This is a genomic window from Sphingobium naphthae (genome assembly GCF_043589935.1).
GTDB classification, from domain to species: domain Bacteria; phylum Pseudomonadota; class Alphaproteobacteria; order Sphingomonadales; family Sphingomonadaceae; genus Sphingobium; species Sphingobium naphthae_A.
In genome coordinates this window covers 2,395,537-2,508,677 of record NZ_CP171454.1, presented here as the reverse complement: position 1 = coordinate 2,508,677, position 113,141 = coordinate 2,395,537, and the positions used below count along the sequence as shown (strand labels likewise).

103 protein-coding genes, 1 tRNA gene and 1 pseudogene (2 of these 105 only partly in view) are annotated in these 113,141 nt (G+C 66.3%); 55 read left to right on the top strand and 50 right to left on the bottom strand.

Annotated elements, in window-relative coordinates:
• On the top strand, positions 1-526 hold the 3' portion of the coding sequence (locus ACGGKE_RS12420; RefSeq protein WP_394438320.1) for an IclR family transcriptional regulator. Its footprint begins 257 nt before the window's first position; 526 of the gene's 783 nt are visible here — the last part of the coding sequence; its start codon lies beyond the left edge, outside the window; its stop codon occupies positions 524-526.
• 83 nt (positions 527-609) lie between these two features.
• On the opposite strand, the gene ACGGKE_RS12415 is transcribed toward ACGGKE_RS12420, so the two are convergent.
• Positions 610-3,552, bottom strand: a complete 2,943-nt coding sequence (locus tag ACGGKE_RS12415) for a TonB-dependent receptor (protein ID WP_394438318.1) — start codon at positions 3,550-3,552, stop codon at positions 610-612.
• 344 nt (positions 3,553-3,896) lie between these two features.
• Between ACGGKE_RS12415 and ACGGKE_RS12410 the strand changes: the two genes are divergently transcribed.
• The 10 genes from ACGGKE_RS12410 (at position 3,897) to ACGGKE_RS12365 (ending at position 17,684) form a co-directional block, all read left to right on the top strand.
• Entirely contained in the window at positions 3,897-5,102 is a 1,206-nt protein-coding gene (locus ACGGKE_RS12410) for a rhamnogalacturonan acetylesterase (RefSeq protein ID WP_394438316.1), read from the top strand.
• A gap of 11 nt (positions 5,103-5,113) precedes the next feature.
• Positions 5,114-6,634 carry a glycoside hydrolase family 28 protein gene (locus ACGGKE_RS12405; protein WP_394438314.1) on the top strand — a complete coding sequence of 507 codons (1,521 nt, stop codon included), beginning with the start codon at positions 5,114-5,116 and terminating at the stop codon, positions 6,632-6,634.
• Positions 6,635-6,703: 69 nt separating this feature from the next.
• Entirely contained in the window at positions 6,704-7,018 is a 315-nt protein-coding gene (locus ACGGKE_RS12400) for an L-rhamnose mutarotase (protein WP_228167547.1), read from the top strand.
• 11 nt (positions 7,019-7,029) lie between these two features.
• Positions 7,030-10,041, top strand: coding sequence for a beta-galactosidase (locus tag ACGGKE_RS12395; RefSeq protein WP_394438311.1), 3,012 nt, complete (start codon positions 7,030-7,032; stop codon positions 10,039-10,041).
• On the top strand, positions 10,042-11,157 hold the full coding sequence (locus ACGGKE_RS12390; RefSeq protein ID WP_394438309.1) for a glycoside hydrolase family 105 protein: 1,116 nt from the start codon (positions 10,042-10,044) through the stop codon (positions 11,155-11,157).
• A 26-nt stretch (positions 11,158-11,183) separates the two neighbouring features.
• Positions 11,184-12,764, top strand: a complete 1,581-nt coding sequence (locus ACGGKE_RS12385; protein WP_394438307.1) for a glycoside hydrolase family 28 protein — start codon at positions 11,184-11,186, stop codon at positions 12,762-12,764.
• Between the two features lie 137 nt (positions 12,765-12,901).
• Complete coding sequence (locus tag ACGGKE_RS12380; RefSeq protein ID WP_394438305.1) at positions 12,902-14,425, top strand: MFS transporter; 1,524 nt, start codon at positions 12,902-12,904, stop codon at positions 14,423-14,425.
• A 19-nt stretch (positions 14,426-14,444) separates the two neighbouring features.
• Positions 14,445-15,629 carry an SGNH/GDSL hydrolase family protein gene (locus ACGGKE_RS12375; RefSeq protein ID WP_394438303.1) on the top strand — a complete coding sequence of 395 codons (1,185 nt, stop codon included), beginning with the start codon at positions 14,445-14,447 and terminating at the stop codon, positions 15,627-15,629.
• The gene (locus ACGGKE_RS12370) at positions 15,626-16,591 is read left to right on the top strand and encodes a family 43 glycosylhydrolase (RefSeq protein WP_394438301.1); all 966 of its coding nucleotides are present in this window, start codon (positions 15,626-15,628) and stop codon (positions 16,589-16,591) included. Before ACGGKE_RS12375 ends, ACGGKE_RS12370 begins: the two co-directional genes overlap by 4 nt.
• A 49-nt stretch (positions 16,592-16,640) precedes the next feature.
• Complete coding sequence (locus tag ACGGKE_RS12365; protein WP_394438299.1) at positions 16,641-17,684, top strand: LacI family DNA-binding transcriptional regulator; 1,044 nt, start codon at positions 16,641-16,643, stop codon at positions 17,682-17,684.
• 6 nt (positions 17,685-17,690) lie between these two features.
• On the opposite strand, the gene ACGGKE_RS12360 is transcribed toward ACGGKE_RS12365, so the two are convergent.
• The 7 genes from ACGGKE_RS12360 to rhmD form a co-directional block, all read right to left on the bottom strand.
• Positions 17,691-18,509, bottom strand: a complete 819-nt coding sequence (locus tag ACGGKE_RS12360) for an alpha/beta hydrolase (RefSeq protein ID WP_394438297.1) — start codon at positions 18,507-18,509, stop codon at positions 17,691-17,693.
• Positions 18,496-19,533, bottom strand: coding sequence for a glycoside hydrolase family 43 protein (locus ACGGKE_RS12355; RefSeq protein WP_394438295.1), 1,038 nt, complete (start codon positions 19,531-19,533; stop codon positions 18,496-18,498). The genes ACGGKE_RS12360 and ACGGKE_RS12355 overlap by 14 nt, the downstream gene beginning before the upstream one ends.
• Positions 19,533-20,597: an L-rhamnose/proton symporter RhaT gene (rhaT, locus tag ACGGKE_RS12350; protein WP_394438293.1), complete on the bottom strand. Its 1,065-nt coding sequence runs from the start codon at positions 20,595-20,597 to the stop codon at positions 19,533-19,535. Before rhaT ends, ACGGKE_RS12355 begins: the two co-directional genes overlap by 1 nt.
• Positions 20,594-21,496, bottom strand: coding sequence for an amidohydrolase family protein (locus ACGGKE_RS12345; protein ID WP_394438291.1), 903 nt, complete (start codon positions 21,494-21,496; stop codon positions 20,594-20,596). Before ACGGKE_RS12345 ends, rhaT begins: the two co-directional genes overlap by 4 nt.
• A gap of 73 nt (positions 21,497-21,569) precedes the next feature.
• The gene (locus ACGGKE_RS12340) at positions 21,570-22,319 is read right to left on the bottom strand and encodes an SDR family NAD(P)-dependent oxidoreductase (RefSeq protein ID WP_394438288.1); all 750 of its coding nucleotides are present in this window, start codon (positions 22,317-22,319) and stop codon (positions 21,570-21,572) included.
• A complete protein-coding gene (locus ACGGKE_RS12335) occupies positions 22,316-23,173 on the bottom strand; it encodes a fumarylacetoacetate hydrolase family protein (RefSeq protein ID WP_394438286.1) in 858 nt (285 codons plus the stop codon). Before ACGGKE_RS12335 ends, ACGGKE_RS12340 begins: the two co-directional genes overlap by 4 nt.
• Positions 23,174-23,200: 27 nt before the next feature.
• The gene (gene rhmD, locus ACGGKE_RS12330; RefSeq protein WP_394441972.1) at positions 23,201-24,436 is read right to left on the bottom strand and encodes an L-rhamnonate dehydratase; all 1,236 of its coding nucleotides are present in this window, start codon (positions 24,434-24,436) and stop codon (positions 23,201-23,203) included.
• A 137-nt stretch (positions 24,437-24,573) separates the two neighbouring features.
• On the opposite strand from rhmD, the gene ACGGKE_RS12325 reads away from it, so the two are divergent.
• From ACGGKE_RS12325 to ACGGKE_RS12275, 11 genes are all read left to right on the top strand, one after another.
• The gene (locus ACGGKE_RS12325; RefSeq protein WP_394438283.1) at positions 24,574-25,440 is read left to right on the top strand and encodes an IclR family transcriptional regulator; all 867 of its coding nucleotides are present in this window, start codon (positions 24,574-24,576) and stop codon (positions 25,438-25,440) included.
• 185 nt (positions 25,441-25,625) lie between these two features.
• Positions 25,626-26,390, top strand: a complete 765-nt coding sequence (locus tag ACGGKE_RS12320) for an SDR family NAD(P)-dependent oxidoreductase (protein ID WP_394438281.1) — start codon at positions 25,626-25,628, stop codon at positions 26,388-26,390.
• A gap of 47 nt (positions 26,391-26,437) precedes the next feature.
• Positions 26,438-27,244: a rhamnogalacturonan acetylesterase gene (locus tag ACGGKE_RS12315; RefSeq protein ID WP_394438279.1), complete on the top strand. Its 807-nt coding sequence runs from the start codon at positions 26,438-26,440 to the stop codon at positions 27,242-27,244.
• Complete coding sequence (locus tag ACGGKE_RS12310) at positions 27,241-28,224, top strand: alpha/beta hydrolase (protein WP_394438276.1); 984 nt, start codon at positions 27,241-27,243, stop codon at positions 28,222-28,224. The genes ACGGKE_RS12315 and ACGGKE_RS12310 overlap by 4 nt, the downstream gene beginning before the upstream one ends.
• Positions 28,221-28,976 carry a (Fe-S)-binding protein gene (locus ACGGKE_RS12305; protein ID WP_394438274.1) on the top strand — a complete coding sequence of 252 codons (756 nt, stop codon included), beginning with the start codon at positions 28,221-28,223 and terminating at the stop codon, positions 28,974-28,976. The genes ACGGKE_RS12310 and ACGGKE_RS12305 overlap by 4 nt, the downstream gene beginning before the upstream one ends.
• The gene (locus ACGGKE_RS12300; RefSeq protein ID WP_394438272.1) at positions 28,973-30,367 is read left to right on the top strand and encodes a lactate utilization protein B; all 1,395 of its coding nucleotides are present in this window, start codon (positions 28,973-28,975) and stop codon (positions 30,365-30,367) included. Before ACGGKE_RS12305 ends, ACGGKE_RS12300 begins: the two co-directional genes overlap by 4 nt.
• Entirely contained in the window at positions 30,364-30,972 is a 609-nt protein-coding gene (locus tag ACGGKE_RS12295; RefSeq protein WP_394438269.1) for a lactate utilization protein C, read from the top strand. Before ACGGKE_RS12300 ends, ACGGKE_RS12295 begins: the two co-directional genes overlap by 4 nt.
• A gap of 106 nt (positions 30,973-31,078) precedes the next feature.
• On the top strand, positions 31,079-31,834 hold the full coding sequence (kduD, locus tag ACGGKE_RS12290; RefSeq protein WP_394438267.1) for a 2-dehydro-3-deoxy-D-gluconate 5-dehydrogenase KduD: 756 nt from the start codon (positions 31,079-31,081) through the stop codon (positions 31,832-31,834).
• Positions 31,835-31,978: 144 nt separating this feature from the next.
• Positions 31,979-34,375 carry a beta-galactosidase gene (locus ACGGKE_RS12285; protein WP_394438264.1) on the top strand — a complete coding sequence of 799 codons (2,397 nt, stop codon included), beginning with the start codon at positions 31,979-31,981 and terminating at the stop codon, positions 34,373-34,375.
• Complete coding sequence (locus ACGGKE_RS12280; protein ID WP_394438262.1) at positions 34,372-35,595, top strand: glycosyl hydrolase 53 family protein; 1,224 nt, start codon at positions 34,372-34,374, stop codon at positions 35,593-35,595. The genes ACGGKE_RS12285 and ACGGKE_RS12280 overlap by 4 nt, the downstream gene beginning before the upstream one ends.
• Positions 35,592-36,536, top strand: a complete 945-nt coding sequence (locus ACGGKE_RS12275) for a glycoside hydrolase family 43 protein (protein WP_394438260.1) — start codon at positions 35,592-35,594, stop codon at positions 36,534-36,536. The genes ACGGKE_RS12280 and ACGGKE_RS12275 overlap by 4 nt, the downstream gene beginning before the upstream one ends.
• Here the strand turns inward: ACGGKE_RS12275 and ACGGKE_RS12270 are convergent.
• From ACGGKE_RS12270 to ACGGKE_RS12240, 7 genes are all read right to left on the bottom strand, one after another.
• Positions 36,495-37,934, bottom strand: coding sequence for an efflux transporter outer membrane subunit (locus ACGGKE_RS12270; protein ID WP_394438258.1), 1,440 nt, complete (start codon positions 37,932-37,934; stop codon positions 36,495-36,497). The genes ACGGKE_RS12275 and ACGGKE_RS12270 overlap by 42 nt on opposite strands.
• A 91-nt stretch (positions 37,935-38,025) precedes the next feature.
• Positions 38,026-38,928 (bottom strand): efflux RND transporter periplasmic adaptor subunit, encoded by a 903-nt coding sequence (locus ACGGKE_RS12265; protein WP_394438256.1) that lies wholly within the window; start codon positions 38,926-38,928, stop codon positions 38,026-38,028.
• Positions 38,925-39,140 carry a DUF1656 domain-containing protein gene (locus tag ACGGKE_RS12260; protein ID WP_394438254.1) on the bottom strand — a complete coding sequence of 72 codons (216 nt, stop codon included), beginning with the start codon at positions 39,138-39,140 and terminating at the stop codon, positions 38,925-38,927. Before ACGGKE_RS12260 ends, ACGGKE_RS12265 begins: the two co-directional genes overlap by 4 nt.
• On the bottom strand, positions 39,137-41,206 hold the full coding sequence (locus ACGGKE_RS12255) for an FUSC family protein (RefSeq protein ID WP_394438252.1): 2,070 nt from the start codon (positions 41,204-41,206) through the stop codon (positions 39,137-39,139). Before ACGGKE_RS12255 ends, ACGGKE_RS12260 begins: the two co-directional genes overlap by 4 nt.
• Positions 41,203-41,658, bottom strand: a complete 456-nt coding sequence (locus tag ACGGKE_RS12250; protein WP_394438250.1) for a MarR family winged helix-turn-helix transcriptional regulator — start codon at positions 41,656-41,658, stop codon at positions 41,203-41,205. Before ACGGKE_RS12250 ends, ACGGKE_RS12255 begins: the two co-directional genes overlap by 4 nt.
• A 120-nt stretch (positions 41,659-41,778) precedes the next feature.
• Positions 41,779-42,078: a hypothetical protein gene (locus tag ACGGKE_RS12245; RefSeq protein ID WP_394438248.1), complete on the bottom strand. Its 300-nt coding sequence runs from the start codon at positions 42,076-42,078 to the stop codon at positions 41,779-41,781.
• 23 nt (positions 42,079-42,101) lie between these two features.
• Entirely contained in the window at positions 42,102-45,008 is a 2,907-nt protein-coding gene (locus tag ACGGKE_RS12240; RefSeq protein WP_394438246.1) for a M16 family metallopeptidase, read from the bottom strand.
• Between the two features lie 165 nt (positions 45,009-45,173).
• On the opposite strand from ACGGKE_RS12240, the gene ACGGKE_RS12235 reads away from it, so the two are divergent.
• Both ACGGKE_RS12235 and clpB read left to right on the top strand, forming a co-directional pair.
• Positions 45,174-46,823, top strand: coding sequence for a M28 family metallopeptidase (locus ACGGKE_RS12235; protein ID WP_394441969.1), 1,650 nt, complete (start codon positions 45,174-45,176; stop codon positions 46,821-46,823).
• A 75-nt stretch (positions 46,824-46,898) separates the two neighbouring features.
• On the top strand, positions 46,899-49,478 hold the full coding sequence (gene clpB / locus ACGGKE_RS12230; protein WP_394438242.1) for an ATP-dependent chaperone ClpB: 2,580 nt from the start codon (positions 46,899-46,901) through the stop codon (positions 49,476-49,478).
• Positions 49,479-49,537: 59 nt separating this feature from the next.
• Here the strand turns inward: clpB and ACGGKE_RS12225 are convergent, their stop codons facing one another.
• Together ACGGKE_RS12225 and ACGGKE_RS12220 are read right to left on the bottom strand one after the other, a co-directional pair.
• Positions 49,538-49,777 (bottom strand): hypothetical protein, encoded by a 240-nt coding sequence (locus ACGGKE_RS12225; protein ID WP_394438240.1) that lies wholly within the window; start codon positions 49,775-49,777, stop codon positions 49,538-49,540.
• A gap of 81 nt (positions 49,778-49,858) precedes the next feature.
• Positions 49,859-51,136: an aspartyl/asparaginyl beta-hydroxylase domain-containing protein gene (locus ACGGKE_RS12220; RefSeq protein ID WP_394438238.1), complete on the bottom strand. Its 1,278-nt coding sequence runs from the start codon at positions 51,134-51,136 to the stop codon at positions 49,859-49,861.
• A 110-nt stretch (positions 51,137-51,246) separates the two neighbouring features.
• Between ACGGKE_RS12220 and ACGGKE_RS12215 the strand changes: the two genes are divergently transcribed.
• The gene (locus ACGGKE_RS12215) at positions 51,247-52,272 is read left to right on the top strand and encodes a hypothetical protein (RefSeq protein WP_394438236.1); all 1,026 of its coding nucleotides are present in this window, start codon (positions 51,247-51,249) and stop codon (positions 52,270-52,272) included.
• Positions 52,273-52,372: 100 nt separating this feature from the next.
• Here ACGGKE_RS12215 and ACGGKE_RS12210 read toward each other — a convergent pair whose 3' ends face one another.
• The gene (locus tag ACGGKE_RS12210; RefSeq protein WP_394438234.1) at positions 52,373-55,399 is read right to left on the bottom strand and encodes a TonB-dependent receptor domain-containing protein; all 3,027 of its coding nucleotides are present in this window, start codon (positions 55,397-55,399) and stop codon (positions 52,373-52,375) included.
• Between the two features lie 393 nt (positions 55,400-55,792).
• Here ACGGKE_RS12210 and ACGGKE_RS12205 point away from each other — a divergent pair, with 393 nt between their 5' ends.
• On the top strand, positions 55,793-56,338 hold the full coding sequence (locus tag ACGGKE_RS12205; protein ID WP_394438232.1) for a hypothetical protein: 546 nt from the start codon (positions 55,793-55,795) through the stop codon (positions 56,336-56,338).
• Positions 56,339-56,344: 6 nt separating this feature from the next.
• On the opposite strand, the gene ACGGKE_RS12200 is transcribed toward ACGGKE_RS12205, so the two are convergent.
• From ACGGKE_RS12200 to xseA, 3 genes are read right to left on the bottom strand one after another with little or no spacing between them, the layout of a single operon-like run.
• Positions 56,345-57,193, bottom strand: a complete 849-nt coding sequence (locus ACGGKE_RS12200; protein ID WP_394438230.1) for a M23 family metallopeptidase — start codon at positions 57,191-57,193, stop codon at positions 56,345-56,347.
• Positions 57,190-57,402, bottom strand: coding sequence for a DUF2093 domain-containing protein (locus ACGGKE_RS12195; RefSeq protein WP_394438228.1), 213 nt, complete (start codon positions 57,400-57,402; stop codon positions 57,190-57,192). The genes ACGGKE_RS12200 and ACGGKE_RS12195 overlap by 4 nt, the downstream gene beginning before the upstream one ends.
• 22 nt (positions 57,403-57,424) lie before the next feature.
• Entirely contained in the window at positions 57,425-58,918 is a 1,494-nt protein-coding gene (gene xseA, locus ACGGKE_RS12190) for an exodeoxyribonuclease VII large subunit (RefSeq protein WP_394438224.1), read from the bottom strand.
• Positions 58,919-58,925: 7 nt separating this feature from the next.
• Here xseA and purD point away from each other — a divergent pair, with 7 nt between their 5' ends.
• Positions 58,926-60,203, top strand: coding sequence for a phosphoribosylamine--glycine ligase (purD, locus tag ACGGKE_RS12185; protein WP_394438222.1), 1,278 nt, complete (start codon positions 58,926-58,928; stop codon positions 60,201-60,203).
• Between the two features lie 60 nt (positions 60,204-60,263).
• Here the strand turns inward: purD and ACGGKE_RS12180 are convergent, their stop codons facing one another.
• Positions 60,264-60,791 (bottom strand): hypothetical protein, encoded by a 528-nt coding sequence (locus tag ACGGKE_RS12180; RefSeq protein WP_394438220.1) that lies wholly within the window; start codon positions 60,789-60,791, stop codon positions 60,264-60,266.
• A 233-nt stretch (positions 60,792-61,024) separates the two neighbouring features.
• On the opposite strand from ACGGKE_RS12180, the gene ACGGKE_RS12175 reads away from it, so the two are divergent.
• Both ACGGKE_RS12175 and ACGGKE_RS12170 read left to right on the top strand, forming a co-directional pair.
• The gene (locus tag ACGGKE_RS12175; RefSeq protein WP_394438218.1) at positions 61,025-62,119 is read left to right on the top strand and encodes an alpha/beta hydrolase; all 1,095 of its coding nucleotides are present in this window, start codon (positions 61,025-61,027) and stop codon (positions 62,117-62,119) included.
• 5 nt (positions 62,120-62,124) lie between these two features.
• Entirely contained in the window at positions 62,125-62,733 is a 609-nt protein-coding gene (locus ACGGKE_RS12170) for a hypothetical protein (protein WP_394438216.1), read from the top strand.
• Here the strand turns inward: ACGGKE_RS12170 and ACGGKE_RS12165 are convergent.
• Genes ACGGKE_RS12165 through ACGGKE_RS12150 form a run of 4 tightly spaced genes read right to left on the bottom strand, consistent with a single transcriptional unit; the run spans position 62,730 to position 66,869 of the window.
• Positions 62,730-63,527, bottom strand: a complete 798-nt coding sequence (locus ACGGKE_RS12165) for an inositol monophosphatase family protein (protein WP_394438212.1) — start codon at positions 63,525-63,527, stop codon at positions 62,730-62,732. The two genes, ACGGKE_RS12170 and ACGGKE_RS12165, sit on opposite strands and share 4 nt — an antisense overlap.
• Positions 63,514-64,860 carry a TldD/PmbA family protein gene (locus ACGGKE_RS12160; RefSeq protein WP_394438210.1) on the bottom strand — a complete coding sequence of 449 codons (1,347 nt, stop codon included), beginning with the start codon at positions 64,858-64,860 and terminating at the stop codon, positions 63,514-63,516. Before ACGGKE_RS12160 ends, ACGGKE_RS12165 begins: the two co-directional genes overlap by 14 nt.
• A gap of 43 nt (positions 64,861-64,903) precedes the next feature.
• Entirely contained in the window at positions 64,904-65,821 is a 918-nt protein-coding gene (gene nudC, locus ACGGKE_RS12155; RefSeq protein ID WP_394438208.1) for an NAD(+) diphosphatase, read from the bottom strand.
• The gene (locus tag ACGGKE_RS12150) at positions 65,799-66,869 is read right to left on the bottom strand and encodes an A/G-specific adenine glycosylase (RefSeq protein WP_394438206.1); all 1,071 of its coding nucleotides are present in this window, start codon (positions 66,867-66,869) and stop codon (positions 65,799-65,801) included. Before ACGGKE_RS12150 ends, nudC begins: the two co-directional genes overlap by 23 nt.
• A gap of 26 nt (positions 66,870-66,895) precedes the next feature.
• Between ACGGKE_RS12150 and ACGGKE_RS12145 the strand changes: the two genes are divergently transcribed.
• The 4 genes from ACGGKE_RS12145 to smc all read left to right on the top strand — a co-directional run bounded on the left by ACGGKE_RS12145 (position 66,896) and on the right by smc (position 72,457).
• Complete coding sequence (locus ACGGKE_RS12145; protein WP_394438204.1) at positions 66,896-67,438, top strand: DUF721 domain-containing protein; 543 nt, start codon at positions 66,896-66,898, stop codon at positions 67,436-67,438.
• A gap of 56 nt (positions 67,439-67,494) precedes the next feature.
• On the top strand, positions 67,495-68,163 hold the full coding sequence (locus ACGGKE_RS12140) for a thioredoxin domain-containing protein (protein ID WP_394438202.1): 669 nt from the start codon (positions 67,495-67,497) through the stop codon (positions 68,161-68,163).
• 44 nt (positions 68,164-68,207) lie between these two features.
• Positions 68,208-68,939 carry a thioredoxin domain-containing protein gene (locus ACGGKE_RS12135; RefSeq protein WP_394438200.1) on the top strand — a complete coding sequence of 244 codons (732 nt, stop codon included), beginning with the start codon at positions 68,208-68,210 and terminating at the stop codon, positions 68,937-68,939.
• A 74-nt stretch (positions 68,940-69,013) separates the two neighbouring features.
• Complete coding sequence (smc, locus tag ACGGKE_RS12130; RefSeq protein WP_394438198.1) at positions 69,014-72,457, top strand: chromosome segregation protein SMC; 3,444 nt, start codon at positions 69,014-69,016, stop codon at positions 72,455-72,457.
• Positions 72,458-72,527: 70 nt separating this feature from the next.
• Here smc and ACGGKE_RS12125 read toward each other — a convergent pair whose 3' ends face one another.
• Positions 72,528-73,991: a phospholipase D-like domain-containing protein gene (locus ACGGKE_RS12125; RefSeq protein ID WP_394438195.1), complete on the bottom strand. Its 1,464-nt coding sequence runs from the start codon at positions 73,989-73,991 to the stop codon at positions 72,528-72,530.
• Entirely contained in the window at positions 73,988-74,893 is a 906-nt protein-coding gene (gene ubiA / locus ACGGKE_RS12120; RefSeq protein ID WP_394438193.1) for a 4-hydroxybenzoate octaprenyltransferase, read from the bottom strand. The genes ACGGKE_RS12125 and ubiA overlap by 4 nt, the downstream gene beginning before the upstream one ends.
• Before the next feature lie 98 nt (positions 74,894-74,991).
• Here ubiA and ACGGKE_RS12115 point away from each other — a divergent pair, with 98 nt between their 5' ends.
• The gene (locus ACGGKE_RS12115) at positions 74,992-75,738 is read left to right on the top strand and encodes a 16S rRNA (uracil(1498)-N(3))-methyltransferase (RefSeq protein WP_394438191.1); all 747 of its coding nucleotides are present in this window, start codon (positions 74,992-74,994) and stop codon (positions 75,736-75,738) included.
• Positions 75,739-75,836: 98 nt separating this feature from the next.
• Positions 75,837-77,210: a glutamate--cysteine ligase gene (locus tag ACGGKE_RS12110; protein WP_394438189.1), complete on the top strand. Its 1,374-nt coding sequence runs from the start codon at positions 75,837-75,839 to the stop codon at positions 77,208-77,210.
• Positions 77,211-77,231: 21 nt separating this feature from the next.
• Here the strand turns inward: ACGGKE_RS12110 and ACGGKE_RS12105 are convergent, their stop codons facing one another.
• The 3 genes from ACGGKE_RS12105 to ACGGKE_RS12095 are packed head-to-tail and all read right to left on the bottom strand — an operon-like array spanning position 77,232 to position 79,564.
• Positions 77,232-78,530, bottom strand: a complete 1,299-nt coding sequence (locus ACGGKE_RS12105; RefSeq protein ID WP_394438187.1) for a methyltransferase family protein — start codon at positions 78,528-78,530, stop codon at positions 77,232-77,234.
• A 51-nt stretch (positions 78,531-78,581) separates the two neighbouring features.
• Positions 78,582-78,941 (bottom strand): STAS/SEC14 domain-containing protein, encoded by a 360-nt coding sequence (locus ACGGKE_RS12100; protein ID WP_394438185.1) that lies wholly within the window; start codon positions 78,939-78,941, stop codon positions 78,582-78,584.
• Between the two features lie 53 nt (positions 78,942-78,994).
• The gene (locus ACGGKE_RS12095; RefSeq protein ID WP_394438183.1) at positions 78,995-79,564 is read right to left on the bottom strand and encodes a peptidase S14; all 570 of its coding nucleotides are present in this window, start codon (positions 79,562-79,564) and stop codon (positions 78,995-78,997) included.
• A gap of 126 nt (positions 79,565-79,690) precedes the next feature.
• On the opposite strand from ACGGKE_RS12095, the gene ruvA reads away from it, so the two are divergent.
• The 5 genes from ruvA (at position 79,691) to ACGGKE_RS12070 (ending at position 83,794) form a co-directional block, all read left to right on the top strand.
• Positions 79,691-80,299 (top strand): Holliday junction branch migration protein RuvA, encoded by a 609-nt coding sequence (ruvA, locus tag ACGGKE_RS12090; RefSeq protein ID WP_394438181.1) that lies wholly within the window; start codon positions 79,691-79,693, stop codon positions 80,297-80,299.
• Between the two features lie 44 nt (positions 80,300-80,343).
• Positions 80,344-80,589, top strand: a complete 246-nt coding sequence (locus ACGGKE_RS12085; protein ID WP_394438179.1) for a type II toxin-antitoxin system ParD family antitoxin — start codon at positions 80,344-80,346, stop codon at positions 80,587-80,589.
• Entirely contained in the window at positions 80,582-80,884 is a 303-nt protein-coding gene (locus ACGGKE_RS12080; protein ID WP_394438177.1) for a type II toxin-antitoxin system RelE/ParE family toxin, read from the top strand. The genes ACGGKE_RS12085 and ACGGKE_RS12080 overlap by 8 nt, the downstream gene beginning before the upstream one ends.
• On the top strand, positions 80,881-81,900 hold the full coding sequence (gene ruvB / locus ACGGKE_RS12075) for a Holliday junction branch migration DNA helicase RuvB (protein WP_394438175.1): 1,020 nt from the start codon (positions 80,881-80,883) through the stop codon (positions 81,898-81,900). The genes ACGGKE_RS12080 and ruvB overlap by 4 nt, the downstream gene beginning before the upstream one ends.
• A 139-nt stretch (positions 81,901-82,039) precedes the next feature.
• Complete coding sequence (locus ACGGKE_RS12070) at positions 82,040-83,794, top strand: AMP-dependent synthetase/ligase (protein ID WP_394441965.1); 1,755 nt, start codon at positions 82,040-82,042, stop codon at positions 83,792-83,794.
• Positions 83,795-84,011: 217 nt separating this feature from the next.
• Here ACGGKE_RS12070 and ACGGKE_RS12065 read toward each other — a convergent pair whose 3' ends face one another.
• Genes ACGGKE_RS12065 through ACGGKE_RS12055 form a run of 3 tightly spaced genes read right to left on the bottom strand, consistent with a single transcriptional unit; the run spans position 84,012 to position 85,629 of the window.
• Positions 84,012-84,416 (bottom strand): hypothetical protein, encoded by a 405-nt coding sequence (locus ACGGKE_RS12065; protein WP_228167644.1) that lies wholly within the window; start codon positions 84,414-84,416, stop codon positions 84,012-84,014.
• A gap of 53 nt (positions 84,417-84,469) precedes the next feature.
• Positions 84,470-85,192, bottom strand: coding sequence for a hydroxyacylglutathione hydrolase (gene gloB / locus ACGGKE_RS12060; protein ID WP_394438172.1), 723 nt, complete (start codon positions 85,190-85,192; stop codon positions 84,470-84,472).
• 2 nt (positions 85,193-85,194) lie between these two features.
• On the bottom strand, positions 85,195-85,629 hold the full coding sequence (locus tag ACGGKE_RS12055; protein ID WP_394441961.1) for a VOC family protein: 435 nt from the start codon (positions 85,627-85,629) through the stop codon (positions 85,195-85,197).
• 101 nt (positions 85,630-85,730) lie between these two features.
• Here ACGGKE_RS12055 and ACGGKE_RS12050 point away from each other — a divergent pair, with 101 nt between their 5' ends.
• A complete protein-coding gene (locus tag ACGGKE_RS12050) occupies positions 85,731-86,432 on the top strand; it encodes an SIMPL domain-containing protein (protein ID WP_394438170.1) in 702 nt (233 codons plus the stop codon).
• Positions 86,433-86,437: 5 nt separating this feature from the next.
• On the opposite strand, the gene ACGGKE_RS12045 is transcribed toward ACGGKE_RS12050, so the two are convergent.
• The 3 genes from ACGGKE_RS12045 to ACGGKE_RS12035 all read right to left on the bottom strand — a co-directional run bounded on the left by ACGGKE_RS12045 (position 86,438) and on the right by ACGGKE_RS12035 (position 88,384).
• Positions 86,438-86,653 (bottom strand): hypothetical protein, encoded by a 216-nt coding sequence (locus ACGGKE_RS12045; RefSeq protein WP_394438168.1) that lies wholly within the window; start codon positions 86,651-86,653, stop codon positions 86,438-86,440.
• 121 nt (positions 86,654-86,774) lie between these two features.
• Positions 86,775-87,629, bottom strand: a complete 855-nt coding sequence (locus tag ACGGKE_RS12040) for a tetratricopeptide repeat protein (protein WP_394438166.1) — start codon at positions 87,627-87,629, stop codon at positions 86,775-86,777.
• Positions 87,629-88,384, bottom strand: coding sequence for an alpha/beta fold hydrolase (locus ACGGKE_RS12035; RefSeq protein ID WP_394438164.1), 756 nt, complete (start codon positions 88,382-88,384; stop codon positions 87,629-87,631). The genes ACGGKE_RS12040 and ACGGKE_RS12035 overlap by 1 nt, the downstream gene beginning before the upstream one ends.
• 128 nt (positions 88,385-88,512) lie before the next feature.
• Here ACGGKE_RS12035 and ACGGKE_RS12030 point away from each other — a divergent pair.
• Positions 88,513-88,599: transfer RNA gene (locus ACGGKE_RS12030), tRNA-Leu, on the top strand.
• A gap of 384 nt (positions 88,600-88,983) precedes the next feature.
• A complete protein-coding gene (locus ACGGKE_RS12025) occupies positions 88,984-89,991 on the top strand; it encodes a tyrosine-type recombinase/integrase (protein ID WP_394438162.1) in 1,008 nt (335 codons plus the stop codon).
• A gap of 9 nt (positions 89,992-90,000) precedes the next feature.
• Here ACGGKE_RS12025 and ACGGKE_RS12020 read toward each other — a convergent pair whose 3' ends face one another.
• Both ACGGKE_RS12020 and ACGGKE_RS12015 read right to left on the bottom strand, forming a co-directional pair.
• On the bottom strand, positions 90,001-91,155 hold the full coding sequence (locus ACGGKE_RS12020; RefSeq protein ID WP_394438160.1) for a hypothetical protein: 1,155 nt from the start codon (positions 91,153-91,155) through the stop codon (positions 90,001-90,003).
• Between the two features lie 134 nt (positions 91,156-91,289).
• Positions 91,290-92,093, bottom strand: a complete 804-nt coding sequence (locus ACGGKE_RS12015; RefSeq protein ID WP_394438157.1) for a hypothetical protein — start codon at positions 92,091-92,093, stop codon at positions 91,290-91,292.
• A 367-nt stretch (positions 92,094-92,460) separates the two neighbouring features.
• Between ACGGKE_RS12015 and ACGGKE_RS12010 the strand changes: the two genes are divergently transcribed.
• The 4 genes from ACGGKE_RS12010 to ACGGKE_RS11995 are packed head-to-tail and all read left to right on the top strand — an operon-like array spanning position 92,461 to position 94,247.
• Positions 92,461-92,757: a VirB8/TrbF family protein gene (locus ACGGKE_RS12010; RefSeq protein ID WP_394438155.1), complete on the top strand. Its 297-nt coding sequence runs from the start codon at positions 92,461-92,463 to the stop codon at positions 92,755-92,757.
• Positions 92,754-93,635 (top strand): P-type conjugative transfer protein TrbG, encoded by an 882-nt coding sequence (trbG, locus tag ACGGKE_RS12005; protein ID WP_394438153.1) that lies wholly within the window; start codon positions 92,754-92,756, stop codon positions 93,633-93,635. Before ACGGKE_RS12010 ends, trbG begins: the two co-directional genes overlap by 4 nt.
• Complete coding sequence (locus ACGGKE_RS12000; protein ID WP_394442096.1) at positions 93,632-93,952, top strand: hypothetical protein; 321 nt, start codon at positions 93,632-93,634, stop codon at positions 93,950-93,952. Before trbG ends, ACGGKE_RS12000 begins: the two co-directional genes overlap by 4 nt.
• Positions 93,843-94,247, top strand: coding sequence for an arylamine N-acetyltransferase (locus tag ACGGKE_RS11995; RefSeq protein WP_394438151.1), 405 nt, complete (start codon positions 93,843-93,845; stop codon positions 94,245-94,247). Before ACGGKE_RS12000 ends, ACGGKE_RS11995 begins: the two co-directional genes overlap by 110 nt.
• 242 nt (positions 94,248-94,489) lie before the next feature.
• On the opposite strand, the gene ACGGKE_RS11990 is transcribed toward ACGGKE_RS11995, so the two are convergent.
• A complete protein-coding gene (locus ACGGKE_RS11990) occupies positions 94,490-95,005 on the bottom strand; it encodes an NADH dehydrogenase ubiquinone Fe-S protein 4 (protein ID WP_394441958.1) in 516 nt (171 codons plus the stop codon).
• Between the two features lie 121 nt (positions 95,006-95,126).
• Here ACGGKE_RS11990 and ACGGKE_RS11985 point away from each other — a divergent pair, with 121 nt between their 5' ends.
• Positions 95,127-95,315: a hypothetical protein gene (locus ACGGKE_RS11985; RefSeq protein WP_394438149.1), complete on the top strand. Its 189-nt coding sequence runs from the start codon at positions 95,127-95,129 to the stop codon at positions 95,313-95,315.
• A 183-nt stretch (positions 95,316-95,498) separates the two neighbouring features.
• Here ACGGKE_RS11985 and ACGGKE_RS11980 read toward each other — a convergent pair whose 3' ends face one another.
• On the bottom strand, positions 95,499-96,350 hold the full coding sequence (locus ACGGKE_RS11980; protein WP_394438147.1) for a trypsin-like peptidase domain-containing protein: 852 nt from the start codon (positions 96,348-96,350) through the stop codon (positions 95,499-95,501).
• A gap of 470 nt (positions 96,351-96,820) precedes the next feature.
• Complete coding sequence (locus tag ACGGKE_RS11975; protein ID WP_394438145.1) at positions 96,821-97,324, bottom strand: Hsp20/alpha crystallin family protein; 504 nt, start codon at positions 97,322-97,324, stop codon at positions 96,821-96,823.
• Between the two features lie 242 nt (positions 97,325-97,566).
• Here ACGGKE_RS11975 and ACGGKE_RS11970 point away from each other — a divergent pair, with 242 nt between their 5' ends.
• Positions 97,567-97,824 carry a hypothetical protein gene (locus tag ACGGKE_RS11970; protein ID WP_394438143.1) on the top strand — a complete coding sequence of 86 codons (258 nt, stop codon included), beginning with the start codon at positions 97,567-97,569 and terminating at the stop codon, positions 97,822-97,824.
• Here ACGGKE_RS11970 and ACGGKE_RS11965 read toward each other — a convergent pair.
• A complete protein-coding gene (locus ACGGKE_RS11965) occupies positions 97,775-99,025 on the bottom strand; it encodes an AAA family ATPase (RefSeq protein WP_394438141.1) in 1,251 nt (416 codons plus the stop codon). The genes ACGGKE_RS11970 and ACGGKE_RS11965 overlap by 50 nt on opposite strands.
• A 105-nt stretch (positions 99,026-99,130) precedes the next feature.
• Between ACGGKE_RS11965 and ACGGKE_RS11960 the strand changes: the two genes are divergently transcribed.
• Entirely contained in the window at positions 99,131-100,015 is an 885-nt protein-coding gene (locus tag ACGGKE_RS11960) for an IS1 family transposase (RefSeq protein WP_394438139.1), read from the top strand.
• Here ACGGKE_RS11960 and ACGGKE_RS11955 read toward each other — a convergent pair.
• Entirely contained in the window at positions 99,985-100,431 is a 447-nt protein-coding gene (locus tag ACGGKE_RS11955) for an Hsp20 family protein (RefSeq protein WP_394438137.1), read from the bottom strand. The two genes, ACGGKE_RS11960 and ACGGKE_RS11955, sit on opposite strands and share 31 nt — an antisense overlap.
• A 244-nt stretch (positions 100,432-100,675) precedes the next feature.
• On the opposite strand from ACGGKE_RS11955, the gene ACGGKE_RS11950 reads away from it, so the two are divergent.
• Both ACGGKE_RS11950 and ACGGKE_RS11945 read left to right on the top strand, forming a co-directional pair.
• Positions 100,676-101,002 (top strand): aspartate/glutamate racemase family protein, encoded by a 327-nt coding sequence (locus ACGGKE_RS11950; protein WP_394438134.1) that lies wholly within the window; start codon positions 100,676-100,678, stop codon positions 101,000-101,002.
• Positions 100,975-101,286, top strand: a complete 312-nt coding sequence (locus tag ACGGKE_RS11945; RefSeq protein WP_394438132.1) for a hypothetical protein — start codon at positions 100,975-100,977, stop codon at positions 101,284-101,286. The genes ACGGKE_RS11950 and ACGGKE_RS11945 overlap by 28 nt, the downstream gene beginning before the upstream one ends.
• Positions 101,287-101,382: 96 nt before the next feature.
• Here ACGGKE_RS11945 and istB read toward each other — a convergent pair whose 3' ends face one another.
• Together istB and istA are read right to left on the bottom strand one after the other, a co-directional pair.
• Positions 101,383-102,111, bottom strand: coding sequence for an IS21-like element helper ATPase IstB (gene istB, locus ACGGKE_RS11940; RefSeq protein WP_031304487.1), 729 nt, complete (start codon positions 102,109-102,111; stop codon positions 101,383-101,385).
• Positions 102,098-103,612, bottom strand: a complete 1,515-nt coding sequence (istA, locus tag ACGGKE_RS11935; RefSeq protein ID WP_021238707.1) for an IS21 family transposase — start codon at positions 103,610-103,612, stop codon at positions 102,098-102,100. The genes istB and istA overlap by 14 nt, the downstream gene beginning before the upstream one ends.
• Positions 103,613-103,727: 115 nt before the next feature.
• Here istA and ACGGKE_RS11930 point away from each other — a divergent pair.
• Positions 103,728-104,540 (top strand): annotated as a pseudogene (locus tag ACGGKE_RS11930) (IS630 family transposase); the annotation flags it as partial.
• Between the two features lie 47 nt (positions 104,541-104,587).
• On the top strand, positions 104,588-104,734 hold the full coding sequence (locus ACGGKE_RS11925; RefSeq protein WP_394438128.1) for a hypothetical protein: 147 nt from the start codon (positions 104,588-104,590) through the stop codon (positions 104,732-104,734).
• Between the two features lie 169 nt (positions 104,735-104,903).
• Here ACGGKE_RS11925 and rplT read toward each other — a convergent pair whose 3' ends face one another.
• Complete coding sequence (gene rplT, locus ACGGKE_RS11920; RefSeq protein ID WP_007689504.1) at positions 104,904-105,266, bottom strand: 50S ribosomal protein L20; 363 nt, start codon at positions 105,264-105,266, stop codon at positions 104,904-104,906.
• A 14-nt stretch (positions 105,267-105,280) separates the two neighbouring features.
• The gene (gene rpmI / locus ACGGKE_RS11915) at positions 105,281-105,484 is read right to left on the bottom strand and encodes a 50S ribosomal protein L35 (protein ID WP_009823219.1); all 204 of its coding nucleotides are present in this window, start codon (positions 105,482-105,484) and stop codon (positions 105,281-105,283) included.
• A 163-nt stretch (positions 105,485-105,647) separates the two neighbouring features.
• On the opposite strand from rpmI, the gene ACGGKE_RS11910 reads away from it, so the two are divergent.
• Complete coding sequence (locus tag ACGGKE_RS11910) at positions 105,648-107,798, top strand: AsmA family protein (protein ID WP_394438123.1); 2,151 nt, start codon at positions 105,648-105,650, stop codon at positions 107,796-107,798.
• A gap of 59 nt (positions 107,799-107,857) precedes the next feature.
• Here the strand turns inward: ACGGKE_RS11910 and rmuC are convergent, their stop codons facing one another.
• Together rmuC and ACGGKE_RS11900 are read right to left on the bottom strand one after the other, a co-directional pair.
• A complete protein-coding gene (gene rmuC / locus ACGGKE_RS11905) occupies positions 107,858-109,339 on the bottom strand; it encodes a DNA recombination protein RmuC (protein WP_394438121.1) in 1,482 nt (493 codons plus the stop codon).
• 163 nt (positions 109,340-109,502) lie between these two features.
• Positions 109,503-113,141, bottom strand: partial view of an error-prone DNA polymerase gene (locus tag ACGGKE_RS11900; RefSeq protein WP_394438119.1) — the 3' portion only. The gene runs 15 nt beyond the window's last position; the window shows 3,639 of its 3,654 coding nt (coding positions 16-3,654); its start codon lies beyond the right edge, outside the window; its stop codon occupies positions 109,503-109,505.

The following is a 113,141-nucleotide window of genomic DNA, read 5'->3' as shown; positions in this document are numbered from 1 at the left end:
GCAGATCGACTATGTCCGCGTCGCGCGCCCCTTCATGGAGCTGTTGTCCGAACGCACCGGCTTCTGCGTCTTCGTCGGCAAGCGCGAGGGCGAATTTTCCCGCCATCTCGACCGCGTCACCGGCACGCAGCGGCTGCGCGTCGCCACCGCGCCCGGCGACCGTCGCCCGATCGCGGAAACCGGCATCGGCAAGGCGCTGCTGCTCGACGAGAATGAGGAGACGTGGCAGAGCCTCTATGTCGAGGCCAAGGGCGGCACCGCCACCAAGGCGCAGATCGACCGTTTCCTCAAGGATATGCGCGCACACAAGGCGCGGGGCATGGTGCTGCACGACAGCGAACTGGGCGATGGCGTCCGGTCGGTCGCGGTGCCGGTCCGCGACGCCAAGGGCAAGATCGGCATCGCCATCTCGATCGCCAGCGCCGCGCATTATCTGACCGACGATGTGCGCCCGGAGCTGGCCGAACAGGTCCGCCGCGCCGCCGAGCAGATCAGCGACGCGGTCGGCTACGCCAAGCCGCGCTGACATCCCGCCTCCTCCCCGTCCAAGAAAATGGGCGCGGACCACGCCTGTGGCCGCGCCCATCAAGTTTGGGGAGGACTGGGTGATTACATCCGGTAGGTGACGCCGAAGGTGAAGGTCCGGCCGATCCGCGTCTCGAACAGCGTGTCCTGCCGCTGGCTGTCGATATAGAGGCGGTTCTGCTCGTCGGTCAGGTTCTGCGCCTCGACGATGATCTTCAGCCGGTCGGTGACATTGTAGCTGGCCGACGCGTCCATGTAGAATGTCTTGGCGTTGCCCTGCAGGTCACTGCCGGGCGATGCCGGAATGCCGCGGATGAACTTGTCGCGGAAATTGCCCGTGGTGCGGATGCTGAACTTGTCATCCTCATAATAGAGCGTGGCCGACGCCGTATTCTTCGACAGGCCGACGAGGTCCGCCGTGGTTGTCACCGTGGGCGTGCCGTTCACGCTGGCGAGGATATAGTCGATCTTCGACGTCACATGCGTGTAGTTCGCCAGCACGCCGAAATTGCCCAGGAATCCGTCCAGGAAGGTGAAGGGAATCTGCGCATTGAGCTCGATGCCCTTCAAGGGGCCGCCCGGCGTGTTGAAGGGCTGCGACACAGTGAACAGCTCGGTCGGCGCGGTGTTGGTCCCTTCCAGCAGCTCGATCGGCAGGCCCAGCTCGTTGAACGGAATCTGGCTGTTCACATTCTGGATGAAGCTCTTGATGTCCTTGTAGAAGAAGGCGGCCGACAGCAGCGATCCGGGGCGGAAATACCATTCCACCGCGACGTCGAAGGTATTGGCGCGAATGGGGTCCAGATAGGGATTGTTGACATTGCCGACGCGAGTAACGCCATTGACGCCGCTGGTGGGCGTCAGCAGGCCCAGTTCCGGCCGCGCCAACACCTTGGCGCCCGACAGGCGGACCAGCACGTTGCGCACCGGCTCGATCACGATATTCGCCGACGGCAGCCAGTCGTCATAGCTGTTGGTGGCCGCGGCGAACTGGCCGGTCAGGCCCGTGGGCGACGTCGCCCTGGCGACGGCGATATAGCCCGACGAGCGCATGTCAGTCTTGACGTAACGCACGCCGATGTCGCCGCGCACGCCAAAGCCGATCGCGTCCTCCAGGTCGAAATTCGCCATGGCATAGGCGCTCATCACCTCCTCGCGCACCCGGCTGTTGCCGCCGCCGCACTCGACGCCGCAATAGCGCACATCGTCGAAGCCGAAGGTGTCGGCCCATTTTTCCGGGTCGATCGCGGCCCAGCTGGACGGCGCGCCATTGCCCCACAGCTTGTCGACGCCCGTGATGCTGGTCGTGATGTCGGCCAGGCTGGTGCCCGCCGGCAGCGCCCGCACCACCAGGTCGGCCGAATAGGGCCGCAGGAAGGTCGACTTGAAGTCGCTGCGACGATACTGGCCGCCGACCTTGAAGGACAGGGCGTCATTGACCGTCCATTTGAGATTCATCTCGCCGGTCATGTTGTCGGTCGTGTTCTTCGAAGGCTTGCCCTGGTAGCTGAAGCCGCCCAGCACCGTGCCATCGGCCAGGCCAGGCGCATAGTTGAAGCTCGCCGGATCGTTGACGTCGATGCCGAAGCCGATCACCGGGGTCGACCCGCCATCGCGGAAATCGATCGAGAAGCCATCGGTGTTGATCGCGTCCATATAAGTCTGGAGCCGCTTCTTGCCGTCCCAGATGGAGCGGTTGAAGCCGACGATCCCGCTCACTTCCAGATTGTCGTTCAGGCGGCGGCGGAAATTGAGGTTCGCCTGCTTGAAGGTCGACACGAAATTGTCGACCAGTCCCTCCGAACGCACATCGACGCCGTCAAATTCGCCATAGACCAGCGACCCATTCTCGTCGAACTCGATGTCGCGCACCGATGTCATGGGCTGGCCATTGTTGGACGCGGACCGCGCGAAGGAGACGGCGGCGATATAATTGTCGCGGCGTGTCACTTCGAAACGCGAATAGAGCAGGTCGAGCGAGATGTCGGTGTCATCGTCGGGATTGAACTGCAGCGTCAGCGATCCGCCGATCCGCTCCTGGTCCTGCTCGCTGTTGAGGTATCGCGGCAGGCGCGGCAGGAACGCGCCGCTGCCCGGCGTGTTGGGCAAGTCGTCGCGGCGGAGATCCTGGATCGCCTGATAGGCGTCGGGATTGCTGGTGCGCGGGTTGCCGGTGCTGCAATTTTCAACCGTCACGCCACGCAGCGCCAGCTGTGCGGCCGTCTGGCCGGCGGTGTTGATCGGCGCGCCCAGCGGCGAACAGAAGCCGCCATTGGTGTTGGCCGACAGGATGTCCACCGCCGAATAGCCGACTTCGCGGATGTTGCGCTTCTGATAGGCGATGGAGCCCAATATGCCAAAGCCGCTGTCGCCGAACTTCTTGGAAATGAGCATCGACGCGCGCGGATCGACCTTCTTCGACAGCTCGTTGTACACGCCCCGCGCGGTCATGGAGAGGACGAAATCGTCCTTCTGGTCCATCGGCTTGGGCGCGGACAGGTCGACCGTCGCGCCCAGCGACCCTTCCTCCACATCGGCCGACGGCGTCTTGCGCACCGACAGGGCGGAAAAAATTTCCGTGGGGAAGACGTTGAAGTCGAAGCTGCGGCCATTATTGCCCGCGCCGTAAATGTCGGACGACCCGGTCTGCGACGTGCCTTCCATGCCGTTGATGCGCACGCGAGTGAAACCGGCGCCCAGGCCGCGGACCGAAATATTGCGCCCTTCGCCGCCATCGCCGCGCGCCAGCGCCACGCCGGGCACGCGCTGCATCGATTCGGCAAGGTTCGAATCAGGGAATTTCCCGATGTCTTCCGCGACGATCGAATCGATCGCGGCCGCCTCCTGCCGTTTCATGCCCAGCGCGCTGTCGAGCGACGCGCGGAAGCCGGTGACCACGATGTCGGCGGTTTCCTGCTCGGCGGGCTGGTCCTGCGCCGCCGCGGACCCGGCGATCATCATGGTGGAAGCGATGGCCAGCGCCGACACCCGGCGCGTGAAAATGGCACGTGTCACCTGAACCGACATATATCCTCCCCTATGCCCCGGCTTTCCGGGAGCCCACATTGTGGAACTGTAGCGCATTTTATACCAGTTTTTGCAGCCACGCTACCAAAATCAACATGTGAGCAAATGTCCCATAATATGGGCGATGCCTGACAAAATCCCTTGCCCGCCTCGCCAATCCCGATATATGGTTGCATCAACTATTTAACGGGACGGAGAATCCCCTTGAGGACATTGGCCCCGCCTCATCCCGCCTGGCGCGGGCCACAGCCATCGCCGCCTCTGCACGGGCGGTCGGCTTGGGGAAATGCGTTATCTGAAACGCATTTCCCCATTTTCCTTCACCCAGCGACGCGCGCGCTGCCATGACCCTGCCGCTGATCCTCACGCTGATGGCGGCCGCCGCCGCGCCTGCTCCGCTGCATTTCGACCTCAGCGACGGATCGGCGCTGCGCCGGCAAAGCTATCGGGCCGGCGGCCATGGCATGGAGCCGGGCGGCGCGGCCGACGATTATCTCTTCTCCGTCGCCCTGCCACCGGGCAATTATCGCGTCACGGTCCGGCTCGGCGATCCCGCTCGGGCTGGCGACACCACGGTCAAGGCGGAAGCGCGGCGGCTGATGCTGCGCAACGTCTCCACGCGTCCCGGCCAGTTCGTCGAGCGCAGCTTCATCGTCAACATCCGCACCCCCGCGCTCGCGCCGCCGCCGGAGACGGCCCCCGGCGGCACGCAGGTGACCCTCTCGCCCGGCGATCGCGCCGAATATACCTGGGACGACAAGCTGACGCTGGAATTTCTGGGCCAGCCCCGCGTCGCCGGCGTCGCCATCGCGCCGGCCGATGTGCCCACGCTCTACCTTGCCGGCGATTCGACCGTCACCGACCAGTTCGCCGAACCCGCCGCCAGCTGGGGCCAGATGCTGCCCGCCCTGCTGGACGATGGGGTCGCGGTCGCCAACCATGCCAAGTCCGGCGCGACGATGAAGAGCTTTTCGACCGACCTGCGCATGGCGAAACTGTTTTCGGACATGAAGGCCGGCGACTGGCTGTTCATCCAGTTCGGCCATAATGACCAGAAACGGCAATGGCCGCAGACCTATGTCGATCCGCAGGTCACCTATCCCGCCTGGCTGCGCGTCTATATTGCCGAGGCGCGGCGGCGCGGCGCGCATCCGGTGCTGGTCACCTCGCCCGAGCGGCGCAATTTCGATGCCGACGGCCGGATACAGGACACGCTCGGCGCCTATGCCGACGCGATGCGCCAGGTCGCACGCGCCGACCATGTGCCGCTCATCGATCTCCATGCCGACAGCCGCGCCCTCTACGAAGCGCTCGGCCCCGCTGTCGCGCCCACCGCCTTCAACGATGGCGGCCGCGACCGGACGCATCACAATAATTATGGCGCCTGGCTTCTCGCCAGCGCCGTGGCGCAACGGATCAGGACCGTCCTTCCCGCGCTGGCGCCGCACGTCGCCGCGCCCGCTTCCGACCCGCGCCATCCGCCCAGCGCGGCGCAGGTCAGCATCGTCCCCAGCCTGATCCACAGCGATCAGCGCCCGGCCGGCAGTTGAGGGCGATGGCGATGAGCCGCCGCGACGTGGCGCTGGGCCTGATCGCCGGGGGCCTCGCCACCCTGCCCTTCCCCGCCCATGCCGCGCGCCGCTTCGACGTGCGCGACCATGGCGCGCGCGGCGATGGCCGGGCGATCGACAGCGACGCGATCAACGCCGCCATTCTCGCCGCCTCGGCCGCCGGCGGCGGCACCGTCCTGCTGCCGCGCGGCCGCTATCTCTGCTTCTCCCTCCGCCTCAGAAGCCGGGTGACGCTACTGCTGGGCGAAGGCGCGGTGATCGAGGCCGCCGATCCCGCCCGCCATGCCGGCCGCTACGACCTGCCCGAAGCGGGGACCGATCAGCTTTATCAGGATTTCGGCCACAGCCACTGGCACAACAGCCTCATCTGGGGCGAGGATGTGGAGGAAGTAGCGATTCTAGGCCCGGGCATGATCCATGGCGTCGGCCTCACGCGCGATGGCCCTGGCGCGCGCTGGCGCAAGCAGGCAGGCGAACGACCGCTGTCGATGCAGGGCATGACCGATGCGCAAATCGCCCAGCTGGAACCCGATGCGGAAAAGATGCGCGGCCTCGGCAACAAGGCGATCGCGCTCAAAAACGGCCGCGATATTCGCCTGTCGGGTTTCACCATCCTGAAGGGCGGCCATTTCGCCATTCTCGCCACCGGCACGCAGCGGCTGACGATCGACGGGCTTACCATCGACACCGATCGTGATGGCATCGACCTCGATTGCGTGCGCGACGTGCGGGTCGAACGCTGCCGGGTCAATTCGCCCAATGACGACGCCATCGTGGTCAAGAGCAGCCATGCACTCGGCCGCGCGATCGCGGCGGAAAATATCCTGATCCGCGACTGCGACGTGTCCGGCTATGACATGGGGTCGATGCTCGACGGCACCTGTCGCATGACGCAGCAGTTCGCGCCAGACCAGGATCGCGTCACCGGCCGGATCAAGCTCGGCACCGAAAGCAATGGCGGCTATCGCAATGTGCGGATCGAGGATTGCCGCTTCACGCACTGCCGGGGCCTCGCGCTCGAAACGGTGGACGGCGGGGTGATGGAGCATGTCGTCGCGCGGCGGCTCACCCTGCGCGACGTAACCACCGCGCCCCTCTTCCTGCGCCTAGGCGATCGGCGGCGCGGGCCCGACGGCACCGGCATCGGCGCGATCCGCGACATCGAAATCAGCGAAGTGGACGCGCGCGGCATCGACCTTCGCTTCCCCGCCGCGCTGGCGGGCCTGCCCGGCCATCCGCTGCGCGACATCGTCCTGCGCGACGTGCATCTTGTCTATGCGGGCGGCGGCACGGCGGCGGACGCGCGGCGGCGGCCGGCGGAACTGGCGGACGCCTATCCCGAACCCAGCATGTTCGGCGTGCTGCCCAGCTGGGCGCTGTGGGCGCGGCATGTCGACGGGCTGACGCTCGATCGCTTCACCGCCGAAACCCGGACGCCCGACGCGCGCCCGGCTTTCGCCTTCGATGATGTCACCCATCTCAGCATGCGCGACACGCCTTTGGCCGATTGACTAATATATGGGACGTTGCTACCAAATATCGGTCTAAGGTTCCATAATATGGTTTGATGAGGGGAAGCCATGACGATCCACGCCTTCAAGATGCAGCTCAAGCCCGGCGTGGTCGACGAATATCGCCGGCGCCATGACGAGATATGGCCGGAGCTGTCGGCTTTGCTGTCCGATTCGGGAATCTACGACTATTCGATCTTCCTGGACGAAGACACGCTCAGCCTCTTCGCCGTGCTGAAGCTGCGCGCCGACAACAGCCGCGACGCCCTGCCCGATCATCCGGTGATGAAGCGCTGGTGGGACTATATGGCGCCGCTGATGGACGTGCAGCCCGGCAACCAGCCGCGCGAATGGCCGCTTCCGCTGCTGTTCCACATGGACTGACGGCAGGCCCCATGCGCACTCTGATCGCCGCCCTGCTGCTGGGCTCGTCGCTCGCCGCCGCCCTGCCCGCGCTCGCGCAGGAGGCGCGGCCCACCGCCAATCTCTCCGCCCCGGTCAAGACCTTCGGCCGCGTCTCCTATGACGCGCGCTCGCTGATGATCGATGGCAGGCGGACCATCATCTGGGGCGGCGAATTCCACCCCTTCCGCCTGCCCTCCCCCGACCTGTGGCGCGACATCCTCCAGAAGATGAAGGCGAGCGGTTTCAACACCGTCGCCCTCTATTTCGACTGGGGCTATCACAGCCCGAAACAGGGGGTCTACGACTTCACCGGCATCCGCGATCTCGACCGGCTGCTGACCATGGCGGAGGAGGAGGGGCTCTATGTCATCACCCGCGCCGGCCCCTATGTGAATGCGGAACTGACGCGCGGCGGCTTTCCCGGCTGGCTGGTCAACCAGCGCGCCCGCGCCCGCACCGACGATCCAGATTATCTCAGGGCCGCCGACGAGTGGCTCAGCCATATCAACGCCATCATCGCTCGGCATCAGATCAACGCCGATCCCGAACGCGAATATGGCGTCATCCTGCACCAGATCGAAAATGAGCTGGCGCTGACCACCCCGGCGCAGCGGCGCTACATGGATCATCTCTATGCCAAGGCGCGCGCCGACGGCATCACTGTGCCGATCTTCCACAATGACCAGGGCCGCAACGGCTATTGGACGCCGGAAAGCAGTTCGGTGGACAAGGTCGTTCCCGGCCCCAACGACATGTACGCGTTCGACGGCTATCCCGGCGGCACCTGCACGGTGGAGGGGGAGCCGACGCGCGGATCGGCCGCGCCGGACTGGGGCTATTATGGTCCGGGCGGCGCGAAGGGCGGCGCCTCCGCCTCGCCCGATACCCCCGGCTTCCTTGCCGAATTTGGCGGCGGCTGGTTCGACTATTGGGGGTCGAACGGCGGCTATGAGTGCAACGCCATCCAGCGCGGCAAGCGGTTCCAGCGCCTCTTCTACGGCACCAACCTCGCCAACGGCATCGGCATCCAGAGCTTCTACATGACCTATGGCGGCACCAGCTGGGGCTGGCTGCCCGCGCCGGTGGTGTTCACCAGCTACGATTATGGCGCCGCCATTTCCGAACCGCGCGCGCTGCGCGACAAGGCGCAGGAAATGAAGCAGCTGGGCGGGCTGATCGCCTCGGTCCCCGACCTGGCCGGCATGGTCCCGGCCGGCGCCGTCCGGATCAGCGATCCCGACATCCAGATCTATCATAACAAAAGTCCGGAAACCGATGCCCGGTTCCTGATGGTGACGCACAAGCCGTCCAACGGCCAGACCCGCGACAGCTTCAGCTTCACCGCCGACCTGCCCGATGGCCGCTACACCGTGCCGATGCAGTTGAACGGCTTCGACGCCAAATGGCTGATCGCCGGCACGAACCTCGGCGGCCAGCGGCTCGTCTATTCCACCTCCGAACTGCAATCGGCGCAGACCCTGGGCGGCTCCGACCTCATCCTCCTCTACGGCCGCGCCGGCGAACCGGGCGAAACCGTCCTGCGCTATGCCTCCGCGCCCAAAGTGACGATGGTCGAAGGTCAGGCGACCAGCGCCTTTGATGCCGCGAGCGGCGACCTCAAGATCGGCTACACCCATCAGGGCCGCGCGGTGCTGCGGATCGAGGGCGGCGGCCGCCCGCCGCTCACCCTCATCCTCGCCGACGAAGCCGAAGGCGCGCAATATTGGCGCCGCGACGGACTGCTGGTGCGCGGCCCGGCCATGCTGCGCGACGCGACGATCCGCGGCGGCACGCTCGCGCTGACCGGCGACACCGCACAGGACAGCCCGCTCGAAATCTGGGCGCCTCCTGCGATGCGCGCCGTCACATGGAATGGCGCCCGGGTCGCGACCGCCGCCACGCCGGCCGGCAGCATCGCCGCTACGCGCCCGCTCGCCGGTCCCGCCGCCATCGCTCTGCCCGCGCTTACCGACTGGCGCATGGCCAAGGGCTCGCCCGAAGCCGATCCATCTTTCGACGACAGCGGCTGGCAGGCGATCGACCGCCGCGCCTATGCCAGCATCACCGCCCGCCCCGATGGCCAGCCCAACATGCTGATGGACGCCTATGGCTTCCATGAAGGCGATGTCTGGTATCGCGGCCGCTTCACCGGCACGCCCGACGCGCGGGCGCTCTCGCTCTATTATGGCGCTGGCGGATCGGGCCTTGTCCAGGCGTGGATCGACGGCCAGTACCTGGGCGAAGCGGAAACGCCCCATGGCCTGCCCCGCCCGATCACCACCGGCACCGCGCGGTTCGCCCTGCCCGCCACCGCCCAGTCGGGCGCGCATGTCCTCTCCGTCATGGTCCGCAACAACGGCCATAACTGGGATCTCGACGCCGATGATTTCCACAAGGAAGCGCGCGGCCTCATCTCCGCCTCGCTGGAAGGCGGCCCGTCCGGCCGCAGCTTCGCCGTGCCGATCGCCTGGAAGATCCAGGGACGCAAGGGCGGCGAGACGCTGGCCGACGCGGTGCGCGGCGTCGCCAATAATGGCGGCCTCTATGGCGAGCGCATGGGCTGGCACCTGCCGGGCTTCGATGACGGCGCCTGGACCAAAGCCAGCGTCCCCGCGTCCCGGGCGACGCCGGGCACCAGCTGGTATCGCACCGTCTTCACGCTCGACGTGCCCAGGGGGCAGGACGCGACCATCGGCCTCAGCTTCGGTGATCCGGCCAAGCCCCGCTCACCAGGGCGCTATCGCGTGCTGATCTTCGTCAATGGCTGGAATATGGGGCAGTTTATCGCCCATATCGGCCCGCAACGCACTTTCCCCATGCCCGAAGGCATCCTCAACCATCGGGGCAAGAACCATGTCGCGCTCGCCGTCACTTCGGACGGCGCGCCGGGCGATGCGCTCGAAGCCGTGCACCTCGTCACCCTTCGCAATGTCAAAGGCGGTCTGCCGGTGCAGATGGTAGCCGCGCCCTCTGCACCTTCAGACCTCAAGGAGATCCAATAAGTGGCCGCTCTCAATCATGATGTCCCGCGCAGCCAGGTCGTTGACGCCATCGACCGGCTGATGGACAATCTCGTCAATATCAAGGACGAGACGGGCGAGTTCCTGCTCCATCTGGACGATGGGCGCATCATCGACACCAAGGGATGGGCCGGCTGGGAATGGACCCATGGCGTCGGCCTGTTCGGCATGTGGCGCTATTTCGAGCAGACCGGCGACGCAAAGGCGCTCGCCATCATCAAGCAATGGTTCGAGGATCGCTTCGCCGAAGGCACGCCGACCAAGAATATCAATACAATGGCCCCGTTCATCACGCTGGCCTATCTCTACGAATATGAACCCGACCCGCGCTACATCCCCTATCTCGACACCTGGGCCGAATGGCTGATGGCGCCCGACGGCCTGCCCAAGACCGAAGAGGGCGGGTTCCAGCACATCGTCTATAATGACGAAAACCCTGGCGAAATGTGGGACGACACGCTGATGATGTCGGTGCTGCCGCTGGCCAAGATCGGCCTTCTGCTGAACCGCCCCGCCTATGTGGAGGAAGCCAAGCGGCAGTTCCTGGTCCACATCAAATATCTGTTTGATACCAAGACGGGCCTGTGGTTCCACGGCTGGGATTTCAATGGCCGCCACAATTTCGCGCGGGCGCTGTGGGCGCGCGGCAATTGCTGGGTGACGATCGCCATTCCCGAGATCATCGAGATACTGGACCTCAAGGACGGCGACTTCTTCCGCACCTTCCTCATCGACACGCTGGCCGCACAGGTGAAGACTCTCAGCGAAACGCAGGACGCCGAAACGGGCCTCTGGCACACGCTGATCGTGGATCCAACCAGCTATCTCGAAGCTTCGGCCACCGCCGGCTTCGCCTATGGTGTCCTGAAAGCGGTGCGAAAGGGCTATCTGCCTCGCCATTATGAAGAGATCGGGATCAAGGCGGTGCGCGGGGTGCTCGCGAATATCGACGAGGCCGGCGAATTGCAGCAGGTCAGTTTCGGCACCGCGATGGGCGACACCCAGCAATTCTACAAGGACATTGCGCTCACCTCCATGCCCTATGGCCAGAGCCTCGCCATCTGCGCGCTGGGCGAATTTCTGCGCACCTATATCTGACGCGGCGAGCGGGGGACGAAAGGGAGATGGAAGGACCGTTCGACCGCCGCTTTCTGCTGAAGGGCGCCGCCGGCATGTCGATGCTGGCGGCGCTTCCCGCGCGGGCCCGGCCGCTGCCCACGGGCATCGTCAATGTCCGCGACTTCGGGGCGCGGGGCAATGGCCATCATGTCGACAGCCCCGCGATCGACCGGGCGATCGCCCATGCGGCGCAGCGTGGCGGGGGCACCATCTATTTTCCACCCGGCACCTATGCCAGCTATACCGTTCATCTGCGCAGCAACATCACGCTGTGGCTGGATCGCGGCGCCACGCTGCTTGCCGCCTCCGTGCCGCTGACCGGCCTTGCCAGCGGCGGTTATGACGCGGCCGAACCGCAGGATCCGGCGATCGCGCCGTTTCAGGATTTCGGCCATAATCACTGGCGCAACAGCCTGATCCATGGCGAAGGCCTGCACGACATCGCGATCTGCGGCGATGGCCTCATCTGGGGCAGAGGGCTTTCGCGCGGCCATCCCGACAAGGACCGGACCGCCGCCGAATTGCCCGGCGTCGGCAACAAGGCGATCGGCCTCAAAAACTGCCGCAACGTCGCCTTGCGCGACTTCTCCATTTTGGAGGGCGGACACTTTGCGCTGCTCGCGACCGGCGTGGACAATCTGCTGATCGACAATCTCACCGTCGACACCAACCGCGACGGGTTCGACATCGACTGCTGCCGCAATGTCCGCATCAGCAACTGCACGCTCAACACCCCGTATGACGACGCGATCGTGCCCAAGTCCAGCTACGCGCTGGGCTATCCCCGCGCGACCGAGAATGTGACGATCACCAATTGCCACGTCAGCGGCAGCTATGCCGTGGGCAGCCTGCTCGACGCGACCTACAGGCCCCTGACGCGCAGCCGCGACACCTGGCTGCTCGGCCGCATCAAATGCGGCACCGAAAGCAATGGCGGCTTCAAGAATATCACCATCAGCAACTGCGTCTTCGATCGCTGCTGGGGCATCGCGCTGGAAACGGTCGATGGCGCGGTCATGGAGGATGTGGCGATCAGCAACATCACCATGCGCGGCTGTCACAGCCCGGCGCTGTTCCTGCGTCTGGGCCGCCGGATGCGCGGCCCGGCTGGCGTTCCGGTGGGTGCGATGCGGCGGGTGCTGATCGACAATCTGACCTGCCAGAGCGGCTCGATGCTGCCGTCCATCATCGCCGGGGTCGCCGGTCACCAAATCGAGGATGTCAAGATCAGCAACATCTTTCTCGACCAGCCGGGTGGCGGCGATGCGGCTATGGCGGCGATCGACCCGCCGGCCAGGGAAGACGACTATCCCGATCCCGACCGCTTCGGCCCGCTGCCTGCGACCGGCTTCGTCATGCGCCATGCGCGCAACGTCGAATTGGCCCATGTCGAGGTGCGGACCCGCGCCGCCGATGCCCGTCCCGCCTTCTGGCTCAAGCATGTTGACGGGTTTGACGGCGCCTTCCTCAAAATGCCCGCTGCCGCCCCCGCCCTGCGCATCGAGCAAAGCAGCGGCGTACGAACCATCGGCCTGCGGGGACGGGAGGACCGGATGATCGATGCGCAGCGACCGGTCAGCTTCTGACTTGCAGATGTCTCACATTCTATTATAGCTGTTCACATTGTGGCACGCAGCCGATCGCTGCGCGCTTGCCCGATCCGGCGGCCAGAACAAAGCCCAATGCCGCCGCGCGACGAAACTGACCAGGCGGAGGATGCCCGTTGCCAGACCCTACCCCGATCGCCGCTCGTCCGGTCCGCCTGCATAATTACCTCGCCTATGGCTCCAACGACGTGCTGGGCGCGGGGTCGATGGCGGTCATCTCGGGCTGGGTGCTGATCTTCTATACGCAGTTCTGCGGCCTTTCCGCCGGCCAGGCGGCGACGATCTTCGCGGTGGCGCGGTTCCTCGACGCCTTCGCCTCGCCGATGATCGGCTATATCTCCGACCATTTCGGCGGCACCTGGCTTGGCCAGCGCTTCGGCCGCCGCCGCTTCTTCATCCTCGCCGCCATTCCCCTGCTGCCCAGCTTCGCGCTGATGTGGCTGCCGGGGCAGGGTTTCTGGTATTATCTCGTCAGCTATGTGCTGTTCGAACTGGTCTATGCGATGGAGATCATTCCGTTCGAAACGCTCGCCGCCGAAATGTCGAGCGACTATCGGACCAAGGCCAAATTCGCCGGATCGCGCATCCTCTTCGGCCAGGCCTCGGCAATCCTCGCCGGCTTCCTGCCGCTCTGGCTGATCGAGGCGCTGGGCCGCGACAGCGCCGACACCTTCTTCTACATGGGCGTCATCTTCGCCATCCTGTTCATGGCGACCGCCGGTCTGCTCTACGCCTTCAGCTGGGAACGGCACCTGCCCACGGGCGCTGCCGCCCAGGTGGCGCGGCATCGCGCCGGCGGACCGGGCCAGGCGCTTAAGGCGCTCTATCGCAACCTCTTCTCGACCATGCGCATCCGCGCCTTCCGCCTGCATCTGGGCATGTATCTGGGCGGCTATATCAGCCAGGATATTTTCAACGCGGCCTTCACCTTCTTCGTGATCTTCGCGCTCGCCGGGTCGACCGCCATCGCCTCGGGCCTGCTCGGCACCATGTATATCGTTCAGTTCATGGCGGTGATCATCGCCATCAACCTGGCGCTGCGCGCGTCGCCCTCGCGCGCCTATCAGGTCGCGGCCGCCGACTTCGCCGTGGGCGTGCTCGCGCTCGTGGCGCTATGGCTGATGGGCGTGCCGGCGACCTCGCCCTGGATCTGGCTGCCGATCATCCTGGCGGGCTTGGGCCGCGGCGCGCTCAACTATATCCCCTGGGCCACCTATAATTATATGGCCGACGTCGACGAGATCGTGACCGGCCAGCGGCGCGAAGGCAGCTTCGCAGGCGTCATGACCTTCGTGCGCAAGGCGACGCAGGCCGCCGCCGTCGCGGGCGTGGGCTTCATCATGCAGGCGGGCGGCTTCGTGTCGGGCGCGCAGGTGCAAAGCGACCAGGCCATCCTCACCATGGCGCTGCTGCTCGGCATCGGCACGGTCGGCTGCCTGGCGGCGGGCATCTATGTCTCGACACGCTTTCGCCTGAGCCCAGCCACCCACGACATATTGATGCGCGAAATCGAGCATCTGCGCAGCGGCAAGCGCACGCCCAGTTCGCCCGGCGCGGCCGCTGTGGTGGAGGATCTGTCGGGCTGGCGCTACGACCAGCTCTGGGGCAATAATCCGGTGGCGGGCGCCGCCGCGAAATAGACAAAGGGAGAAGAGACGGATGCGCAGCCTGATTTCGGCCACCCTGCTGCTCGCGTTGGCGAGCGCGCCGGCGCAGGCGCAAAGCTGGTCGCGCAGCTGGATGGCCGCGCCCCTGGCGTCCCGCACCGCGCCGGAGAAGCGCCCCGACCTCAGTGATCGCACGCTGCGGCAGGTGGTGCGCATCTCGACCGGTGGGGACCGCATCCGCCTGCGCCTCTCCAACGAGATGTCGACCCGGCCGCTGCTGCTGGGCGCGGTGCATGTCGCGCTTGCCGGCGCCAATGGCCAGACCCTGCCCGGCACCGACCGGGTCGTGACCTTCAACCAGGCGCAGGGCGCCACCATTCCCTCGCGCGCACCGCTGCTCAGCGATCCGATCGCCATGCCGGTCAAGCCGCTGGCGCGCCTCGCCATCAGCATCCATCTGCCCCAGGGCGCGCCCGACGCCACGGTCCACAGCTATTCCGCCGCCACCGGCTGGACCGCGCCGGGCGACCAGACCGCCGCCACCAGCCTGACCGACGCCACCACGCTGGGCCCGCGCGTCATCATCACCGGCGTGGAGGTCGAAAATCGCAAGCCCGCCCGAACCATCGTTACCCTGGGCGATTCGATCACCGACGGCGTGCGCGCCACGCCCGACAGCGACCGCCGCTGGCCCGACCTGCTCGCCGAGCGGCTGCAGCGCGGCGGCATGATGCTGACCGGCGTCGCCAATGCGGGGATCAGCGCCAACCGCCTATTGTCCGAAGGCGATGGCTATAACGCCCTCGCCCGCTTCGACAGCGACGTGCTGGCGGTGCCCGGCGTCAGCCATGTCGTCATTCTCGAGGGCGTCAATGATCTGGGCGCGGCGGCGCGCGACCGGCAGCCGATGCTGCCGCCCGCCGCCGTCATCGGCGCCTATCGCCAGATGATCGCCCGCGCGCACGATCGCGGCGTCAAGGTGATCCTGGCGACCATATTGCCCTATAAGGGCGCAGGCTATTGGAGCGCGGCGGGCGAAGCCAGCCGCGTCGCCATCAACGACTGGATCCGCACCAACAGGGAAGCGGACGGCTATGTCGATCTCGCCAGGGCCATCGCCGATCCCGCCGACCCGGCGCGCATGGCCAAAGCCTATGATGTCGGCGACGCGCTCCATCCCAATGATGCGGGCTTCCGCGTCATGGCCGATGCGATCGACCTGTCGCTCTTCCGATGATCGCCGCGCTCCTGCTGCTGGCCGCCGCCAGCCCGCCGGTGGCGCCACGGCCCCTTTACCGCGATCCCGTCCATGACGGCGCGGCCGACGCCTCGACCGTCTATGACAAGGCGACCGGCGAATGGGTGATGTTCTACACCAACCGCCGCGCCGACCTGCCCCGCGCGGATGACAAGGATGTGCGCTGGGTCCATGGCACCGCCATCGGCATCGCGCGGTCGAAGGACGGCGCGCACTGGCGCTACAGCGGCATGGCAGCGATCCCCGAACGCTGCACCGGCGCCACCCTATGGGCGCCCGAGGTGCAATGGCTGGGCGGGCAATGGCATATGTGGCTGACGGTCGTGCCCGGCATATTCCGCGACTGGAACGCCCCGCGCTTCATCGTCCATCTGACCAGCCCCGACCTTGCGTCATGGACCTGCGGCGAGCGGCTCGATCTCGGCTCCGACCGCGTCATCGACGCCAGCGTGCTGGCGCTGCCAAGGGGCGGCTATCGCCTCTTCTTCAATGACGAGCGCCAGGACAAGGCGATCGTCACCGTCGACAGCCCGGACCTTGTCCACTGGACGCGCGGCCAGCGGCTGACGCGGACCCCGGGCGAAGGGCCCAAGGCGTTTCGCTGGAAGGGACGGACCTGGCTCATTTCCGACGCCTGGAAGGGGCTGCTCGTCATGCGCTCCGATGATGGCGGCGACAGCTGGACGATCCAGCCCGGCCATATCCTGGCGCAGCCCGGCCGCCACCCCACCGACCGCGCCAAGGGGCAGCATCCCGACATCATCGTGGCGGGGGATCGCGCCTATATCCTCTATTTCGTCCATCAGCATGGCGAGGCGGAGGCGAAGGCCGATCCCGAATGGGGCCGCCGCACCGTGATCCAGATCGCCGAGCTTCGCGAGGAGGACGGCATCATCAGCGTCGATCGCGACGCGCCGGCCATCGTCCGCCTGGCGCCCTGAACGCTCGCCGATTTTCCTTGGCCGCGAAAGCGGCTAAGGGTCGGTGACGATGCAGAAACAAGACCGCAAGCCGCCCACGATCAAGGATGTCGCCGCCCATGCCGGCGTGTCGGTCATGACCGCATCGCGCGCCATCAACGGCAAGGCGCTGGTCAGCGCCGGCGCGCGCGAAGCGGTGGCGCAGGCGGTCCAGGCGCTGGGCTACGTCCCCAACGCCTCGGCCCGCGCGCTCGCCGGCAGCGCCGATCGCCGCGTCGCCCTGCTGCACAGCAACAGCACCACCTCCGCCTATCTCGGCGAATTGCTGCTGGGCGCGCTGGCCGAAGCGCCGCAGCGCCATCTGCATCTGGTGGTCGAACAATGCGCGCCCGGCGCCTTCGCGCAGGAAATCGTCGATCAGGTGGCGCAGGCGCATGTCGCCGGCGTCATCCTGCCGCCGCCCCTGTGCGACTGGTCGGAGCTGGTCGAGCAACTGGCGCAGCGCAACATCCTCGTCGTAGCCATCGCGCCCGACCGCGACGGGCCCGACATGCTGTCCGTCGGCACCGATGATCGCCATGCCGCCTATGACCTCACGCGCCATCTGGTCGATCTCGGCCATCGCCGCATCGGTTTCATCGAGGGCAATCCCCGCCACCGCGCCAGCGCGCGCCGCCTGCAGGGCTTTCGCGACTGCCTCGCCGATCATGGCATCGTCGCCGATTCAGCGCTGGTCGCGCCGGGCGACTTCTCCTTCCGTTCGGGCCTCGACGCCGCCGAACAGCTGCTCGGCCTCGACACACCGCCCACCGCCATCTTCGCCTGCAATGACGACATGGCGGCCGCCGCCATCACCGTCGCGCATCAGCGCAAGCTCAACGTCCCGGGCGACATCAGCATCTGCGGCTTCGACGACACCCCGCTCGCCAGCGCCATCTGGCCCGCGCTCACCACCATCCGCCAGCCGATCCGCGACATGAGCCGCGAGGCGATCGGCCTGCTCGGCATGCGCTTGCGCAGCCCGGATGACGGCGCGCATGGCGTCATTGGCAAGGTGAAGCTCGACTATCAGCTGATCCGCCGTCAGTCGGACGCGGTGCCGGCGCGGCACTGATCGCGGCTACAGGAATCCCACCTGCCGCAGCCAGGCTTCGCACAAACGGGGCCAGAGCGACACCGGCCGATCCGGCGTGTCGAGCGCGAACCCATGGGGGGCGTCGGCGAAGATATGGAGTTCGCTGCTGCCGCCCGCGTCCCTCAGCGCGTCGTGCAGCCGCTGGGCGTTGATGGCGGGCACCACCGGATCGTTGCCGGCATAGACGATGAAGGTCGGCGGCGGATCGGGCAACAGCTGGACGTCGGGCTGCAACGCATCATAGAGGGCCTGCTTTTCCACCGGCGGCAGCGGCGGCTTGTCCGGCACGATGGTGCGGCCCTTGGCATTGGTGGAAATTGGCGCATAGCCGATCACCATGACGTCCGGCCGTTGCGCCCCCGCCGTCCCCCATGCCGCAGGGTAGCGGGCCGCGAGGCAGGCGGCGAGATGCCCGCCCGACGACAGGCCGATGACGCCCAGCCCCCGATCGGCCAGGCCGCTCCCCCGGATCATCGCCATCGCCGCCAGCGCATCGTCCAGCGGCGCGGACGGGCCGGTGCCGGCGTCAGGAAAGCGGTGGATGAGGACAAAGGCGTGATAGCCAAGGCCATTCAGCCAGCGCGCCACCTGCACGCCCTCGCGCCCCGCCATCAACGCGGTATAGCCGCCCCCGCCCAGCACCAGCATCGCCCGGCCATTGGGCGCATCGGGCGCATAGCCCAGCAGCACCGGCCGCTCGACCGCGCTGACGACCGCCGCTTCGGGCGCCGCGGCTTCATCCTCCAGCGTGAACGCGCCGCTTTGCGCCGCGCGCAGCGGCCAGACCAGATCAGCAGCCAGCATCGCGCACCTCCATCGGACAGCCATGAGTGGGATAGGCCTCGCCATCCAGCTCCACCGCTTCGCGCACCACCTCCAGCCGGTCGCCCGCGTCGCGCATCTCGTAGAATTTGGCGAGCGCTCGCTTGAAGGGCCGGTGCAGCACCAGCATCAGCCGCCCGTCGAACGCGCGGAACATCATGCCATGGCCGCTATCCTGCTCGACCAGCGGCCCCAATTGCGTCCAGGGCCCCGCCAGCGTTCCGCTTTCCGATCGCGCCTGCGCCTGGACATAGCCATGCCTGCCCCAGCTCGACCACAGCATCAGCAGCGCGCCGTCCTTCGTGCGCAGCATTTCCGGCCCATCGGTGACATAGCCGGTATCGCCCTCGGGCTGCCTCTGCCCCACCACCCAGTCGGCCGCATCGGCGCGGAACAGCATGCGGGGCTTGCCGGCCGGCGACAGATCGTCCTTAAGCGGCAGCGCCTCGATCGTGCCGACGCCTTGTTGCAGCCATTCATGCGCATAGACCATCCACGGCTTGCCCGCCGCATCGACATGCAGCGTGCCGTCCAGCGTCATGTCCCCCGGCGGCGTCGGCGGCTCGCCCTTGTGGATCAGGCTGTAGGGCCCGTCGATCCGGTCCGCCACCGCCAGCAGCGTCGCGCGGCGATAGAGCCGGCGCTTGCCGGGCGATGGCAGGGCCGCAGCCTCATTGTGGAAGGTCGCGAACAGATACCAGCGCCCCTTCCACCTGTGGACCTCCGGCGCCCAGCCGCCCTCCTTCGCCCAAACATCCTCGGGCAAGGCGAAGACCAGCTTGGGCCTTTGCCAATGGGCCAGGTCGCCGCTGGCATAGGCCATGATGCCGGTGCGACGGTCGCCGGTGACGGCCGGGTCGTTCCTGGAAAAAAGCCAGTAGGTCCGGCTCTGCGCTTCCGCCACCACCCAGGGATCGTGGATGCGAAGATGCGACGTCAGCAGCGGCGCGTCCGCCAGCGCCGGCGCGGCAAGGCTCAGCAGCAGCGCGGCGATCGGCCAGCGCATCAGCCCGCCATCCGGTTGCCATAGCCGATGATCAGCGTGGCGACGATCAGCAGCGCGACGCCGCTCCACACCATGCGGCGCACCGCCGGCGCGGCGTCCTTCCATTCGCGAAAGGCGAAGCCCCAGCAGGTGCCGAAGATGATGATCGACGCCATGTGCAGCGTCCAGCTGGAAAAGCCGAACCGCCCCATCTGGCTTTCGCCCATGGTGTAGAAGAAGAACTGGAAATACCAGGCGGTGCCCGCCAGCGCGCACAGCAGGAAATTGGGCAGCAGCCTTGGCCGCTGGCCGCTGGCGTCCGGCGCGCCGGCCCATTGCCCGGCCGACCTGTTCTTCGCGATCAGCCAGCCGCACCACAGCGCATTGGTGATGAGCCCGCCGAACATGACGAGACACAGGGTCGGCAGCCCGGTCCATAATGGCCCGGTCCCTGCCGCCGCCGACAGCGCCTTGACCGGCTCGCCCGCCGCCAGGCCAAAGGCGAAGCAGCTCGACATGATGCCGGAAAAGATGGCGACGGCGATGCCTTTGCGGAAATCGAACTCGGCGACGGCCGCGGCCTTCTGCGCCGGGGACAGCGCCGCATCCTTGCGCGCGCCGGCGCGGGCGACGACGATGATGCCCGCCAGCGTGACCGCCAGGCCCAGCAGCACGATCTGCCCATGCGTGGTCCCGACGATCTCGCGCATGAACGTGCCCTCGAAGATCGGCGGGATCAGCGTCCCGAACACGGTGCAGAGGCCGAGCACCACCGCCATGCCGAGCGAGAGGCCGAGATAGCGCATGGTGAGACCATAGGTCAGGCCGCCAAAGCCCCAGAGAAAGCCGAAGAAGACGCACCAGCCGACGATGGTGGACGGCACTTGGCGCATCACCCCCATCAGGTCGCGCGTCTGCACCGCGGCGAAGAACCAGGGCGCGATCACCCAGGAAAAAATCCCGCCGGTCAGCCAGAAAATCTCCCAGTTCCAGCGCTTGACGCCGCGAAAGGGCACATAGAAGCTGGCCGAGGCGAAGCCGCCCAGCCAGTGAAACAGCACGCCGAGCAGCGGATTGGGGTTCATAGGTCGAGTCCCAGGCGATAGAGGCGATTGGCGTTGCCGCCGAACAGGGCGCGGCGGTCCGCTTCGGGAAAATCCGCGACGATGGCGTGATAGGCTTCCATGTAGCGGTCGATTGGACCGAACAGCTTGTCGGTCGGCGTGTCGCTGGCGAAGGCGCAGCGCTCCACGCCGAACAGGTCGATCGTCTCGCCCACCAGATGCGCGACGGTCTCGCGGCTCCAGTCGCGGCGGACGAAGCCCATGCCCGACAGCTTGACCGCGACATGCGGCAAGCGGCTGAGCGCCGTCATGCCCGCGCGCCAATCCTCCAGCCCGTCGGCGTCGGTCAGCACCGGCATCCCCATATGGTTGACGATCACGGGAATGTCGGGGTGCCGCTCGATCAGGGAGGCCAGCCCCGGCATCTGCCCGGGATAGCATTGCAGGTCGAACGACAGGCCATATTTGGCGAGCAGGGCATATCCCGCTTGCCATAGCGGATCGACGGTCAGGTCGACCGGGCCATAGGTCCGCTGCGGATCGCCATGCCAGTTGACGATATGGCGAATGCCCTTGACGCGCGGATGCGCGGCTTGCGCGGCCAGCAGAGCGTCAAGATCGGGATCGTTCAGCGCGGCAAAGGCGACGATGCCGGTCGGCAGCCCCTCGATCTGGGCCAGGCCATCCAGCCATTGCGTCTCGCGCAGCGCGCTTTCCGCCGCCGCGCCCGCATCGACATGCACCGCGCCGACGACATTCCAGCGGGCGAGGTCGGCGCGATAATCGGCGATGCCATAATTGCGCGCGATCGGCTCGACGCTGCCATTTGGGCCTTCGTCCGAAAAAGGCGGACTCAGCCAGTCATAGCGTATGTGGTTCAGGTCCCACAGATGGATATGGGCATCGACAAAGGGGATCATGTTGGCCTCTCCGATACGGGGACGAAGCGGCGCGCCGGTTCTTGAACGACCGGTCGCGCCGCGCGACTTTAGCTCAGAAGGTCGTGCGTCCGCCGGACGTGTCGAAGGTCGATGCGGTGGTGAAGCTGCACTCCTCGCTCGCCATGAAGCAGACCATCGCGGCCGATTCCTCGACCAGGCCCAGGCGTCCCATCGGGATTTTCGAGCGCATATAATCGACCTGGCTTTGCGGCAGCTGATCCAGGATCGGGCTTTCGAACGTCGCGGGCGTCAGGGCGTTGGCGATGACGCCCTTGCCGGCCAGTTCCTTACCCAGGCTCTTGGTGAAGCCGATCACCCCGGCCTTGCTCGCCGAATAGGCGCTGGCATTGGGATTGCCCTCCTTGCCCGCGACCGAGGCCAGGTTGACGATCCGGCCATAGCCATTGTCCAGCATGAACGGAACGACCGCCCGGTTGCAGTAGAAGAGGCCGTTCAAGTTGATGTCGATCACTCGGCTCCAGCTGTCGACCGGATACTCCCACACGGTGGCCGTTGCGCCGGTGATGCCGGCCGAACAGACCAGGATGTCGACCTTGCCCAGCGCCGCCGCGCTGTCCTTCGCGGCGGCGGCCACGGCGGCCTGATCGGACACGTCGAGCGCGACCACATGGGTGGCGCCGATTTCGTCCTTCGTCGCGGCCAGCGCATCGGCATTGAGGTCCCACAGCGCCACCTTGCCCCCCTCGGCGACGATGCGCGCGGCAACCTGCTTGCCCAGGCCCGACGCGCCGCCGGTGACGATGGCGCAGCGGCCTTCATAGCGTCCGGGGAAGACGCTCATCCCAGCACCTCGTCACCCAGATGGCGCCATTCCGACACCTGCTGGCGCTGCGTGCCCAGCTTTTCGATGCCCAGTTCCATGACGTCGCCGGCCTTCAGGTAGATGGCGCTGGGCTTCTTGCCCTCGCCCACGCCCGGGGGTGTGCCGGTGATCATCAGGTCGCCGGGATAGAGGGTGATATATTCGCTGACATAGGAAATCAGCTGGGCGACGTTGAAGATCATCGTCTTGGTGTTGCCGGTCTGCATCCGTGTCCCGTTGACGTCGAGATACATGGAGAGGTTCTGCGGGTCGCCCACTTCGTCGGGCGTCACCAGCCAGGGGCCGACCGGGCAGAAGGTGTCGTGCCCCTTGCCCTTGCTCCACTGGGTGCCGCGCTGCTTCTGGTTGAAGCGTTCCGACACGTCGTTGACCAGCACATAGCCCGCGACCTTCGACAGCGCCTCTTCCTCGCTGACGAACCGGCACGTCTGGCCGATCACCACGCCCAGCTCGACCTCCCAATCACCATGGGTCGAATTTTTCGGCAGCACCACTTCGTCATTGGGACCGTTGAGCGACGAGAGCGCCTTCATGAACATCATCGGCTCGGTCGGGATCGGCAGGTTCGATTCGATCGCATGGTCCTCATAATTGAGGCCGATGGCGACGATCTTGCCGATGCCCTTGACCGGCACGCCATAGCGCGGCTGGCCCTCGACCAGCGGCAGCGACGCGACATCCGCACCCTTGGCGGCGGCCAGCGTCTCGATCGTCAGTTCGGGCACCACGCCCGACAGGTCGCGGATCCGGCCGTCCGCATCGACGATACCGGGCTTTTCCTGGCCACGCTGGCCAAAACGGCAGAATTTCATGGGATCAGTCTCTCTTCTTGGGAAGGATCAGTGCGTGTAGGGACGGTGCATCGCGATGTCGGGATTGAGGTCGACGCCAAAGCCCGGCTTGTCGAGCGCGCTCACCTTCATCCGCCCATTTTCCGGCACCGGCTCGCCCAGCAATTGGGGATGGAACATCGGCACGACTTCGGTCGGCCCCGGATGCATCATCAGATACTCGGCGAAGGGCGAATTATGCCGGGTGATGACGAAATGATAGGAATAGACCGAAGACCCGTGCGGCACGACCATCTTGCCATGGGCATCGGCCAGCGCACTGATCTTGAGCAATTCGGTCACGCCGCCGCACCAGCCGACATCGGGCTGGATGATGTCGCAGCAGTCCATTTCCATCAGCATGCGAAAGCCCCAGCGAGTCGCCTCATGCTCGCCGGTGGTCACCAGCATCCCCTTGGGCACGTTGCGCTTCAATGCGGCATAGCCCCAATAATCGTCCGGGCTGATCGCTTCCTCGATCCATTTGAGGCCCAGATCATGCGCGGCGATGGCCAGCCGGGTCGCATAGTCGACATCCAGCGCCATCCAGCAATCCCACATCAGCCAGAAATCATCGCCGACCCGGGACCGCATCTCGGCCAGTTCGGCGATGTTCTTCTTCAGGCCCTCGACGCCTTCGGCCGGGCCATGGTGCAGCGGCATCTTGCCGCCGATGAAGCCGAATTCCTTCGCCTTGTCCGGCCGCGCGCCGGTGGCGTAAAATTGCAGTTCATCGCGCACCGCGCCGCCCAGCAGATGATAGACCGGCTCCTGCCGCAGCTTGCCCAGCAAGTCCCACAGCGCCAGGTCGACGCCGGAAATCGCGTTCACGACCAGCCCCTTGCGGCCATAATATTGGGTCGAAAAATACATCTGGTCCCAGATTTTCTCGTAATCGGTGGGCGCGCGCCCTTCCAGGAAGCGGGCGAGATGCTTTTCCACGATATAGGCGGCCGGTTCGCCGCCGGTCGTGACCGCGAAGCCGACCGTGCCGTCCTCCGCCTCGATCTCCACCACCAAAGTGCCCAGTACGTTGATGCCGAAGCTCTGGCGCGAATGGCGATATTCGGGATAGCGCGACATCGGCGTCGCAATGTGATCGTCGATCCAGTGGCCCTCGCCCTGGTCATGATAGTCGGCGCCGCCCCCGCGCACGGTGAAGGCCCGGACATGTTTGATCTTCGGCAAGCTCACGATCGGCACGCACTCACTCCTTGAACCCTGCCGCCGCCCGCATAGGGGCATCGACGGCAACCTGTTTGCATATGCGGTCAAACTCGCAGGACATGGGCGAGCATGAGGGTCTGGCGCGATCGAGAAGAATCATGTCGGCCCCTCCTTCACCCTTGTTTTTCTCATTTTGTGGGATAGAGTATTAGTAGATGAGACAAAATTCGTCAAACCCTGAATTGGGTCCAAGGGCGGGAGGACGAGAGGCTATGGCGGACGGCGGGGAAAGGACCGAAACGGCCAAGGCGTCGGGGTCGCAGACGCTGCAGCGCGGGCTCGACCTGCTCGACCAGGTGATCGACGGCCCGGTGAAGCTCGCCGACCTTTCCGAACGCATGGGTCTCACGCGCTCGACCACCCATCGTCTCGCCAACGCGCTGGTCGATCGCGGCTTCCTGACCTTCCTCCCGCGCGAGGGCTATCAGCTGGGGCCCAAGCTGCTGCAACTGGGCTTCCTTGCGCAAAGCCAGGCCGATGTGGTGCAGATCGCGCGCCCGCATCTGGAGGCGCTGGCCGCCGCCAGCGAGGATGTGGTGCATCTGGGCCGCCTCGACGGCGACCAGGCGCTGTATCTCGACAAGATACCCGGCCGCCGCCGCGTCGAAATCTCCAGCCGCATCGGCGATCGCCAGCCGCTCACCTCCACCGGTCTTGGCAAGGCGTTGCTGCTCGACGATCCCGAAGCCAATTGGCGCCGCCTGTTCGACGCCGACCAGGCGGCGGGCACGCATCCGGTGGACTATGATGTCTGGCTCGACCGGATGCGCGGCTATGCCAGCGCCGGACGCGCCTTCGACCTGGAGGAGAATGAGGATCAGATACGCTGCGTCGCCGCTCCCATCCGCGACGCATCGGGCGCCATTGTCGCCGCCATCAGCCTGTCGAGCGCCGCCCAATATATGGACGACGCGCGCATGGACATGCTGACCCAGGACGTGCGCGCCACCGCGCAGAAAGTCAGCGCGGACCTCGGCTGGACTCCCGGCGTCAAGCCGCCCCGCCGCCTGGCGAGACGCTAGAGGCATGACCCGGCCCGCCTCCTCCCAGAATCCTCCCCCATGGGGGCGGGGGACCGCCAGCGAAGCTGGTGGTGGCGGGGTGTCGCCCTCCCGTTGGCGGGACATGCTTCCGTCTGGCCTTCGGCCATCCACCTCCCCTGCCAGGGGAGGATTTTCACTATCGCTACAGCAAGGAAATGCTCCCTATGAAGCTGCTTGAAGGCAAGACCGTCCTCGTCACTGGCGCATCCACCGGCATCGGCCGCGCCGCCGCCGTCGGCGCCGCCCGGCATGGCGCCGATGTCGTCATCAACTATGCCCATAGCGACGGCCCGGCCGCCAGCTGCGTCGCCGAGATCGAGGCGCTCGGCCAGCGCGCCATCGCGGTAAAGGGCGACGTCGCCGACCCGCAGACCGCGCAGGATTTCGTGGCCAGGGCGGTGGACGCCTTCGGCAAGGTTGATGTCATGGTCAGCAATGCGGGCATCTGCCCCTTCCACGCCTTTCTCGACATGCCGGTCGACGTGGTGGAGCGCACTTTCAGGGTGAACCTCCACGGCGCCTATTTCATGGTGCAGGCGGCCGCGCAGCAGATGGTAAAACAGGGCCATGGCGGATCGATCGTCGCCGTCTCCTCCATCTCCGCGCTGGTCGGCGGCGAATATCAGACTCATTACACTCCGACCAAGGCGGGCGTGCATTCGCTGATGCAATCGACCGCCATCGCGCTTGGCAAGCATGGCATACGCTGCAACAGCGTCCTGCCCGGCACCATTCTCACCGAAATCAACAAGGATGACCTCGCCGATCAGGAAAAGCGGGAATATATGGAAAAGCGCACCCCGCTCGGCCGCCTCGGCCAGCCCGAGGATCTCGCCGGCCCGATCGTCTTCCTCGCTTCCGACATGGCCGCCTATGTCACTGGCGCGGCGCTGCTGGTCGATGGCGGCATGTATGTGAATCTGCAGTGATTGAGGCGCCCTCCTGCTCCCGGCGCGGCTCCCGTGGCAGCACGCGCTTGAGCATCGCCGCGAAGCTCGTCGCTGCGCTCGCGACGCTACTCGCCCCGCTGCCCGCCTTCGCCACCCATCCGGGCGACACCATCCTGATCGCCGGCGATTCGACCGCCTCCACCTACAAGGGCGATCGCTACCCCCAGACCGGCTGGGGACAGATGCTGTCCTGCGGCCTGTCCCCAGACCTGCGCGTGCGCAATCACGCCATGGGCGGACGCTCGACCCGCACCTTCCTTGCCGAAGGCCGGTGGGAGGCGCTGCTGGCCGACATGCTGCCCGGCGACACCGTGCTGATCCAGTTCGGCCATAATGACGCCAGCCGCAACAGGCCGCAGCGCTGGGCGCCCGCACGCACCGACTATCGCGACAATCTACTGCGCTTCATCTGGGACGTGCGCACCGCCGGGGGCCAGCCCGTCCTGCTGACCCCGGTTGCGCGCCGCAGCTTCGGCCCCGACGGTCGGGCGAAGGCCGACTTTGCCGACTATAGCGCGGTCGTGCGCGAACTGGCCGCCAGCACCGGCACCCCGCTCATCGACCTGGATTCCCTCTCGCGCGCCTGGGTCGACCGCGCCGGGCGCGACGGGTCGGCGCGCTATTATCTCCATTATGGCCCGCAGGATCATGTCCCCGCCTTCCCCAAGGGGATCAGCGACGACACGCATTTCAGCGAACTGGGCGCGCGGCAGGTCGCCGATCTTGTCGCGGGCGGGTTGAAGGCGCTGAACCTGCCCGTCTCCGCCCGCGTGCTGGCGCAGCGCCCGGCGCTCACCCGCGCCACCCCGCTCGGCCGCACGGAGTGCCAATGACGATGTTCGACCTCGACCGCCGCACGATCATGGCGGGCGCACTCGCCGGCGCCGCCCTCTCGTCTGCCGCGCGCGCGCAAAGCTTCCCCCTGCCCTCGGGCTTCACCCGCTTTCCGATCTGGCCGGGCAAGGCGCCCGGGGGCGATCGCGTGACGGTCAGGGAAGTCGAAACGCTGCGCCGCCCGGATAGCGGCCCGGACGATGGCGTGTTCGCCCATATCGTCACCCCCACCCTCACCATGTTGCGGCCCGAGGCGGTGGGGGCCAAGCCCAATGGCGCGGCCATGCTGCTCTTCCCGGGCGGCGGCTATCTGCGCGTCGCCATCGGCCATGAAGGCTATGCCATCGCGCGCCGTTTCGCGCAGGCGGGCTATATCTGCTTCATCCTCCTCTACCGCCTGCCCGGCGACGGGTGGGCGGCCGGTCCGCAAGCGCCGCTGCAGGACGCGCAGCGTGCGCTGCGCATGGTGCGGGGGCTGGCCGCGCGCGAAAAATTCGACGCCGGCCGTGTCGGCGTCATGGGCTTTTCCGCCGGCGGCCATCTCGCCGCCTGGCTCACCAGCCGCGCGCCGGTCGACAGCTATGCGCCGGTCGACCCGCTCGATCGCGAACCGCTCGACGCCGCGCTCGCCGCCTATCTCTATCCCGTCATCCTGATGCAGGGCGGGTTCGTCCATGCCGGATCGCGCACCCAGCTGCTTGGCGCCGATCCATCCGCGCCGCAAAGGCGCGCGCATTCGCTGGAACAGGATGTCAGCCCGCGCACCCCGCCGGTCTTCCTCGCCCATGCGCTCGACGACAAGGCGGTGCCGCCCGAAAACAGCCTCGCCATGCTCGCCGCGCTGCGGGCCAAGAGGGTCGCGACCGAATGCCATCTGTTCGAAAGCGGCGGCCATGGCTTCGGCCTCGTGCCCCCGCCCGCCGCGCCCGCCCACTGGCCCGACCTCTTCCTTTCCTTCGCCCGGCGGCACGGCCTGTGACGCGGCCGGTCGCCCTGTTCGTCACCTGCCTGGTCGACATGATGCGCCCGCGCATCGGCTTCGCCGCGATCCGCGCGCTCGAAGCCGCCGGCTGCGACGTCGTCGTGCCGCAGGGCCAGACCTGCTGCGGTCAGCCCGCGCTCAACAGCGGCGACCGCGCCCATGCCATCGCGCTGGCGCAGCAGACGATCGCGGCGCTCGAACCCTATCCGGCCATCGTCGTCCCCTCGGGCTCCTGCGCCGGGACTATCCGCTGCCATTATCCCGAACTGTTCGAAGGCGATGCGGACTGGCTCCCCCGGGCGCAGGCGGTGGCCGCGAAAACCTTCGAGATCATGGCCTATCTGGACGAGGTGCTGGGCTGGAAACCCGACGGCGTCCGCCTCGACGCGACCGCCGCCTATCATGACAGCTGCTCGGGCCTGCGCGAACTGGGGGTGAAGGCGCAGCCGCGCCGCCTGCTCGCCCAGGTCCAGGGCCTGTCCCTGACCCCGCTTGCCGGCGAGGAGACATGCTGCGGCTTTGGCGGCACCTTCTGCGTCAAATATCCCGCCATCTCCAACGCCATCGTCGGCGAAAAGGCCGACGCCATCGCCGCCACCGGCGCCGACCTGCTGCTGGCGGGCGATCTTGGCTGCCTCATGAACATGGCGGGCAAGCTGCATCGCGACGGCAGCCCGGTGCGCGCCTATCACGCCATCGAACTGATCGCCGGCATGGGCGATGGCCCCGCCATCGGGGAGGAGCCATGAGCGCCTTCGACACCCGCGCCGCCGCCGCGCTCGCCGATCCGATCCTCAAGACCGCGGTCGAACGCACCGCCGGCACGGCCGAGGCGAAGCGCACGCTCGCCGTCACCGCCTTCCCGGACTTCGACGCCGCCCGCACCCGCGCCGCCGCGATCAAGGATCATGTCATCGCCCATCTGGGTGCCTATCTCGAACAGTTCGAGGCCAACGCCATCGCCGCGGGCGCGCAGGTCCACTGGGCCGCCACCGCGGACGAAGCCTGCCGCATCGTCATCGACATCTGCAAGGCGTCGGGCGCAAGGACCGTCGCTCGCTCCAAGTCCATGCTGGGCGAAGAGATCGGCTTGCCCCATGCACTGGCGGAAGCCGGCATCGACCGGGTCGAAACGGACCTTGCCGAACATATCATCCAGCTCGCCGATGAACGCCCCTCGCACATCATCTGGCCCGCCATGCACAAGACGCGCGAGCAGGTGTCCGCGCTCTTCAAGGCGAAGCATCGCACCCCGCATGAGGAAGAGACGATCGCCGCCATGGCCGAAAGCGCCCGGCGCGAACTGCGCACGCGGATGCTGGGCGCGGACGTCGGCATTTCGGGCGCCAACTTCCTCATCGCCGATACCGGCGCGGTCTGCACCGTCACCAATGAAGGCAATGCCGAACTGTCCCTCGTGCCCCCTCGGGTCCACATCGTGACGGCGGGGATCGAAAAGATCGTGCCGTCCATGGGCCATGCCGTCCACATGCTGCGGATGCTGGCGCGCTCGGCCACCGGCGCGGCGCTCACGCAATATACGACCTTCTACGCCGGCCCCCGCCGCGCAGGCGACCGCGACGGCCCGGATCAGATGCACATCGTCCTGGTCGACAATGGCCGCACGAAAATGCGCGAGGAGGGGTTGGCGGAGATGCTGCGCTGCATCCGCTGCGGCGCGTGCATGAACCATTGCGTCGTCTTCCGCCAGATTGGCGGCCATGCCTATGGCGGCACCTATCCCGGCCCCATGGGCGCGGTGCTGACCCCCGCGCTGGACGGGCTGGCGCAGAGCCGCGACCTCGTCCATGCCTGCACGCTCAACGGCAAGTGCCAGCAAGTCTGCCCGGTGCGCATCCCGCTCCCCACCCTGCTCAAGGGCTGGCGCGAGAAGAGCTGGCGCGAGGGGCTGGAGCCGACCTCGATGCGCCTTGGCCTCGGCTTCTGGGCCTGGGTCGCCCGCCGCCCGGCTCTGTACCGCTTCGGTGCCGGCCTGGCGGTGCGCGCGATGCGCCTGCTCGGGCGTGGCGGCTGGATCGAAAGGCTGCCGCTCGCCGGCGGCTGGACCCGGCATCGCGCCATGCCCAGGCCCGCCGCCCGCACCTTCATGGACCAATATCGCCGGGAGCGCGGCCAGTGAGTGCGCGCGACGCCATCCTCGCCCGGCTCAAAGGCGCAGCGCCCGACCCAGCGCAGGCCGACGCGCTGCTGATCGCGCCCGAACGCCCCGCAGTCGATCCCGCCGCGCTGGAGGCGGAATTCCTCGCCCGCCTCGCCTTGCCCAGCGTCAGCGCCAGCCATGACGCCATCGCCACCCTGGCGGATCTGCCCGCCGCCATCGCTCGCTATCTCGACGCGCAGGGCGAAGCGCGCACCCTCTGCCTTCCCCCCGATCCGCGCCTTGATCGCTGCGACTGGAGCGGCTTCACCCTGCATGACGCCGCGGCCCCGGCCGAAAACGCCGCGCTCGCCATCGCCCGGCGCGGCATCGCGGAAACCGGATCGCTGGTCTTTGAAACCGGCCCGGCCGCGCCCATGCTCCCCAATTTCCTCGCCCTGCACCATATCGTCCTGCTCGCCAGCCGCGACATCGCCCCCTATCTGGAGGATGCGCCGCTCCCCGGCCCGCAGCCGCGCGCCCATTACTGGATCACCGGCGTCTCGGGCACGACGGACATCGAGGGCACCTATGTCCGCGGCGCTCATGGCCCGCGCTTCCTGCACGTCATCCTGCTGCGCGACTAACCGCCGTATGGTAGGACTTCATTCCACATTACGGGAATTTGTGTGACTTTCATCGTGACCGCGCTATAGCTTCGGCCCAGCATCTCATCAGAAAGGTTCGTCCGGCATGACCACCCCCTTCGATCTTTCCGGCCAGACCGCGATCGTCACCGGCGCCAATACCGGCATCGGCCAGGCGATCGCCCTGTCACTGGCGACCGCCGGCGCCAACATCGCCGCCGTCGGCCGCACGCCCGCGCAGGACACGGTGGAGAAGGTCCGCGCACTCGGCAGGAAAGCCGAGATCGTCTCGGCCGACCTCTCCAGCATCGAGCCGGTCCAGCGCGTGGTCGACGAAACGCTGGAGAAGCTCGGCCGCCTCGACATCCTCGTCAACAATGCCGGCATCATCCGCCGCGCCGACAGCGTCGACTTCACCGAGGAGGATTGGGACGCGGTGATCGACACCAATCTCAAGACGACCTTCTTCCTCTGCCAGGCGGCGGGTCGCCACATGCTGGCCCAGGGCGCGGGCAAGATCATCAACATCGCCTCGCTGCTGTCCTTCCAGGGCGGCATCCGCGTGCCGAGCTATACCGCGTCGAAGAGCGGCGTCGCCGGCCTCACCAAGCTGCTCGCCAATGAATGGGCGGCCAGGGGCGTCAATGTGAACGCCATCGCGCCGGGCTATATCGCCACCAACAACACCGCCGCGCTGCAGGCCGACGAAACGCGCAACCGCCAGATCCAGGAGCGCATCCCCGCCGGCCGCTGGGGCGACCCCAGCGACATTGGCGGCGCGGCCGTGTTCCTGGCGTCGAGCGCCGCCGCCTATATCCACGGCCACACGCTCGCCGTCGACGGCGGCTGGCTGGCGCGCTGATTCGAACCGAGGCCCACCGTGCTCCTGCGAAGGCAGGAGCCCAGAGCGGCCCGCGATACGCAATACCCCTGGCCTCCTGCATGCGCAGGAGCACAAAATGCCAAGAAGAAGAGGGACCAACCCTCCCACCCGATCAGGAGAGGAATGATGCCCGAAGTCGACAGGCGCAGCGCGCTCACCGCCACCGGTCTCGCTGCGCTGGGCGCAGCCCTTCCCGGCCGCGCCGCCGCGCAGGCCCCGCTCACCCTCGACGCGCGCCAGCCCGGCCTGCCGCTCAAATCCGGCCATCTCCGCATGGGCAGCGGCGCCGGCCCGCATGGGGCGCTCGGCATCACCAATCGCTATCTCACTCGCGACGGCAGGCCCTGGCTGCCGGTCATGGGCGAATTCCACTTCACCCGCTTCCCCGCCCGCTATTGGGAGGAGGAATTGCTCAAGATGAAGGCGACGGGCGTCACCATCGTCGCCAGCTATGTCCTGTGGAATCATGTCGAACGCGCGCAGGGCCAGATCGACTGGAGCGGCGACTGCGCCATCCGCCGCTTCGTCCAGCTCTGCGCCGATCATCGGCTGCTCTTCTTCCTGCGCCCCGGCCCCTGGGCCCATGCCGAAGCGCGCTTCGGCGGCATCCCCGACTGGATCGTCGCGGCTACGCGCCCGCGCAGCAACGATCCCGCCTATCTGGCGCAGGTCGATCGCTTCTGGCGCAGCCTGCATGGCGAGCTGCAGGGCCTGTTCTGGAAGGATGGCGGGCCGATCATCGGCATGCAGATCGAAAATGAATATAATCTCGACGGCCCCGGCCAGGGCCGCGCCCATATCGCCACCCTCAAGCAGCTGGCGCAGAAGATCGGCTATGACGTGCCGCTCTACACCGTGACTGGCTGGGACCAGACGCTCTACCCGAAGGGCGAGGTCGTGCCCGTCCATGGCGGCTATCCCGACGAGCCCTGGTCGGCGAAGACGACGAAGCTGCCGCCCAAGGAAAATTATCTCTTCCGCTTCGACAGCCGGGTGAGCGGCGATCTGGGCGCGCAGACGCGCAACAATCGGCGCGGCGACGCCGATGACGACATGGCGGACACCCCCTTCCTCGGCGCGGAATATGGCGGCGGCGTGCCGGTCATGTATCGCCGCCGCCCGCTGCTCGCACCCGCCGATGTCGCCGCCGCCGTCACCACCCAGGTCGGGTCGGGCGTCAATCTGCTGGGCTATTATATGTTCCACGGCGGCGCCAACCCGCTGGCGCAGGGTCGCAGTCTCGAAGAAACGCAGCGCTCGGGCGGCTATAATGACTGCCCGATGATCGGCTACGACTTCCAGGCGCCGGTCGGCCAATATGGGGAGGTCAACCCGGTCAACGCGGCGCTTCGCCCGCTCCACTATTTCCTCGACGCCTATGGCGACCGGCTCGCGCCCATGGCCGTTCATGCCCCCGCGATCCAGCCCGCCGACAAGGATGATCTCGCCACCCTGCGCTGGTCGGTCCGCGCGACCGGCGACAGCGGGTTCCTCTTCGTCAACAATCATGTCCGCCAATATCCGACGCCTGCTCATCCGGCCACGCGCTTCACCGTGCGGCTGGCGCGCGGCGCGCTCACCGTTCCGGCGCGCCCGGTTACGCTGCCGCCGGGCGCCTATTTCTTCTGGCCGATCGGCATGGACCTGGACGGCGTGCCGCTCGCCTGGGCCACCGCTCAGCCGGTGACGCGCATCGCCGATGCGGACGGCCCCATTCATGTCTTCGCCGCCACCCTGCCCGGCGCGGTCGAACTCGCCTTCCCCGCCGGCACCCGCCTGTCCGCGCCCAGCCGCAGCGACGGCGGTCATGTCGTCGCCGACGTGCCGCCCGCGCCCGACCGGCTGCTGCGCGTTACCGCTCCGGATGGCGCAAGCGTGCGCCTCCTGCTGCTCGACCAGGCGTCGGCGCGGCAACTCTGGGTCGGCGATGTGGACGGCCAGCGCCGCGCCCTGCTCACCGCCGCCGACGCCATGTTCACGCCCCAGGGCCCGGTGCTGCGCCAGCGCGGCCAGCCCCGGTTCGACTGGCGCTTTCTTCCCGGCCCCACCGCCAGCGCCAGCGCCACCGTGAAGGGGCCAGCGCCCCGCGCCATCGCCTTCACCCAAAGCCGCGCCGCCGGCCAGGCCCCGCCCATCGTCATCGGCGGCCCGGCCAAGGCCGCGATGCAGCCGCTCCCCGAAGCGCACAAGGCCGCCGCCGCCTTCACCTTCACCCTGCCCGCCGATGCGGTGGCGCAAGGCGACGCCTTCCTCGAAATCGACTGGCGCGGCGATATCGGCCGCCTGTTCGACGGCCTCGACATGCTGGACGACGCCTATTGGGACGGCCGGGTCTGGCGCATCGGCCTCAAACGTTTCGCCGATCGCCTCGGCCGTCCCTGGACGCTCACCATCCTGCCGCTGCGCGCCGACGCGCCCATATATCTGGATGACCGCGCGCGCGCCGCGCTGCCGCCGGGCGATCAGGTTGCCAGCCTTGTCTCGCTACGCCTCGTCCCCGAATATGAGCATCGCCCATGATCGCCGTCACCCGCCGCGCTGCGCTCGCCCTCGCGACCCTGCCCTTTCCCGCCCTTGCCGCCGCGCCACGAAAGACCGGCGCCAGAACCGGCGCCAGAACCGGCCCCTATCTGATCGGCGCCGACATCAGCTGGGTGCCAGAGGATGAGGCCGCGGGCGCGCGCTATTTCGTGAACGGCGTTCAGCAGGACCCGGTCCGCATTCTGCGTGATGCTGGCTTCAACGCCATTCGCCTGCGCATCTTCGTCGATCCGGCCAAAGGCTATTCCCGGCGTCAGCCCGACCAGGCCTGGGCCGGCCTCGCCCAGACGGTCAGGCTCGGCCGCCGCATCCGCGACGCGGGCATGGCCCTCATTCTCTCCTTCCACTACAGCGACACCTGGGCCGATCCGGAACATCAGGGCGTGCCCGCCGCCTGGGCCGGGTACGGCCTTCCCCAACTTGCCAAAGCGGTCGAGGCGCACACCCATGACATACTGGTCGCCATGCGCGCGGGCGGCGCGCCGGTCGACATGGCGGTGATCGGCAACGAAACCACCTTCGGCATGCTCTGGCCCCATGGCCGGGTGAAGCTCGCCACCCCGACCGGCAATCCCGTCACCGACGCCAACCATGCGAAGGTCGACCGCCAGACGATCGGCGGCTTCGACGGATTCGCCGCCCTGCTGCGCGCGGGGATCGCAGGCGCCCGCCGCGCCGAACCCGCCATCGCCATCCAGCTGCACAATCATCTCGGCCGCCACTGGCCGATCCTGCGCGAATGGACCGACGCGCTGATCGCCCGCCATGTCGATTTCGACGTGGTCGGCCTCTCCTGCTACCAGCAGCGCGAACAGGGGGACTGGGCCGACAGCTTCGCCCGGTTCGTGCGGCGCTATCCCGACAAGGGCCTGCTGGTCGCCGAATATTCCAGCCGCAAACGCTATCTCAACGATCTCGTCTATACCCTCCCCGGCAGGCATGGCTGGGGCAGCTTCATCTGGGAACCGATCCGGCATCAGGAGGCGCTGTTCGACCGCGACGGCCGCAATGCCGGCGGAGGCCCCAAGCCCGACCTGCTGCGCCAGGGCATCAACAGCGCCGAAGCGCCCGGCGGCCTCGCCGCTGCCCGGCCGGCCGCGCCAAAGCCCGAACCATCCGGTCCCATGGGCGAGGGCGGCGATTATCATGCCAATGACCTGCTCGACCTCTACCGCCAGATGGCGAAGGATTATTCGTGAACCGACGCGACTTCACCCTGACGCTGGCCGCCCTGCCGCTCGCCGCCTGCGCCACCGCGCCCATGGCGCGCGACGATGACCCGCTTGTCTTCGCCTATTTCACCACGGGGAAGGCAGGCGAAGCGGCAGGCCTGCGGCTCGCGGCCAGCGACGACGGCTTCACCTTCCGCACCCTCGCGGGCGGCCGCAGCCTGCTCGCGCCGCACGTGGGCGAAAAGAAGCTGCTGCGCGACCCCTTCCTCTTCCGCGATGGGGACATCTTCCACCTGCTCTGGACCACCGCCTGGGAAGGGGTGACGATCGGCCATGCGACCAGCCGCGACCTTGTCCACTGGTCGGACCAGCAGGCGATCCCCGTCATGGGCGCCGTGCCGGGCACGCGCAATTGCTGGGCGCCCGAAGCGATCCGCGATCCCGCCACCGGCCGCTACCTGCTCTTCTGGTCCAGCACCGTCGCCGGCCGCTTTCCCGAAAGCGCCGGCACGTCGGAATCGGACTATAATCACCGCCTCTGGCAATGTAGCACCGCCGATTTCCGCAGCTTCTCGCAGCCCCTGCCGCTCTACGATCCCGGCTTCAGCGTGATCGACGGCACCTTCGCGCACGCGCCGAACGGCAGCCTGCACCTCATCGTCAAGGACGAGACGGTCACGCCGCCGCGCAAATGGCTGCGCGCGGCCCGCGCCGACAGCCCGACCGGCCCGTTCGGCCCGCTTTCGCCGCCCTTCTCCCCCGCCTGGGTCGAAGGGCCGATGACCGCGCGCATCGGCGACGCGTTGATCTGCTATTATGACGTCTACAAGGACGGCCGCTGGGGCGCAAAGATGACGCGCGACATGGCGCAATGGGACGATGTCAGCGCGCGCCTCGCCCTGCCGCCCGGCGCGCGCCACGGCTCGCTATTGCGCGTCCCCCGCGCCCTCGTCGACGCCATCGCCTGATCCCCAGCCCCCGCCCAGCGCCAGGAACAGCGCGATCTGGTCCTGCACGAGCTGCGCCCGCGCCGACGCCGCCGTCACTTCCGCGCTCGCCAGGCTGCGCTGCGCATCCAGCAGCGACAGGAAGTCGCCCCGGCCGAAGCGGAACAGCTTGGCCGCCTGGCCTGCCGAGACCCCGGCGCTCTCGCGCGCTCGGTCCAGCGCCGCCGCCCGCTCGGCGTCGCGGCGATAGCTTTCCAGCGCGCTTTCGGTCTGGCGCAGCGCCTCCAGCACGCTCGCGTCGAACCCCGCCAGATCGGCGCGCACCTGCGCATCGGCCTGCGCGATCCGCGCGCGGATCACCGGGCGATTGGGAAAGGTCCAGCTTATGAGCGGCCCCAGGCTGAAGCCAAAGGCCGATCCCGATCCGAAATCCTTGAGCGGCCCCGACAGACCCACCGACCCGCCAATGCTGACCTGCGGATAAAGCTGCGCCATCGCGACGCCCAGCCGCGCCGTGTCGCCGGCAATGGCGCGCTCGGCCTGCCTGATGTCGGGCCGCCGCCGGATCAGCGCCGCGCCATCCCCGACCGGGATCGGCTGGCGCAGCGTCGGCAGCGCGGCGCATGTCTCGACCGCGCGGGGGTAATCGGCCGGCGGCCGCCCCAGCAACGTCGCCAGCAGATAAAGGCCGTTCTGCCGCTGCGCTGCAAAGGCGGGCAACGCCGCCTCGCTCGTCTCCACCGCCGCCTGCGCCCGGCTGACGTCGAAGGCGGTGCCGCGTCCGCCCTTGGCCAGCCGCCGCGTCGCGTCCAGCGTCTGTCGCTGCAACGCCACGACCTTGCGATTGACGGCCAGATTGTAATTGGCCGCGCACACCTGCGCATAGGCCTGCGCCGTCGCCGCCGCCACGCTTACCCGCACATAGTCGCGCGCCGCAGTCACCGCCTCGACATCGGCCGCGCTCGCCTCGATCGCGCGGCGGATCCGGCCGTTGAGGTCCAGCGGATAGGCGGCGCTCAGGCCCAGATCATAGCTCACCGATCCGGGCAGATGCTGCGTCACGCCCGATGGCCGCGACAGCGTCTCGCCGCCGCTGATCGCGGTCGTGATCTCGCGCCCCGCCTCCGCCTCGCGCAGCACCGCCTGCGCGCGCTCGACATTGGCCTGCGCCTGCCGAAGGTCGGCATTAGCGGCCAGCGCCTCGCCGATCAGCGCATCCAGCTGCGGGTCGGCATAGAGCCGCCACCACTGGTCGGGCAGCGGCGCGTTGCTGAACTGCGCGCCCTGCGCCGAATGAAAGCCCCCCGTCGCCGCGGGCGCGGTCGCGACGGATGTGTCAGGATAATGATAATCCGGCCCCGCCGTCGCGCAGGCGGCCAGGCTCAGCGCCAGCATGAGCGAACCGACCTTGCCGCCCATGCTGCGTGCTCCTGCGAAAGCAGACGCCCCGTTCAAACGGCCGGACCGGCTTCCCGCTTTTGCGGAGACAAGGCCTTGCGCCAAAGACGCCTTACCCATGGCGGCAATCCCCCGGCCGCGCATCCTTCGCCGCCGGCTGGACCGTCACCGTCGCGGTGCGCCCGGAAATCAGCCGCAGCCCCGCCGGCACCTTTTCCAGCCGGACCCGCACCGGGATGCGCTGCGCCAGCCGCACCCAGGAAAAGGTCGGCTCGACCGACGGCAGCAGATTGCCCGCATTGGACCGGCTGTCGTCATTGATGCCATAGGCGATGCTGTCCACGCGCCCGTGTATCTCCCGCTTTTCACCCATCAGCCGCACCCTCACCGGCGCGCCGATGCAGATCAGCGGCAGCTTGGTCTCCTCGAAATAACCCTCCACCCGCAGCGAATCCTGATCGATCAACGCCATCGCCTGAGCGCCCGCGCCGACATAGTCGCCCGGATGCAGGTCCAGGTTGGTGACGACGCCATTGACCGACGCCCGCACTTGCGTGCGCTTCAAGTTCAGCGCCGCCGCATCCCGCCCGCTGAAGGCTTCCGCCAGCGCGGCCTGCGCCGTTTCCACCCGCGCCAGATTCTGCTCATGGGTTTCCGCCGCCACCAGGTCGCCCAGCGCCGTGTCGCGCCGCGCCTCGCGCCGCGCCTGCGCCAGCGTCGCCCTGGCGCTGGCGATGCGCGCTTCGGCTTCCTCCAGCGCCAGCCGGTATCGGGGCGTGTCGATGACGAACAGCAGGTCCCCCGCCTTCACCCGCTGGTTGTCGCGCACCGCCACCGACGTCACCAGTCCGCTGATGTCGGGAGTCACGCGCACCACGTCGGCGCGCACGCGCCCGTCGCGCGTCCAGGGGCTGCGCTCATAATGGTTCCACATCCAGATCGCAGCCAGAGCGGCGGCGATGACCAGGATGATGGTGACGGCGCTGCGGATCAGCGTTTGCGAAAGGCGGTTCATAAGCGAATTCCAAGGGTGGGGACGAGAAGGGCGAGCCCAGTGAGGATCAATATGAAGATACTGAGGTCCACGGCCGCCCGATAGGCAAGAAAGCGATAGAGGCCGAGCGCGCCGATCAGCCGGGTGACGGCCCAGGCCAGCAGCAGCGCGACCAGCGCCAGCAGAAGGAGCGTCGGCACAAAGATGCCGCCCAGCGCGATTTCTCCGGTCATGCGGCCTCCCTTTGATGATGGCCTGATGCGTCAGGGAACAGGTTGCGGCGCAGGCTGACCAGCGCCAGCACGGACTCACGCCGCACCGCCGGCCGCGCATGCGCGCCCAGATCGTCGATCGCGGCGTCGATCGCGGACAGCAGCGCCGGGTCGGCGGGCGTCGGCGCGTCAGGGTCCATCGCGCGATAATGGTCGCCCACGCCGCTCAGCACTTGCGTCAGCGGCGCCGCCTCCGCGCGCGGCAGGTCCAGCCGCAACTGGCGCAGCTCGCCGATCGCAACCCCGGTGCGCAGGTCGCGCAGCGCGTCATAGAGCGGCGCCCCGCTGTCCCGCCGGGTAGCCGCCAGCCGGGGCGCCAGCAGTGCGATGCGATCGAGCATCCGGTTGATCCAGCCACGCACGTCGGGCGCGCCCATCGCATTGGCGCGGTTGGCGATGTCGATCCACCCCGCGCGGATGGTGCGGCGCGTGGCGCGCTCGACCCCGGCCGAATGAATGAGGCCCGCCATGATGATCGCGAACCATATGCCCATAATCTGCGCCACCGCGCCGTTCACATAGGACGAAAAAGCGTTCACATAGCGGTCGGACAGCAGCACCGGGCTGCCCAGGCCCAACAGAGTCGGCAGGGCGATCCCCATCCAGCGGGGCGACGCCATCATTGCTCCCAGCATCAGCAGCGGCGGCGCATAGGCCAGGGCCAGCATCGCGAAGCCGTCGAGCCGGGGCATGATGGCATAGCCATAGACCGCGCCCAGCGCCGACGCGATGATGGTGCCGATCATGAAGCCCTTGAGCGGCGCCAGCATATTGTCCTGCGCGGAAAACAGCGCCAGGAACACGCCCGCCAGCATCACCGCCGTGCCGCCGTCGTTCCAGCCGCTGCCGATCCACAACGCGCAGCCGATAGCCACGGTCAGGAACGCGCCCAGCGCCGCGCGCAGCGCGCCGGCATAGTCGCGATGCAGCTCGCGGTTGCGCCGCCCCTCCAGCAATTCGGCGACGCGCGGCGTCACCGCGCTGCGGCGGTGCGTCGCCATCTGGTCCAGCAGGTCGCGGCAGTCGCGATGCACCGCCACCAGAGTCGCTAGCCGGGCAAGCAGGCTGAGGCGCATCATGTCGGCCCACCCCATGTCGGCCCGTGCCTCGGGCTCCATCGCATGGCATCGGTCGATCAGCGCCTGGGTCAGCCGCGCGCGCGTCGCATTGTCGGGCGCGGGCGTTTCCAGCCAGTCGCGGATGTCGGCGATCAGCGCCTCGACCGGCGCCGGCACGACGCCGCCATTGGCGGCCTTGAGCTGCGCCAGCCGGTCCTCCACCGCCGCGCCCAGCGGCAGCAGCAGCGACAGTTGGTCCTGCAGCGCCCGCACCGTCCGCACACGCGGCGCAAGGCGGCTGATGTCGAAGGGCAGGTGGACCGACATCTGGTGCAGTTCGGTCACGTCCTGCGCCAGCCGCCGGCGCTCCGCGTCCAGCCCGGCGACGGGTTCGGTCGCGATCGCGTCGCGCGACCAGCGCTCGGCGTCGCGCAGGATCGTCTCCACCCGCCCCAGCAGCACGCCGGTGATCGATCCGGGCAGCACCACGCCATGGACCAGCGCGCCGCTCAGGATGCCGAGCGTGATTTCCTGCACGCGCAGCGCGGCGACGGTGAAGATGGTCTGGGGCGAATCCACGTCGGGAAAGACGATCAGGCAGGCGGTGTAGCCCGCCAGCACGAACATATAGGATCGCGGCGTGCGATCGAGCAGCGACACGAAAACGCACAGCGCCAGCCAGGACGCCATCGCCAGCGACAGAAGCTCGGGCGCGTTGACCAGCGGCGGCACGATCGCAACGGCGAAGGTCGCCCCGACCAGCGTGCCGACCACGCGGAACAGCGCCTTGGAAATCACCGCGCCCGCCAGCGGCTGGGCGACGATATAGCTGGTCAGGAACGCCCAATAGGGCCGCTCCAGCCCAATGCTGTAGGCCAGGAACAGCGCCAGCATCGCGGCTGCCAGGCATTTGACGGAAAAAAGCGCGGCCGGCAGGCCGATCGCCTCCCCTATGGGCCGGCGGCTCATGACTGGCTGCGTCGCTCGGCGATACGCTGGCCGATCAGGTCGAGCAGCTCGACCATGATCTCGATCGCCTCGTCGGGAATGTCGCGCAGCAATTCGGCCCGCATCGCCCCCAGCTTCTCCTCGATCCGCCCGACCAGCTCGCGCCCGGCGGGGGTCAGGCTCAATAGGTTGGATCGCTTGTCCTCGGGATGGGTCGCCCGCGCCACCAGCCCGTTCGCCTGTAGCAGGTCCAGCGTGCGCACCAGCGAGGGCTGGCGGATGTCGAGCGATTCGGCGAGGTCGGCCTGCCGCACGTCCGCACCCAGCCGGTCGAGATGGATGAGGCACCAGCCCGCGCTGTTGGACACGCCGAATTCGGCCAGCGCGCCGTCCGCCAGCTGGCGCCAGTTGCGCGCCACCGGGGCCATCTTGTGCGCCAGCGCGCGGCGGGGATCATCAAGAGGTATATTCATTAGCTAGCTAACTAATGATTTTGGCGGAAATTTGCATCTGTCTATTTCGCTGTCGCGGATGCGCGCGACGCAATCGACCGCCGGGCCGCGGATAAGCCCGCGTCCCGGCGGCGAAACTGGTCAGGCCCGGCGCGTGCCGTTGAACGCCGATGCGCCGAATGCGCCCAGCTGCATCGTTCCGGTGATGGCGTCGCCCGCCACCTCCGCCTCGCATTCCAGCGTCATCGGCATCGGCATGGTCATTTCCATTTTCCAGGTCAGCTTGTCGCCATCGACCTTGCCGTCGATCACGTCCAGCGACCCCATCATGCCGGCGAAGGTGCCGTTGAAGCGGTCGCCGCTGCTGACCACCGTGAAGACGCCCTTCTGGTCGCCCATCGGCGTCTTGGCCACGCAATCATAAGCGCCATCCACTGCCATATCCATTCTCCTTTACGTGCCCGTTAATCTGCGAGAGTGCCCATTTCCACCGGCAGCCCCACCGCGTCAAGCTGCGGCCGCACCAGCTTGGCGTCGCCCACCACGACCCAGATCAGATTGTCGGGGTTGATCGCCTCGCGCGCCGCCTTGTCCATGTCCGCCGCGGTCATGGCGCGATAGGTCTTGGGCAGCGTCTCGTAATAATCGTCCGGCCGCCCGATCAGATGGTTGCGCATCATCGCCGCCAGCAGGTCGGCCGAAGTTTCAAAGCTGCCGGGCAGCGAAAGGATCTGGCTGTTGATCGTCTGGTCCCGCTCCGCCTGGGTGGTGCCCTTGGTGGTAAGATAATCCTTCACATCCTGCCGCGCGGCGATGATCGATTCGCCGGTCTTGTCGGTCTGCACCGGCGCATAGACCAGCAGCGGGATCGTTTCCTTGACGCCGGGCAGCGCCGTGCCCGCGCCATAGGCCCATCCTTTGGTCTCCCGCAGGTCCATGGTCAGGCGCGACGTGGTGCTGCCGCCCAGCACTTCGTTCGCGGTCAGCAGCGTCACCGGATTGTCGGTCCCCGCCTTGTTGGTCAGCACGCCCGCCAGGATCAGCGACTGCGGGCTCTGCGGCTTGTCGACCAGCACGATGCGCGGCACCCGCCGCATCCGGTCCATCCGGAACAGCTTGGTCCCCTTGGCGCTGGCCGGCGCCTTCCAGTCGCCGAAACGCTTTTCCAGCAGCGGCATCATCTCAGCCAGCGTGCTGTTGCCCGCAACGAAGATGGTCGCATTGTCGGGCCGCATCCAGCTGTCATGGAAGGCGGTGAGGTCCGCGCGCGTCACCGCCTTGACCCCGCTTTCGGTGCCCGATCCGGTGAAGGGAATGCCATAGGGATGCGCCGTGCCATAGAGCATCGGCGGCAGCATCCGCTGCGCGATCGCCATGGGCTGCGTCTTTTCCGCCGCGATCCGCGTCAGCACCTGGCCGCGCAGCCGCTCCACCTCTTCGGGGCGGAAGGCCGGGTTGCGGATCACGTCCGCCAGCAGGCCGAGCGACGCGTCGAGATTGGGCTTGAGCGCGAACAGGCCGACGCTGGTGCGGTCCATGCTGTTGGCCGCGCTGATCGCCGCGCCCAGTCGTTCCTGCTCCTCGGCGATCTGCACTGACGACCGGGTCGTGGTGCCTTCGTCCAGCAGCGCCACGGTCAGCCCCGCCGTGCCCAGCTTCTCCTTGTCGTCGGCCGCGTTGCCGGCGTCGAACGCCACCGACACCTGGACCGTGGGCACCGCATCGCGCCGCGCGAAGATGACCGGGATGCCGTTCTTCAGCGTCGCATGCTCGACCGCGGGAAAGTCCAGGTCCTTGACCGGCTCGATCGGCGGCTCGGCGACCTTCGTGCGCGCAGGCGGCGTCGCGGCCGCAGGAGCCGCCCCGGCCGGTGCATCGGGATCGCGGAAGAAGGCCGGCTGGTGCGTCGCGCCTTCGCCCTTCACATTGCCGGCCAGCGCATTGTCCGCCGCGCTGCGCTCGCCCGGCGCCACGGTCAGGCGCAGCACCGGCCGCCCCAGCCATTTGCGCGCGGCCTGCGCCACCGACTGCGGCGTCGCGGCGGCATAAATGGCCAAGTCCTTCTTATATTTGCCCGGATCGTCGGAATAGACCGCGCCTTCGGCCAGCGTCACCGCCTTGCCGGAAAAGCCGCCGACCTTCTCCAGTCCGCCGATCGTGCCCGACAATTGCCGCGTCGCGGCGCGCTGCACCTCGTCGGCGCTCGGCCCCTTGGCCAGGTAATCGGCCAGCAGCTGGTCCAGCCGCTTGCCCACCGCGACCGGGTCGGCGCCCGGCTTCACGTCGACGGTGATCTCGGCCAGGCTCAGCTTCTCGAACGGCTGGACACTGGCCTTGACACTCACCGCCACCTTCTCGTCGCGCACCAGCGCATTGTCGAGCCGCGAGGAACCCAGCCCGCCGAACACCGCCATGGCCAGGTCGAGCTGCGGCAGGGCGGCCGAATTGACGCCGGGCACCACCCAGTTGCGATAGAGGCGCGTGGCCGCGACATGGTCGTGCATCAGCTTCTCGACATCCTTGTCGAGCGTCGGCACGCTGGCGTCCACATCCTGCGGCGCGGGGCCGGCCGGGATGTTGCCGAACCACTTCTCCACCTTCGTCCTGGCGGTCGCCGCGTCGATGTCACCGGCCAGAACCAGCACGGCGTTGTTCGGGCCATAATGCGTCTTGAACCAGCTCTGCACGTCGGCCAGGCTCGCCGCGTTGAGGTCCGCCATCGATCCGATGGTCGAATGGCGATAGGGATGGCCCTCGGGCATCAGCGCGGCGAGCTGCGCATATTCGACCAGCCCATAGGGCTCATTCTCGCCCATGCGCTTTTCATTCTGCACGACCCCGCGCTGGGTATCGAGCTTCTGCTGCGTCACCGCGCCCAGCAAATGGCCCATGCGGTCGCTTTCCAGGAACAGCGCCCGGTCCAGCGCGCCGGTCGGCACCGTCTCGAAATAATTGGTGCGGTCGAACCAGGTGGTGCCGTTCCAGTCGGTCGCGCCGATATCCTCCAGCCGGCCGAAGAAGGGGCCGTCGGCATTTTCCGATCCATAGAACATGAGATGTTCGAACAGATGGGCAAAGCCCGTCTTGCCCGCCGGCTCGAAGCGCGATCCGACATGATACCAGACCGACACCGCCACGATCGGCGCCTTGCGATCGGTATGGACGATGACGCGCAGCCCGTTCTTCAGCGTGAATTCCTCATAGGGAATATCGACCTTGGCGACCAGGCTGGACAGCGGCGCGGGCGCGGCGCTCGCCGTGACGGACTGCGCCGCAGGAGACTGGGCGGCGGCGGGCAGCGCCGGCATCAGCGCGATCGCGGACAGGCCGGTCAGCAGGGGCAGACGGCGCGACAGGAAGGAAAGGGTCATGAAAGGCCTCGGGCAGGAGCTTGTGGACCAGGGGCGCGGACGCGCCGGAACGGCATGCACCATAGCGGGGCGTGATAGGCGCGCAATACGCAAAGGGTGGACAGGGTGCATCCGCGGCGGCAATCCTTTGCGCCATCCTTCCGAGCTAGAAAGCCCCCTCCCTTGATGAAACGCCTGGCCCTCTCGGCTGCCGCCCTAGCCCTCGTCCTGCCTGCCGCCCTGCCCGCTCAGACGCCCGCCGATCCCGTCTTCACTCCCGCGGCGATGCGCGCCCATGTCGAATTTCTCGCCGACGACCTCCTCCAGGGCCGCGACACCGGCAGCGAAGGGCATGAATTCGCGGCGCGCTATGTCGCCAGCCAGTTCGACGGCCTTGGCCTTACGCCCGCGGGCGACGAGGGTAGCTGGCTCCAGCGCATCACGTTTCAGAAGACCGAGCGCGCACAGACGCCCGCGACGCTGACCGTCACCGGCCCTGCCGGGACGAAGCGCTTCACGCATGGCGGCGACGTGCTGATCGGCATGAACGCCGCCGAGCCTCATCTGGACGTCACCGCGCCGCTGGTGTTCGTCGGCTATGGCCTTGAAAATCAGCGGCTGGGTCTCGACGACTATGCCGGGTTGGACGTGCGCGGCAAGATCGTCGTCACCCTACGCGGCTATCCCAAGGGGCTGCCGAGCGAGGAAGGCGCGCATCTGTCCGCCACCAAGGCGATGATCGCGGAAAAACATGGTGCGATCGGCATGCTCGCGATCGGCACGCTCCAGTCGATGAAGGCGCGGCCCTGGGCGCGCATGGTCCAGTTCGCCGGCGAACCCGACTTCACCTGGGTGTCGCCCGATGGCAAGCCCTTCGACCAGGCGCCGGGCATCCGCGCCGGCGCGTCGCTCGACGATCCGGCGGCGCAGGCGATCTTCGCCGGCGCGCCGCAGACCATCGCCGCCATCCGCAAGCAGGCGGATCGCAAGGGCGGCAAGCCTCGGGGCTTCGCGCTCAGGACCAGCGTGCGCATCCAGTCCGACAGCGTCAGCCAGCGCGTCACCAGCCCCAATGTCGTCGCCATCCTGCCGGGCAGCGATCCCGTGCTGAAAGACCAATATGTCGTCCTGTCCGCGCATCTCGACCATATCGGCGTCAGCCCGGTCAAACCGGGCGAGCCGGTCGACAAGGACCGGATCAACAATGGCGCGCTCGACAATGGCGCGGGCATCGCCACCATGCTGGAGGTCGCGCGCGCCATGGCGCAATCGCCCGGCAAGCCGCGCCGGTCGATCATCTTCCTGGCCTCCACCGGGGAGGAGAAGGGGCTGCTGGGCGCGGACTATTTCGCGCGGCATCCCAGGGTGCCGATCGACCGGATCGTCGGCAATGTCGATCTCGACATGCCGCTGCTGCTCTACCCCTTCACCGACGTCATTGCCTTTGGCGCGGATCACTCGACGCTCGGCCCGATCGTCGCGCAGGCGGTCGCGCCCATGGGCGTCACGCTGTCGCCCGACCCCATGCCGCAGGAAACCATCTTCGTCCGCTCGGATCATTATATGTTCGTGAAGCAGGGCGTTCCCGCCGTCTTCCTCGCGACCGGCTTCGCCAATGGCGGCGAAAAGGCGTGGGGCGATTTCCTCGCGGGCAATTACCACCATCCCGGCGACGACATGCGCCAGCCGATCGACTGGCAGGCCGGCGCGCGCTTTGCCGAAGCCAATTACCGCATCACCCGCGCCATGGCCGACGCCGACGCGCCACCGCGCTGGTTCATGAACGACTTTTTTGGCGACCTCTTTGCCCCGCAGGCAACCAAGGCGACAAATTAAGGTTTATCTCCCGCCACCCCTTGTGTGGTTTTTGAGCAACACTACATCCGCCTCATCCAAATCCATGGGGATGTCATGAACCTCGAAAAATTCACCGACCGCGCCAAGGGCTTCCTCCAGTCGGCGCAAACCGTGGCGATCCGCATGAGCCATCAGCGGATCGGCCCGGAACATCTGCTGAAGGCCCTGCTGGAGGATGAGCAGGGCATGGCATCCGGCCTCATCCAGGCGGCAGGCGGCTCGGCGCAGGTCGCGCTGCGCGACACCGATGCCGCGCTCGCCAAGGTGCCGTCGGTATCGGGCAGTGGCGCCCAGCAGACCCCGGGCCTCGACAATGACGCCGTGCGCGTGCTCGATTCCGCCGAACAGGTGGCGCAGAAGGCGGGCGACAGCTTCGTCACCGTGGAACGGCTGCTGCTCGCCCTCACCCTCGCCACCACCACCGCCGCGGGCAAGGCGCTCGCCGCGGCCGGCGTGAAGCCCGACGCACTCAACGCCGCCATCAACCAGCTGCGCGGCGGCCGCACCGCCGACACCGCCAGCGCGGAAGATCGCTACGACGCACTCAAGAAATTCGCGCGCGACCTCACCGAAGCCGCGCGCGACGGCAAGCTGGATCCCGTGATCGGCCGTGACGAGGAAATCCGCCGCACCGTCCAGATCCTCGCGCGCCGCACCAAGAATAATCCGGTGCTGATCGGCGAACCAGGCGTCGGCAAGACCGCGATCGCCGAAGGGCTTGCGCTGCGCATCGCCAATGGCGACGTGCCCGATACGCTCAAGGACCGCTCGCTGATGGCGCTCGACATGGGGTCGCTGATTGCAGGCGCCAAATATCGCGGCGAGTTCGAGGAGCGGCTGAAGGGCGTGCTGGACGAGGTGAAGGGCGCCGAAGGCCAGATCATCCTCTTCATCGACGAAATGCACACGCTGATCGGCGCGGGCAAGTCCGAAGGCGCGATGGACGCCGGCAACCTGTTGAAGCCAGCCCTCGCGCGCGGCGAACTGCACTGTATCGGTGCGACGACGCTCGATGAATATCGCAAATATGTGGAGAAGGACCCGGCGCTGCAGCGGCGGTTCCAGCCGGTGTTCGTGGGCGAACCGACGGTGGAGGACACCATCTCCATCCTGCGCGGCATCAAGGACAAATATGAAACCCATCATGGCGTGCGCATCGCCGACGGCGCGATCGTGTCCGCCGCGACCCTGTCCAACCGCTATATCACCGACCGCTTCCTGCCCGACAAGGCCATCGACCTGATGGATGAGGCCGCGAGCCGCATCCGCATGGAGGTGGAAAGCAAGCCCGAGGAGATCGAGACTCTCGACCGCCGCATCATGCAGCTGCAGATCGAGCGCGAGGCGCTGAAGAAGGAAAGCGATCAGGCGTCGAAGGACCGTCTGGCTGCGCTGGAGACCGACCTTGCCAATCTGGAGCAGCAGTCAGCTGAACTCACGACGCGCTGGCAAGCGGAAAAGGACAAGATCGCCGGCGAAGCCAAGCTCAAGGAACAGTTGGACGCCGCGCGCATCCAGCTGGAGCAGGCGCAGCGCAGCGGCGAATATGCCAAGGCGGGCGAGCTGCAATATGGCACCATCCCCGACCTCGAAAAGCGACTTGTCGAGGCGCAGTCTGCCTCGGCAGGTGCGATGCTCCGTGAGGAAGTAACGAGCGAAGACATCGCCGCCGTCGTCTCCCGCTGGACCGGCATCCCAGTCGACCGCATGCTGGAGGGCGAGCGCGAGAAGCTGCTGCACATGGAGCAGGAACTGGGCAAGCGCGTCATCGGCCAGGCCGATGCGGTCAAGGCCGTATCGACCGCCGTGCGCCGCAGCCGCGCCGGCCTGCAGGACCCGAACCGGCCGCTCGGCTCCTTCCTGTTCCTGGGTCCCACGGGCGTCGGCAAGACCGAACTGACCAAGGCGCTCGCCGGCTTCCTCTTCGACGATGACAGCGCGATGGTGCGCATCGACATGAGCGAATTCATGGAGAAGCACAGCGTCGCCCGCCTCATCGGCGCGCCTCCGGGCTATGTCGGCTATGAGGAAGGCGGCGTCCTGACCGAAGCCGTGCGCCGACGCCCCTATCAGGTCGTGCTGTTCGACGAGGTGGAGAAGGCGCATGGCGACGTGTTCAACATCCTGCTCCAGGTGCTGGACGATGGCCGCCTGACCGACGGGCAGGGGCGCACGGTCGACTTCACCAACACGATCATCGTGCTGACCTCCAATCTGGGCAGCCAATATATCGCCAGCCTTGGTGACGATGATCCGGTGGAAAAGGTGGAGGATCAGGTGATGGACGTGGTGCGCGCCCATTTCCGCCCCGAATTCCTCAACCGGCTGGACGAGATCATTCTCTTCCACCGCCTCGGCGCGAGCCATATGGCGCCGATCGTCGACATTCAGGTCGCGCGCATCGGCAAGCTGCTCAAGGACCGCAAGATCAGCCTGGACCTGACCGACGGCGCGCGCGCCTGGCTCGGCCGTGTCGGCTATGACCCGGTCTATGGCGCCCGTCCCTTGAAGCGCGCCGTCCAGCGCCACCTTCAGGACCCGCTCGCCGACCTGATCCTGCGCGGTGAGGTGCCCGACGGCTCCACCGTCCGCGTGGACGAAGGCGACGGGGCGCTCAAGCTGAGCGTCGCGTGACAAAAAGGGCTCGCTGATCGCTCAGCGAGCCCTTTTCGATGGAAGGGCGGAAAACGCCCTCAACCGCTGGGGTTCATCCCCGCCCGGCTACGCGTGATCAGGTCATCGGCATCGCGATTCTGCTGCTCACTGATCGCTCGCCATTCCGCGTTGGTCTTGCAGACACGCTCCCTGCGCACGAGCGATCCGATAACCTCCAGTCGCTTGCAGCGTATGGCGCTGGGATCGTTGCGATCCAGCTTTGGCTTGTCTTCCGCCATGGCCGGCATGGCTGTCAGAAACAGGGCCGGCATCATCATTGTCTTTAGAATATGCATCTGAACGTCTCCCCGATGCGCGATCCGGCTCGACGGCATTTCGCTCGTCGCAGCCTGCGCTGATTAGACGCCCGAAAGACCCTCGGCCTTGCTGGCGTCAGCCGTGGCATAAAACTGCTTCAAGAGCTGCTGTTCTTCAAGTGACAAATGCGGGTTCCACACATCGAAGATCAGCACTACGCGCAACTCGTCGCTTCTATTCCAGGCTTCATGATCGATCGTATCATCAAACGCGAAAGCGACGCCCTCGCGCCACTCCCTCGTTTCGCCACCGACGCGAAAGCTGCACGCAGGCGGTACGATCAGCGGCAGATGAATGATCGCACGCGTATTGGTGACGCCCGTGTGCGCGGGTATATGGCTGTGCGGCTTCAGCAGCGAAAAGAAGGCGGAGGGCGCCCGCCCGGGGATATCCGCGCGGGGCAAGGCTTCCAACGCCGCGACCGTCTGCGGGCACGCCGCGCATACCGCCTCGTTGCGCACGCCATATTCCCACAGGAACATCGCGCCCCAATCGAGCGAACCGTCCAATGCCGTCCATTTATTTTCCGGCGTCCCTGCATCCTGCCGCACATAGGGCCGCACCGCGCCGCCATCACGTGCGACCAGCGCCAGGAATTCCGCCCGGATCGCATCGGTCTGTGCCTCCAGCTGATCCATCCACGGAAAATGATCCCGGTCGAAAAACTCGTCGGCCGGCAGAAACGGATAATGGAGCCCCGAACAATGATTGGGATAGAGGGAGCGGCGGCCGAATTCATGGTCGAGGCAGGCCTGGAAACGCCGGCGCGACAGGATGGACGCAACATCCAGCGCCGGAGCGACTTCCGATTCGATGCGCGCTGCAAAGCGCGCCTGGTGATCGCGCACGAACAGCCGCGCATCCTCCAGCGTCGCAGCAAGAGCGGGGGGGACGTCGCTGATCGCGGCGCTCAGCGCGAGCGCCTTGCTCCAGCTATCGGCGGCGCCATGCCTCTCGTCGAGACGCTGCTGAAGCTGTGCCATCCGGATCTGCGCCATCAAATTACGCTGGTCGATGTCGATCGCGCGCTGCAACGCAGCCCGCTCGCCCTCCGCTGCGCCCAGACCACGTTCGGCGGACGCGAGGTTCATCCACAGCGCCGCTTCCTTCGGATCAGCCTGCGCCGCTGCAGCGAAATGCCGCCGGGCATCGGCGAAATTCTGCCGGTCGAGCGCGGTCAGCCCCAAGAGGTTCAGCGCCTGCGGTTCACCGGGATGACGCGCCAGCGCCTGCGACAGCAACCGCTCGGCCTCTTTTCCCTGTCCGCGCCGCCGCGCCTCGACGGCCTGTTGCAACAAACGCCCAACTGTCACGTCCATATGTCCCCGACCCTCCAGCCTCATCGCTAACAGAAGCGAAGCCGTGGGCAAACAGGGGAAAGTCCCGCACGGCTTGTGCGGCACTGGTAGCCATGCAAAGGCTTGCGGTCATGATGTCGCCTTCGTTCCGTCACGGGCTTGCCGACGCCCAATGGTTGGCCCATCGCTATGATCCCGGGCATGACGCATTTCATTTTCGCCAGGTTCCGCGCCCGCGCCATGCGGCCATTCCGTTTCTGACGGACGAGTATCTGGGGGAAGAGGCACCGCTGGTGCTCCGGCGTGCTGACGCCATCCAACAGGCGCCACCCGCAGCACCGATCCATTTTGTCTTTCACTCAGCCTATTGTTGCTCGACCCTGCTGGCCGCGGCATTCGATATTCCCGGTATCGCCATGGGCCTCAAGGAACCGGTGCTGCTCAACGATCTAGTCGGCTGGCGCCATCGCGGCGGCGGCGGGGCCCAGGTTGCGCGAGTCCTGGACGAAAGTCTGCGCCTGCTTGCCCGTCCCTTCGTTCCCGGCGAGGCGACGATCGTCAAGCCTTCGAACATCGTCAATCCGCTCATCCCCGCAATCATGGCGATGCGACCAGAGGCGCGCGCGCTGCTGCTGCATGCGCCGCTCGACGCCTATCTCGCCTCGATCGCGCGCAAGGGCATGTGGGGCCGACTATGGGTGCGCGATCTGTTCGGCAAATTGCTGCGGGAGGGCATGCTGGCGTCGCTTGGCATCGCGCCCGACGATTATCTCGGCCTCACGGATATTCAGGTCGCCGCCGCTGGCTGGCTCGCGCAACAGCAGCAGTTCCAGCTCTTGACGGAGAGGTTAGGGTCCCGCGTCGCCACGCTGGACAGTGAAATGCTGGTGGACCGACCAGCCGAAACCATGGCCGCGCTCGCCGCGCATTTTGGCCTGCGGCTGGATGACGACGCTATCATGGCCATCGTCACCGGTCCGGTGTTCACGCGGGACGCCAAAAGCGGCCAGGCCTTTGCACCTGGTCAGCGCGCCGCCGAAGCCCGTTCCGGCCTGGAAATCCACAGCGAGGAGGTGACGAAGGTCGCGCAGTGGGCGTCCGTCATCGCCGGGAACGCCGGCATCGCGCTTTCACTCCCGGGCCCATTGGTCGCCTGAAGGCCGCTTGGCCGCCCGCCAGACGCGACACCAATCGCACATTGACGAAAAAAGGGCCGACGTTTCCGCCGGCCCTCCTTTTTTTGCCTGATATGTCAGATCAGAAGCGGAACTTCACAGCTGCCGCATAGCGACGGCCCAGCGCGTCGTAGGTCGACGGATAGACATTGCCGCTGTTGTAGCTGGTCGAACCGATCGTGTTGCCAACAACCTTGGGCTTGTTGTTGAACAGGTTCTGTGCCGTCAGCGTGATCGTCACCTGATCGGACACCTGGAAGCGGCCGGTCAGATCGAAATAATGCTCCGCCTTGATTTTGCGGAACTCGGGCTCGACCATGCAGCCGTCGGGATCAGCACCGTTGGGGTCTTCACAGCCAGCATCGATTGCGGCCGCCAGATCGTCTTCCAGCTGCTGCGGTTCATACTTCACCGTGTCGATGTAGCGCCACAGCAGCGAGATGTCGAAGCTCTCGAAGCCCAGCGTGGTGCGCTGCGAGAACTGCCACTTGGGCTGGATCGACGCGCAGTTGACCGAGTAGTAGCCGACACATTCGCGGTTCAGGGAGACCGAGGTCGCCTGGAATTTGGAGCTGTTGGTCCAGTTGCCGATCAGGCTCAGGGCCAGGTTCGCGAAGCCGACGTCACGCTGATAGTTCACCGAGAAGTCGACACCATCGGTGCTCAGCCGGCCGAGGTTCGACGTCACAAGGGACAGGCCCGGGGTGGTCGCTGCTTCGCCGAACAGTTCACCCGTCAGCGGATTACGGCGGATCGCGGTACAGGCCGGGTCCGTCGCGCTGGCGGCAGTGATGTTGTCGAAGCACGCCGCGACGGCGTCACCCGGAGTGGGCGAAGTGATCGCGTCCGTGATCTTGATATTATAGTAGTCGACCGTCGCCGAGAAGCCCGACAGGGCACTCGGCTGGAACACCGCACCGATCGTCCAGCTGTTCGACTTTTCCGGCTTCAGATCCAGATTGCCGCCACCGGTATAGTTGACCTGGCCAGCCGGATCGTTGGTAATCGCGCCGATGGTCGAAGCCGGAGCACCCTGAGCGACGCAGACCGCAGCAAGGTTGGCGTCCAGAAGCGGCGCGTTGCCCGAGCAGGGGTCGGTGCCAAGGTTGGTCAGCAGCGTGTTCACCGGAGCGAACAGTTCCGCGATGTTGGGCGCGCGAACGGCGTGCGCATAATTGCCGCGGATCTTGAAGCCTTCAACCGGGGTCCAGCTACCGCCAGCCTTCCAGGTCGTGGTCTTGTAGGACGGGCTGCTGGGCGCGTCGACGCTATACTTCGAATAGCGAATGCCGGTTTCCAGGGTCAGATCCTGGAAGAAGGGCTTGTCCTGAACCAGAGGCAGAACGAGTTCGCCGAAGGCTTCATAGACGTCATAGCCACCCGCGATGTTCGGCGCCGCACCACCAGCGCCGCCGAGGTCGCCCGACTGCGACAGAAGGTCCGACTCCTGCGAAGCGGTGTATTTGCGATATTCGCCGCCGATGGCGAAGGCGACCGCGTCGCTTGCCCAGGGAATCGACCAGCCGAAGTCGCCGCTGATTGTGGCGTTGGCCTGCGCAAGCGAAGTCTTGGTGACGACCTGGCTGTTGGCGTTCAGGAACGCATTCATTTCCGGCGTGATCGAGCCATCGGGACCGAAGACGTTCAACGGGACGCAACCGTTCGACGTGTCGAGGCAGTCGGTCGTGCTGGTCGCCTGCAGCGCCTGGCGGACGCGCGAGTTCAGCCAATAGCCCTTCTGGGTCTGGGTCTGTTCGCTCTCACCATAAGCGCCCGAAGCGTCCCAGCTGATCGTGTCGGTGATGTCGCCACGGAAACCGAGCTTATAGTCGAAGAAGGTGGTGGTGAATTCCGAAATGCGCGGGCCCAGTTCGGTCGCACGACGCGACAGGGCGGTCGTGACTTCGCGATAGTTCGGATCGTTCGGGTCAGTCGCGACCGCAGCCGCATTACATTCCGCCTGCGTGTAGAGCGGAGTGTAGATGCCCTGGGCGATCTGCGCGGCCGTCGCCACGTTACGCTGGCAGAAGGCGTTGCGCTGCGCGGTCGTCAGGAACGGATTGCTGAGCGGAATGTCGACCGCGATGCCGAAGGCACCCGACGGAGCGATAATCGTCTTGACGGTGTTCTTCGAGAAGATGCCGCGAGTATAGGCTTCAACCGCGTCGCTGACCTCGTAGCGCGCAGCGCCGAACATGTTGAAACGTTCAAACGGGGTCTGGAAAACGTTGTACGGGTTGAAGTTGAAGGCATCGAACGCCGTGGTCGGGCGGAAGGCGGTACCGTCAGCCGTCACCTGGCGCGTGCCGTTGCCGGTCGCAGTGCCCGACGGGTTGGTGCCGGTGAAGCGCGACGGGCTGGAAGTGCCCGAACCTCCGATCGCGCCGCTATAGGAGTCGATGTTGAACACCGAATAGTCACGGCCGCCCTGATAGACCGGGTCAGACTGCTGGTAGCCGATCGAGAAAACGGCGTTACCCTTGCCGTCGTCGAAATTGGCGCCCATCGTCACGTCGGCGCGGAAATAATTGCCGTCGCCTTCTTCGGTAATCTGGTTCGAGACCGTGCCTTCCAGACCCGAGAAGTCCGACTTGGTCACGAAGTTCACGACACCGGAAATGGCATCCGCACCGTAGGTGGTCGAAGCGCCACCGGTCAGCACGTCAACGCGTTCGACCAGCGCAACCGGAACGTTGTTAAGGTCGAAACGGCCGTTCAGTTCGGCCGGGACCAGGCGGTCACCGTCCAGCAGGACGATGTTACGGTTCGAGCCGAGGCCACGCAGGTTGACGAAAGAAGCGCCGCCGTTGCCATTGTTCACGGCAGAGCCGATGCTGGGAACGATGCCCGGAATTTCACGCAGAATATCTTCCGCGGTGTTGTTCTGCTTCAGCTCGATCTGATCAGCGGTGGTCGCGGTGACCGGGGTCGAACGTTCCAGGTTCGGATTGCGGATCAGCGAGCCGGTGACGACGATGGTGTCGCCCATGTCGGCTTCCGCCGCCTGCGGCGCGTCCTGCGCCATTGCGGCGCTTGCGATCAGCGACGCGCCCAGGATCGCCGGAGCGGCGCTGGCACGCAGCAGTGCCCTTTTCGAAAATGTGTTCACGGTCCAGTCCCTTGCTCTGGAGTCGGCAGATGATCTGCCACTTAGTGGCCCGTATGAAGGGATATGGTGCCCGACAGCGATCCCCCCATAAGGATCGGTCGAAACTGCGCGGCGTTCATGGCCCTGTAAAGGACGGGAAAAGGCGGATCACCGCTTTTGAGCGCAGCTGTATCATAATTGCAACAAGACGAGCGAACCGCAGTTTTACGGTTCTGTTGCAATTTAATTTCGCCAGGTAGCCAAGCAGTGACGCTTTCATGCATCACTTATGAAAGTTGCGTTCAAAAATGCCTCGTTCGCAAAAAGTGGTATCGCTGGCTCGCCATATTGACGCTCAATTTTCCCCGAAGGCATGATAGGCATTGTTCCCAACAACAATGAGGATGGGCTGACATGAAATGCGGATATCGCTGGCTTTGGATCGCGGCCCTTCCCTTGCTTACCGGTCCCGTTCAGGCCGCGCCTAAAGCAAAGCCGCCGCAGGCGGAGCTCTTCACCAATTTGCTGCAATGCCGCTCGATCACCGCCGATGCCGATCGCCTCGCCTGTTTCGACCGGCAGGTGGGCGCGATGGAGGCAGCCTCGCAACGCGACGAGGTGGTGGTGCTCGACAAGGGCGAACTCAACAAGACGCGCAAGACGCTGTTCGGCTTCTCCTTCCCGAAGCTGCCCTTCCTTGCCGGCGGCGATGACGCGGACGAGACGAAGGAGGTCGAGGGCGTCAGCCACATCCAGGCGAAGATCGCCAGCCTGCGCAGCCTTGGCTATGGCAAGTGGCAGATCGAGCTGGAAGACGGCGCGCAATGGATGACGACGGAGGCTGTTACCGGCCGTAATCCCAAGGTCGGCCAGTCGATCGAGATCAAGCGCGCCGCCATGGGCAGCTTCATGGGGAAGATAGAGGGCGGCCGCACCATCAGGATGAAAAGGGTGAGCTGACTCGCCTCACCGCCCCTGCGGCATCGGCCCGGCGATCAGCAGCGGGTCGATGCGCGCATCTTGCCATTTCATGCCCCAGTGCAGATGCGGACCGGTGGCGCGGCCGGTCGATCCGATCGCGCCGATCCGCTGCCCCTGCGCGACATGCTCGCCCGGCGCCACGTCGATTCGCGACAGGTGAAGGAAGGCGCTGTTGAGGCCATGGCCATGGTCGATCATCAGCAAATGCCCCTCCAGCGTGAAGGGCTTGTCGATCGCCGCCAGGATCACCACGCCATCGGCGGGCGCGCGCACCGGCTCCCCTGTGGCGCCGGCGATGTCGACGCCGCCATGATAGGATCCGGGCTGGCCCTGATAGATGCGCTGCGCCCCGAACAGGCCGGATATGCGGCCGACGCGCGGCCAGATGAAGGATTGCCGCCACCCCTGCGCATCGGTCACCTTCGCGCGCGCGGCGGCGATCGCTTCCAGTTCCGGCTTGCGCAGCGCCAGAAAGGCCGCGCTGCTCTTGCCCACGCGCAGCGGCGCATTGATGCGCTCCAGCCGCCAGGCGCGCGGCGCGACCGCCAGCGATTGCGAGACGACGCGCCCGTCCGCCAGCCGCGCGGTCAGCGACGCGCTGGGCGCGGCATCCCGGTCGAAGGCGATCAGGAAGCGGCCATCGGCGTCCACCGCGACCAGTTGGTCTCCAAAATGGAGCGCCACCGTTCCCGCCGGCGCCGTGCCGATCATCCGGCCGCCCTGCACCGCTTCGCCGTTCAGCTGGAACGCGGCCGCCGCCACGGGCCGCGCGACTGGCTGCGCCGTCGCCGCGCCGGCGAGGCCCAGGATCGCCGCCAGAACCAGCCGCTTCATCCCGCCTTTGCCGCCTTCCGCTCCGCCTCGACCGATGCCTGCGCGCTGGCATAGGGCTCTTGCCGCGCGATGCTCCAATAGCGCAGATCCTGCAGCGGAATGCGCGCGTCCGTGACGGCGCACAGCACATGGTCGCCCGCTTTGAGGACGCGGAAACTATAGGGCAGATAATGGAGCCGGGCGATCCGGTCGCGGCTGGACATCAACATGGGCCAGTCCTTCTTTCAAAGCTCAGGAAAACAGGTCTTGCTGCACATCGCCCGGCGTGCGCGGCTTGCGCGTCGGTCGGGGCGACGAGGATAGGGGGGCCGGCCCGGGCGGCTCAAGCGCCTGGCCTGGCCGCCCGACCGCCGCTTCGACCGTTCCGTCCTGGAAATGCAGCACCACCTGGCCAGCGGCGCGCGCCGTCTCGACCGAGCGGACCAGCCGGTCCCCCGCCATCACCCGGGCATAGCCGCGCTGCAGCGGCAGGTCGGGATCGAGCGACGCCAGATGCCGCGACACGCGGTCGAAGGCGGTGGCACAGTCGCGATGCGCGCGCACCAAATTTTCAGGCCGCAGCCGGCAGCGATCGAGCCGCTCCCCGGCGCGCGCCAGTTGCTGGCGCAGCAGCGCGGGCCGCAGCGCCCCGCTCGCCTGGCCCAGATGAGCGCGCGCATCGGCCAACCGATGGCGCAGACCGCCGACCAGCCCGTCGGACAATTGGTCCAGCCGCTGCCGCTGCGGGCTGAGCAGCGTGTCGGGCGTGGGCATCAGTCGCGCCTGCATGTCCAGCCGCTCGCGCGCCTGCGCCGCGCCGCGCCGCACGGCGCGCCCCGCGCGCAGCCCCATTTCCGCCAGTCCCGCCAGCAGCTCGGCGCGCACCGGCACCGCCATTTCGGCCGCGGCGGTGGGGGTGGGCGCGCGCCGATCGGCGGCATAGTCGCACAGGGTCGTATCGGTTTCATGCCCGACCGCGGAGATGATCGGGATGCTGCAATCGGCGACCGCGCGCACGACGATTTCCTCGTTGAAGCTCCACAGATCCTCGATCGACCCGCCACCGCGCGCGACGATCACCAGGTCGGGCCGGGGCAGCGCGCCGCTGCCGTCCATGGCCGAAAAGCCGCGCACCGCGCGCGCCACCTGCTCGGCCGCGCCCTGCCCCTGCACCAGCACCGGCCAGACCAGCACCTGCGTCGGGCATCGATCCGCCAGCCGGTGCAGGATGTCGCGGATGACTGCGCCGCTGGGGGAGGTAACGACGCCGATGGTGCGCGGCAGGAAGGGCAGCGGCTTCTTGCGCTCGGGCGCGAACAATCCTTCGCTGGCCAATGTCGCCTTGAGCTTTTCCAGCAGCGCCATCAGCGCGCCTTCGCCCGCCAATTCCATGCGGTCGATCACGATCTGATATTTGGATCGTCCGGGATAGGTGGTGAGCTTGCCCGTGGCGATCACCTCCACCCCGTCCTGCGGCGCGAAGGCCAGGCGCTGTGCCCCGCCTTTCCACATGACGCCGTCGATGACGGCATTGTCGTCCTTCAGGCAGAGATACAGATGCCCCGATGCCGCCCGCTTGAAACCGGAAATCTCGCCGCGCAACCGCACATGGCCGAACCGGTCCTCCACCGTGCGCTTGAGCATTCCCGACAATTCGCTGACGCTGAGCGGCGGCGCGTTGTCGCCTGCGCGTTCCTCGGCTAACAGGCGGCCCGAACTGTCATAGGCATCAAATTCCGGGGACATGGGCGAAATGAACATCCTTCTGCTTGGCGGCGGCGGTCGCGAACATGCGCTGGCGTGGAAGCTGGCGCAATCGCCCAGCCTCAAGACGCTCTACGCGGCGCCAGGCAATCCGGGCATAGCGCAGCATGCCACGCTGGTCGACCTCGATACGGCGGACCATCGCGCCGCGGTCGATTTCTGCATCCGCCATTCGATCGGCCTGGTGGTGATCGGTCCCGAAGCGCCGCTGGTGGACGGCCTTGCCGACAATCTGCGCATCATGGGCGTTCCGGTCTTTGGCCCCAACAAGAAACCCGCGCAGCTTGAAGGGTCGAAAGGCTTCACCAAGGATTTGTGCAAGCGCGCGAACATCCCCACCGCCGCCTATGTCCGCGTGACCAGCAAGGACGGCGCGATCGCGGCGCTCGACGATTTCGCGCTGCCCGTCGTCATCAAGGCCGACGGCCTGGCTGCGGGCAAGGGCGTGATCATCGCCGAAACGCGCGACGAGGCGCTGGCGGCGCTCGACTCCATGTTCTCCGGCGCGTTCGGCGCGGCGGGCGAGGAAGTGGTGCTGGAGGAGTTCATGACCGGCGAGGAAGCAAGCTTCTTCGCCCTGACCGACGGCAGCGCGATTCTTCCCTTCGGATCGGCGCAGGATCACAAGCGCGTCGGCGATGGCGATACCGGACCCAATACCGGCGGCATGGGCGCCTACAGCCCCGCCCGCGTGCTGACGCCCGCGCTGGAGCAGCAAGTGATCGACACGATCATCCGGCCCACCGTCGACACGCTGGCTGCCGAAGGCATGCCCTATTCGGGCGTCCTCTATGCCGGCCTGATGCTGACGGACGCGGGGCCCAGGCTGATCGAATATAATGCCCGCTTCGGCGACCCGGAATGCCAGGTGCTGATGACGCGCTTCGATGGTGATCTGGTCGCGCTGTTGCTGGCGGTGGCGCAGGGCAGGCTCGCCGATCAGGGCCCGGTGACCCTTGCCGATCGGACCGCGCTCACGGTGGTGATGGCGGCCAGCGGCTATCCTGGCACGCCGGAAAAGGGCGGCACCATTGCGGGGATCGAGGCGGCCGAACAGACCGGCGCCAAGGTGTTCCATGCCGGCACCGCGGACAAGAACGGCACCCTGGTCGCCAATGGCGGGCGCGTGCTCAACGTCACCGCCACGGGCGACAGCGTTGGCGCGGCGCAGGCGGCGGCCTATGCCGCAGTGGATGCCATTGATTTTCCCACCGGCTTCTGCCGCCGCGACATCGGCTGGCGCGAAGTGGCACGCGAAGCGCGCTGACCAATGTCGGCAGCGGTCACGGGAAGGCTGGCAGCGCAGCCCATCCCCTAAAACCGGTGGTCACTCCGCGTCGAGCCTGTCGCGCCGCGCCTGCGCATTCTTGTTGGCTTGGGAGACACTGCCGATTCGCCGACCTGTGACATGCTTCCGCCGACGATCACTGGGCTTAGCGCGCATTCCAGAATGCGCCATGTCACTGTTAGGCGGCAGGAACGACTCACCGGACGTCCGCATTGCCAGCGCGCGACGGGCCGCCTGGGTGAGCGCATGCTGCGCTTCGATTTTGCGCAGGCGGCCGACTTCAGCGTTCACGCGCTTGAGCGCGCCCGCGAAAATCTGCTTCCGCCGGCGGGGTTGATCGACATTGCCCGGGAAGCTTCCACCGCGCGGATCAGCCTTGCCTCTGACTTCGCGCTCCGTCTGACGCAATTTCGTTCGCTCCCGGCTTCGCAGGGTGCGCAGTCGCTTGCGCAAATTGTCCAGGTCATCGCGACTCTGCTGGTAGATTTCCGGATGATGCGTCTGTCTCACGACCTCCCAATCCTCATGGCTTAGGAAACGCCGCTCGGCCTTGCTTGAAATTGACATGGACGTCTAGGCTCCGCTTAGTGACAGGACGAGAGCTTCGGGATGTCCAGAGACTATGATTTCGTCACAGGATGCACAATGCGGCTCGCCCTGCAATCTAGCCGAAGTGAGAGAAGGCTCCGTTCAATCGAGCCTGGCGCGTTTCTGCGCGCTGTCCCCGTCCGGCCTTGGCAACGGCATGATGCGGGCATCCATGAATCCGTCGCTCATGCAGCACGCCGGAGTTGAATAGCATGCGTTGGTTGCGCTGGGGCGGAATGGCATTGGCGCTGATCGTCGTTGCCGGCTTCTTCGCTTTCCGACTCAGCCCGTGGCCGACGGTCGCCATCATCGCTTATGCCTTTTCCGATGGAGACCAGGCTTCGGAAGCCGCTCTGGAAAAACATGTTCCGGGCGGGATCGTCACGCGCGCCGACCTGCGCTATGGCAGCAAGAGAGACGAACTGTTCGACCTCTATCGAAGGGAAAGCGCGCCTGCGCGGCAGGCGACCATTGTCTGGGTGCATGGGGGCGCATGGATCGCCGGGAGCAAGGCCGGCGTCGCCAACTATCTGCGGGTGCTGGCGGGCCGCGGTTTTACGACTATCGGCGTTGAATATTCCACGGGACGCAAAAGCCGCTATCCTCAACCAGTCGAACAGGTGAATGCTGCCCTGGGTCACATCCTGCGCAACGCCGATGCGTTGGGAGTAGACCCTGACCATATCATTCTGGCGGGCGATTCGGCTGGCGCGCAGATCGCGGCCCAAGTCTCGTTGCTCACGACTGATCCGGCTTATGCGCGCGCGCTGGGCGTCACGCCCCAACTCGATGCGCAGGACATAAAGGGACTGCTGCTGTTATCGGGAGCCTATGATATCGGGTCGGTCGATCTGCATGGGGACTATGGCTGGTTCGTGCGAACGATCTTATGGGCCTATTCCGGTAGCCACGACTTCATGAACGATGAACGGTTTCGCCTCGCATCCATCACCGATCACGTCACATCGAACTTTCCCCCCAGTTTCGTCTCTTCGGGCAATGGAGATCCGCTCTTACCTCAGGCAAAGAGGCTGACTGAACGCCTTCGGTTGCTGGGAGTGCCTGTCGAAGCCCTCTTCTTCCCGGATGGCCACGAACCTGCGCTGCCGCACGAATATCAGTTCAACTTGGACGATCCGGCGGGGCGAAAGGCGCTCGACCGCATCGTCAACTTCGCTCGGCTGAGCAAAGGGGGTGCGGCAAGCACCGGGACTTGGATGCAACAAAGCCGCTCGGGCGCGCACTCCGTCGCTCTTGCCCCATGGTCCGCCCCGCCATTAAGAAGAAGCTACGGAAAAGGAGAATGAGGACAATGCAGGAATTCTTCATGGACTATGGCCTGTGGCTGCTGATCGCGCTGCTCGTCCTCATCGGCCTGGTGTTCCTGCTATCGGGCAAGCGCAAGCCGGATCTGGACGCGCCGGGCGAACCGGCCGCACCGGTCGAGCAGCCGCTTGCCACCGCGCCGCCGCCGCTTGCCGATCCGGTTGCCGTGCCGCCCGCCCCCGCACCGGTCGCGCCCTCGCCCGCGCCGGCAGCCGACGTCCAACCCGCCGCACAGGTCGAACCGTTCGCCGGCCGTATGCCGGCCGCCGATCCCACGCCGCCCCCTGCGGTCGAACCCATTCCTGCCGAACCCATCCCCGTCTCACCCGCCATCGCAGCGCCCGCCGATGATGCAGCGCCGGACGATCTGCTGCGGCTGAAAGGCGTGGGCCCCAAGCTCAAGGCGCTGCTGATCGATCTCGGCGTCACGCGCTATGCCCAGATCGCCGCTTGGTCGGATGCCGACATTGCCGCGATCGACGCCAGGCTGGGCAATTTCAAGGGTCGCCCAATCCGCGACCAGTGGGTGGATCAGGCCAAATATCTCGCCGCCGGCGACACCGCCGGTTTCGAGGCGAAATACGGCAAGCTCTAACCCCGGCCCAATATCTCCTGCGCGCGGGGCGCCAGTCGCTCCGCCGCCGCGCCATGAATGCCCGGCGCGGCGCAGAGCAGGCCGAAGGCGGTGGGCTGCGGCCGGTTGAAGCGCAGCGGATCGCCCAGCGCGTCGGTCACCGTCGCGCCCGCTTCCTGGCAGATCAGCGCCGCCGCCGCGACGTCCCATTCATTACCCCAGCGCACGGTCGCGACCAGGTCGGCCTCGTCGGCGGCGACCAGCGCCATGCGCAGCGCGATGCTGTTGGGCTTTTCCACGGCGACCAGATCGCGATCGGCGCGGGGCAACTGGTCCGCCGGCACGCGCGAGCCCGGCAATTGCGTGCGGCTGCCCGCCCGAAGCGCCTTGCCGTTGCGGGTCGCGCCCTTCCCCGCCTGGGCCACCCACAGCTCGTCGCGCGCGGGCGCAGCCAATATGCCGATCCGCACCGCGCCATCCTCGACCAGCGCGACCGACACCGCCCAGCCCCGCCGGCCGCGCAGATAATCGCGCGTGCCGTCGATCGGATCGACCACCCACACCCGCGACAGGCCCAGCCGATGCACCGTGTCCGCCGTCTCCTCCGACAGCCAGCCGGCGGTCGGGTCGATCGCGGTCAGGCTGGCGCGCAACATCGCGTCCAGCTCCAGGTCCGCTTCGCACACCGGATGGCCGGGCACCTTTTCCCACTGGCGCACGCGCGTATCGCCATTGGCCCACAAGGTCAGCCCATGATCGGCCGCGTCCGCCACCGCGGACAGGATCGCGCGCAGGGGGAGTTCAGCCTCCGGCAACGGTCATCCCGTCGATGCGAATGGTCGGCACGTTCATTGCGTAACGGAAATGCAGGTCGCTCGCCGGCGTCAGATTGCGGAACATATCCCTGAGATTGCCGGCGATGGTGATTTCCGACACGGCGTTCATCACCGCGCCATTTTCGATCAGGAAGCCCGACGCGCCGCGGCTATAGTCGCCGGTGACGCCATTGACGCCCATGCCGATCAACTCGGTGACATAGATGCCGCGCTCCACGTCGAACCGCAGGTCGCCCGGCGACGTGGTGCCGGCTTCCATATGGACGTTCGTGACGCTGGCGCCCGGCGCGCCGCTGCCGCCCCTGCTTGCATGGCCGGTCGGCTCCAGCCCCAGCTGCCGCGCCGACGCGCTGTCCAGCAGCCATCCTGTCAGCACGCCTGCGTCGATCAGCGCGCGCCGCTCGACCGGCAGGCCCTCGCCATCGAACGGGCGGGACCGCAGGCCCCGCGGGCGCAGCGGATCGTCGATGATGGTGACCGCCGAATCGAAGATCGCCTCCCCCAGCTGATCCAGGAGGAAGCTCGACCGGCGGGCGATCGCCGGTCCCACGATGCCGCTCACCAGATGGCCGATCAGGCTCGATCCGATGCGCGGGTCGAAGATCACGGGCATGACCCCACTGCCCACTTTCACCGGGTTGAGCCGCGCCACCGCACGCTGCCCGGCGCGCACGCCGACGGCATCGGCATGGTCCAGGTCGCGCAGATGGCGCGCCGAATGGCTGGCATGATCGCGCTGCATGTCGGACCCGGCGCCCGCCAGCACGCTGGCCCAGGTCGCATGGCTCGTGCCCGCATAGGCGCCGGCAAAGCCATGGCTGGTCGCCAGCGCCACCTGGCTGCGCCCGCTGGACGCGCCGCCGCCTTCGCTGTTGGTGATGCCCGGCACGCTGCGCGCCGCATCCTCCGCCATCAATGCGCGTTCGCGCAGTGCGGCGGGCTCGGGCTCCTCTTCGTCGGTCAGGTCCAGCGAATGCGGCCGCTTTTTCAGCAGCCGGTCCTCGGGCGCCAGCCCGGCATAGGGATCCTCCGGCGCCTCCCGCGCCATGGCGATGCACCGCTCCACCAGCGTTGCGAGCGTCGCGGGGCTCATGTCCGACGCGGAAATGCTCGCCGACCGCTGACCGATGAAGACGCGCAGGCCGATCTCCTCGCCCTCGGACCGCTCGACATCCTCCAGCGCGCCAAGGCGCACCGACACATTGGTCGACGCATTGCAGGCATAGATGGCGTCGGCTGCATCCGCCCCGGCCTTGCGCGCTGCGTTCACCAGGTCCTGCGCGCGCGACTGGGCTTCGTCTAGGCTGAGCATGGAGGAGAGATAGTCCTTGATTGGGCGAAAGGAAGGCCCGGCCTTACGCGCTTGCGCCGGCGGTAACAACCTCGCCAAGCCAATGGTCGAGCAGATGCCAGGCGACCGCCATCGGCGGCGGCGCCAGGAACGGCGCATCGGGATCGCCCGCCAGCGCCGCGCGCACGCCATCCGCATCGCACCAGAAAGCGGCTTCTATCTCGGTCGGGTCCAGCCGCAGCGCATCCTCCTCCGCCTCGGCAAGGCAGGCGATCATCAGGGACGAAGGAAAAGGCCAGGGCTGGCTCATCACATAGCGGACCGCACGAACGCGCACGCCCGCTTCCTCAAACGTCTCCCGCGCCACCGCCTCCTCGATCGTCTCGCCCGGTTCGACGAAGCCGGCCAGCGCCGAATAGCGCCCTTGCGGCCAGCCATGCTGCCGCCCCAGCAGCACTCGCCCGCGATGCTGCGCCAGCATGATGACGACGGGATCAGTGCGGGGAAAATGCTCCGCCGCGCAGGCGTCGCACCGGCGCGACCATCCGGCCTTCACCGGCCGGGTCGCTGCCCCGCAGAAGGCGCAGAAGCGATGCCGCGCATGCCAATGGACCAGGCTGCGCGCCGCTCCATAGAGCGCGACCTCTTCGGCGGGTATCAGCCCGGCGATTCCCCGGCTGCGCGGCGTCGGTCCCATGTTCGCGCCCAGATCGCCAGCCAGCCTTACGAAGATCGGCCGCTGCTCCGGGTCGACGCCCAGCAGCACATGGTCCGCCAGCAGCGCCTGGCGATCGATCGGCTCCAGCAGCAGATGGCCGTCCGCCTCCACCGGGTCCAGCCCGTCCAGCACCAGCCGCCGCGCCTTGGGGTCGGTGAACGCCTCGGCCAGCAAGGCGGGGTTGGTGCGGACATGGTCGACCCGGTCCAGCGTTCCGCCGACAAAACCCGGTAGCGTGCGATCAGCCCTTGGCGTTCCGTGCATCCTGGTCCTTTCTCACCGCTTCGGCCGCGCGCACGAACAGCGTCGGCAGCCCGGCCTCGCCAAGGGAGTCGACCGGCCACCATTCGCCCTCGCTATGCGGCGTAACATGCGCCTCCACATGGGCATGGTGCATACTGAGCGCCAGCGAGAAATGGGTGAAGACATGCCCGACCGGCTGCGCCACCTGTGTCCAGTCCGCCACGACGGGCGGCGTCGGGTCGGGCGCGGCGCTCCAGTCGGAACTGGGCAGCGCGCGCATCCCTCCCAACAATCCCTTGTCCGGCCGCCGCACCAGCCAGACATGGCCGTCGTGCTCGATCCACCAGCCATGGCCCAGCCGGTGCGGCCTCGCCTTCTTCGCCGCCTTGACCGGGAAGGCTGCGGGATCGGCAGTGGCGAAGGCGGCGCAATCCTGCCGCAGCGGGCAAATGGCGCAGGCGGGGCTGCGCGGCGTGCAGATGGTCGCGCCTAGATCCATCATCGCCTGCGCGAAATCGCCGGCGCGCGCGTCGGGCGTGATGCGGTCGGCCGCGGCGCGGATCGCGGGCCGTGCGACCGGCAGGGGCGTGTCGATCGCGAACAGCCGCGCCACCACCCGCTCGACATTGGCGTCCACCACCACCGCACGCCGGCCAAAGGCGATGGCGGCCACCGCGGCGGCGGTATAGGCGCCAACGCCCGGCAGCGCCCGCAGTCCCTCCTCCGTATCGGGGAAGCGCCCGCCATGATCGCGCACAACCGCCCGCGCGCAGGCCAGCAAGTTGCGCGCCCGCGCATAATAGCCAAGCCCCGCCCAGGCGGCCATCAAGTCGGCATCGGGCGCTGCCGCCAGATCCGCGACCGTGGGCCAGCGCCTGGTGAATTTATCGAAATAGGGGCCGACGGCAGCCACCGTCGTCTGCTGCAGCATCACTTCGGACAGCCACACCCGATAGGCGTCGGCGGCATTGGCGCCGGGCGGCGTGCGCCAGGGCAATCGCCGCGCAAGAACATCATAATGCGCCAGCAGGTCGCTTGCGATTTTTGTCTCTCTACCCTCGACGCGCATGGCGGCCCTATGCCATTAAGCGGGCCATGACGGAACGCCCGGCCAGTCCGAAAGTGAAAATGCGCAAGGCCCCGGCCGAAGAACGGCCGCGCGTCGGCGCGCCGCGCCAGATCGCCGACCTGATGCCCGACATCGGCCGCGCCGCCTTTCGCAAGTTCGGCTTCGTCCAGTCCAGCATCGTCACGCGCTGGACCGAAATCGTCGGCCCCCATTATGCGGCAGTGTCGGCGCCCGAATCGATCCGCTTTCCGGTCGGCAAGAAGGCCGGCGGCACGCTGCAATTGACGGTATTGAGCGGTCATGCGCCGATGATCCAGCATGTGCTGCCGGACATCGTCGAACGGGTGAACCGCTTCTTCGGCTATGCCGCCGTCGCCAAGGTCGCGATGCGGCAGGGCAATCTGGCGCCGATCACCGCCGAGCGCCGCCCGCCGCCGCGCAACCTCAAGCCGATCCCGGTGGAACTGGGCGATTCGCTGCGCGACATCGGCGATCCCGAATTGCGCGCCGTGCTCGAATCGCTGGCGCAGGGCCTCGCCAATGGCAGCGGCCTGCCCAGGGTCAGTTGATTTAGCTTTGGTTTAGCCGGGCTCCCTTATGCTCGCCCTTTTATGGACATGATCCCATGAAGAAGATCCTCCCGCTCGCCCTGCTCGCCCTTCCCGCCGCCCTGGTCGCCGCGCCCGCGGTGAACTGGGTCAGCCGGGTCACGATGACCCCGATCGGTGGCCATTATATGGGCAATCCGGCCGCGCCCACGAAGCTGGTCGAATATGTCAGCTACACCTGTTCGCACTGCGCCCATTTCGTCGGCGAAGCGAGCGCTCCGCTCCGGACCGACTATGTGAAGGGCGGCAAGGTGGGGGTAGAGGTGCGCAACGCGGTGCGCGACAAATATGACCTCACCGCCGCGCTGCTGGCCCGCTGCGGCGGCCCGGCGAAGTTCATGGGCAACCACGAAGCGCTCTTCGCCAACCAGAGCGCCTGGATCCCCAAGGTCGAAGCCTATGACGGTAACGGCGCGGCAAAGCCGACCGACCAGATCCCCGCGCTCCAGGACATTGGACAGAAGACCGGCCTCTACGCGCTGATGAACAAGCGCGGCTTCACCAACGCCCAGCTCAACGCCTGCATCGCCAATCCGCAATCGATGAAGCAGGTGCTGGCGATGACGGACGAGGCCTGGACCAAGGTGAAGATCACCGGGACCCCCGGCTTCACCATCAACGGCACGAGGGTCGACGGATCGACCTGGGCGATCGTCAAGGCTGCATTGCCCCCCGTCGCACGCTGATCTACACCCGCAACGAACCGCCAATCATCGGAGCCCTGCCCGTCGTGAAAGCCCTTACCGGTCTGACCCTCGTCGCCCTCAGCCTCGGCCTTGCCGCCTGCAACAGCAGCGAGGACGCGGCGAAGCCTAGTGGCGAACCCATCGCCGCCGTTCCCGCGCCCGCCGGGACCAGCTGGTCCGCGACCGTCAACGAAACACCCGAGGGCAATTTCGTGATGGGCAATCCCGACGCCAAGCTCAAGCTCGTCGAATATGGGTCCTTCACCTGCAGCCATTGCGCCGATTTCGCCGAGACCGCCTCGCCGGAGATCCGCGAGCGTGTCGACACTGGCAAGATGAGCTACGAATTCCGCACCTATGTGCGCGATCCCATCGACCTCACCACCGCGCTGCTGGCCCGCTGCGGCGGCAAGGACGTCTTCTACCCGCTGTCCGAACAGTTTTTCGCCAATCAGAAGGCGATGTTCGAGAAGGTTCAGGGTCAGGAAGGCGCTTTCAAGGGCGTGGAGCAGCTCCCCCCCGCCCAGCGTCCCGTCGCCATCGCCCAGATCGCCGGCCTGATCGACTTCGCCAAGCAGCGCGGCATTTCGGAGGATCAGGCCAAGCAGTGCCTGGCCGACACCGCCACCGCCGAAAAGCTGGCCAAGGGCGTCGAGGCGGCGAACAACCAATATCAGATTCAGGGCACGCCCAGCTTCCTGATCAACGGCGTGCTGGTCGACAATGTCGCCAATTGGGCCTCGCTCGAACCCAAGCTCAAGGAAGCGGGTCTCTGATTGCGCGGCGGGGGGCTGACATCGCCGCCTGACCATCAGGGAGCCGGGGCGGCGCACTGCCCCGGATCGCCGCCGTGCAGATAAAGCGCCTCAAGCTATCCGGTTTCAAGAGCTTCGTCGACGCCACCGAATTGCGGATCGAGCCGGGACTGACCGGCATCGTCGGCCCCAATGGCTGCGGCAAGTCCAACCTGCTGGAAGCGATCCGCTGGGTCATGGGCGAATCCAGCGCCAAATCCATGCGCGGCGCAGGCATGGAGGATGTCATCTTCGCCGGCACCGCCAGCCGGCCGCAGCGCGACTTTGCCGAAGTGTCGCTGCTGACCGTGCAGGAACAGGGCGAACTGTTCAACGCGGTAGAGGTCGGCGCCGACGGCGAACTGGAAGTCACTCGCCGGATCGAGCGCGGTGCCGGCAGCGCCTATCGCGCCAATGGCAAGGATGTCCGGGCCAAGGATGTCGCGCTCATCTTCGCCGATGCCGCGACCGGCCCGCACAGCCCGGCGCTCGTCAGCCAGGGGCGGATCGCCGCCGTCATCGCCGCGCGCCCGCAGGAGCGCCGCGCCATGCTGGAGGAAGCGGCGGGCATCGCTGGCCTTCATGTCCGGCGCAAGGATGCTGAACAGAAATTGCGCGCGGCCGAAACCAATCTCGCCCGGCTCGACGAAATCCTGCTCGACATGGATGCGCGCGCCAATGCCCTGCGGCGGCAGGCGAAGGCGGCCGAGCGCTATATTCGCCTGTCCGACCAGATCCGCGTTGCCGAAGGCCGCGCTCTGTTCGCCCGCTGGCGCGAAGCGAACGCCAGCGCCGAAGCGGCTCGCGCCCAAGCTCGCCAGGCCGAGGCCGCCGTCGCCGCCGCGCAGGAGGGGCAGGCGGCTGCCGCCGCCCATGCCCAGGCCGCCGTCGCCGCGCTCGCCGATCGCCGCGCCGCCGCTCAGGCGGCCCGCGATGCCGCCAATGAAGCGGGCCATCGGCTGGCCGCCCTGCGCACCGAACGCGACTCGGTCGTTCGGCGCCTGGCCGACCTTGGCCAGCAGGCCGGCCGGCTGGAGGAGGATCGCGCGCGGGAAGGCACACTCGCCAATGACGCGGCCGACGCCATTGCGCGGCTGACCGCCGAGATTGCGACGCTCAAGGCGCGAATCGCCGAGACGGAGAAACTGCGCCCCGACTTCGCCGGTCGTATCGCAGCGGCGGAGGGCGAAGCGCGCGACGCCGAGCTGGATCTGGCGCGAGCCATGGCCAGGCAGGCGGCCGAGCAGGCCGAGCTGCGCGTCGCCGAAGCCGCGCTCGCCGCCGCGCGCAACCAGCGCGATCGCGCCGAGCGTGACGCAGCGCGGCTCGAAAGCGATGCCGCCGCCCTGCCCGATGCGGCTCCACTCGAAGCGCAGCGCGCCGCGGCGGAAACGGAACAGGCCCAGGCGCAGGCGGACCGCGATGCCGCAGAAGCCGCGATCCAGTCAGCCGAGCAGGACCGTCAGGCCGCCGCCGATGCGCGCGCCGCCGCCGAAGCCGCTCTCGCCTCCGCCCGCGCCGCCCTGGCCGCGCTGGATAGCGAAGCCGCCGCCCTCAAGCGCGCGGTCGACAGCGGCACCGGCAACAAGGCGCGCGCGCTCGACCAGCTGAAGGCAGCGCCGGGCTACGAACGCGCGCTCGCGGCCGCGCTGGGCGACGATCTCGAAGCGCCTGTCGGGGTCGAGGGCAAGCGCCGCTGGTCGGGCGCCGATCCGCTAGCGCACGACCCCACGCTGCCTGCCGGCACGACCCCACTCGCCGACCATGTCACCGCGCCCGCCGCTCTCGCCCGCCGCCTGGCGCAGATCGCGGTGGCGGAACGAGACGAGAACCAGCCGCTCGCGGTGGGCCAGCGGCTCGTCACCCGCGACGGCCAGCTGCGCCGCTGGGACGGCTATGTCGCGCTGGAGGGTGGAGCGGCCGCGGCCGAGCGGCTGATCCGGCTCAACCGGCTGGACGCGATCGCCGCCGCTCGCCCCGCTTCCCAGGCGGATGTGGACGACGCCGCCAGCGCGCAGGATGAGGCCAAGGGGCGCGAACAGAGCGCAGTCACCGCCCTTGCCGCCGGCCGCAACGCCTTGTCGCAGGCCGACCAGCGGCTGCGCGCCGCCCTGCGCGCCGCTGACGAAGCGACGACTGCGCTCGAGCGGCTCGCCGGCCGCCGCGAAGCCGTCGAGGAACGGCTGACCGCCGCGCGCAACGATCTCGCTCGGGCGCAGGCGGAGCATGAGAAGGCACAGGCGGCCCGCGCCGCCATGCCCGATGGCGCTGAGACGGGTCATCTGGTCGCGACGCTCGGCCAGGCCAGCGAGAAGGCGCGCGCCGCCGTCAGCCAGTTGCAGGCCGACCAGGCGCTGGCCGACCGCGCGCTTGGCAGCGATCGCGAGCGTCAGGCCGCCGCTGACGCGGAAGTGAAGGGCTGGCGCGCTCGCGCCGGCGAAGCCGCAAAGCGCATCGCCGCCATGGTCGCTCGCGGCGAGGAGATCGGCCAGGAACGCACCGCGATCGCGGCCGAACCCGATCGACTGTCCCGCGCCATCGCCGACCTTGAAGCCCAGGGAGCGACCCTCCGCGCGACGGCCGAGAGCGCGCGCAGCGCCGAAGAAGCGGCCGAAGCCACGCTGCGCAACGCCGAAGCGCAGGCGGCGCAGGCGGGCGAAACGCTCGCCGCCGCGCGCGAAGCCCGCGCCACCGCTGCGGCCCGCGCCGAAGCGGCCGACGAACGGCGGATCGAAACCAACCGCCTGTCGGGCGAACGCTTCGAATGCCCGCCCGCCGTGCTCCCGGAAAAGCTCGGCTTCCCGAGCGCCGACATCCGCATCGCCCAGACCGAGCAGGCCGACCATGACCGTTTCGTTGCCGAACGCGAACGGATCGGTCCGGTCAACCTCGTCGCCGCCCAGGAACTGGAGGAACTGGAAGCCAGCCAGGCAACCAGCCGGGCCGAGAGCGCCGAACTCACCACCGCCATCAACCAGCTGCGCGGATCGATCGGCAGCCTCAACCGCGAAGGCCGCCAGCGCCTGCTCGCCGCGTTCGAGGCGGTGGACGGCCATTTCCGTCGGCTCTTCACCACCCTCTTCAACGGCGGCCAGGCGCATCTGGAGCTGATCGACAGCGACGATCCGCTCGAAGCGGGGCTAGAGATCATGGCCCAGCCGCCCGGCAAGAAGCTGGCCGCGCTCACCTTGCTGTCGGGCGGCGAGCAGGCGCTCACGGCCGTCGCGCTCATCTTCGGCCTGTTCCTCACCAATCCCGCGCCGATCTGCGTGCTGGACGAAGTCGATGCGCCGCTTGACGACGCCAATGTCGAGCGGTTCTGCGACCTGCTCGACGCCATGGTGGCGCAGACCAATACCCGCTATCTCATCGTCACTCATAATGCCGTCAGCATGGCGCGGATGCACCGGCTGTTCGGCGTCACCATGGTCGAACGCGGCGTCAGCCGCCTCGTGTCGGTCAATCTGCACGGCGCCGAAGCGCTGCTGGCGGCGGAATAGGGCCAGCCCACCCGCTCCGGACCTTGCCGCCGCATTGCGGCTGCGCCACCCTGCCGCCTGTTGACCGGCTCTAGCCGCGCTCGGGTCGCCCGAACCAGCCCTTCATCCGGCGGAACAGGCCGCGCTCGCTGATCGGTTCGAACATCTCCTCCGGCCCCTCGGGGTCCAGCACTTCATTGTCGGCCAGCCATTCCTGCACGGCATTGAGGTCGGGCGTGCGATAGGGGCGCAAGGTGCGCCCCGGCTTCTGCCGCAGCTCCTCGATCCCCGCGATCAGCCCGCGCTGCGCGAGCACCGCGGATACCCGTTCGAGCGGCAGGTCGAGATGCTCGGCGATCAGGTCGTCGCGGATGCGCAGGATCGTCGCCTGCCGCCCCGCATTGGCCGGCAGCGCCGTATCGATGCATATGTCGCATTCGGTGTCCAGTCGCATCGACCGGTTGTTCATGTTGGACGATCCGACCCGGATCAGCCGGTCGTCGACGATCAATATCTTGGCATGGACATAAATGGGCGCACCGCGCTGGGTGAACGGGTGATAGAGGCGGAAGCGGCCATGCGGATCCCGGGCCTTCAACGCCTCGAACAACCGGGCGCGCGCAGAATCCATCGCCTGGCTTTCCAGCCAGCCATCGGCCTGCTGCGGATTGATGACGATGATTTCGGGGCCATCGGGCTCGGCCAGCCGCCTGGCGATCGCCTCGGCGATCCGGCGCGAGGCGAAATATTGGCTCTCGGCATAGATATGCCGCTTCGCCGCCGCGATCTGGTTGAGGTAGAGCTGCTCGATCTCGGTCAGCCCGTCCTGGTCGTCCATTTCGGGCGCCGTGCGGGCAATGGCGATCTCGACATTCTCGAACTGCACCGGCAACGCCTCGGGCCAGCATTCATATGCGCCCGGCACCGGCTCCAATTCTCCCCCGCCTGCGCCCTTCCAGCGCCCGCGGGCATGATGGCCCAGAGCCGCCGCCACAGGCCCTTCGAGCGCCGTGGTCGCATCATGCCAGGGGCCATAAGGCGATCCGTCGGGATGATGCCGGCCCAGCTCCTCGTCGCGATGATGGCGCGTGTCCCAGCGATCGCCCGTCATGTCGATGCCGCCGCAAAAGGCGAAGCAATCGTCGATGACGACGATCTTCTGGTGATGCGAGGCCGCGGGAGGATGGTGGCTGTCCAGCTTCACGGTGACGCGCGGATGCGCCATCCATTTGAGCGTGGTGAAAAAGTTCGTGGGTCGCGCCATCGCCTTCACCGCGCCCACGTCCCAGCGCAGAAGATAGATTTCCAGCTCCGGCGTCTGTTCCACCAGCCAGCTGATGAACTCGCCGATGGTCGTCGGTGCGCCGTCATGCGCCTCCTCCTCGCGCACCAGGCTGATCGCCGCGTCGAAATCCCACCCGATCAGCATGATGCGGCGCTTGGCCTTCATCATCGCTGCGCGAGCATGGCGGAAATAGGCGTCGGCGTCGACCACCACGCTCGCCTTGTCCGCCCGCTCGATACGCCAGCAATCAGCGCCGGGTTGCGGCGTCATGCAGCGCTCCCCACGGTGAGGCATCCCAGAAACATCAGCAGCCCGGCAAAGCGGTTCGATCGAAACGTGCGCAGCGGGTCAACTCCGTCCTCCTTGAGCGTTGCGACCTGCCACAGCAGATGCGCCGCCATCGGCAGCAACGCCGCCAGCGCCAACCCCTGCGCGCGGACCTGCCAGATGGCCGCCGCCCACAGCGCCAGCGCCAGCGCATAGCAGAGCGTGACGCCCAACCGGACATGCCGCCCCATCGACAAGGCGCTCGATCCTATTCCGATCAGCGCGTCATCCTCCCGGTCCTGCAGCGCGTAGATGGTGTCATAGCCAACGATCCACGGGATGGTTCCCGCATAGAGCAGCAATCCCGGCAGCGTCAGCGCGCCCGCCACTTCGCTCCACCCCACCAGCGCGGCCCAGGCAAAGACCAGCCCCAGCCATATTTGCGGCCAACCGGTGATCCGCTTCATGAAGGGATAGGCGGCGACCAGCGCCAGACTGCCCAGTGCGACGATCTGCGCCATGGGGCGCAGCTGCAACAGCACGATCAATCCGACCAGACATAGCGCCAGCAGCCAGGCCCAGGCGGTCTTCAGCGCCATCGTCCCGCTCGCCAGCGGTCGCGCGGCGGTCCGCGCCACCTGCCGGTCAAGGTCGCGATCGACAATATCGTTGAACACGCATCCTGCGCCGCGCATCGCGATGCTGCCCAGCAGCAGCCAGGCGATCAGCGGCCAGCGGGCAAAGCCACCGCCGGCCAAAGCCACCGCCCAGGCGCCGGGCCAGAAGAGCAGCCACCAGCCGATCGGCCGGTCCAGTCGCGCCAGTTGCGCCAGCACGCGCGGCGTCTCCGGCAAGCGGGCAAGGAGGCCCCGCGCCTCGCTGTCGGGAACGATGGCTCCACTCAACTTTCACACTCCGTTCGGGCTGAGCTTGTCGAAGCCCTATTCTCCTCTAATGAAGGGCAAGGCTGCTGGGCAAGTCGGACGTGAAGGGATGAAATGAAATGACCGCTACTCCTGCCTGGCCTCCGCAGAGCGCGCCGCGCCTTCATGTCGAAACCCAGCTGGGCGAAGGGATCGCGGTGCCAGTGGACGGCAACCCCGCCCATTATCTGATCAGCGTCATGCGGGTGAAGCCCGACGACATCGTCCTGCTGTTCGACGGTCGATCTGGCGAATGGGCGGCGCGGGCCCGCGACATCCGCAAGCGCGACTTAGTGCTGGAATGCGTGGCCCAGACCAAGCCGCCCGAACAGGTGCCCGATTTCTGGCTCTGCTGCGCGCCCATCCGCAAGGGGCGCATCGACCTGATCGCCGAAAAGGCGTGTGAACTGGGCGTCGCGAAGCTGCAGCCCGTGCTCACGCGCCGGGCCGTAGTGGACAAGCTCAATCTTGATCGGCTGCACGCCCATCTGGTGGAGGCGGCCGAACAATGCGGCCGCACAGCCCTGCCCGACCTGGGCGGCATGATGAAGCTGGACGCCCTGCTCAAGGACTGGCCTGCTGGTCGCCATCTCTTCTTCGCCGACGAAAGCGGGGGCGCGGCGCTGGACTCGATGCTGCGCGCCCATCCCGGACCCGCCGCCTTCCTCGTCGGGCCCGAAGGCGGCTTTGACCCGCAGGAGCGCGATGCGATCCGCGCAACGAAGGGCGCGATCCCGGTTTCGCTCGGTCCCCGCATCCTGCGCGCGGAAACCGCCGCCATCGCCGCCATATCGGCATGGATGACGATCAACGGCGATTGGAAATAGTTTCAATCCGCTATCTTCTTGCATGGGTCATAGGTGCAACTTATCTGTGCGCGGCGCGTCTGATTTGACGCGCAAAGGGGAAGCACTAAGGGCGGGGCATGAGCACCAGAACCGACTCAGCGGGTCATGATCCCGTCATCGAAAGCCGCGACCAACTGATCGCGGCCTTTGCCAAGGGCGAAAAGCCCAAGGACCGCTGGCGCATCGGCACCGAGCATGAAAAATTCGTCTATGACCGCAGCGATCATCACGCCCCTTCCTATGAGGAAAAGGGCGGCATACACGCGCTGCTGATCGGCCTGACCCGCTATGGCTGGACCCCGGTCTATGAAGGCGGCAACATTATCGCTCTGTCGGGCAGCGACGGCACCATCAGCCTGGAGCCGGCAGGCCAGCTGGAATTGTCGGGCGCGCCGCTCGAAAATCTGCATCAGACCTGCGCGGAAACAGGCCGGCACCTGGAACAGGTCAAGCATGTCGGCGACCAGCTCGGCCTCGGCTTCCTTGGCCTTGGCATGTGGCCGGACAAGAGCCGCGCCGACCTGCCGATCATGCCCAAGGGACGCTACGAGATCATGCTGCGCCACATGCCCCGCGTGGGCTCGCTCGGCCTCGACATGATGCTGCGCACCTGCACGATCCAGACCAATCTCGATTATGGCAGCGAAGCCGACATGGCGCAGAAGTTCCGCGTCAGCCTAGCGCTTCAGCCGCTCGCCACCGCGCTCTTCGCCAATTCGCCCTTCACCGATGGCAAGCCCAATGGCTTCCTGTCCTATCGCAGCCATATCTGGTCCGATACCGACCCCGCACGCACCGGCATGCTGCCCTTCGTGTTCGAGGACGGCTTTGGCTATGAACGCTATGCCGACTATGCGCTCGATGTGCCGATGTATTTCGTCTACCGCGACGGCAAATATATCGACGCCGCCGGCCACAGCTTCCGCGACTTTCTCGACGGCAATCTGTCCGTTCTGCCCGGAGATAAACCGACCGAGAAGGATTGGGAAGATCATTTGTCCACCGCCTTCCCGGAAGTGCGGATGAAGAGCTTCCTCGAAATGCGCGGCGCGGACGGCGGCCCATGGAACCGCATCTGCGCATTGCCCGCCCTGTGGGTCGGCCTGCTTTATGATCAGGGCGCGCTCGATGCCGCCTGGGATCTGGTCAAGGACTGGAGCATGGAGGAGCGGCAGCTGCTGCGCGACTCCGTGCCGCGCCTCGGCCTCGACGCGCCGATCGGCGGTGGCCGGACCTTGCGCGACATTGCCCGCCCGGTGCTTGACATCGCCCGTCTGGGGCTTGCCGCGCGCGGGCGGCTCAATGCGTCGGGCGACAATGAAACCGGCTATCTGTCCACGCTCGACGATGTCGTCGCGTCGGGCAAGACGCATGCGGAGCGGCTGCTCGACCGCTATCATGGCGAATGGCAGGGCGATCTTGGCCGGATCTACGCCGAAGAAAGCTTCTGATCTGGCCCGCCGCGCGCTTGCCTATTCGGCGGGCTGCTCACGCACGTGCGCGCCCTGATTGCGCCCCGTTGCCCAGGCGAAGAAGCGCGGCACGGGCGCGTGCCGCTCCATCCACGCGCTATAGGCCCGATAGGCGGGATCGGCCGACAAATGCTTTTCCTCGGTCTTCGCCCGCCAATAATAGACGGCGTTGGTCAGCCCCAGCATCGCGCAATTGCGCACCATGTCGGTGATGGAGCCGCTCACCGTCAGGAAAGGCAAGGACGCGAACCACCAGAAGAGATTCTTCGACAGATAGGCGGGATGACGCGTCCAGCGATAGGGCCCATGCGTCAATATGCCGCGATGCGTCAGGTTGGAAAAACGGATGCCGAACGCCACCGTCGCCCAGGCATAGAGGGCGGTCAGCAGCACCAGCCAGCCGCCCAGCAGCCATTGCAGGACCGTCGATCCCTGCGTCCACATGTCCCACTCCGCGCCCCCCGCATGATAGTCGAGCAACCCGCCATTGCCCATCAGGACGAAGGGGGGATAGCAGATCAGCGCCGCGAGCCAGCCACCCAGATAGGGGTTGGCTGTGCGGATATGCGAATCGAGCGGCTTGAAGGTGAGGATATAGCCGACCGTCGCCATGCAGACGTCGACCATGAACATGACCGCGATCAGGAAGCCGGCTAGCGCCACCGGATGTGCGATCGCGTCACTGATCCGCCATTCGACGACGCTCGCGAAATTGCCCGGCACGATCGAGATCATGAAGGCGAGGAAGAAGCCCTTCACCGCCCAGGCTCGCGCATGATTGGCAACCTCGCTCATGTCCGGCGGGCCGGCCGCGCCGCCGATCACCCATTGGCCAAAGCTGTACGTCGCGTCGCGCGGCTCGATCAGTCTTCGGTCAATCCAGAGGATATAGGGGATGGACGCGGCCAGCAGCCAGGGCGCGGCGTTCAGGAACAGGTCCATCGAAAAGCGATAATTGCCGCTCCAGTACCAGCGCGCGATGCAATAGAAGATGGCGATGGCGAGCCAGGTGGCCCACAGGCCGGCGATCTTGACGATGCTGGTGTCCAGCACCGCGCGCAGCGGGCGGGGCGGGGCCGCCCAGTCGATGCCAGTCGATGCGTGGCGATGCACCTTGTCGACGATCAACGACCACAAGACCATCGGCACGCCGCAGGCCACCACCGCCGCCAGCCCCGCATTGGGGCCGTTCATCCCATAATGACGCGCCACCAGCGTCCAGACGGCCAGCCCCACGAGGCCGGCGACGCCCGCCCCATGGCTGACGGCGGACGTAGGACAGGGATCGGCCTTGGACATGGCCGCGATCCTTAGCAGAAAAGCGTAAGCAAGCGATGAAGGGAGTGGCGCCTACTGCATCAACCACGCCTCGGCCGCATTGGCATCGTTGAAGAAGCGCACCTCCGCCCGGTCGGTCAGCCGCTGCGCCTGCAACCGCGCGAGGTTGGAGGCACAGACGAACGCGAGCTTGCGGGACCGGGTATCCGGCGACGCCATGAACCGGCTGAAGGCGGTGACAATATCCTGCGCCTGGATCTTCATGGCGCGAATGTCCGCCAATGTCAGATGACCCGGACCCGGCAACCGCGCCAATTCCTCGCGATAGCGCATCCCAAAGGATCGCACATCCTCGATCCCGAAGAAGCCGGATAGGCGAACACGGATCATCCCGCGGGACGGATCGGCGTCGATCTCATAATGTGCGTCCACATCTCTCTCCCGCGCGGGAGAACGCATGGGTCGCGCGACGGTTCAGCCGGGGGTTAGAGGACCGCCGCGACCAGCCCCAGCGCCTGCGCTTCATTGGCTTCCAGATACCAGTTTTCCGGCGCCTTCTGCAGCAATTCGTCCATCGTCACCCGCGATCCCAGGATCAGATTCTGGAAACCTTCATTCTGGATGGCGATCGACGTCTCGATCTCGTTGAGATTGGCCTTCAGCGTCGCGATGCAGGTGGAAAGCGGCCCGGCCAGCTGCACCGTCTTGGTGATGAGGCGCTCATGGATCATCAGCCGCGTGCCGCGCGTCAGATAGCGATTTTCGGTTGCGAAGAAGCTCATGAAGGTGGCGCCGGCCGAATAGACCGCGGTCTTGCCCAGGAACACCAGCCGCCGCTGCGGATAGAGGTCGGAATGAAAGCGAATATCCTCGCCCATCAGGCGCGCGATTTCCGGATCGCCGCCCAGCGTCGATATTTCGACGACCACCAGCCCCTGCTGCGGCGCGCTGCCCAGGCAGTTCTTGAAATGCAGATACATGCCATGATCGACGATCCCCGACAGGGCGATGGCGGGAAATTCGAAATCCTTGGGCGAAAGCAGCGGTGCGGTCATGAACGGCCTTCCTCAGATCAGGGTCGGCCTGCAATACGCGTGGGTCCGCAAAAGGTGCCGCGCTTTCTCACTGGCGCGCAGCGTCACAGGCTGTAAAGAACAGATCATGACCATGGGGCAGCGGGCATGATTGCGAAACTCAAGGGCCGTCTCGACAGCACGGGCATCGACCATGCCGTGATCGATGTCGGCGGCGTCGGCTATCTGGTCGGGGCGTCCTCGCGCACGCTCGCCGCGCTGGGTCCGGTGGGCGAAGCGGTGACAATCCACACCGAAATGCTGGTGGCGGAGGATTCAATCCGCCTTGTCGGATTCGCCCGGGCAGAGGAGCGGGACTGGTATCGGCTGCTCACGCATGTCCAGGGCGTTGGGTCGCGGGTCGCCCTTGCCATCCTTTCTGCGCTGGAACCCGCCGAGCTGCACCGCGCCGTCGCCACCGGCGACAGGGCGATGGTGGTGCGCGCCAATGGCGTCGGCCCGAAACTCGCCCAGCGCATCGTCAATGAACTCAAGGACAAGATCGGCGCGGCGCCAGCGGGCGGCCCGATCGGCCTGGCGGGCGCGGTTGCCCTCCCCGCGGGCAGCATGAGCGCCGACGCCCTGTCCGCGCTCCAGAACCTGGGCTTTAAGCCCTCCGAAGCCAGCAGCGCCGTCGCCGCCGCCGAGGAGGAACTGGGCGAAGCCGCCAGCCTCGACGCGCTGGTCCGCCTGGCGCTGCGAAAGGCGGCAAAGTGAGGAGGTCATTGGAACGCGATGACGAAAGGTCTACAGACTCGTCGATGGCAAGCCTGAATATCTCTATGCCGCCCGCGCTGGAACAATGGGTCGATACTCGCCTGGCGCAAGGCCGCTATGCGGACGCGGCCGATTATGTGCGTGATCTCATCCGTCGTGACCAGGAAGCAGCCGAAGATGGCCGGCAGTGGGTCCGCGACAAGATCGAGGAAGGCTTCGCATCTGGCATCATCGATGCAGAGCCCGAAAACGTCCTGAGAGAGATTATGGCGCGCCTGCCCGATGGCTGACCTAAGGCTCACGGTCGCTGCACGACAGGATCTCGAGACTATTCAGGATCAAGGACTGGACAGGTTCGGCGTACAGGCGACACGCATGCACATGCAGGGCTTTGAACGCATTTTCTCGCTCTTGCGCACGCACCCTGGGGCAGGAGAAGCGCGCGCTGATTACGGGGGTAATATTCGGGTGTTCTCGCATCGCCCGCATCGAATCATCTATCATGTAAGCGGCAAGGACATATTGATCGTGCGAGTCCTTCATGCAGCTATGGATGCCGCCACCGTGATGAGGCGCCACCCATGACCGACGACCGCCTTCTCACTCCCGCGCGGCGTCCCGAGGATGTCGATGCGGCCTTGCGCCCCAAATCGCTCGACGAATTTGTCGGCCAGCAGGCGGCGCGTGAAAATCTGCGTATCTTCATCCAGGCGGCAAAGGCGCGCGGCGATGCGCTCGACCATGTGCTCTTCTTCGGCCCGCCGGGCTTGGGCAAGACGACGCTGGCGCAGATCGTCGCCAAGGAAATGGGCGTGGGTTTCCGCGCCACGTCCGGCCCGGTCATCGCCAAATCAGGCGATCTTGCCGCGCTCCTGACCAATCTCGATGAAGGCGACGTGCTGTTTGTCGACGAAATCCATCGCCTCAATCCGGCCGTTGAGGAAGTCCTCTATCCCGCCATGGAGGATCGCGCGCTCGACCTGATGATCGGGGAAGGCCCTTCGGCGCGCTCCGTCCGCATCGACCTGCCGCGCTTCACGCTGGTGGGCGCAACGACGCGGCAGGGGCTGCTGACGACGCCGCTGCGGGACCGGTTCGGCATTCCCGTGCGCCTGCAATTCTATACCGTCGAGGAACTGGAGCTGGTCGTCCGCCGCGCCGCTCGTCTGCTGGATCTCGCCATCACCTCCGACGGCGCGATCGAGATTGCGCGCCGTTCGCGGGGGACCCCGCGCATTGCGGGACGGCTGCTGCGCCGGGTGCGCGACTTCGCCAATGTCGCGGGTGCGGAGGCAGTCGACCGAAAGGTCGCCGACGCCGCGCTGCAACGGCTGGAGGTCGATCAGCTTGGTCTCGACCTCATGGACCGGCGCTATCTGATGATGATTGCGGACATTTATCGCGGCGGTCCGGTCGGCGTCGAAACGCTGGCCGCCGGCCTTTCCGAGGCGCGCGATACGATCGAGGAAGTGATCGAGCCCTATCTGATCCAGCTTGGCCTCATCGCCCGCACTGCGCGCGGACGCTGCCTCAACGGGCCGGGCTGGAAGCATCTTGGCCTTCATCCGCCGCAGGACGTGCAGAACGGCCTGTTCGACTGAGGCAACCATCCGAAAAGCATAGCCGTTACGGCATGGCGCAGTTATAGCCTTGCCAGATGCACAGGCGCGCGCCAGACGCGCCGAAAACCGCAGGAGTCGAGCCTTGAGGGCGATCGAGAAATTTCCCAATCTTGTCACCATGTTCTTCACCCGGGCCAAGGAAAAGGGCGACAAGCCCTTCCTCTGGCGCAAGACCGAGGGCGAATGGCGGCCGCTCAGCTGGGCGGAAGTCGCTCGTCAGGTCGCTGCTTTGTCCGCCGCGCTCAAGGCGCAGGGGCTGAAACCCGGCGATCCGGTGATGCTGGTCAGCGAAAACCGGCCCGAATTCTGCATCGCCGATCTGGCGATCATGGCGGCGGGCTGCGTCACCGTGCCCACCTACACCACCAACACCACGCGCGATCACCAGCATATCCTGACCGACAGCGGCGCCCGCGCGGTGATCGTGTCCACCGCCAAGCTGGCGCAGGCGCTGATGCCGGCCGTCATCCGATCGCAGGCCGCCTTCGTCATCGGCATGGAGCCGCTGCGCGGCGCGCAGGGCAGCTGCGCCTGCCACCTGTGGCGCGACCTGATTGCCGCCCATGCCCATGATCCCGCGGCCGATGTCGACATCGTTGCCGCCGCGCAGACCGCGACACGCGACGATCAGGCCTGCATCATCTACACCAGCGGCACCGGCGGCGCGCCGCGCGGGGTGATGCAGCATCATGGCGCGATCCTGCTGAACTGCGAGGGCGCCGGCGCGATCGTGACCGAGGATTTCGGCTGGGATGATGAGGTTTTCCTCTCCTTCCTGCCGCTCAGCCACGCCTATGAACATAGTGGCGGCCAGTTCCTGCCGATGCTGCTGGGCGGGCAGATCTATTATGCTGAAGGGCTGGAAAAGCTCGCCAGCAATATCGAGGAAGCGCGCCCCACCATCATGGTGGTCGTGCCCCGCCTGTTCGAAGTGCTGCGCGCCCGCATCATCAAGTCGATCGAGAAGCAGGGGAAATTCCCTACCTATCTGCTGAACCAGGCGCTGCGTATCGCGGCGAAGGAACAGGCGGGCAAGGGCTCCATCCTGGACGCGCCCATGAAGGCGCTGCTCTCTCGCACGCTCATTCCCAAGGTGCGCGCGCGCTTCGGTGGCCGGATGAAAGCGCTGGTCTCGGGCGGCGCGCCCCTCAATCCTGACGTCGGCCTCTTCTTCCACGCCATGGGCCTTACCCTGTTGCAAGGCTATGGCCAGACCGAAGCGGGTCCTGTGGTCAGTTGCAACAGGCCACGCGCCGGCATCGCGATGGACACGGTCGGCCCTCCGCTCGACGGCGTCGAGGTGCGGATCGCCGACGATGGCGAGATATTGGTGCGCGGCGAACTGGTCATGCACGGCTATTGGCGCAATCCCGCCGAAACCGAAAAAGTGCTCAAGGATGGCTGGCTTCACACCGGTGACATTGGCGAGATTGATGCGCGCGGCCGCATCCGCATCACCGATCGCAAGAAGGATCTGATCGTCAACGACAAGGGCGACAATGTCTCTCCGCAAAAGGTGGAAGGGATGCTGACGCTCCAGCCGGAAATCGGCCAGGCGATGGTCCATGGCGACCGCCGCCCCTATCTGGTCGGGCTGATCGTGCCCGACGCCGAATGGACGCGCGAATGGGCGGAGGCTCAAGGAATCGCGCCCGAAGCCGCCACTACCCTCCCCACCTATCACGCGGCGCTGCGCGCAGCGGTCGACCGGGTCAATGACGACTTGTCGGTGATCGAGCGGGTGCGCCGCTTCGTGCTCGCCGACGAAGCCTTCGGGATCGAGAATGAGGAGCTTACCCCCTCGATGAAGATCCGACGCCACGTCATCCGCAAACGCTATGCCGACCGGCTGGACGCGCTCTACAAGGCCTGACTAGCCAAGATGCGGGCGATGACCTTGAATTCGAAGTTGAACCCAGCCAGCCAGTTGACGCCGACCGCGGTCCAGTTCGGATAGGGCGGTTCCGGAAAGATCTCGGCCTTTACCGCCGTGACGGCGTCAGCCTCCGCGGATGCGCAACGGCGGTGCGGCGGCAGGGGTCAAGGACAGGACGGGCGTCCCGACGCCGGGCACGCCCCCTCCCGCTCGTTTATGGCTGCTTGGGCGTCCGATAGGGGATGAAATCGCCCAGCGCGCACGCGCCCGAGGTGATGCCGGACACTGGGCTCGCGGTCGTCGTGAAATCGCCCCGACACATTTGCGATCCAAAGCTGCGGACGATCATAATGTCCCCGCGCGTCAGGCCGTTGCAGCTACCGATCAGTTCATTCTTGTAGACCAGCTTGCTGCTCACCCGATACAGCAGCACATTGTTGCTGATGACGCGCAAATTGGTCTGCGGCACCCGGCTGATGCAAGTCTGCTTCTCACCGGCGACCTTGCCGGCCAGCGCCTCGTCCAGTTCCGCCATCTGCTTGGGCGTCAACGGCTTGGGCTCGTAGCTGCCGGTACATCCCGCCAGCAGCAGCGGCGTCATCCACATCCATGCGCGCATCATCGTCTCTCCAACTTGGCCGTCTCTTGGACGGCGACGTACGCCGCCAACCGTCAGGCGGCATCCTTGGCGGCGCGCCGCTCCGCCAGTTCCTCGGCGTCGCGCGCGCGCATGAAGATGTTCGTCGCTCGTTCCTCGCCGATGCTGGTCGGCACCGTCGCTTCGCCGCGCGCCCGCACCGCCTCGACCGCCGCAACCCGCGCAGCCAGCGCCGCATTGTCCGGCTCCACCGTCAGCGCGAAACGACCGTTGGAGAGCGTATATTCATGCGCGCAATAGATGCGCGTATCTTCCGGCAGCGCGGCCAGCCTCTGCAGATTGGCGAACATCTGCGCCGCCGTTCCTTCGAACAGCCGGCCGCAACCCATGGCGAACAACGTGTCGCCGACAAAAGCGATCCGCTCGTCGGAAAAGTGATAGGCGATATGCCCGGCCGTATGCGCGGGCACCGCCATCACCTGCGCGACATGGTCACCGATGCGAACGCTGTCGCCTTCGCCGACCGTCCGGTCGAGCGTGCCGATCCGCTCCGCTTCCGCGGTCGGACCGGTAATGATGCAGTCGGTGGCCGCCTTGATCGCCGCATTGCCGCCCGTATGGTCACCATGCCAATGCGTGTTCCAGATCTGATCGATCCGCCACCCCCGCGCCGCCGCCGCTTCCAGCACCGGGTCGGCCACCGCCGGGTCGACCGCCACCGTCTCGCCACTGGCGGCGTCATGCATCAGCCAGACATAATTGTCGGACAGCACCGGAATGCGGAGGACCTCCAGCATGGTTACCAGACCCCGCTATTGGGCATGGACACCCATGGCTCGGCGGGGGGCAGATGCCCGTCCTGCAGCAGCTCGACGGAAATATTGTCGGGTGAGCGGACGAACGCCATATGCCCGTCGCGCGGCGGACGGTTGATCGTCACGCCCGCGTCCATCAGCCGCTGGCAAGTGTCGTAGATATTCTCGACCCGATAGGCGAGATGGCCGAAGTTGCGACCGCCATCATAGACTTCCGCCGGGCTGCCATCCTCCGCCGGCCAGTTGTAGGTGAGCTCCACCTGCGCATCCTCATCGCCTGGCGCCGCCAGGAAGACTAGCGTGAACCGGCCTTTCTCATTGTCGAACCGCCGCACCTCCCGAAGCCCGATCAGTTCGAAAAAGGCCTTCGTCTTCTCGACGTCGGCGACGCGGATCATGCTATGCAGATATTTGGGCAACTCGATCTCCATGCGTCGCTATCAAGCAACGGTTCATCTCTAGGGGGACAATCTCCCTTTAAGATAAGGTGAGGTGGCACCTGACGGAAGAGGGCAGCATCATGGATATGCGGGACAAGGTCTTTCTGGGCAGTGCGGCCCTGCTCGCCTTCGGCGCGATCGCGGGCGGCTATTTGCTGGGCGACGGGTTGAAGCGCGCCAGGGTCGCCGATCGATCGGTGACCGTGCGGGGTCTGGCTGAAAAGGATGTCACCGCCGATCTCGCCACCTGGTCGATCAGCTATTCGGCAACCGGTTTCGACCTGCCCACCGTGCGCAGCGAAATCGACACCAATACGCGCGAACTGCGCGCCTATTTCACCCGCCTGGGGTTCAAGCCCGAAGAGCTCACGCCCATCGGCGCCGGCGTCAACCAGTGGCTCAACAACGGCGTCAACACCATCACCATCACACAACGCATGCTGTTGCGCACCACCGACATCGCCCGCGCGCAAAGGGCCGTGGCGCAGCAGTTCGATCTGGTCCGCCGCGGCGTGACGCTGCAGGAAGGGTCCAGCATGCGCTACAGCTTCACCAAGCTCAACGACATCAAGCCGCAGATGGTGGCCGCCGCCACGAGGGACGCCCGCGCCGCCGCCGAACAATTCGCCAAGGATTCAGGCGCCGACGTCGGCGGCATCAAAAGCGCGACCCAGGGCTATTTCTCGATCGACGCACGCGACGGCGAAGGCGGCGAGGGCGGCAGCGACACGCCCTACAAGAAGGTGCGCGTCGTCACCACCGTGGACTTTTACCTGCGATAAGGCCCTTATTTCCGGCGGTCGTCGTCGCCGATGATGGCGCCGGCGGTGCCACCGATCACCGCGCCCTCGGTCGTGCCGAGCCCGGTTGCGCTGCCGACCACCGCGCCGCCCGCGCCACCAATCAGGCCGCCGCGCGTCGCGCCGCGCGAGCAGGCGCTGGTCGCCAGCGCGCCCGCCAGCAGCAGGCCGATCGCCACCACATGCTTGCCCTTGCTGTCCATTTCGCTGTCTCCTTAGGTTACGCCTTATGTCACGCCCGCCGCGCGGAGCCGAACGGGTCGGCCAGCGCCCCGGTTCCGTGACAAAGTCTTGCTTGCGGCGCTCGGCGTGCGCAGCTTCGGCTCAGCCCGCCGGCGCGGCCTGCGGCAGCCGCGAGAGATTGTCCGCCGCCGCCTTGCCCGCCGGGCTGTCGGGCGCCAGCTTCACCGCCCGCTCCCAGGCGGATCGGGCAACGTCGGCATGATCGGTCAGGATGGCGATATTGCCTTCTTCCAGCGCTACTGACGGGTCGTCGGGTGACAGCTGCACCGCGCGCGCGACATGCGCTTGCGCCAGCCGCATTTCACCCTGCCGTCGCGCGAGCGTCGCCGACAGCAGCCAGCCGAGAGGATCCTGCGGCGCTTGCGCCAGCGCGACGTCGAGCGACTCCCGCGCCGCTCCGCCTTCGCCCAGCGCCACCAGCGCGCGCGCGCGGTCGAGATGAACCTCGCCCTTTTCCAGCCCATCGGCCATGCCGCGCGCCAGCGCCGCGTCGAAATTCTGGCGCGCCTTGGCCGCATCCCCGCTGGCGAGCGCGGCATTGCCGGCCTGCGCCCACAGGCGCGCGCTTTGCGCCACTTCGCCCTCGCGCTCGGCTTCCTCGGCCGCTTGTTCGAAGGCAACGATGGCGGGCGACCAGCGCTCGGCGCGGGCATAGGCAAAGCCCATGCAGTGGCGCGCGTAGAAACTGCCGCCATCGATCCGCCATTTCTGCGCGAAGGCGACGCCGGCCTCGGGCGATTGTGTCGCTTCGTCCAGGCAGGCCTGGAAAGGCGCGGCATATTTGGCCGGCACGGGGATCCTGCCGTCGGTTCGCGTCGCCGAGGGCGATGCCGCCGCCGCCGCGACCTCCGCCTGTTTTTGCCGGCGGCTGCGGTTCATCACCGCCTCGATCTCCGGATCATAGGCTTGGAGCAGGAGCGGCAGGAAAAGGGGCATCAGAGACTATCCAGCAGGGTGGAGATGGTGCGGATCAGCAAAGCGATGTCGCCGTCGCGCGACAGACGGTGATCGCCATCCTTAATCAGCAGCGTCTGCACATCGGATGAACGCAGCTGCGCCGCGGTGCGAAGCGCGATGTCCCAGGGCACGTCGGGATCGGCCTGGCCCTGCAGCAGCCGCACCGGGCAATCAATCGCGATCTCGCCTTCCAGCAGCCGCAGCGCCTGCCCCGATTCCCAGAAGGCGCGCGTCGTCACATAGGGCTGGTCGCCATAGGGCGTGGGTTCCTCGATGCGGCCCTCCGTGCGCAGCAGCGCCTTGTCCGCGTCGGTAAAGCCCCATTGGGTGAAGTCAGGCGCCGCGGCGATCCCGATCAGGCCCGCCACCCGCTCGGGCCGCGCCAGCGCCACCAGCAGCGCCAGCCAGCCGCCCATGGAGGAGCCCACCAGCACCACCGGCCCGTCGACCAGCCGATCGATCAGCAGCAGCACGTCGTCGCGCCAGCTCGCCAGCGTGCCATCGGCAAAGCGCCCCTCGCTCGCGCCATTGCCGGCATAGTCGAGCCGCAGCATCGCGCGCCCCTGCCGCTGCGCCCAGCCATGCAGCGCCACCGCCTTGCCCCCTTTCATGTCGGACATATAGCCCGGCAGGAACACAAGGGTCGGCCCCGCGCCCACGCTGTGACGATAGGCCAGCCGCAATCCATCGGCACGAGTGAGATAGGCGGGCGGCGCGGACAAAACATCGGGCATGAGCGGCAACATCCTCAACAGACGGGGAAGTTGGCCTTTAGCCGTCCTTTCGAACGAAACCCAAAAAATAATGCGGCTGCGCGTTGACAGCCCCAAAAGCACCAGCTAGAGGCGCGCTCCTACCCCGTGCCCAGATGGCGGAATTGGTAGACGCACCAGCTTCAGGTGCTGGCGATCGCAAGGTCGTGGAGGTTCGAGTCCTCTTCTGGGCACCATTTGTTCTTCTGAGGGCATCCGAGAACGTCCAAAAAAGGCAGATTTGCCGTTTTTGTGCTATGACCGTCCGGTCAAATCCGGGCTGTTCCGGCACCAATCGGGAACAAATTTGGTGTTCTTGATGGTATCGGTGGCCCCTGATGGACAGGAACGATACCATCATGGGAAAGCTTTTCGCCACGACCGTCGCCAACGCCAAACCGAGGGACCGCGACTACAAGCTGCCCGACGGCGAAGGCCTCTACCTTCTCGTCAAGGCGAACGGCCGCAAGCTTTAGCGACTCAATTATCGCCATCTCGACAAGCAGCGGACGCTTTCGTTCGGCGCATGGCCGGAGGTCAGCCTCGTCGATGCGCGCGGGCAGCGTGACGACGCGCGGCGGATGATCGCCGCCGGCCGCGACCCGTCGCATGAAGCCAAGCTCGCCGCGGCCCGGGAGAAGCTGTCCGAGGAGAACAGCTTTAAGCTGGTCGCCGAGGAATGGATCGCCAAGAACGAACGCGAGGGGATGGCGGAGGTCACGCTGAGCAAGGTCCGCTGGCTGCTTGCCAAGGCCTATCCCGAGCTCGGCAACCGCCCGATCGCGAAGATCACCGCACAGGAGGTGCTCGCCGTGCTCCGCTCGGTGGAAGCCACCGGGCGTTATGAAAGCGCGCGCAGGATGCGCAGCGTGCTGAGCCGGATCTTCCGCTACGCGATTGCCACGACGCGCGCCGAGCATGACCCGGCGCGCGACCTTCGCGGCGCGCTTACCGTTCCCAAGGTGAAGCACCTCGCCGCGATCACCACGGAGAAGGGCGCGGGCGAGCTGATGCGGGCGATCGAAGGCTACAGCGGCCACGCGATCACGCTCTATGCGCTCAGGCTCTCCGCTCACTTGTTCGTCAGGCCCGGGGAACTGCGGCAGGCCGAATGGAGCGAGTTCGACTTCGAGCGCTCGGTCTGGGCGATTCCGGCGGAAAAGATGAAGATGCGCCGGCCGCACCGTGTGCCGCTCTCAACCCAAGTCATCGGCCTGTTCGAGGAGTTGCACGAGCTGACCGGAACGTGGCGCTACTGCTTCCCGTCCTTCCGCTCGCCGCGGCGGCCGATGTCGGAGAACACGGTCAACGCCGCGCTTCGGGTGCTCGGCTTCAAGCAGGACGAAATGACGGCGCACGGCTTCCGGGCAATGGCGGCGACGCTCCTGAACGAGTCGGGGCAGTTCAATCCGGACGCGATCGAGCGCCAGCTCGCGCATATGGAGAACAATGGTGTGCGCCGGGCCTATACCCGCGGGGAATACTGGGACGAGCGGGTGCGGATGATGCAGCACTGGTCCGACCACCTCGATCATCTGCGCGATGGCGCGAAGGTCCTGAAGCCGAACTTCGGCGCGCGGCGCACGTAGCTCGACCCTTCACTCTCCGGGGTAGGTCCACACGGTCACCTCGGCGATCGAGTCCAGGATCGAACCCGGATCGCTGCCGAGCCGGCCATGTTCGTCGGCCTTCCGCTCCGCCCAGGCGAGCCAGTCTGCAGTTTCGACGCCGGCGACTGGCGGCGAGCCGGGCGGCAGCCGCTCCCGCAAGGCCGCCAGGAACGCCCAGGCGAGTTCGGCTTCGCGCCACGCTGAAGCCAGCTCGAGCAGGTGCCGGAAGCGCCCCGCGTCGAGCCTTCGGGCATTCTCGCGCTCGCGCCGTTCGCGGGCGGCAATCTCGCTCCGGCGGCGTTCCTCCTCCCGTTCCCTGCGAAGCTGATCGAGCGCTGGGAACGCGGCCACGATCCCCGCGATAATATCGTCTAGCTGCTGTTCGAGCGTTGCGCGCTTCGAGTCTTCCCATTCGGTGCGCGTTCCCCGCGGAAGCCAGATCTTGATCTCGAAGACCAGTGCGTCGGTTTCGTAGAGCTCATAGACCCATTTCTGCGCATCCGCCCCGCGCCAGCGCAGTTCGTCGGGCGTCAGCTGGCGCTGTCCGCGCTTGAGCCGGTATCGCAGTTGGAAGGTGAATCGCTCGCCGCCGCGCACCATCAGCAATTCGCCGCGATCGCCCTTTTTGACCTGCATGCCTTGCTTCTCGACCGCCTTGAAGATGGAATCGGCAACACGGAGCCGCCTGCGATCGGCCGGGGTGAGCGGCATCGGCTCGATGAGGCGTTTCAGGCGGTGGTCGTAGACCTGTTCCTTCTTGCGGACCTGCTGTTCGCGAGTGGCTATCCATTCGGCAACCAGCGGGTGCGGTCGCACGAGGCGTTGCGGAACCTTGCTCATCGAGGCCGCGTCGGAGAGGCCATGACCGGCCTCAGGTGATGCCCGTACTTTCCGTCGTTTGCTCGCGCCGATCGAAATCGTGTCCGATACTCCTATCGGAGCCGGCTCCAATGCGCGCACGGTAACCGGCTTGCCCATCTCGAGCCGAAGCCAGTGTCCCTGTTCCGGCCTGGCGATCGCATGCGCATCACAGATCTGGCTGAGCCGCGGACCCGACGTGCCGAGTCGTTCGGCCACCTTGTTCAGCGGCTCGGACCAGACGAGTTCATAGAGTTGAGACCGGCTGAGCGAGACCTGCGACAATGAAACCCACCCGTGTCGTGACACTTACCGCGTTGCAGACGATCGGGGACGCGGAATCCCTAGGCTTTTTCGCTCGGGAATCGCATCTGGGCCAAACCGGGACGTGCCCCTGACACAAGGGCACGTTGCTGGCTTCAGAGCGCGAAGTTCCCGCGACCGGCATACCCTGCCGGTCGCAACTCCAGCGCGGCTGCTTCCGCCAAGCGGTGCTTGCGGCAGCGGAAGCTCCACGCGTTGTTGCTGTCGGACGAAACCTGGAGCCAGGCGCCGTTGCGGCGCTCGAGCCATCCCGAGGCGAACAGCTCGCCGGCATGGAAGCCTGCGTTGCCGGCAGGAATCCAATGTTCCGCGTCGTTCGTTGGCCAGAGCGCGACATGGACCGAAATCTCGTCCCAACCGGCGTCCGAGAGTGAAGCAATCGCCGGAATATCGTCTATCGCAAAACGATAGACGTGGGCCTTATTCTGCTCGTGGGGCTCGCGATCGGCGCCCGGCCAGCGGTTGTCGCCGGCCCGCAAAGAGAAGAAGCGGCGCGCGAGGCCTTCGTTGATCCCTGCGATCATCGCGTTGCGCCATGCTCGTCGACGGCTCGACTTGGAATAGTCGATCTCATGATACTTGGTGGAGGTGGTCTTGAGCACATGGGTGCCGTGCTCGAGCCCCAGCCAGTCGAAAAGCATGTGCTCGTCCTCGCGCGCGCAGGGCTCGCCACGCAGGTCCGCTCGCCGGGCAAGGAATGCCGCTTCGTCCAACAGCACGAAGTTCGGGTCTTGGGGATCGGTGTCGCGCACGGCAGCGAGCAGGGACGCATGAGTGCGGAAGCCACATGCGGCGGCAAGGGCTTCGGTCAGGTGTGACGACTTGTCGTCGGGGAAACGCGACACGAGCGCGCGCTTGACGGCGCGCAGGCCATCGTCGGTCAATGAAACGGATGCCACAGATCAATCCTTCGTATCTGGTCGATGTCCGCCGATTACGCACCGACCGAACACGAATGGTCGATCTGTCGATTGGAAGTGCCAGCTTTGACCCGGCGGCAGGTCTGGCGAGACGGCCAAGCGCATATATGGGGACCGGGACATCTACTTTCAAGATGAAGCTCCCGCGCTTCCAAGTTTAGAATCACCTACGATTTTCATTCCGCGCGGAACGGGTTGCGTATCGTCGCCTTCGGGCTAGTCTGACTGCGCGCCACGAGGGTGGCGCCGAGGCGTGAGAACCTCGCTTGAGAGTCGAGACCCGCAACCCTTCGGCCGGGTGGCCGACGCGCATGTCCAGGCTGTTCGCGGCTAAAGGCGGCGGCGCATGTCTCAAGTGAAGTGGACCGAAACCGCTTTCGAGCGCGGCGTGCAGACCGGCAGCTCGCGATGGACGGGCATCCTCACCGTCGTGCAGCGGCCGCCCTCCACGGCCGAGACGCTCCGGCGCAACCCGCTCGGCATCTACATCGATGCGATCGACTGGAGCCGCGAGCTTGACCCGCCGGCGCCTGCGGTCGCGCCTACGCCACCCCCGCGCAACAACGTCCCGAGCGGCTCACCGCTCGATCCCAACCTTGGCGCGCCAGCTTCCGCGCCGTCCTCACCGGAGACCCAGCCATGAAACATCCGCTCATCAGCGCGCTCATTCCGCCCTTGGCATTAGTTCTGACCCAAGGCGCCGCCGCCCAGTCGAATGATTTGGACGTGGCGGCGGGGAGGAACCGGCAGGCGACACCGAGCGCGATCGGCTCGGCCGGCGCCGCCGCCACGCTCGAGCCGCGCCGGACGGACTTCATCAATGGGATGGCCGTCCTCCCTTATGCCGAGGGTGCGATCTACCGCGTCTACACCGCTCCCGAGCGCGTCACCGACATCGCGCTCCAGCCTGGGGAGTCGCTTGTCGCGGTCGCGAGCGGGGACACCGTGCGCTGGGTGATCGGCGACACGAGCAGCGGCACCGGCGCGGCCAAGCGGGTGCACGTTCTGGTGAAGCCCTTCTCGGCCGGGCTCGCGACCAATCTGGTGATCACCACCGATCGCAGGACCTATCATGTTGCGCTTTCGAGCAGCGCGGGACCTGCCATGCCGGCGCTGTCCTGGTCCTACCCGCAGGAGGAGCTGATCGCGCTTCGGCGCACCGAAGTCGAGGCGGCTGCCGCTGCGCCCGACGCCTCGGCGCTGGAGATCGACCGGCTCAATTTCGCCTATGCGATCTCCGGCCACAGACCGGCGTGGCGGCCGCTGCGTGCCTTCGACGACGGCCGCCAGACCTTCATCGAATTCCCGCCATCGCTCGCCCAAGGCGAGGCGCCGCCGCTGTTCCTCGTCGACGGCAAGGGCGAGGTCCAACTCGTCAACTATCGGCTGCGCGGTCGCTTCTACGTCGTCGATCGGCTGTTCAGAGCGGCCGAACTGCGCCTGGGGCTCAAGAAGCAGCAGGTCGTGCGGATCACGCGCATTGGCGGCAACGACGCCGGCGAGCGGAGGCCAAGGTCATGAGCGAGGCAGCCTCGGACGTCGCCGGAGCGGCCCTCTCCGCCAAGGCTGATCCCGAAACCCTTGTCCTCAGAGCACGGCCTGCACCGGCTATCCGCTTCAAACGCGGCCTGATCGTCGTACTGGCCGGAGCGCTGCTGATCGCGCTGGCGGCGACGATCTGGTTCGCGCTCAAGCCACGCGGTTTTCACCTGGCGCCGCAGAACGACGATGCGAGCGAGCCCGCCCGGCAACCCGGCACGGCGGCTATCGGATCATCCCCTCGGTGCTGGCAGCCTTGTACAGGCGGATCTGGCGGGCAGATGGCAGGCGTTGTATGATTTCTCTCCAGAACCGATGTTGGATAACCAGTACGAGCTGTTCAACTGGTTCGCCTCGACCCACCCCTTGTCGCATTTCAGGAATCAACTGATCGTGGCGAAGACGACAACCGAGGCGCGCTACGTCCTGCTGGACAATCGGCTCACGATCCGCTCGCCGAGCGGACGCGTGCAGCGCAGCCACCTCGATGCGAAAGGCATTGTGGAGGCTCTCGAAGACACCTTCGGCCTGACGCCGCAACCCGAGTGGAGCGATCTTCTCCAGGCCGCGGCGAGTCGATCAAGCAGGGATTGATGCTGCACGACATCTCGAAGTCGACGCGAGCCGCTTGCCTGAAAGCGATTCGCCGGCCCGCCGCCGAGCGATCGGCTCGAGCGGCGGGCCAGCCAATAGAGCCAATAGGCCGTTCTCGACGTCGGCCGGGTTAAGCGGATCAGTTCAGATCGCCCGGTCACGACAGAAGTTGCCGTACCTGACTGCCCCCAGGCGACGAGTGCTTGGGGACGGTCAAGAGCGTCGAGCGCCGCTCCCGTTGATTACGGCCGGTTCACTGCTCGCACGTTGGATCTTCTCTGGATGGACAAGCACGAAGCGGGACGAGCGTTCCCACGCTGGTCATGGGCCCGGTCGCCCGAACTCGGGCCGGGCGCGACGGCTTTCGGAGTGGTGACCATCCCAGCTGTTCGCAGGTATTGCGGCGGCACGCCCGAGCTTGGCGCTGGCGCCCCGGCCTGCCACCCTGCCGACTTGGTCTTGGCGTCGGACGGTGGCTCGAGGCAGGGGTACCGACCGCAACACAGTGCATGCGGTCCGGTGAGCCAGCAACAAAGCGGGACCAGATCGGCTTCGAACCTCTGGCGGATTGGCGGTCGGTGCCGTGCCGCAGGGAGATCGCGCACCTGATAGGCGATGCCAATCCGCTTGCAGTAACGCTCGGCACTCTCACGCGTCGGGAACGACAGCACAGCATTGGCGAGCTGCTCGCTGCCCGACGTCCAGCCGGTCAGCCAGTCCCTGACTGTGGCCGGGTGCGGGCGAACTCCACGGTCCAGCCGTACTCACCCGCCCGTCTGGCCCCGCTCCGCCATGGCCGCCGCGTCCGGATGAACGCCGCTGCGCCACGCGGCATCGCTGCCGAAAGGGGTGCCGCTTCGAGCGCGAGGCCACTCTCCATTGCTCGAGATCCTCCAGGCGGTATTGATCGACGGACTGGCCGAATCTGCCGCCGCGCGCGGCGACACGGCGCTCGTGCGCAGATTGGGCGATGGCTTGCACCGGCAACTTCTCGGGTCGGGCGTGAACATGCGCAGCATCGAACTCACGGACCGCGGGTTTGCGCGCAAGCCGACGCGGGAGCGCTGACCGACCGGTGGATCAGCGACGCCGCCCGGCCGCTGGACCAAGCTTTCGCAGCCAGCGCATATTTCGATCGCGGTCATAGCTCAGCCAGCGCTCGCCAATACCCGGGTTCGGGAGCAGCATCCTGAGCAAGAGTTTCCATCGAGGAACGACCCACATCCGCCCGGCTCCGAGGTCCCGGTGCGCTCAGCGGGCCCGGGCAGGCAGCGAAGTCCCCGCGATCCGTTCGACCACCCTGCGCGCGACGTCGGACGGCACCGCGAGACCGATGTCCACATTGCCGCCGCCCGGCGCGATAATGGCGCTGTTCACGCCGATGGCTTCGCCGCGCATGTTGATCAGCGGCCCACCCGAGTTGCCGGGGTTGATCGGCGCGTCGGTCTGCACGTAGCGAGGCCCGCCGTCGGACGGCGATCGGAGCGCACTGACGATCCCGGCAGTGACCGTCTGGCCCATTTCGAAGGGATTCCCGATCGCGACCACATAGTCACCGACGCGCGTCTGTCCGGACTCGCCTAGCGGCAGTGCCTTCAGGCCGCGCGCCTGGATGCGCAGCACCGCGATATCGGTCCGCGGATCGCTGCCGAGCAGCTCGGCCTCGACCTGGCGTTCGCCAATGCCAACCGCGATCGCGCGTGCGTTGGCGACGACGTGGTGGTTGGTGACGACAAGACCCCGTGCCGCATCGACCACGAACCCCGAGCCCGCGGAAATGCGTGGCGCCAGCGCCTCGTCGGGCACGCCGAGGAAATAGCGGTAATAGGGATCGCGCAGCAGCGGATTGTGCGCACAGGGGGAGGGCTGGAGCACCGCGATATTGACCACCGCCGGCGCGACTCGCTCGACGAGCGGTGCGAGCGTGAGGCGGCTGACCGGCACAGCATCGATCGGAATCGACTGTGAAGGCGTCGCCGCATGCGCGTCGACGCCTTTCGACAGAAGGGTGGCAGCTGTGCCGCCCGCGGCACCGCAGCCGAGCGTCAGCGCCACGATCAGCGTCGGCCGCAACAGCAGAGAGCGTCCCGAGAAGCCGGCCATCAGACCTGCTCCTCGCACAAAAGAAAGGCCGAGGCATGCGCTGCCTCGACCGCCCCGCCGAGCCGCATCACGCCCGCGGTTGGCCGCGTCAGGTTTGCTCCCCTGCGTGGGAGCGCCCTGCGGGACCCGCCCGGGAGCGCTCGAAGGGCGAGTAGCTCCTCGCGAGAACCGTCATCAATGGGCTCGAGGATGCAGTCGGCTTCGCCCCGCATCATTGAAATCTCTCCGTCAATTCCAGGTGCGCACCACGATCCGGTCGAGCTCGTCGCGATCGTCGGCTACCCACCGGCGTACGCGTTCGGCGCTTCTCCGGTACTCGTCGGCGTGCCTCGGTTGCTCCGGCGCGGCACTTACATCGGCGAGCGGCGCCGGATGTCCTTCTCGATGTACTTGGGTTGGCTCCATCTCCGCTTCTCCGAACCGCCAAGGGGAGCGCACCGGCGCAAGGCCGTTGCGCTCGGGCCGTTCGATCAGTGGCGCGTGACGCTGGTCCCGATCGGGATCGTGCGGCCTCGGCTCGCCTCACGCGACCTGGGCATGCGGACGCTCAGCACACCGTCGCGGAAGTCTGCCTCGCACTTCGCTTCATCAGCGCCGTCGGGCAACGCAATCGAGCGCTCGAAGCGACCGTAATAGCGCTCCGACCAGCCGCGATCCTTGTCCTGGTGTTCGCTCTTCTTCTCGCCCCTCAGCGTCAGCACGCCGTCATGGACGGTGAGCTCGACGTCCTTCTCGCTGAGGCCGGGAAGTTCAGCAGTAATCGTCACCTGATCCTCGCTCTCCTTTACCTCCAGGCTCGGCCATCCGGCGCCCTGAAGATTGCTGCCGCCGAACAGCGGTGCACGAAAGAAGTCGTCGAACAGCCTGTCCATCTCGCGGCGGAACTGCACGAGGGGACTGCGCTCCTCCTCACGAAACAGAGTCGGCGCCGAAGTCTCCTGCCGGCGCCACGGAATCAAATCACGCATAGCCATGATTTACCTCCTTGGTTGCTGGCTTGGGCCCGCCGCGCCGAACGGCACGGCGAGCCCTGTGCATCTTAGGCAGCTTCAAGCTGCTTGCTGCTTGCGTTCGCGGACGAATCCTCGATACGCCGCGAATTGTCGCCGGCCGAGCCGATCGCGATCCTGGTAGTGTCTCAGTTTGAATTTTGATCGCGTTTTGCAAACCCATCCGCAAACCTATATGCTTAGCGGTATGCAAAACGAGACGCCCCATGCCTAAAGGCCCACACGGAGAGAAGCGCCCCGCCGATGTGATCGGCAACGCCATCAAGATCGCCCGGATCGCTACAGGCGAGGAAGAGGATGATCGCGAGCCGACCAAATCAACCGCCGCTGAGCTTGGCAGCAAGGGTGGCAAGGCGCGGGCGCGATCCCTGAACGAAGCGGAGCGCAGCGCAATCGCGAAGAAGGCTGCATCTGCTAGGTGGAAAAAAGATTCCCCTGCTCCGGTTGAGAAAGAGCGTTCATAGCGTCCTCGGAAAGGAAACCATCTGTAATTCCGCGCATAATGACGTAAGGCTGCATCGCAGGATTGCGAAAGCGATAGCGATGGGTTCGCGCGCCGCCCTGTTGAGTTAACACGTTGCCTCTTTTGGCACTCGCCAATTCTTTTAGATTATCGTTAAAATACTCAACTTTAGTCTCTTTCTTGAGAACAGATGACAGCGGAATTTCAACTTCCTTCGGCGTAAAGTAACCTACCTCATCAGACTGCGCCATCGCACACGCCATTAGAATCTGTCTATATCTTGCACGTGCATGATTGCTGTGAGTAGCCACTTGATATTCTGTCTTTAGGCTATTTTGGTTACTATTCACGACAGCATCAATTGCGGCGTCTGCATCGGCCTCACTAATTCTTAGCGACCTGCGATTTATCGCAGATAGAACAGCTTCCCGGCCTAAGCCATGAGCAAAGGCTGGCAAGCCTTTGGTGAGATTGATGATCTTCCATTTCGCATCGCCTTCAATCGTCATTCCCAGTTGCCGAATGCGACCTTCCACAATGTCTCTGGTTTCTTCGGTGTCCATGCGGGGCATAAGCACCTCCTCTGTGCACCGAGTTATGGATTGATGGCCTTCAATGAGATCGGCAACGCTATCACTGATGCCGACTATAATGACGGTGGCTTTGATGCCATCATCCGATAAAGCCTTGACAGTTTCTGCCATCAATCGTGATGTATCTTTGTCTTGAACAAGATTAAACTCATCTATTACGATAATAGGAATATCATTATCATTAAATAATGATAATTCACGCACGACATCTGATGGCTTAACCCCTTCTGAATAAAGGTCAGATACAGTGTGCATTCTCTGGCCATCGTCAGTATCTGCGATGAACTTTATTTCTCTAAAAACTTCCATCCATATTGATGAAAATGTATCTGATGAGAATGCTGCCTTTCTAATATAACGCACTACAGAGGTTCGAACCGGCACCATTAGTTTGATAATTTGGGATATGGAGGTTTTACCAACGCCCGGTTCGCCATAAATAATGGCGTGGCGACCGCGTTCTCCAATCACATCAAGTAGCTTTATTATCTGTTCACGACGCCCGGCGAACATATCAGCCAGGGTGATCGGGGCAGACGGCGTGAATAGCTCCGACGCCTCAAAACGCTTCGCTCGCCAATCATCCTCGGTCATCGTCTGCTTTGCCATATAAATACCCTTACTTCTCTTAGTAAGGTGCATACTAAGGGAAGTGACGGTTGAAAAGGGTGAAATATGCTTGCAAATTTGCAATAAGTTCAGTATGAAATTCATATGAACAAACTTCCTCACGCCAAGCGCACCCAAATCCTTGCAATGCTCTGCGAAGGCTCGTCCATGCGCTCGATCAGCCGCGTTGCGGACGTGTCGATCAACACGGTTTCAAAGCTGCTGGTGGAAGCCGGGGAAGCCTGCCTTGCTATCCATGATGAGATGGTCCGCAATGTGAAGGCATCGCGTATCCAGTGCGATGAAATCTGGTCGTTCTGCCATGCCAAGGAAAAGAACGTCGCCACGGCGAAGGCTGCGCCGGAAGGCGCTGGCGACGTATGGACGTGGACCGCGATTGACGCCGATACGAAGTTGATCGTCGCCTACCATGTCGGCAATCGTTCGGGCGAGGATGCTATGTATCTCATGGATGATCTGCGCGGTCGGCTCGCCAATCGCGTCCAACTCACCACGGACGGGCATCGCGCCTATCTGGAAGCCGTGGAAGTCGCTTTCGGCGCGGACGTGGACTTTGCCCAGCTCGTGAAGCTCTACGGCCCCACGATTGCCGCGCCGGGCCGCTACAGCCCCGCTGAGTGCATTGGCGCGAAGAAGGTCCGCGTTGAAGGCAATCCTGACATTGCCCACGTCTCGACCAGCTACGTCGAGCGCCAGAACCTCACCATGCGTATGTCCATGCGCCGGTTCACCCGCCTGACTAATGCCTTCTCAAAGAAGCTGGACAACCATATTCACGCGTTGGCGCTCTACTTCGTGTTCTACAACTTCACCCGCGTTCACAAAACGCTACGCATGTCGCCCGCGATGGCTGCTGGCGTCACTGATCGCCTGTGGTCGCTGGATGACGTTGTTGCTAAGATTGATGCAATGGCTCACACCCCCGCAAAGCGCGGCCCCTATAAAAAGCGCGCGTTAAATTCAAACTGAGACACTACCGCGATCCTGCGTGGCTTCATCGCCTCGGGGATCTCGCGTACCAGCTCGATCGAGAGCATGCCGTCGGCGAGCGCGGCATTCTTCACCTCGACATAATCCGCCAGGGCGAAGCGTCGCTCGAAGTCGCGAGCGGCGATACCGCGGTGAATGTAGCGCGCATCGTCGCTGTCCTTCTTGCGGCCGGTGACGATCAGCATGTTCTGCTGGGCGGTCACGTCGATCTCCTCGGGGCGGAAGCCCGCCACCGCCATGTTGATCCGGTAGCGGTCCTCGCCGTCGCGAACGAGGTCGAACGGCGGATAGCCATCGCCTATCTGCGAAGTAAAACCGTTCTCCAGCAGATCGAACAGCCGGTCGAAGCCGACTGTGGAGCGCCGGAACGGCGTGAAGTCATAGTTGGTCCTCATATCCAAGTCCTCCTTTGAGCAACAAGGTCTATGAAGATGCGTCCGAGAGAGCGGACGCTCTCCATGCCGGATCCGTGCCGGCATCCGGCGGCATGCAATTTGGTTCGGAAAAAACGGCTTTCAAGAGGTGTTCGGATGCTCCCCCTGCAGACATCCCCGGTGGGCCGCGCATGATCTTTGCCGATAAGGGCTAATGGGCTGATAGTGCCCGATAGCGCTGGTCACTGGAATAAGGAGCGGGCGCATGACCATGAAGCTGATCGGGATCCTGGGCGGAACAAGCTGGCCCTCGACCGGCCTTCCCTACCGGATGATCAATCAGGAGGTGCAGCGTCGCCTTGGCGGTCACCACTCCGCACGCATACTTCTCTACAGCATCGACTATCACGACATAAAAAGCCGCTACTGGGATCGATGGGCGGAGATTCCCCCGTTGCTCAAGTCGGAGATCGACCAACTCCTGTCGTTCCGTCCCGACTGCTGGATGCTGGCGAACAATACGCTTCATAAAGCTTATGACGCGGTTGCCGAAGAATTGCCCCATTGCCGTTTTTTCACGCGGTCACGCTGACTCGCGATCATCTGATCCGCGAGGCAGTTGGTTCGGTCCTTTTGCTCGGCACGAAATTCACCATGGAGGACGATTTCTTTGCTGGCCCGCTCGCCGCAGCCGGCATCCGGGTCATCGTTCCCGACGCGAGCGAACGGGAGGAAATTCAGGCCATTCAGTCGCGCCTTGCCAGAGGCGAGATGGAAGAGTCGTTCCGGGAGTATGTCAAACGGCGTTCAAAAGGGACCCCCGATCGGCGTCGAAGAGGGACCCCCTTTTCAGATAATATGATGCTGGTTTGTTGAAGATGGCCTTGCGCTGCGTGCGGCGGAGGGCGGGCGTAGCCCGACCGGAGGCGCGCGCAGCGCAAGATAGATTTTTGAAGGCGCCGAAGGTGGCTGTCAGCTGCGGTTTTTGAAGCGCCAGCTGTCGTTGCCCGTCTCGACGATATCGCAGTGGTGGGTGACGCGGTCGAGCAGCGCCGTGGTCATCTTGGGATCGCCGAACACGGTCGGCCATTCGCCGAAGGCGAGGTTCGTGGTGATGATGACGCTGGTCCGCTCATAAAGCTTGCTGATGAGGTGGAACAGCAACTGCCCTCCCGAGCGGGCGAACGGCAGATAACCGAGCTCGTCGAGAACGATCAGGTCGAGCCGCGACAGCTGCGCCGCCAGGGTCCCGCCTTTGCCGATCCGGGTCTCCTCTTCGAGGCGTGTCACCAGATCGACGGTGTTGAAGTAGCGGGCGCGAGCGCCCCTTCGCACGACATTGGCGGTGATCGCGATGGCGAGGTGGGTCTTGCCTGTCCCCGTGCCGCCGACCAGCACGATATTGCGGCGAGGCGGGAGGAAGGAGCCATCGTGAAGGGAGCGGATCATCTCCTCATTGATCGGTGTGCCCTCGAAGCTGAACCGCTCCAGGTCCTTCACCACGGGCAGCCTCGCAGCCGTCATCCGATAGCGGATGGAGGCTGCATCCCGGTGGGTCGCCTCAGCACGGAGCAGGTCGGTCAGTATCTCCATGGTGGTGCGCTTGCGCTGGAGGCCGGTGGTGACCGCCTCGTCGAACGCCGCCGCCATGCCCTTGAGTCCGAGGCCGCGCATCGTGTCGATCATATCATGCCGCTGCATCATAGCCTCGCAGCAGATCATAGCGGGCACAGTCGGCGAGCGGAGGATGCTGCAGCATCCGGTCTTCCGAAGTGACGATGCTGTGGGGTGTCGCCGGCTCGCGGCGCCGGGAGAGGATGTTGAGGATCAGCTCGTCGCTGGCCGTTCCGTTCGCCAACGCTTCGCGCACGGCAGCCTCTACCGGCTCCAGGCCATCGGTGAGCACCGCCGAGAGGACCCGCACGAACCTGCGATCGGCCTCGTCCCCGGTGCCGAGCCTTCGCCGTAATCGGTGCAGGGCGGGCGGCAGATCCCAGTCCTGGAACGGTGCGCCGTTACGCAGCGCGCCGGGCTTGTGCGCGAGGACCGGCAGATAATGCCAGGGATCGTATATCGTGCGGTTCCGACCGAAGTGGCGCTCATGCTCCCCGACGATCGCATCGCCGCAGCGTATGACGATGCGATCGGCATAGGAGCGCACCTGAACGGTCCGGCGTGCGGCCGTCGACATGACCGAGTAGCGGTTGCGATCGAAGCTGATGAGGCAGGTGCCGGTGACGGCATGCTCGCTCTCATGGAAGCCGTCGAACGGTGCCAGGATCGGCTGCAGGGCCGGTCGCTCCATATCCAGCGCCTCGGCGACGGTAATATCCCCGCGTTCGGGATGGGCATGATGCTCGGCCCAGCGCCGGCACTCGGCCTCCAGCCACCCGTTGAGCTCGGCCAGGCTGGCGAACCGGAGCCGCGGCTGGAAGAAGCGGCCTCGGATTGTCTGGACCTGCTGCTCGACCTGGCCCTTCTCCCATCCCGCCGCCGGCGAGCAGGCGGTCGGCTCGACCATGTAATGATCGGTCATGATCAGGAAGCGGCGGTTGAACACACGCTCCTTGCCGGTGAACACGGCCGTCACCGCCGTCTTCATATTATCGTAGATACCGCGTCGCGGCACACCGCCGAAGAACGCGAACGCCCGGGCATGGGCATCGAACAGCATCTCCTGGCCCTCGCGCGGATAGGCCCGGACATAGGGTGCGCGCGAGTCGCAGAGACGCATATGCGCCACCTTCACCCGCATCGGCTTGCCGGCGATCTCCACATCCTCGTGGCTCCAGTCGAACTGGTAGGCCTCACCCGGCTGGAAGGTCATCGGGATGAACGCCGGTGCGCCTTCGCCAGCATCCTTCCGCCGCGCAGCACGCCAGCGCGCCGCATAGCGGCGCACCGCATCATAGGATCCATCGAACCCCTCGCGCACCAGCAGGTCATGGATACGCGTCATCCGTAGCCGATCGCGGCGGCCGCGACCTTCGTTCTCCTCAAGCAGCGCATCGAGACGATCCTGATAAGGACCGATCCGCGGCAGCGGCTGGACTTTGCGCTGATAGTTGAACGCCGCCTCCGGCGACCGGATCGCTTTGCGGACGACCTTCCGCGACAAACGAAGGTCACGAGCGATCGCCTTGATCGCCTTACCCGCTGCATGCTCACGCCGAATCCGAACCACTGTCTCCACGATCAACATCCCGTTCTCGCCAACTGATCAAAACCAGTCGGCCGACTAAATCCCCGGGATGAAGGGGTCCTTTTTGCACGCCGATCACCCCACGAAGGGGGTGCCTATTGCACGCTGATCCTCACAGGTGATCGAGCGCACGCTGAACACCACTCCGAAGGATGCCACGCATTGGTCGATCCGTTCCATGGCAGCCGAAACGGGGCTGTCGCACACCACCATCCGCCGGATCTGGTCTGCGTTTGGCCTGCAACCTCACCGGTCCGAGACGTTCAAGCTGTCCACGGACCCGTTGTTCGTCGACAAGGTCCAGGACATTGTCGGCCTCTACATGTCTCCGCCGAACCGGGCAGTCGTGCTGTGTGTGGACGAAAAATCCCAGATCCAGGCGCTGGATCGCGAGCAACCGGTTTTGCCGATGGCACCGGGCGTGCCTGAGCGGCGAACCCATACCTATATCCGCAATGGCACGACATCCCTGTTCGCCGCACTCGACATCGCTACCGGCGCCGTGATCGGCAAGTGCTACAAACGGCATCGGGCAACTGAGTTCCTCGACTTTCTCAAGCGGATCGACGCCGCGATGCCCGAGGGTCCGGACGTCCACCTCGTGATGGACAACTACGCCACCCACAAGACGCCGAAGATCAAGGCCTGGCTGGCGCGCCGCCCGCATTGGCATGTTCACTTTACGCCAACATCGGCGTCCTGGATCAATCAGGTCGAACGGTGGTTTGCAGAACTGACGCGCAAGCAGCTGCAACGCGGCGTCCATCGCTCCACGGCTGAACTCGAAGCCGACATCGCCGCCTTCATCGCGGCGCATAATGAAAATCCCAAACCCTATAAATGGGTCAAATCCGCCGACGAAATCCTCGCCTCGGTCAAACGCTTCTGCCAAAAAACAATGAGTCGAACTTCGGATTCACGTGACTAGATCACCTAGCTCGGCATGCAAGCGCCCTTGGCTTCGGCCAGGAGGAGATGACGGCGCACGGCTTTGGGACGACGGCGGCAACGTTGCTCGATGAAATGGGCCAGTGCAACCCCGACGCCATCGAGCGGCAGTTCGCTCCTATGGACACCGTAGCCATCGGCGTGCCTAGCAATCGCGCTGATTTCTTCCATTGAAGTTCCTCGGCACAAAATCCTTGGCTGGAGAAGCCATGGCAATGCGGCATCGGCTCGAAGCGAACAGCCCTTGGGAGGGCGTTCGGAGCAATTGGATCAGGCTAGACAGAAAAGGGCGCCGGAAGCATCTGCCCCGGCGCCCCTTTCGACGATCCTGCGATCAAACCGCTCAGGCGGCGGGCAGCGCGGCCTTGGCCTGGGCGATGATGGCGCTGAACGCCTCGCCTTCATGCATCGCGATGTCGGCCAGAACCTTGCGGTCCAGCTCCACGCCGGCCAGCTTGAGGCCGTGCATGAACTGCGAATAGGTCAGGCCTTCGGCGCGAACGCCGGCGTTGATGCGCTGAATCCACAGACCACGGAAGGTCCGCTTCTTCACCTTGCGGTCGCGATAGGCGTACTGGCCGGCCTTTTCGACGGCCTGGCGCGCGATGCGGATGGTGTTCTTGCGACGGCCATAATAGCCCTTCGCCTGATCCAGAATCCGCTTATGCTTCGCCTTCGTGGTCGTACCACGCTTGACACGTGCCATGGGTCAGAACCTCCTTACTTCAGGCCGTAGGGCGCCCAGAGGCGCACATGACCGGCATCGGAATCCGACAGCACGCTGGTGCCGCGGTTCTGACGGATATATTTCGCATTGTGGCTGATCAGGCGGTGACGCTTGCCAGCGACGCCGTGCTTGACCTTGCCGGTGGCGGTGAACTTGAAGCGCTTCTTCACACCGCTCTTGGTCTTCATCTTGGGCATTTTCGTCTCCTTGTTCAGCGCGACGATTACGGACAGCCACGGCAGCCCTCGTTAGCCGGGCGGTCCTTCCGAAATATCGCGAAGGGCGCGCCATAGTCGCATGCGCGGGGCAAAGCAAGCGATTCGGAGCCAAAAGCCGCCACGCGGCGTTGTTGATGCCACCATGGCCGATGTCGAACCCTCCCCCACCCCCACCGCGTCCGCGCGCTGGCGCGCGCATGCCCGCAACGCCCGCGCACGCTGGCGGCGGCTGCCGCTGCCGGCGCGGATCATCCTGTGGGTCATTGGCATTCTGTTCGCGATCTGGCTGGTCCTCTTCATCACCAAGGGCCGGTTCCTGAAGGGTCCGTTCGAGTCGATCGCCAGCAACAGGATCGAACGGCAGGTGCGGGTGGGCGGCGACTTTCAGCTCTATTTCGCACCGGTCACCATCAAGTTCCTGGCGCAGGACATGAGCGTCGCCAACACGCCGTGGGCCAGCCTGCCCGACGTGTTCCGCGCCGACCTGATCGACATGCGCCTGTCGCCGCTCAGCCTGATCTTCGGGGACCGCTACCGGATCAAGTGGCTGGAGCTGCGCAACGCGGCGGCGGACCTGGAATGGTCGCGCGATGGCAAGAGCAACAGCTGGACCTTCGGCGATCCCGACGCCAAGGGCGAGCCGCTCGACCTGCCGCTGGTGCGCCGCGCGCTGCTGGCGGGGACGACGATGCGCTATCGCGATCCGCGCATGCAATTGTCGACCGACATCGCGTTCGACACCGTGCGCGCGCAGGATACCCGCTTCGCCAGCGACCTGCGCTTCACCGGCGAGGGCATGATGCGCGGCCATCCCTTTGCGCTGAAGGGCGGGCTGCTGTCCCCCAATGAAACGGTGACGGGCGGCGCCAACCGGCTGGCGGCGCGAGCGACATCAGGCGCGACCGTGCTGGAGGTGACCGGCACCCTGCCCGGCGCCACCGAATTCGAAGGCAGCGACCTGCGGCTGGTCACAACCGGCCCCAATCTCAGCCTGTTATTCGATTTTCTGGGCGTCGCCATTCCCGATACCCGGCGCTATCGCTTTACCTCCGCCCTGACCAAGGCGGGGAAAGAATGGCGCTTCACCCATTTGAAGGGACGCTTTGGCGACAGCGACCTGGCCGGGCGCATGACCGTGTCGCTGCCCGACGATCGCCTGCTGCTCAAGGCGGACCTCGCCACGCAGAGCCTGGACATCATCGATGTGGGGCCGTTCATCGGCTATGATCCGCAGCGGCTCGACGCCCAGGGCGGCGATGGCGCGGTGCGGCAGGTGGGCGGCACGCCCCGCATCCTGCCCGACGCGCCGCTGCGGATCGAGGCGATCCGCAATTTCGACGCCAATGTGCGCTACAGCGTCAAGGCGATCCGCGCTCCCAACGTCCCCATTTCCAACGCCGCGGTGACGGTGAAGCTGGACCATAGCCTGCTGACGCTGTCGCCGCTCACCTTCGACATGTCGGGCGGGCATGTCGCGTCCGACATAGAGATCAACGCCCGCAACCAGCCGGTGCGCACGCGCTACGACATTCGCCTCGCGCCCACGCCCATGGGCAAGCTGCTGGCCCGCTGGGGCGTGGAGGAATCGGGCACGAGCGGCACCATCAAGGCGCGGGTGCAGATGACGGGCCTGGGCGAAACGCTGCATGAATCGCTGTCCACCTCCAACGGCCGGATCGCGGTCGTACTGCCCGCTGGCACCATGTGGGCGCGTAATGTGCAATTGTCGGAGATCGACATCGGCACCTTCATCACCAAGATGTTCGAGGACAAGCTGAAGGAGCCGGTGCAGATCAACTGCGGTCTCATCGCCTTCACCGTGCGCAACGGCGTGGCGGCGGCGGACCCGATCCTCATAGACACGAAGAAGAATGTCATGACCGGACGCGGCGGCTTTTCCTTCCGCAACGAGAGCCTGGACCTGGCCTTCCGCGCCGACGGCAAGAAAATCAGTCTGTTTTCCGGCCAGTCCCCGGTCGGCATCACCGGCTATTTCGCCAAGCCCGGCATCAACGTCATCAGCCCCGAACTGATCGCGCGGGGCGGCGCGGCAGCTGCGCTGGGCATTGCTGCGACGCCACTGGCGGCAGTGCTGGCCTTTGTCGACGTGGGCGACGCCAAGGGCGCGGCCTGTGGCCCGGTGCTCGCCGGCGCCAACGCGCAGGCGCAGCGCACCAAGGGCGGCAAACCGCGCGACGATGTCGGCCGCGGCACCACCGCCAAGGATGAGGAAGGCAAGGGCAGCAAGGCGGAGAAGAAGAGCCAGGACAAGAAGTTCCTCGGCATCTTCTGATCAGCCATGCATGCGGCGGGGCTGGCGCCCCCCCCCCCAGATGAAGGCGCGGCCGAGCCTTATTCCGCCGCCGGCAGGGCGCGGGCTTCGTCGGCCTGAACGTCGCGCGCCAGGACGTCGAGCGGCTCGACCGGCTCGATCTCCTTGCCGCCCGTTTCGATGTCCAGATCGCGGAACTTGCGACCGGTGGAGAGGACACGGGTTTCGAAGCTGCCGATGAAGCTGTTGTAATTGGACACGGCGCTGTTGAGGCCAGTGCCGAGCCGCTTGAGGTGCGTCGCGGCGACCGCCAGCCGTTCATACAGCTCCTTGCCGAGCTGGCCCACCTGCTGCGCCTGTTCCTGCATCTTGGCCTGGCGCCAATGGCCCGCCAGCGTACGGGCGAGCGGCAGGAAGGTGGCCGGGCCGCAGATGATGACGCGGTTGCGCGCGGCGCGCTCCCACAGCTCCATATCCGCTTCCAGCGCGGCGGTGACGAAATTGTCGCCGGGGACATACATGATGACGAAGTCGGGCGCCTTGGCGAACTGCTCCCAATAGGCCTTGCGGCCGAGCGCGTCGGCATGGGTGCGCACGGCGCGGGCATGGTCGGCGAGATAGCGTTCGCGCAACGCGCCATCGACCTGGTCGACGGCGTTGAGATAAGCTTCGAGCGAGCATTTGACGTCGACCACCAGCTGCTGGTCGCCCGGCAGGCGGATGATGAAGTCCGGCCGCAGCCGGCCATCCTCCACCGTCACCGACACTTCTTCCTGGAAGTCGACGAAGGGTGAGAGGCCGGCGGTTTCGATGAGGTTCTTGAACTGCTGTTCGCCCCAGCGCCCCCTGGTCTTGGGCGCGGCGCGCAGCGCATTAACCAGCTTGGCCGTTTCCTCGCGCACCTGTCCTTGCCCCGCATGGACCATGGCGATCGCCTCGCGCAGTTCGGCATAGCTGCCGACCCGATCCTTCTCGACCCGGGCCAGCCCCTCTTCATAGCGCTTGAGCGTGGTTTCGACCGGATTGAGCAGGGTCCGCAGCTGCGCCTCGCTCTTTTCATGGGCCTGGGCGAAGCGCTGATCGGCGCGGGTAAGGAACTGGGTCTGGGCAGATTCGAGCAGGCGGCCGCCAATCTCGCTGAACTGGGCGGACAGCTGGTCCTTGGCGTCTTTAAGCGCAGCGATCTGCTGTTCGAAGGCACGAGTACGGGCCTGGATGTCAGACTGGAGCGCGGCGAGGTCGCGCAGCGCGACTTCGCGTTCGGCCTGGACCGCTTCGAGGCGCTGGGCGGCGGCGGCCTGCACCTCGCCCAGGCGCTGGTCGGCGGCGACCTGCGCGGCTTCGAGCCGGGCGATCTGACTGGCGGCCTGGGCGACGCGCTCCTTTTCCACTGCCAGCTCGGCGATGGCGCCGTTGCGCTGAGCGGCAGCGGTGTCGAGCTTCGCGGTCAGGTCGGCCTTCTCCGCCATCAAAGGCGCGACCGAGCGCGTGCGTAGCCACCAGCCGACGGCAAGCCCGATCAGCAGCGCGACGAGGAGGAGAAGGGCGGCCGAAAGGTCCATCAGAAATCCTTGCTTGGGAACGAAACAGGAACCTAGCGGCAGGCGGGCAGGGCCGCAAGTCCGACAGCAAAGCCGACACACGTGCGAAATAGGGTATATTTGATTAGCTAGCTAGCTAATGAAAATGGATCGGCTGTTGCACATGGGTTTGGACTGCGACTTTTCAGTGGAAATCCCGGGACTTGGGGAGGATGCGGACATCGCGCGGATGGCTGCCGGTGCGCGGATGCTGGGGGTGGAGAAATTCGTCGGCGCGCGACAAGGCGATGCGCGGGCGCAGCGTCTCGCTCAGCCGGTCGAATTCGGCGGTGCGGTCATGAACGCGGCTCGCCATCAGATGGACGACGCCTTCCCTGCTGCGCTGGATTTCCCCTTCCACCAGCATCAGCCGGCTGGCCATGACCGGGCGGCGCTGCATTTCGAACAGGCGCGCCCATAGCAGGATGTTGGCGATGCCGGTTTCATCCTCGATGGTGATGAAGATCGCATTGCCCTTGCCCGGTCGCTGCCGCACCAGCACCACGCCTGCCACCATGACCCTGGCGCCATTCTTCGCCGCACTCGCCTGCGCGCAGCTCAGCACGCCCTCGCCCGCGAAGACGGGCCGCAGAAACTGCATCGGGTGGCCCTTGAGCGACAGGCGAGTCATCGCATAGTCGGTCGTCACCTGCTCGGCGAGCGGCATGGCGGGCAGCCGCGCATCGGGCTCCTCGCCCAGTTCGCGCGCTTCCCCCTGCCTTTGCCGCGCCGCCGCGAACAGCGGCAGTTCGTCGGAGGGCGTGCGCCGCGCTTCCCACAAGGCGGCGCGCCGGTCCTGCCCCAGCGAGCGGCAGGCGTCGGCATCGGCGAGCAGGCGCAGCGCCCGCGCCGGCAGCCCCGCCCGGCGCGCCAGATCCTCCATGCTGGTAAACAGCCCGCCTGCCGCCCGCGCCTCTGTCAGTTGCGCCGCCCAGCTTTCGCGAAACCCGTCAATCTGGCGAAAGCCAAGGCGCAGCGCCAAAGCCCGCCCCGCCCCTTCGCCCCGGTCGCCGCGGCGGGACCGCAGCAGCGGTTCAAGGCCATTGTCCCACAGGCTCATATTCACGTCCACGCCATGGATGGTGACGCCATGATCGCGCGCGTCGCGCACCAGCTGCGCGGGCGCGTAGAAGCCCATTGGCTGGGAATTGAGCAGGGCGCAGGCGAAAACCGCGGGCTGGTGGCATTTGATCCAGGCCGAGACATAGACCAGGCGCGCGAAGGACAGCGCATGGCTTTCGGGAAAACCATAGCTGCCAAACCCTTCGATCTGGCTGTAGCAGCGTTCGGCGAAGTCGCGCTTGTAGCCGCGCCGCACCATGCCGCCGATCATCTTTTCCCGGAACCGGTCCATGCCGCCGACCTGGCGGAAGGTCGCCATCGACCGGCGCAACTGGTTGGCTTCCGACGGTGTGAATTCGGCGGCGACGATCGCCAGCTTCATCGCTTGTTCCTGAAACAGCGGCACGCCATAGGTCTGCTTCAGCAGATCGCGCAGTTCATTAGGGTTGTGCGGCGGGTCGGGCGAGGGAAATTCCGGTTTTTCGAGGCCAGCGCGGCGGCGCAGATAGGGATGGACCATGTCCCCTTCGATCGGGCCGGGCCGCACGATCGCGACCTGGACGGTAAGGTCGTAAAGCTCGCGCGGGCGCAGGCGCGGCAGCATGTTGATCTGCGCCCGGCTTTCCACCTGGAACACGCCGATACTGTCGCCCCGGCACAGCATGTCGTAGACGGCGGGATCGTCGGCGGCGAGGTCCACCTCCAGCTGATGATCGCCCAGCCCGTGAGCGCGCATCAGGTCGAACGCCTTGCGGATGCAGGTCAGCATGCCGAGCGCCAGCACATCGACCTTCATCAGGCCCAGCGCGTCGATGTCATCCTTGTCCCATTCGATGAAGCTGCGGTCGGCCATGGCGGCGTGATGCAGCGGCACCGTTTCGTCGAGCCGGTTCTGCGTCAGCACGAAGCCGCCGACATGCTGCGAGAGATGGCGCGGGAAATTCGCCTCCAGCAACTGGCCGACCAGCTGGCGCAGCCGGACGATCTGCGGATTGTCGAGGTCGAAGCCCGCTTCGCTGATCCGCCGTTCGTTCATGTCGCGCGAATAGCTGCCCCAGATGGTGCTGGAGAGGCGCGTGACGACATCGTCGGACAGGCCGAGCACCTTGGCCACTTCGCGGATCGCGCTGCGCGAGCGATAATGGATGACGGTGGCGGCGATGCCGGCGCGGTGGCGGCCATAGCGCCGGTAGATATATTGCATCACCTCCTCGCGCCGCTCATGTTCGAAATCGACGTCGATGTCGGGCGGTTCGTTCCGTTCTTCCGACACGAAGCGGGAAAAGAGCAGGTCATGCTTCTGCGGGTCGACCGAGGTGACGCCGAGCAGGAAGCAGACCATCGAATTGGCCGCCGATCCGCGCCCCTGGCACAAAATGCCCTTCGTCCGGGCGAAGGCGACGATGTCGTGGACGGTGAGGAAATAATAAGCGTAGCGCTGCTTGGCGATCAGCGCGAATTCCTCGTCCAGCAGCGCCTGGACCTTGGCCGGGATATGCGGGCCATAGCGCACATGAGCGGCGCGCAGCGTCAGTTCCTCCAGCCATTGCTGCGCGGTCCAGCCTTCGGGCACGGGTTCGTGCGGATATTCGTAGCGCAGCTGGTCGAGGCTGAACTGCACGCGGCCCAGAAAGCGCGTGGTTTCCGCCACCGCGTCCGGGCAGGCGCGGAAGAGGCGCGCCATTTCGGCGGGATCATGGAGATGGCGTTCGGCATTGGCCTCCAGCCGCCGGCCCGCGCCCGTGATCGTCGTGCCCGTGCGGATGCAGGTCAGCACATCCTGCAGCGGCCGTTCGGCGGGGCTGGCGTAGAGCGCGTCCATGGTGGCGAGCAACGGCACGCCGGTCCGGTCCGACAGGCGCTGGAACCGCGCCAGCCGCCGCGCGTCGCGCCCGTCGCGGCGCAGCGCCGCGCCCAGCCACACGCGCCCGGGCGCGAGCCGCGCCAGCCGCCTGAGCAGCGCGCCGGGATCCGCCGGGCGGGACGGCGGCACCAGCGTCAGATGGCCATGCTGCACCGATTCCCCCGCCGGGCGGTCGGCAAATGCATAGTCCACCGGCGCGCGATGGGCCTGCTGCTCCGTGGCGGTGGAGGCAGGCAGGACGATCAGCAGCAGGTCGTCGAGATAGGCGGTCAGATCCTCATAATGAAGGATGCAGTCCCCCTTGACCGAGCGCAGATTGCCGACCGTCAGCAATTTGGTGAGTTCACCCCATCCCCGCCGGGTCGCGGGATAGGCGACGATGTCGGGCGTGCCGTCGGCGAAGACGAGCCGCGCGCCCACGATCAGGCGCAGGTCGCTGCGGCAGGCGGCTTCCTCCGCCGCGTCCAGTTCGGGCGGCAGGCCCGCCCGCGCCTTCGCCTCCAGCAGGGCGGCGCGCGCCTTTTCCGGCGCCTTCTTGCGCGCGACATGGGCGCGCACCACGCCCGCCACGCTGTTGCGGTCGGCAATGCCGATGCCGGCGAGGCCGAGCGCCATCGCCCGCGCGACCATGTCGGACGCATGGGACGCGCCGCGCAGGAAGGAGAAGTTGGTCGCGGCCACCAGTTCGGCGAAGGCGGGCGCGTCCTGCCCGGGCGGAGACGGGGGTTGCGGCGGGGGCGGCGGAGAAGGCGGGGGCGGGGTGGGCGGCCTCGCGCGGTTCCGCTCCGCATCCAGGGCGCTGCGTTCGCGCTGGTCGATCGACTTGGGCCGGGCCGGATCGGGATAGCCGCGCCTTTT

What these genes read in the sequence shown, in the direction of transcription:
- ruvA (WP_394438181.1), top strand. Translation starts at nt 79,691, where the DNA reads ATGATTGCGAAACTCAAGGGCCGTCTCGACAGCACGGGCATCGACCAT.
- ACGGKE_RS12285 (WP_394438264.1), top strand. Translation starts at nt 31,979, where the DNA reads ATGATGCCCGAAGTCGACAGGCGCAGCGCGCTCACCGCCACCGGTCTC.
- rhaT (WP_394438293.1), bottom strand. Translation starts at nt 20,597, where the DNA reads ATGAACCCCAATCCGCTGCTCGGCGTGCTGTTTCACTGGCTGGGCGGC.
- ruvB (WP_394438175.1), top strand. Translation starts at nt 80,881, where the DNA reads ATGACCGACGACCGCCTTCTCACTCCCGCGCGGCGTCCCGAGGATGTC.
- gloB (WP_394438172.1), bottom strand. Translation starts at nt 85,192, where the DNA reads ATGCTGGAGGTCCTCCGCATTCCGGTGCTGTCCGACAATTATGTCTGG.
- ACGGKE_RS12375 (WP_394438303.1), top strand. Translation starts at nt 14,445, where the DNA reads ATGCGCAGCCTGATTTCGGCCACCCTGCTGCTCGCGTTGGCGAGCGCG.
- ACGGKE_RS12240 (WP_394438246.1), bottom strand. Translation starts at nt 45,008, where the DNA reads ATGACCCTTTCCTTCCTGTCGCGCCGTCTGCCCCTGCTGACCGGCCTG.
- ACGGKE_RS12280 (WP_394438262.1), top strand. Translation starts at nt 34,372, where the DNA reads ATGATCGCCGTCACCCGCCGCGCTGCGCTCGCCCTCGCGACCCTGCCC.
- istA (WP_021238707.1), bottom strand. Translation starts at nt 103,612, where the DNA reads ATGTTGATCGTGGAGACAGTGGTTCGGATTCGGCGTGAGCATGCAGCG.
- ACGGKE_RS12415 (WP_394438318.1), bottom strand. Translation starts at nt 3,552, where the DNA reads ATGTCGGTTCAGGTGACACGTGCCATTTTCACGCGCCGGGTGTCGGCG.
- ACGGKE_RS11925 (WP_394438128.1), top strand. Translation starts at nt 104,588, where the DNA reads ATGACGGCGCACGGCTTTGGGACGACGGCGGCAACGTTGCTCGATGAA.
- rmuC (WP_394438121.1), bottom strand. Translation starts at nt 109,339, where the DNA reads ATGGACCTTTCGGCCGCCCTTCTCCTCCTCGTCGCGCTGCTGATCGGG.
- ACGGKE_RS11980 (WP_394438147.1), bottom strand. Translation starts at nt 96,350, where the DNA reads ATGGCCGGCTTCTCGGGACGCTCTCTGCTGTTGCGGCCGACGCTGATC.
- ACGGKE_RS12300 (WP_394438272.1), top strand. Translation starts at nt 28,973, where the DNA reads ATGAGCGCCTTCGACACCCGCGCCGCCGCCGCGCTCGCCGATCCGATC.
- ACGGKE_RS12045 (WP_394438168.1), bottom strand. Translation starts at nt 86,653, where the DNA reads ATGGACAGCAAGGGCAAGCATGTGGTGGCGATCGGCCTGCTGCTGGCG.
- trbG (WP_394438153.1), top strand. Translation starts at nt 92,754, where the DNA reads ATGAAACATCCGCTCATCAGCGCGCTCATTCCGCCCTTGGCATTAGTT.
- ACGGKE_RS12140 (WP_394438202.1), top strand. Translation starts at nt 67,495, where the DNA reads ATGAAGAAGATCCTCCCGCTCGCCCTGCTCGCCCTTCCCGCCGCCCTG.
- ACGGKE_RS11950 (WP_394438134.1), top strand. Translation starts at nt 100,676, where the DNA reads ATGACCATGAAGCTGATCGGGATCCTGGGCGGAACAAGCTGGCCCTCG.
- ACGGKE_RS12410 (WP_394438316.1), top strand. Translation starts at nt 3,897, where the DNA reads ATGACCCTGCCGCTGATCCTCACGCTGATGGCGGCCGCCGCCGCGCCT.
- ACGGKE_RS12365 (WP_394438299.1), top strand. Translation starts at nt 16,641, where the DNA reads ATGCAGAAACAAGACCGCAAGCCGCCCACGATCAAGGATGTCGCCGCC.
- ACGGKE_RS12235 (WP_394441969.1), top strand. Translation starts at nt 45,174, where the DNA reads ATGAAACGCCTGGCCCTCTCGGCTGCCGCCCTAGCCCTCGTCCTGCCT.
- ACGGKE_RS12035 (WP_394438164.1), bottom strand. Translation starts at nt 88,384, where the DNA reads ATGCCCGATGTTTTGTCCGCGCCGCCCGCCTATCTCACTCGTGCCGAT.
- rplT (WP_007689504.1), bottom strand. Translation starts at nt 105,266, where the DNA reads ATGGCACGTGTCAAGCGTGGTACGACCACGAAGGCGAAGCATAAGCGG.
- ACGGKE_RS12220 (WP_394438238.1), bottom strand. Translation starts at nt 51,136, where the DNA reads ATGGACGTGACAGTTGGGCGTTTGTTGCAACAGGCCGTCGAGGCGCGG.
- ACGGKE_RS12040 (WP_394438166.1), bottom strand. Translation starts at nt 87,629, where the DNA reads ATGCCCCTTTTCCTGCCGCTCCTGCTCCAAGCCTATGATCCGGAGATC.
- ACGGKE_RS12095 (WP_394438183.1), bottom strand. Translation starts at nt 79,564, where the DNA reads ATGACCGCACCGCTGCTTTCGCCCAAGGATTTCGAATTTCCCGCCATC.
- ACGGKE_RS12105 (WP_394438187.1), bottom strand. Translation starts at nt 78,530, where the DNA reads ATGTCCAAGGCCGATCCCTGTCCTACGTCCGCCGTCAGCCATGGGGCG.
- ACGGKE_RS11960 (WP_394438139.1), top strand. Translation starts at nt 99,131, where the DNA reads ATGAACAAACTTCCTCACGCCAAGCGCACCCAAATCCTTGCAATGCTC.
- kduD (WP_394438267.1), top strand. Translation starts at nt 31,079, where the DNA reads ATGACCACCCCCTTCGATCTTTCCGGCCAGACCGCGATCGTCACCGGC.
- ACGGKE_RS12355 (WP_394438295.1), bottom strand. Translation starts at nt 19,533, where the DNA reads ATGCGCTGGCCGATCGCCGCGCTGCTGCTGAGCCTTGCCGCGCCGGCG.
- ACGGKE_RS12000 (WP_394442096.1), top strand. Translation starts at nt 93,632, where the DNA reads ATGAGCGAGGCAGCCTCGGACGTCGCCGGAGCGGCCCTCTCCGCCAAG.
- ACGGKE_RS12335 (WP_394438286.1), bottom strand. Translation starts at nt 23,173, where the DNA reads ATGAAATTCTGCCGTTTTGGCCAGCGTGGCCAGGAAAAGCCCGGTATC.
- rpmI (WP_009823219.1), bottom strand. Translation starts at nt 105,484, where the DNA reads ATGCCCAAGATGAAGACCAAGAGCGGTGTGAAGAAGCGCTTCAAGTTC.
- istB (WP_031304487.1), bottom strand. Translation starts at nt 102,111, where the DNA reads ATGCAGCGGCATGATATGATCGACACGATGCGCGGCCTCGGACTCAAG.
- ACGGKE_RS12395 (WP_394438311.1), top strand. Translation starts at nt 7,030, where the DNA reads ATGCGCACTCTGATCGCCGCCCTGCTGCTGGGCTCGTCGCTCGCCGCC.
- purD (WP_394438222.1), top strand. Translation starts at nt 58,926, where the DNA reads ATGAACATCCTTCTGCTTGGCGGCGGCGGTCGCGAACATGCGCTGGCG.
- ACGGKE_RS12070 (WP_394441965.1), top strand. Translation starts at nt 82,040, where the DNA reads ATGTTCTTCACCCGGGCCAAGGAAAAGGGCGACAAGCCCTTCCTCTGG.
- ACGGKE_RS11995 (WP_394438151.1), top strand. Translation starts at nt 93,843, where the DNA reads ATGCGAGCGAGCCCGCCCGGCAACCCGGCACGGCGGCTATCGGATCAT.
- ACGGKE_RS12215 (WP_394438236.1), top strand. Translation starts at nt 51,247, where the DNA reads ATGATGTCGCCTTCGTTCCGTCACGGGCTTGCCGACGCCCAATGGTTG.
- rhmD (WP_394441972.1), bottom strand. Translation starts at nt 24,436, where the DNA reads ATGCCCCTATGCGGGCGGCGGCAGGGTTCAAGGAGTGAGTGCGTGCCG.
- ACGGKE_RS12340 (WP_394438288.1), bottom strand. Translation starts at nt 22,319, where the DNA reads ATGAGCGTCTTCCCCGGACGCTATGAAGGCCGCTGCGCCATCGTCACC.
- ACGGKE_RS12360 (WP_394438297.1), bottom strand. Translation starts at nt 18,509, where the DNA reads ATGCTGGCTGCTGATCTGGTCTGGCCGCTGCGCGCGGCGCAAAGCGGC.
- ACGGKE_RS12085 (WP_394438179.1), top strand. Translation starts at nt 80,344, where the DNA reads ATGGCAAGCCTGAATATCTCTATGCCGCCCGCGCTGGAACAATGGGTC.
- ACGGKE_RS12160 (WP_394438210.1), bottom strand. Translation starts at nt 64,860, where the DNA reads ATGCTCAGCCTAGACGAAGCCCAGTCGCGCGCGCAGGACCTGGTGAAC.
- ACGGKE_RS12145 (WP_394438204.1), top strand. Translation starts at nt 66,896, where the DNA reads ATGACGGAACGCCCGGCCAGTCCGAAAGTGAAAATGCGCAAGGCCCCG.
- ACGGKE_RS12405 (WP_394438314.1), top strand. Translation starts at nt 5,114, where the DNA reads ATGAGCCGCCGCGACGTGGCGCTGGGCCTGATCGCCGGGGGCCTCGCC.
- ACGGKE_RS12010 (WP_394438155.1), top strand. Translation starts at nt 92,461, where the DNA reads ATGTCTCAAGTGAAGTGGACCGAAACCGCTTTCGAGCGCGGCGTGCAG.
- ACGGKE_RS12320 (WP_394438281.1), top strand. Translation starts at nt 25,626, where the DNA reads ATGAAGCTGCTTGAAGGCAAGACCGTCCTCGTCACTGGCGCATCCACC.
- ACGGKE_RS12125 (WP_394438195.1), bottom strand. Translation starts at nt 73,991, where the DNA reads ATGACGCCGCAACCCGGCGCTGATTGCTGGCGTATCGAGCGGGCGGAC.
- ACGGKE_RS12065 (WP_228167644.1), bottom strand. Translation starts at nt 84,416, where the DNA reads ATGCGCGCATGGATGTGGATGACGCCGCTGCTGCTGGCGGGATGTACC.
- ACGGKE_RS12025 (WP_394438162.1), top strand. Translation starts at nt 88,984, where the DNA reads ATGATCGCCGCCGGCCGCGACCCGTCGCATGAAGCCAAGCTCGCCGCG.
- ACGGKE_RS11955 (WP_394438137.1), bottom strand. Translation starts at nt 100,431, where the DNA reads ATGAGGACCAACTATGACTTCACGCCGTTCCGGCGCTCCACAGTCGGC.
- ACGGKE_RS11910 (WP_394438123.1), top strand. Translation starts at nt 105,648, where the DNA reads ATGGCCGATGTCGAACCCTCCCCCACCCCCACCGCGTCCGCGCGCTGG.
- ACGGKE_RS12250 (WP_394438250.1), bottom strand. Translation starts at nt 41,658, where the DNA reads ATGAATATACCTCTTGATGATCCCCGCCGCGCGCTGGCGCACAAGATG.
- ACGGKE_RS12175 (WP_394438218.1), top strand. Translation starts at nt 61,025, where the DNA reads ATGCGTTGGTTGCGCTGGGGCGGAATGGCATTGGCGCTGATCGTCGTT.
- ACGGKE_RS12200 (WP_394438230.1), bottom strand. Translation starts at nt 57,193, where the DNA reads ATGAAGCGGCTGGTTCTGGCGGCGATCCTGGGCCTCGCCGGCGCGGCG.
- ACGGKE_RS12245 (WP_394438248.1), bottom strand. Translation starts at nt 42,078, where the DNA reads ATGGCAGTGGATGGCGCTTATGATTGCGTGGCCAAGACGCCGATGGGC.
- ACGGKE_RS12270 (WP_394438258.1), bottom strand. Translation starts at nt 37,934, where the DNA reads ATGGGCGGCAAGGTCGGTTCGCTCATGCTGGCGCTGAGCCTGGCCGCC.
- ACGGKE_RS12265 (WP_394438256.1), bottom strand. Translation starts at nt 38,928, where the DNA reads ATGAACCGCCTTTCGCAAACGCTGATCCGCAGCGCCGTCACCATCATC.
- ACGGKE_RS12225 (WP_394438240.1), bottom strand. Translation starts at nt 49,777, where the DNA reads ATGATGATGCCGGCCCTGTTTCTGACAGCCATGCCGGCCATGGCGGAA.
- ACGGKE_RS12260 (WP_394438254.1), bottom strand. Translation starts at nt 39,140, where the DNA reads ATGACCGGAGAAATCGCGCTGGGCGGCATCTTTGTGCCGACGCTCCTT.
- nudC (WP_394438208.1), bottom strand. Translation starts at nt 65,821, where the DNA reads ATGCACGGAACGCCAAGGGCTGATCGCACGCTACCGGGTTTTGTCGGC.
- ACGGKE_RS12150 (WP_394438206.1), bottom strand. Translation starts at nt 66,869, where the DNA reads ATGCGCGTCGAGGGTAGAGAGACAAAAATCGCAAGCGACCTGCTGGCG.
- ACGGKE_RS12050 (WP_394438170.1), top strand. Translation starts at nt 85,731, where the DNA reads ATGGATATGCGGGACAAGGTCTTTCTGGGCAGTGCGGCCCTGCTCGCC.
- ACGGKE_RS12180 (WP_394438220.1), bottom strand. Translation starts at nt 60,791, where the DNA reads ATGTCAATTTCAAGCAAGGCCGAGCGGCGTTTCCTAAGCCATGAGGAT.
- ACGGKE_RS12385 (WP_394438307.1), top strand. Translation starts at nt 11,184, where the DNA reads ATGGAAGGACCGTTCGACCGCCGCTTTCTGCTGAAGGGCGCCGCCGGC.
- ACGGKE_RS12195 (WP_394438228.1), bottom strand. Translation starts at nt 57,402, where the DNA reads ATGTTGATGTCCAGCCGCGACCGGATCGCCCGGCTCCATTATCTGCCC.
- ACGGKE_RS12170 (WP_394438216.1), top strand. Translation starts at nt 62,125, where the DNA reads ATGCAGGAATTCTTCATGGACTATGGCCTGTGGCTGCTGATCGCGCTG.
- xseA (WP_394438224.1), bottom strand. Translation starts at nt 58,918, where the DNA reads ATGTCCCCGGAATTTGATGCCTATGACAGTTCGGGCCGCCTGTTAGCC.
- ACGGKE_RS12400 (WP_228167547.1), top strand. Translation starts at nt 6,704, where the DNA reads ATGACGATCCACGCCTTCAAGATGCAGCTCAAGCCCGGCGTGGTCGAC.
- ACGGKE_RS12255 (WP_394438252.1), bottom strand. Translation starts at nt 41,206, where the DNA reads ATGAGCCGCCGGCCCATAGGGGAGGCGATCGGCCTGCCGGCCGCGCTT.
- ACGGKE_RS11975 (WP_394438145.1), bottom strand. Translation starts at nt 97,324, where the DNA reads ATGGCTATGCGTGATTTGATTCCGTGGCGCCGGCAGGAGACTTCGGCG.
- ACGGKE_RS12110 (WP_394438189.1), top strand. Translation starts at nt 75,837, where the DNA reads ATGAGCACCAGAACCGACTCAGCGGGTCATGATCCCGTCATCGAAAGC.
- ACGGKE_RS12325 (WP_394438283.1), top strand. Translation starts at nt 24,574, where the DNA reads ATGAGACAAAATTCGTCAAACCCTGAATTGGGTCCAAGGGCGGGAGGA.
- ACGGKE_RS12080 (WP_394438177.1), top strand. Translation starts at nt 80,582, where the DNA reads ATGGCTGACCTAAGGCTCACGGTCGCTGCACGACAGGATCTCGAGACT.
- ACGGKE_RS12115 (WP_394438191.1), top strand. Translation starts at nt 74,992, where the DNA reads ATGACCGCTACTCCTGCCTGGCCTCCGCAGAGCGCGCCGCGCCTTCAT.
- ACGGKE_RS12370 (WP_394438301.1), top strand. Translation starts at nt 15,626, where the DNA reads ATGATCGCCGCGCTCCTGCTGCTGGCCGCCGCCAGCCCGCCGGTGGCG.
- ACGGKE_RS12310 (WP_394438276.1), top strand. Translation starts at nt 27,241, where the DNA reads ATGACGATGTTCGACCTCGACCGCCGCACGATCATGGCGGGCGCACTC.
- clpB (WP_394438242.1), top strand. Translation starts at nt 46,899, where the DNA reads ATGAACCTCGAAAAATTCACCGACCGCGCCAAGGGCTTCCTCCAGTCG.
- ACGGKE_RS12205 (WP_394438232.1), top strand. Translation starts at nt 55,793, where the DNA reads ATGAAATGCGGATATCGCTGGCTTTGGATCGCGGCCCTTCCCTTGCTT.
- ACGGKE_RS11965 (WP_394438141.1), bottom strand. Translation starts at nt 99,025, where the DNA reads ATGGCAAAGCAGACGATGACCGAGGATGATTGGCGAGCGAAGCGTTTT.
- ACGGKE_RS11970 (WP_394438143.1), top strand. Translation starts at nt 97,567, where the DNA reads ATGCCTAAAGGCCCACACGGAGAGAAGCGCCCCGCCGATGTGATCGGC.
- ACGGKE_RS12345 (WP_394438291.1), bottom strand. Translation starts at nt 21,496, where the DNA reads ATGATCCCCTTTGTCGATGCCCATATCCATCTGTGGGACCTGAACCAC.